Raw genomic sequence first — 115343 nt, 5'->3', positions numbered from 1 at the left:
CGTTCTTGGCCCGGTAGAGCTCGTAGAGCCGCGCGTCGAAGAAGCGGAACGCCACGTCCTCGCCCTCCAGCAGCAGCCGCTTGCCCGTCGCGATCGCCATCCCCCGGGCGAACGTCTGGCGATCGCCGCGCATCGACGCCGACGCGTCGATGAGCAGGTAGTGGATGCGCCGCTGCTCGTCGCGGCTCTGCTCGCGCGCGAAATACAGCACCTCGTTGTCCGCGATGCGGCGCGCCAGCTCCATGTCGTCCCACGCGAGCTCCGTCAGCACCATGCTGTCGATCGAGCCGCGCGTGCCCAGCCCCGAGTAGCCGTGCGCCGCCGTCGTCCCCGCGGCCGGGCGCGTCTTCGTCTCGAGCACGCTCGGCAGGATCTCCAGCGAGAAGTTGACGATGTCGTTCGCCTCGGGCGACGAGAGCGCCGCGAGCAGATCGACCTGGGCGAGCGCCCCCGCCGACGCCTCCGAGCCCAGCATGCCGAACAGGCGCAGCGTCTCGATGTCGAGCGCGTCCGACATCGTGAGCACGTACAGCCGCGAGACGTCGAGCGCCTCCAGCGCCCGCTGCTCGAACTCGCGCCGCGCCGACAGGAACAGCCCGCGGAGCTGCGGCTCGATCCCCTCGAAGAGCGCCGCGTCCGCCGGGAGCATCGCGCGGTAGGCCGGCGGCGCGTGGGTCCGCGCCGCGACCGCGCCGAAGAGGCGCGACAGCACGACCGTCACCAGGTCGTCGCTCATCCGGAGCTGCGCCGCGCATCGCGCCGCCTCGCTCTCGGCGAGCTCCCGGAGCACCGCCCGGTACCCCTCCACGATGCGCTCCGCGTCCCGGAGCCGGCCCGCGAGCTCCTTCGGGTCGCAGCGCGGGCCGAGCTCCAGATGCTCGCGCGGCGTCGAGAAGAGCAGGCCCGCGTCGTGCACCAGCGCGAACGGCAGGACCACCCCGAGCCGCTCCAGGCTCTGGTGCCACCGGATCGCGCGCAGCGCGAGCGACGAGCTCAGCGGGCGCACCTGCGAGAACGCCAGCGTGCCGAGCGGGCCGGCGATGGAGGGGTTCGCGAGCTGCGACGTCGGGACCGGCACGGTTACAGGCGCGCGGCGCAGCGGAAGCCGATGCCCGGCGCGCTCGCCGTCGCGAGCTGGTGGTAGCGGAACGCCGGGTTGAGCCAGAGCGCGAAGCCGCCGTTGTAAGCGCCGCCCCGGATCGCCTTGCGATCGCCGGCCGGCGCCCCCTTCGGGTTCACCTGCTCCTCGTCCTTGTAGGTCTCGAACCAGTCCGCGGTCCACTCCCACACGTTGCCGACAACGTCGTCGGCCCCGAACTTCGTCCTGCCGTTCGGGAACGAGCCGACCGGCGCCGTGCCGGCGAAGCCGTCGTCGGCCTCGTACATGCGCTCGCTCGGCTTGAGCCCGTGCGCCTTCTCCCACGCCGTGCACTCGGTGCCGCACGCGTTCATGAAGGTTTGATCGCCCGGCTTGTCACCCCAGGGGAATTTGCGCCCGTCGGAGCCGCGCGCCGCGTACTCCCACTCCGCCTCGGTCGGCAGGCGCTTGCCGTGGACCTGGCAGTAGGCGTTCGCGAGGCTCCACGGTAAGCAGTTGATCGGGTGCTTCGCGAGCTCGGGCTTGCCGAAGGTGCACTGCTCGGCGAGGACCGTCAGCGTCTTCTGGTGCGCCGCGGCGGGCGAACCGTCCGTGTTCGGGAAGTCGGGCGCGGCCGGGGGCCGCTTGCACTCTCCCTTGTCCGAGCACGCCATGTAGTCGCCCGCGGTCACCTCGTGGACGTCGATGCAGAACGTGTCGATCGTCACCTTGTGCGCGGGCTGCCACAGCTTGAACTCCGGCTCGTCGGAGCCCATGAAGAACTTGCCGCCCGGGACGAGCACCATGCCTGCAGGGCACTCGGCCGGCCGCTCGGAGAGCGCTGCCGCCGCGGTCGCGGCGCTCGCCGTCGGCGTCGCCGCGGTGGCGGACGCGGTCGCGACCGGCGCGCTCCGTGACGCTTCCCCCGCAGGCGGCGCGCCGCGCAGCAGGTTCCAGGTGATCGCGCCGCCGGCCGCGAGCGCGAGCGCGACGCCGCCGAGCAGCAGCGGGCCCTTCGACCTCGGCGCCGCGTCGCTCGCGGCGCCCCCCGCGGCGCTCGACCCGGCCACGGAGACCGGCTGCGACGTTGGCGTGGGCAGCGGCCCCGGGGCCGTGGAGGGCGCCGCCATCGTCGGCGCGGTCTGCGCCTGCAGCGAGATCCGCGGCGAGGACGGGAGCCGCGGCGCGGACGCGCGGGGCGACGGCGCGCCGGACGGGGGCGCGAGCGAGCTGCCGCCCGTGGCGAGCGCCCAGGCCGGGTCCTCGGGGAAGACCGCCCGGTGCAGCGCCGACCAGAAGCGGCCCATGGTGGGGAAGCGGTCCGCCGGCGCGACGGCGAGCGCCTTCGCGAAGACCGCCTCGACCTCGTCGCTGACCGCGAGGCCGAGCGTCCGCGGGGTCGGCCGGCGCGACGGATCGCGGCTCGCGACCGCGAGCTGGAGGTAGTCGTCGCCTTGCAGCGCCGGCGCTCCGCCGAGCATCACCTCGATCATGATGAGCGCCATCGCGAAGACGTCGGTCCAGGGCCCTGTCGCGCCGTGGGTGCGGCTGAACTGCTCGGGCGCGCCGTAGCTCGGCGTGAACGCGGTGATGTCCTTGCCCGTGTGGGCGAGCGCCGTCGCCGCCGCCGCGTGGTCGGCCATCACCTTGGCGATGCCGAAGTCGAGCACCTTCACGAACGTGGAGGCGTCGCGCGGCTGGCCGACGACGAACAGGTTCGCCGGCTTGATGTCGCGGTGCGCGATGCTCCGCGAGTGCACGAGATCGAGTGCGATCGCGGCCGACTCGAGCAGCGCCATCGTCGCGCGCAGGTCGCGCGGCGGCGCGCCGTCGCTCGTCTCGTCGAAGAGGACCTGATCGAGCGGCCTGCCGTCGAGCCACTCGAGGACCATGTAGGGCAGCCACTGCCCGTCCGGCGCGTTGAACGTGCCGATGTCGCGGGCCTGGACGATCGCGGCCGAGCGGCTGGAGAGCTCGGTCATGAGCTTGCCCTCCTGGATGAACGCCTGGAGCAGCTGCTCTCGCTGCTCGGCCGGCGCGCCCGCGAGGAGGGTGAAGCACTTGAGGGCGACGGGCTGCTTCCAGATGACGTGCTCGGCCCTGTAGACGACGCTGAAGCCGCCTTCGCCCACGGCGTGATCGATCCTGTACTTGTCGGCGATCAGGCTGCCGGCGATGTTGAGCGGATCGCTGCGGTCCGGGTTCTGGCTCATGAGATCCCTACGCACCGCGGCGGGGCGCCGATCGGAGCGCCTCGTGCGTGCGTCGGGGCCATCTTAGTTGCCTCGCGGTCGGTTGAAACCCTTTCGCGCGATCCCGGGCCCTCGCCGGCCGAAGGCGCCGCCCGCTCCGGGCGTCCGGTATGATGGATGTTCCAAGGCCCGTGGGATGGTGAGAGAGCCCGCATTTACGGATTTTTGTGATCGCGATCCATGCCTTGACATGGATTTTCGTCCGTTATATTGGATGACGACCTCGGTGGTTCCCTGCTGGCGTCGCTGCTGCCCAGCCGGGTGCTCCTGATCGCGGCCTCTCGTCTGCGCGTCGTCCGTGGGACGCCGAGCGCAGGCCGGGGAGCGATGGTCCGCCGCCTGCGAGGGCGTTGTGTGCCTTCGCGCCGGCGGCCGGTGCCGGCCGTGCGCGCCGCGCGTAGAGCGCCGTGCGCCGTCAGCAGCTGGTTTGATTCGAGGAACAACGCGCTTGAAATCGATCAACGGAAAGAAGTCGCACACGGTCCGCGCGGCAGCGGCGCTCTCGTTCGCCGCCGCCGCTCTCCCCTTCCAGGCGTCCGCTCAGCAGCCCGCGGCGCCGCCCCAGGCCCCGGCGCCGCAGGAGACCGCGGCGGCGGCCGGCGTCGAGCCGCTGAGTCGACGCGTTGAAGAGCTCGAGCAGCAGCAGCGCGCGCTGATCGAGCGCCTCGAGGCCGAGCGCAAGGCGGCCGCCGAGGAGCGGGCCAGCGCGGAGAAGGACAAGGGCAGCGGCGTCAAGGTGACGGCGGCCGCTGGAAAGGGCTTCACCGTCAAGACGGCGGACGACAAGTTCTCGTCCACGATCCGGGCCCGCCTGCAGGTCCGCGAGACCATCACGCACACGGGAGAGGACGATACGCACGAGATCAACGTGAGGACGGTGCGCCTCGCGACGAGCGGGCATGTCCTCACGCCCGATCTCAAGTACAACGTGCAGCTCGCCTTCGGCGGCAACGATTTCGAGAAGGACAGCCCTTCTCCCATCTTGGACGCCTTCATCGAGTACACAGGGATCCGCGATCTCAACGTGCGTGTTGGCCAGTTCCTCACCCCGTTCAACCGGGCGCGGACCCTGCGCGAGCCCTCCCTCCAGCAGACCGATCGCCCGATCGCCGTCCGCGAGTTCAACCTCGATCGCGACGTCGGCCTGATGTTCTCGTCGCCCGATCTCTTCGGCTTCGGAGGCAAGCTGTCGTACAACCTCTTCGTCGGCGGCGGCGAGGGGCGCAATCGCTTCGGCGGCCAGAAGCACGGCCCGCTCGCGGTGGCGCGGCTCGCCGTCCGCCCGTTCGGCGCGTTCGACGACGACCAGGACGCCGACCTCGCGCGCGAGGCGAAGCCCCGGCTCGCGGTGGGCGTCACGGGCGCCTACAACCACCAGACCAACCGCCAGAACAGCACCTTTGGCACGACGCTCACGCTCGGCGCGGCCGACTACCTGCACGGCGCGGCCGATCTCGTCTTCAAATATGCCGGCTTCTCGCTCTCGGCCGAGGCCGTCGTGCGCCACGCCAAGAAGGACTCCTTCGAGGGCGAGGTCGACGGCGCGGTCGTGCGGGAGTGGACCCGGTCGGGTTACGGCTATTTCGCCCAGGCGGGCTACCTGCTGACCGACCGGGTCGAGGTCGCCGCGCGCTGGGACCAGATCTTCGCGGAGCGCGGCACCGATCCGAAGCTCGTCGATCTCGTCGACGCGCAGGGCAAGCAGGTCGGCGGCGGGCTCAATGTGTACCTGAACGGCTATGCGCTGAAGCTCCAGGGCGATTATTTCTACATCTTCGGCAAGGAAGGCGCCGATGCCCGCCACGTCGGTCGCCTCCAGCTGGATGCCTCGTTCTGAAGGGGGACAGCCGCGCCCTGGGAGCGCGCACCGTGCGACGGCTCGCGCTCGCGGCCCGGTGATGCGCGCTGCAAGGCGGTGAGGCCGTCGGGCGCCCCGCGTTGCGAGGCCGCTGCGTCAACGTTCAATAATTGAAATTGCGAACGAGGATGAGCGCCTTCTCATTCCCATCCATGTCGTCTTCCCAGGCCACCACGAAGCGGCCCTGATCATCCATGGCAGTCACAGGGAGCCGCTGCTGGCCGCTCGAGTCGCTGTTGACGGTGAAATCGGCCCGATGCTGCGCGCCGGCGGCCGTGAAATCGCGCCCCAGGATCTGATACACGCCGTTGTCGTCCTGGTCATCCTGCCAGACCACCGCGAAAGCACCGTCGCCGCGCATCCCCACGCTGGGCGCGACCTGTTGACCATCCGCCACGCTGTTCATGGCCGTCACCCCGAAGCGCTCCGTGCCGGTGAACGTGAACCCGCGCGCATAGATCTGGTAGTAGCCGTTGTCGTCCTGGTCGTCCTCCCAGGCCACCACGAAGTTCCCGTTGTTCGCCATGCCGATCGACGGCATGGTGTGCTGCCCCGCGGTGTTCGTATTGACCGCCCTCTGCGCGAAGCGGTTGCCGCCCGTGGCGGTGAAACCTCGGTGGTAGATCTGGAAGTTGGCGTCGTCGTCCTGGTCGTCTTCCCAGGCGACGACGAAGTCACCATCCGAATCCATGGCGATGGCTGGATTGAACTGCTCGCCCGCAGCGACGCTGTTGACGGTGAACGTCGCGATGCGCTGAGCGCCGGCCGCGGTGAAGCCGCGCGCCAGGATCTGGTAGTACCCGTTCCCATCCTGGTCGTCTTCCCAGGCGACGACGAAATTGCCGCTGGCGTCGCAGGCCACCGCGGGCCTCGACTGCTGGCCGTCCGACACGGTGTTCACCGTACGATCATGGAAGCGCTCGCTGCCATTGGCATTGAAGCCGCGCGCCATGATCTCATAGACGCCATTGTCATCCTGATCGTCCTCCCACACCACCACGAATCTCCCCGAGTCGTCGATGGCCACGCTCGGGTGCCTCTGCTGACCTGAATCCACGCTGTTCACGGCGATCTGCGAGAACCGCGCGTTGCCGTCCGGGTCGAAGCCGCGCGCGTAGATCTGACCGACGCCGTTGTCATCGTGGTCATCCTCCCAGACCACGACGAAGTTGCCGTTCGGCGCCGTCGCGATCTCGGGATCGAAGTGCTTGCCCGTCAGCTGCACGTTGGCCATACGATCCTTGAACAAGATATCGTTGGCTGTGTAAGCGTACGCGGGCAACGCAGCCTGCATGTCGTAGCTGATGGCGTAGTTCTGCTGGTTGTGCTTGGTCGCCGTCGGGCTCTGCGCCTGGTTGTAGTTCAGGTACAGCGTCGCCTGGCAGTTCGCGAAGATCGCGCAGTTGCCGTCCTCGACGCTCAGCGTCTCCACCGAGATCTGATTCTGCGTCGGCTCGAACGTGAGGACGCGCAGCCAGCCGTTGCCCAGCGCATGGCCGTTGCCCAGGACCGGCTCATTCTGAAAGTCGTTCAGGATCTCGTGTACGATGTTGCCGTTGTTGCCGGTGCGGCGGCGATACGACACCCCCTGGATGTGTCCGCTCACCGACATGAACACGTTGCTGTGGCGCTGGATCAGCTCTTCCCAGAGGTCCACGCCGTCGCGGCCCTCGAGGTTGTAGCTGTCGGCGCAGCCGCTCGCGTGCTCGGCGTTGTTGTTCATGTGGCAGTGCGTGGCCACGATGACGCGGCGGTCCGGGTGGCTCGCGATGACCTGGTTCGCCCACGTCACGACGTCCTTGCGCGGCGCGAACTCGAGGCTCACCACCATGAACTTGAGCCCGCCGGCCTCGAAGTACGTGTAGTTGTTGATGTTCGACGCGTCGTAAGCGCCGCCGTAGAACGGCTCGCCCTCGTAGCGTGGCCGACCGAAGTAATCGGCGTACAGCGAGCTGCGCTTGTAGGCCTCGTTGCTCGGGTAGATGTCATGGTTGCCGATCGTCATGCTGTACGGCACGCCGGCGTTGTCCAGCAGCGCGTGCGCGGCGCTCGCCACGTCGTACTCGACCGCGGCGTCGTGATTGGTGATGTCGCCGAGGTGCACGGCGAACTTGATGTTGCGCGCGGCGCGGTTGTCGACGAGCCACTGCATCTGGTGCTCGTAGACCTCGTACGAGGAGAACTCGCTGTAGTTCTGGGTGTCGGGGATGAGCACGACCGAAAACGCGGCCTGCGCGCTCGCGGAGCGCGTCGCTACACACCACAACGCGAAGGCGGCTACGGCGAGCATCAAACGATAGGTTTTTGTCATGTGCGGGCGCTCCCCTGGCCAGAACGGACGAGCCTGACTCGATTCGCGGCCGCACTTGTACGCGGCGCAGGTTGCAACTCCGTGCGGCTCCGGTTACCTCTCGTTGCCGCTCGTCATGCGCTTCACGGCGATGTCTCGTCGTCCACCGTCAGGTCGCGGCTCCGTCGCGCCGCTGAAACAGAGACGCCACGGAGCGCGGGTAGCCTGCGCCGGGCTCACCGGTACGTGGGCTGGAACCGCTGACCCTCGAGAGCCATGACGCGAACCGCCGCCCCCAGAGCCGCTGACTCGACCGTGTTCGAGGGCGCACCGGGCCACACGGCCAAAGAGGCCAGGACCTTCGCCGGCTGGCTGCGGCGCATCGCCTCCGAGCCCTTCGTTCACTTCACGGTGCTCGGGGCGCTCGTGTTCGCCGGGCATCTCCTTTTGACCCGCACGCCCGATGTGCCCACGCTCGATGTCTCGGCGTCCAGGCAGCGAGAGCTCGTCAAGCTGTTCGAGCAACGTCAGGGCAGGGCCCCGAACGACAAGGAGCGCGAGCAGCTGATCCGGCGCTACGTCGAAGATGAAGCGCTGTTTCGCGAGGGCTTGCGCCTGTCCCTGGTGCACACCGACCCTATGCTGCGCGCGCAGGTCATCGCCCGCGTGCGCGGCATGCTGCAAGCCGAGCTCGACCAGAAGCCGCCCACGGACATCGAGCTGCAACGCTTCCATGAAGCGCATCTCACGGACTACGCGCTCCCTGAGACCATCAGCTATCGCGAGTACCTGATTCGCAGCGGCCCGGACGCCGACGGCGAGGCGCGGCGCCTCCTGTCGCTATTGGAACGACAAGAGACCGCCGACGGGCCGGGGCTGCCCATTCCGATCGACCATTCGCAGCGCTCCGAAGCACAGCTGGCCTCATTGTACGGCCCCGAGCTCGCGCACGAGCTCTGGATCTTGCCGAGCGGCAGCTGGCGAGAGCTGCGGTCCAGTGACGGGGTTCACATCGTGCGCGTCGCCGAGCGCACCGCTGGGTCGGAGCCCTCGTTCGCGACGATCCGCGAGCGGGTGAGCGCGGACTATCGCAAGGAGTGGACGGCGCGCGCGTTTCAAGCGGAGATCAGCCGCCTCACATCGCAGTGGCGCGTCCAGATCGCGGAGCGTCCATGACGAGCGGAAAGAGGCTGCGAGCGGCAGCGATGCTGTGGGTCATCCTGTGCTCGCTGTGCGCTGCGGCTGCGAGCGCGCACGCCCACACGCCCTCGCTGAGCGTGCTGGCGCTCGACGAGCGCTCGCCGGGCGAGTTCATCGCCAGCTGGGAGCGCACGCAGGGTATCCAGGACGTCCGCGCGGCTTACGACTTGCTGAAGCCCGTGTTCCCCGAGCACTGCCGGTTCGAGGCGCCGCGCCTCGATTGCGGCGCGCGCGGACTGGCAGGTCGCGTCGGGTTTGACGGCCTGGCCGATCTCTCCACCTCCGGGATGATCAAGATCCGGTGGGTGGACGGCAGTGACCAGATCCTGAGCCTGACGGCGGCGCAGCCGCACGTTCGAGTGTCAGAGGCCCGGACCGATACCAGCGCGCTGCGCGGGGTCTCCAATTTTATCTGGATCGGGATCACGCACATCTGGCTGGGGCTGGATCACTTGCTGTTCGTGGTGGGGCTGCTCTGGCTGCTGGACTCGTGGCGCGTGCTGATCAAGACCGTCACGGCGTTCACGGTCGCGCATAGCTTGACGCTGGGAGCGGCGACCTTCGGGCTGAGGGGCCTGCCTGCCGCCCCCGTCGAGGCCGTCATCGCGCTCAGCATCGCGTTCGTTGCCGTGGAGATAGCCGGCGAGGCACGCACGAAGCGGCCGAGCTTGACTCGCCGATGGCCCTGGTTCGTGGCGTTCTCGTTCGGTCTGTTGCACGGCTTCGGCTTCGCCAACGCGCTCGCGGAGCTCGAGCTCTCCAGCGCGGATCGCCCGATCGCGCTGCTCTGCTTCAACGTCGGCGTGGAGATCGGGCAGCTGGTGTTCATCGCGGGCTTGCTGGCGCTCCGCGCGGCCGTGCGTAGGCTCGGGCGCGCGTCGGGCGCCCGCCTCGCGACCGCCGGCTACTACGCGATGGGCACGCTGGCGATGTACTGGTTTTTTGAGCGGATCGCCGCTTTCGTCCCCGGCGTCTGACTGTCTGGCTGCCTTCGGCGAGCTGCGCTTCGTGCGAGCCCCTCGCGGCGGAGGAGCTCCCCGAGCTTTCGCGTGGAGAGCGCGGCCGCCTCCGTCCCCGACGACGGTAATCTGCTCCCTTGTTAGCGGATCAGATCGGGCGCCAACGTCTCCGACACGAGGGGATGATGAGAGGGGTCAAGCCTGGCCATCGAAGGCTCCCTCTTCGAGCAATCGGTCAAGCTCCGACCACAGCGGATCGCATTGTCCGCTGCGGAAGGCCGCGTTCTTGAACGCCTGCTGTTCGCTCTGATAGAGCCGCCACAGGCTCGCCTTGCGGTCAGCGATGCACGCGCGCACGTTGGCGAGGCGGTCGGCCGCTTTCACGACGAGCGCGAGCTCGGCTTCGCCCTTGGCCTGCGCCAGCTTGGCGTAGGTTCTCGCTTTCCGCTCCTTGCGATTCGCGCCAGGTTCGTCGGTGAGCAGGCCCACGCATGTGGCCACCCGCGATCCGAACTCTGCTTCAATGCTCGCGAGGGTAACGTTGGTGTCCTCGGCCACGTCGTGCAGGTAGGCGACCACCACCGCCTCTTCTCCGTACGGCTCTGCCAGCGCCGCGACCGCATCCAGGTGAAAGGAATAAGGACGGTCGCCGTACCGCTGGTCCCCGTGCGCAGCGACCGCATACAACCGTGCCTTTTCTCTCGTGGTACCCATAAGGCCTAACCATCAGCCGATTGGTCAACCGAAGCCGGCGGACCAGGTCTGTCCAGATCGTTGCCTTTTATGAACTTCCCCACGGAGAGTCTCATGGATCGACTCTGCGCCGCAAGCGCCCGGCGCTGTGGTAGATTCGCCGCCCGGAGGTCTTCTCGTGGCACGATCCCGTGGCATTTTCGCCTCCATCGCCGCTGCGGCCGCGATGGTTTCCTGCGGCGGTGAGACCCCGCCGCCCGCGCTGGCACCGGCGGCCTCCGCGTCCGCCGCGCCCGTCGCGATGAACAGCGTCGAGCCTCCGCCTCCGGCTCCGGCTGCCCCTGCGGCGTCGACGGCGGCGCCCGAGCCGCACAAACTCGCCGTGCCGAGCCCGGTCGCAAGGTACACCGGCTTCGCCAAGCCGGAGAGCGTGCTCTACGACGCGGACAACGATCGCTACCTCGTTTCGAACATCAACGGCAATCCGGACGACAGGGACAACAACGGCTTCATCTCCGTCCTCTCACCCGACGGTCAGGTGACGAATCTGAAGTGGATCGAGGGCGGCAAGGACAAGGTCAAGCTCGACGCGCCGACAGGCTCGGCGATCGCGAAGGGCGTGCTCTACGTGGCCGATCTCACGACCGTCCGGATGTTCGACCTCAAGACCGGGGCGCCGAAGGGGGATATCGTTATCCCCGGTACGACGTTGCTGAACGACATCGCGGCGGCTCCGGACGGCAAGGTCTACGTGTCCGACTCCGGCTTCAAGATCGGCGCGACGGGCAACCTCGAGGCGACGTCGAGCGACGCCATGTACGTCATCGAGAAGGGCAAGGCCAGGGCGCTGGTGAAGACCACCGACCTGCACATGCCGAACGGCCTCGCGTGGACCGACAAAGGGCTCGTGGTTTGCGCGAGCGGCGCTCCCGAGGTCTTCCGCCTCGACGAGAAGGGCGCCAAGCAGGACGTCACCACCACGGCGCCCGGCGGCCGCCTCGACGGCCTGATCTTCCTCGGAGACTCGCTCCTCGTGACCAGCCACGATGCTTCGGCGGTGCTTCGCGGGAAGCTCGGCGGGACCTTCGAGGTCGCGATTCCCGAGCAGAAGACGCCCGCGGATATCGGTTACGACACGAAGCGTGGGCGCGTCCTCGTGCCCCATGTGATGGTGGACACGGTCGACGTCTACGAGCTGAGGTGATCCCGAGCGCCGGCGCGCTACGCCTCCGTGCGCGCGTCGCCGAGGTAGTAGTCGCGCTGCGCAGGATAGTAGTCGGCGAAGCTGGGCAGCGGCTCGCCGAGCCTGGAGGCGACGAGCATGTCGAGGTAATATTCCCAGCCCGGCCCGACATCGCCGGCGAGCGCTGGATCGGCGAGGCGCTGGATGAAGGTGAGCTCGGTGATCTCGCCCTTCGCCGCGAGCGACAGCTCGAACCGCCACCCGCCGTGCTCGTCCTTGGCCGAGAGCGCGAGGCGACGCGGCGGCTCGCACGTGTCGATCGAGAGGTCACACCACGGCGCCCCCTGCTCGAACGTCATCTGAAGGCGCACCGTCTTGCCGGGCCCCGCCTCGCCCTCCCACGGGCCGATCCAGCGCGCCGTGCTCTCGGAGGCGGTGACGCTCTGCCAGACATCCTCGATGGGGGCGCGAAAGCTGCGCGTGATGACGAGATCGGCGCCTGTCGCCGTGCTTCGGACGCGGCCTGTGGGTCGGGGGCTCATGCGGTCTCCTTCGTTCGTTTCGCTTCGTCGCGGGACGGGGGGGCGGTCGCCATGCGCCGCTGCCGGCCGACGCGGCGCACCTCGGTCTCGAGCGCGTCGAACCGGCGGTGCCACGGGCTCGCCGCGTGCAGATCTCGCAGGAACGCCTCGATCTCGGCCAGCGCACCGAGCTCGAGGCGGTACTCGCGCTCGCGACCGCACTGGACGTCGCGCACCAGGCCCGCCTCGCGCAGCACGCGCAGGTGCCGGCTGACCGCCGGGCGGCTGACCGGAAACGCGCCGGCGATGGCGCCCGCCGTGGCGGTGCGATCGCGCAGCATCCGCAGGATCTCCCGCCGGATCGGATCCGCCAGCGCCTGGGCAACGGCGTCCATCGGCGTGATGTGTAACCGATGTGTTACGCGTGATCAAGCCCGCGCTGCCGGGCCCGCAGGTAAATTTCGTCCAATACGCGGTCGGCGCGATGCTCCAGGATGAGCGCCAACCATCCGACACGAGCACGAAGGAGCGCGACGATGACGAAGAGCAAGGTCCACCCCGTCCCGGAAGGTCAGACGTGCTTTCCCTACCTGAGCGCGCGGAGCGCCGCGGAAGCCATCGAGTTCTACAAGCGCGCGTTCGGCGCGCGCGAGGACTCGCGCATCCCGATGCCCGACGGGCGGATCGGGCACGCCGAGCTGTCCATCGGCCGCGCCCGGTTCTTCCTGTCGGACGAGTATCCCGAGCTCGGCGCCGTCAGCCCCGAGACGCTGGGAGGCAGCAGCCCGGCCATCGTCGTCTACGTGGAGGACGTCGACGCGCTCGTCGCGCAGGCCGCGGCGGCAGGCGCGACCATCGATCGCCCGCCTCAGGACAAGCCGTTCGGAGACCGGACGGCCTGGCTCCGCGATCCGTACGGCCATCGCTGGTCCTTCGCGAGCCGGATCGAGGACGTCTCTCCCGAAGAGCTGCAGAGGCGCCTCTCGGCGATGTAGCGATCCGCCGCCGGGGCGCGGGAGAAGGGCGATGCCGTCGTGGCCGGCTACCCGGCGGGGGCGATCACCGAGGAGGATCGCGAGGGCATCGGCCTGGAGCGCTGCGCGGTGATCCTGGAGAAAAATCAGGACGGACTCGGAGCGAGCGGGGAGGGCGAGCGCGAGGATTGCGGCGCTTCACGGGCGGGAGCTTGCTAGGGTGTGCGGACCTCCATGCCCCCTGACGAACGCGCTCCTCTCCCGCTGCCGGCTCCCGCTCCGCTCACGCCTCCGGAGGGCTTCGCGGAGCGCCTCGCGGCGATCGGCGTCACCCTCGACGCCGCGGTGATCGGCAAGCTCGGCGACTACCTCGCGCGCTTGCTCGCGATGAACGAGCTGATGAACCTCACCTCGATCACGGATCCGGTCGAGGTCTGGGAGAAACACATCCTCGATTCGCTCACGCTCGTGCCCCTCCTGGAGGAGCTGAGCGCGGGGGCGCGCCTCGCCGACATCGGATCGGGCGGGGGCCTCCCCGGCCTTCCGCTCGCCATCGCTCGGCCCGATCTGAAGGTGACTCTGGTGGAGGCGACGCAGAAGAAGGCTTCGTTCCTCGCCGCGGTGGCCGCGGGCCTCGGGCTCACCAACGTGTCGGTGCGCGCCGAGCGCGCCGAGCAGCTCGGCAAGGGCGATCTCCGCGGCGCGTTCGACGCGGTGACGGCGCGCGCGGTGGGGCGCCTCGTCATGCTGATCCCCCTGACGGTGCCCTTCGTGCGGCCCAACGGGATCGTGCTGCTGGTGAAGGGCCAGCGCGCCGAGGAGGAGCTCGCCGAGGCGAGCTGGGTCCTCGAGCGACAGCGGGCCGCCTTCGTGAAGACCGTGGGGACGCCGACGGGGAAGATCGTGGTGCTGCGGAAGGCGGGAGAGGAGCCGAAGCGCCATTTCGGGCGGTGATCCACGGCGGCGCGTCGCTCGCCGCGCATCCTCGTGCACACAGGCTCAGACCCTCGAAACAGACCGAGATCGAGCGCCGGCGCGCATCTGTCCCTGTTGGTTCTATCCGCGTTGATAAACTTCAGCGGTATCTGGCGTGGTGAACGTGCTCTGTCCAGCGCCGGAGCGCGAATGGCGCGCGAGGGCGGGTCCGCTCGTCTACGGTGCGTGGATGCGAATCTTGACCTGGTTGACTCTGGGGCTCCTGTGCGCGGCGTGTGGTGACGACGTCGATCCGTCCGGCCCGGGAGGGGGCGGAGCCGGGGGGGCCGCCGCGGCGACCGCGGGCAGCGGCGGCGACGGCGGCGCGGGCGGCGAGGCCGCCAGTGCCGGCGGCGGTGGCGGCGCGGGGGCCGGGGGCGACGCGACCGGTGGAGGATCGGGCGTCGGCGTCGATCTCGCTGCGCCAGACGCCCTCTTCCTCCACCCGGCGGGGGAGACGACCAACATGGTGTTTCACATCGCGATCGCCGGAGCCGACGACGGCGGCGCCTACGTGAGCGGCGAGGGGTTCGGCGAGATCACGCTGGGCGACCGGACGATCACCAAGCTGGGAGCGTTCCTCATCCGCCTCGATCCCGAGGGCGATCTCCTCTGGTCGGCGCCGATCGTCACGGCACAGCAATCCTCGGCGACGGCCGTGACCGTCGACCGAGCGGGCAATGTGCTCATCGCGGGCGAGCTCTATGGCGAGGTCACGATCGGGGGCATGAAGCTGTCCGGCGCGACGGAAGATCCCGACGCGATGGTGGCCAAGCTCGACGCCGACGGCAACGTGCTCTGGGCGAAGCGCTTCGCCTCGACGGCCGCGGATCGCTGCTTTGCGATCGCGACCGACGCCACGGGCAATGTGTACGTGGGTGGCTATGTCGACGACGATATCGACTTTGGCGATGGCCTCCTTGCGGTGGATGGCGAGTCCCCGTTCCTCCTGAAGCTCACGCCGGGCGGCGACGTCGCCTGGGCCAAGGTGTTCAACAACGCCGGCGGCGCCGGCAGCGCCGTGGCCGGCATCGCCGTCCACGAGGGCGGCGACGTGTCGATCACGGGCTACGCCGACGGGGCGCTGAGCATCGACGGCACAGCGCTGTCGCTGCCTGCCGGCTCGACGATGATGGGCTTCATCGCCCGCTTCTCGAGCGCGGGGGAGGGCCGGTTCGCGCGGCGCTTCGGCGGGCCGGTGTTCGACATGGGCAACGAGATCGCCGTCGGTGAGGGCACGTTCCTCGCAGGCACGGTGAGCGGCGAGAGCGATGTGCTCGGGACGACGGTGGACGCGGACATCGAGGGCGCGCCGTTCGTCGCGAAGCTCACGGAGAGCGGGACCGCCGAGTGGGTGATCACGCCGGAGCCGAGCGGCACGATGTACGGCCTCGCGCCCGACATGGCGGGCGGCGTCTACGCGGCGGGTCGCTACGATGATCTCGTCACCTTCGACTACACCCCGTTCGCGCTGCGCGCGAGCGCGTCCTCGGAGGTCACGGCGCTCCACCGTTACCCGTCGAGCGCCGGCTCCTCCGAAGGCATGGCGCTCACCTCCGGCGGCACGCTCTGGGTCGCCGGCACCTTCTACGGTTCCATCGACGTCGGCTCGGGTCCCGTCGCGTCGCCGAGCACGAGCGGATTCGTCTTCCGCATCCCGGCGCGTGAGTAGAAGAAGCAGAGGCGCCTCTCGGCGATGCAGCGACACGGCACCAGGGCGCGGGCGAGGGCGCCCCGGCGGTCACCTGTCCGGCAGGGCCACGATCCCGACATAGGTGGGCTCGGGGACCTCGGTGACACGGCCTGTCGGCTCGAGGGCGCCCGTCGCCTCGTCCACGTGAAACGCGACGATGTTCCCCGAATCCTGGTTCGCGACGAGCATCAGCTTGCCTGTCGGCGAGATCTGGAAATGGCGCGGCGTCATGCCCTGCGTCGAGGCATGGCCGGCGGGCGTGAGCGTGCCCCGCTCGGGATCGACCGCGAAGATGGCGATGCTGTCGTGGCCGCGGTTCGATCCGTACACGAACTTGCCCGACGGGGACACCTGGACCTCGGCGGAGGCGTTTCCCTCGCCGCTCGCGCCGTCGGGCAAGGTCGAGACGGTGCCCAGGGCGGTGAACGTCCCGCGCGACGGATCGTAGCTCAGCGTGGTGATCGAGCCGGCAGACTCGTTGATCACGTAGGCGAACCGGCCGTTCGGGTGGAACTCGAGGTGCCGAGGCGTCGTGTCCGCGGGGAGCGAGAGGGCGGGCGGGTCGTTCGGCTCCATCTGGCCCGTGTCCGCGTCGAAGGTGAGCTGCGCTATCTCGTCGCGCCCGAGGTTGGTGACGAACGCAAACCGGTTCGCCGGATCGGTCATGGCGTGGTGCGACCTCGCCCGGCGGCCGAAGGACACGTCGAAGGCCGCCTGGCCGAGCGCGCCGTCCTGGCCCACGGGGAGCACCGCCGCCGTCCCGCCGGCGTAGTTGGCGACGAGGACGAAGCGCCCGGAGCGATCCGTGGACAGGTGGGCGGGGCCCGCGCCCTTCGAGGAGGCCCTGTTGACGAGCTCGAGCGTCCCGCCCTGGGGATCGATCCGGAACGCGCTCACCGCGCCCGACAGCTCCCCGTCCACCTCGTTCAGCTCGTTCGCCGCGAAGAGATGCTGGTGCGCGGGGTCGACGGCGAGGAAGGTCGGGTTCATCTCGGCGTCGAGCGGGCCCTGCACGGCCGAGAGCGCGCCGTCGGCGTCGTCCAGTCGGAAGACGAAGAGCCCCTCGTGACCGCCGACATAGACCACGAACGAGCGTTCGGCCTGCGAGCCGCCGCCCCCCGCGCCGCTGCCGCCCGCGCCACCGCTGCCGCCCGCGCCGCCGCCGCTCGCGCTGCTGCCGCTCGCGCCGTCGCCCTGGCTCGCGCCGCCGCCGGCGCTGACGCCCGTCGCGGCGCCGTCGTTCGCGGCTCCGGCGCCGGAGCTGCTGCATCCGAGCCACAGCCCTGCCGTCAGAAAGAGGAGCGCGCGCTGCATCGACCTGGTCTCTCCTGCCTCCTGCGTTAGACCTGGCCAGCGCCGCGGCGCAAGCGCCACGGCGCGGTCCTCTTCGCGGCGCGCGGCGGCAGGTCCTCGGCGGTCGCGCCGCCCCGCAGCGATGGCCGGAGAGGATGCGCGACGCAGCGCGGCGCCTCAGGCTCGCCCGCGCAGCGCCCCGGCGGCGGCGCCGAGGAGCGCGCCGGCCGCGATGGGCACGCCGTGGGCGAAGGCGACGTGGACGACCTCGTCGAGCGAGCAGTGGGAGTGGATGCCCATCGCCGCCCCGATCCCGCACAGGGCCCCGATCGCGGCGCCCCGCCACGCGGGGGCCGAGAGGAACGAGCGGCGAAGCACGAGCGCCGCCAGCGCGAACGGCACGATCGCCATGCCGAGCGCGACCGCGCTGCACTCGAGGTGCACCATCAGGGGCGCCAGCACGTCGTCCACGCGCGACGTGACGACCGCCGCGGCCAGGAACCCGACCGCCACCGTGGCGACGAGCGCCTGGAGCACCCGCACGCCGGCCGGCAGGCCCCGGGCGCGCGGCAAGAACGCGAGCAGCAGGCCGACGCCGGAGAGCGCCGCCCAGAGGACGAGCGGGAGGGCGACCCGAGGCGAGCCGAGGTCGTCGCGGAAGCCCTCCCACCACGTCAGGAGCAGGATCCACGCGAGCCCCGCCAGGATCGCGCCGACGACGCGGCGCTCGCGCGCCGGGCGCGTCGGCGACCGCTCGGCCGGCGCGTCGACCGGGGCCGGCGGCGGGCGGGCGGCGACGCGGGCCGCGGGATCGGGGATGTCCTTCAGCTCGCTCAGCAAGTCCTGATCAGTCGACATTGGCACCTCCCCGGACGCCCCCTTGCCCCTTGCCCCGGCGGCGCTCTTCCGCGCCTGGTTCCACCTCGGGCCGCCGCTTCAGATCGTCGAGCGCCGCCCGCAGCGCCTCGTAGGCGCGGAACGCGCGGAGCTTCACCGCGCTCGGCGTCGTCCCCAGGACCGCCGCGGCGTCCTGCACGCTGAGCCCCTCGTACCGGATCAGGATGAACGCCTCGCGCTGCGACGCCGGCAGGCCCGCCAGCGCGCGCTCCACCGCCCGCGCCGTCTCGGAGGCGATCGCGACCGCCTCGGCGTCCGCGCCGCGCGCGTCCGGCGGCTCCGCGCCCGGATCGCTCGGGAGGCGCTCGGTGCCGCGGTGCTTCTGGGCGCGCGCGTGATCCAGGTAGACGTTGCGCGCGATGGCGTAGGCCCACGGCGCGACGGCGCCGCCGCGGGCGAAGCTCGATCGGGCGCGGTGCATCCGCAGGAACGTCTCCTGCGTCAGGTCGCCCGCGAGCGTCTCCGAGCCGCTCATGCGGGTGAGGTACGCGAGGAGGCGCGCCGCGAGCGCGCGGTGCAGCTCCGGAAACGCGCGCGCGTCGCCGCACGCGTACCGGTCCATCGCTTCGTTCAGGGCGAGCTCATCCATGGCGGTCCTGACGGCATACACCGTCTGCGCGCCGGCGATCATCGGGACGGCCCGAGGAGCGTCCCGCGCTCGGCGAGGTCGCTCAGCAGGGCCGCGGTGCTCTCCAGCACCGGCCCGTCGACCGGGTGTCCCAGCGCGGCGCAGCCCGCGACCACCGCCTCCCCGAGCGCGGCGCCCGCGAGCAGGCGGTCCAGGATCTCGGCCGCGAGCGGCGTGAGCTCGAGGAAGCGCACGTCGTGCGCGGCGTCGCGGTACACGAGCAGGCGCGTGGGCTCGCGCTCCGGCACGTCGCGCGCCGATTCGTCGCCTTGCAGCCTGTGGACCGCGTGCTCGTAGCGCACGAGCGCCGCGGCCCGCTGGAAGCGCGCCCCCCGGTCGAGTGACAGCGCTTCGCCGAGGGGCCCCGGCGCCTCGTCGCCCGGCGTCCCCGGCGCCTCATCGCCCGGTGTCGCTGGCGCCTCGTCGCCGAGCGGCCCTGACGCCCCGCCCGCGGCGACCTCCTCGTCCTGCTCGGCGCACGCCGCCGCGAAGGCGGCCAGCTCGTGGCGCGCGAGATCCGCGATGTACGCGGGGACCTCCGGATCCCCGGCCCAGCGCGGCGCCGCGAAGCCCACGAACTCGAACGCGACGTCGCGGAGGTAGCGCGACCGGGGCGGCTCCCCCTCGATGAAGCGCGCCACGTCCGCCTCGAACCGCGCGCCGAGCCGCGCCGCGGTCCGCGGGATCCCGGCGCGGATCGCGCCCGTCAGCCCGCGGCGGATGAGGCTCCGGTAGAGCAGCAGCCGCTTCGGCGGGAGCGCGGCCATCGCCTCGAGGTCCGGCCCCTCGAGCCCGGCGCGGGCGAGCCACGCGCGTGGATCGGCCGTGATCGCCTCGCCGTCCGGCGCGGTCACGCTCCGCTGGAGCGCTCGCTCCAGCGCCGCGAGCTCCGGCGGCGGCGCGTTCGACGTCTCGCGCGTCTCGCACGTCCCGCGCGTCTCGCCCGCCTCGCGCGCTGCGCTCACGCCCGCGCCTCCCGCGCGGCGAGCCCGCGCCGGTACGCCGCCTCGACCTCGGCGAGCTCGGCGAGCAGCGCGCCGAGCGGCGGCACGTCGTTGTCCCGCTCGAGCACGACCGGCACCGGCCCGGTCCGCGCGACCGCGCGGGCGAGCAGGTCGAGCACCGGGGCGATGGCGGGCGCGCCGTGCGTGTCGACGAGGACCTCCGCGTCGTCGCGCCACTCGTGCCCCGCGACGTGCATCGCGGCCACGCGCTCGGGAGGGATCTTCTCCAGGAACGCGATCGGGTCGAAGCCGTGGTTCCGGGCGTTGACGTAGACGTTGTTCACGTCGAGGAGGAGCCGGCAGCCGGCGCGCTCGAGCACCTCGACGAGGAAGTCGGCCTCGTCGAGCGAGGCGCGGCCCGGGACCAGGTAGTACGTGATGTTCTCGATCGCCATCGGGCGCTCGAGCCGCTCCTCCGCCTCGCGGATGCGGGCCGCGGCGTGGGCGGCGGCCGCGGACGTGTGCGGGAGCGGCAGGAGGTCGTGGAGGAACGCGCCGTCGACCCCGGAGAAGCAGAGGTGGTCGCTGTGGAAGGGGGGATCGAGCCGCTCGAGGAACCCCCCGAGCGCGCGCAGGTAGCCGGCGTCGAGCGGATCGAGCCCGCCGACGGACAGCGTGAGCCCGTGCGTCAGGATCGGGCGGTGCTCCCGGACGCGCTCGATCGCGGCGGGGAAGTAGCCGCCGCGCCGCATGTAGTTCTCGGGGGAGAGCTCGAAGAAGGGGACGGGCAGCGCCGCGTCGCGCGCGCCGCGATCGGGCGCGTCGAGCGCCGCGAGCACCTCGTCGAGGAACTCCCATCGGAGCCCGAGGCCGACGCCGGTGAGCGCGCTGCCGGTCATGGAGGTACGGGGAGGGCGCGGGGGCCGCGATCAGCCGCAGGTGCCCTGGCCGCAGCCCGCGTGGCCAGGCTTCTTCCCGGCGGCGCCCGTCTTCTTGGCGCCGGGCTTGGCCTGGGCGGCGGTGGGCGGCGTGGGCGGCGCGGCCGTGGCCGCCGGGGTGGCCGTGGGGGCGACCTTCGGCGAGGTCGCGGCGGACTGCGCGTCGCTCGGCGGCGCGGGCTCGGCCGGGGCGGCGGGGACGTTCGCGCCCGCGGCGGCGTCGCCGGAGGCGGCCTCGGTCGGCGCGGGCGCCGACGCGGGCTCGGCCGGGGCGGCGGGGGCGGTCTGCTCTGCGGGGACCTCGCTCGCGTTGACCGGCGCCTGCGCGCCGGCGCAGCCGCTCATCACCATGGCGCCGGCGCTCAACGCGGCGAGGGTCTCGTAAATGCTCTTCTTCGACAGCATCGTGTGGCTCCTCTGGTTCTCGTCTCGACGGGCCTGCGCCCACCGTTGTCGTCTCGACGGGCCTGCGCCCACCGTTGTCGTCTCGACGGGCCTGCGCCCTCCGGCGGGCACAGGCGTGATCCGGCTCCCGGCGGCTTCCGGACCGCCGTGTCATCTCAGAGCCGCTGCGTCGCCGCAACGGCTCACTCGCGGGCGGCGCGCCGCGCTCACCGCGCGCCGCCGTCCGCTGCCGCCGGCGCCGTGGGGGCCGCGCCGGCGGTCGCGGTCAGCTCGAGCGTCACCGACGCCTCCTTGGCGACCTTGGGCGAGAGCACCTCGAGCGTCTTCTGGGCGAGCTTGCCGAACGCCTCGCGCGGGCGGACGTCGTGCTCGGCGAGCCCCACCGGGAAGGGCTTCGCCGTCTTCACGGTGACGCTGGCGGGCTTGTCGCCCTCGTACCTGAACGTGGCGATGAGCTCCACGGTCCTCGGGGACTGCCGCTGGTGCAGCAGCAGGTCGCCCGACGCCGTGACGGTCACCGTCCGCTCCGCGCCGGACAGCTTCGACAGGTCCTTCTCGCCGGAGGTCGAGATCGACCGGATCGCGAACTGGGCCTTCTCGTTCTTCGCCCGGACGTCGTCGGGCGTGTCCTTCGAGATCTCGAGCCAGGTGCGCGCGTGCTGGTTCTGCAGGTCGCTCTTCTTCTCCTCGCCGGGCTTGCCGTCGTCGCCCACGGCGGTCTGGAAGAGCTCGATCGTGGAGAGGTCGACCGTGATGAGGCCCGTCGTCCTCGTGATGTCGGCGGGGTCGACCTGGAGCGTCCCCGCGGCGGCGCCCGCGATCCTCCCGCGGATCTTCTCCTGCGGCGCATCCATCACGAGCTCGACCTTGCTGCCCGCGCGGTCGATCGCGAAGGCCGCCGCGGCGGGCGCCTTCGGCTCCGGCGCCTTGAGCTCTGTCGCGGCGGGCGCGAGGCTCGGCTGCTCCCCCTGGCACGCGGCCGCGCCCAGGCCGGCGGCCGCGAGCGCGAGGAGGAGCAAGGTCCTTGTCCGGATCGTCTTCACGCTCGCCTCCTGCATCTCTCGAGTTGTTGCGCGCCCGCGCGCGAGGGCGCGCGGCGGTCTCCACTTGAACAGGAAGGCCGGCGCCCGGGAAGGGAGATCGGGGGCATCGCCCTGGCTCGCCCGCCCGCTCGGCGCCTCGGTTCCATGGGTTCCATGTCCGAGCTACGTGCGAGCGGCGCCGTGGTTTCGGTCGCGGCCGCCGGTGCGGCGCAGGGCGCAGCCCGCCGGACCTGCGCTGCACAGCCGCGTGTGGCCTGGGGTGTGCACGAGGCGGTCGTCGAAGACGGAACGAGCCAACCGGAGACAACTGCAATGAGCACGCGACGACTCGCGGCGGCTGCCATGACCGCCGCCGGAATGATGGCGCTCGCCGGCGCGGCGGAGGCGCAGGGCGCGGCGGGCCGAGATCAGCACGTCCGGCCGACAGGCAACATCCCTCCGGCGGATCAACCGCTCATCCGGCGCATCCCCGAGCCGACCCTCGCGGTCGAGGGCGGCTTTGGCGTGCTGGGCTACGTGGGCGGCGCCGCGGGCGTCGGGCCGAGCTGGAACGTGCGGGTGACCGGGACCATGTCGCCGCGCGTGGCCGTCGAGGGCAACTACACCGGCTCGGTGAACCAGCGAACGATCGCGGGGAAATCGCTGGTGATGACCGCGCTCGACGCGGGCCTGCGTTACAACATCCTGCGCGCCGACGAGGCGATCGTGCAGCCGTTCGTTGTCGCGGGCGTTGGCTACGTGGGCTGGGCGGGCCGCGGCGGCGACCCGTTCGCGGTGTCGGTGCCGCTCACCGCGGGCGTGGAGCGGCTCGTCACGCGCAACGTCAAGGTGGGCGCCCGGTTCAACTTCCGCCCTGCGTTCTTCGACGACCTGACCATCGGCGGCGTGACGAACCGGACGGGCGGCGACAGCTGGTCGCTGCTCGCGCACGGCGGCGGCGCGTTTTGACGAGGAGCATCGCGTATTGACCAGGGCCGCGCCTGCGGGACGAGGTGGGCGCGCGCGGGGCCCCTGTCGTTCCGTGGAGTGGAGTAGGCTGCCGGCCGCTCGGGCGGCGGCCCGCCTTCGGGGCTCCGCGGCCGGGCTTCATCCACGGAGAACGACGGTATGAACACGCGCAGCCACTCGCCCCGTCGGGGCCTGAGCCTCTTCTTCACGGGGCTCGCGCTCGTCTCGAGCGCGGCTTGCTCCAGCCAGCAGCCGGCGACCCAGGGGACGTCGACGGCGGCCGGCGAGCGGCGGGAGAACGACTGTTCGACTGGGCCGCTCCTCGAGTGCCCCGAGGGCCAGCTCGACGGCTGCGCCAACGGGACCACCACGGAGCACCGATGTGTCGAGGCGGGGCGGGGGAGGTGCCTCGATATCCGGGCGGCGCTCGTGAAGTGCCTGGACGGCGAGATCCTGACGCACGACGGCTGCCCCGAGCCGGCCTACATGCAGCGGTGCGCGCCCAGGTCCGCGCAGCTGCCTTGAGGTGGCGCGGTAGTCGTCCGAGAATATCCGTGGTCGACTCGGCCTCTTCTCGCTGTCTGCAGCGCTCACCGATCGCCCTGGTGTCGCGCCCGCGGCCGGGCGGCTCAGCGATGCTACCCCGAAGCGCGGGACGACCTCGGCGCGGAGATCTTCGTAGTCGAGATGATCGGCCCCCCCGCGTACGAGCCGGCGCCGCCTTCGCTGCCCCAGCTGTCGACCTCATCGGGCGGAGTGTCCTCGAGCTCGCCAGACGGCGTGATCGGCCCGCGGACGCCCGGGACATCCGCCTGCGGCGGAGGCCGCTTCTCCTGGCTGACCTCGTTCCCGGAGCGCGGGGCGCCCGGCGGATCGTGCGTCTTGTCGACTCCCATGTCTCCTCCTTCCCGAGGACTCCTGGGACCGGCGCGCTCGATCGTCCACTCCTCCCCTGCGGGCGCTGCCCTGTCTGCCCGCCGCCCCCGGCTCACCCCTCGTCCATGACGGGGATCGTGAACCTGAAGGTCGTCCCCACCCCCACGCGGCTCTCCACGTGGATCGTCCCCCCGTGCGCCGCCACGAGCTCCCGCGCGATGGCCAGCCCGAGCCCGGTGCCCTTGTAGCCGTTCCGCTGGCCGCGCCAGAACCGCTCGAAGAGGTGGGGCAGCTCGTCCTCCGGGATCCCCGGCCCCGTGTCGGCCACCGAGAAGACGACATGCTCCTCCCCGCGCTCGCACCGCAGCGTGATCGCCCCCTGGGCGCCCGTCACCTGGAGCGCGTTGCTCAGGAGGTTGGTGAGCACCTGGAGCACCCGATCGCGATCACACGTGACGAGCGGGACGTCGTCGGCCGCCACGACCCCCAGCTGGATCCCCTTCTCCTGGGCCTGTGACTCGAACGTCTCGACCGCCTCCCTGCCGATCTCCCGCGGATCCTGCGGCTGCCGGCGCAGCGCCAGCCGGCCGGCGCGCAGGCTGGCGAAATCGAGCAGGTCGTGGAGCAGCCGATCCATCCGGTGCGCCGAGCGCTGGATCGCCTGGATCGCCTTCGTGTCGCCCTTCTCCCCCCGCGCCGCCGCGCGCTTCATCATCACGGCGGCCGCCGTGAGGATCGCGCTCAGGGGGTTCCTGAGGTCGTGGGACACCGTGGCGAGCACGTTGTCCCGGAGCTCGATCGCGCGCTGCGCCGCCTCGTACAGGCGGGCGTTGTCCGCGGCGAGCGCCGCCCGCTGCGCCAGATCGTGCGCCACCGCGAGGTCCGCCTCGTCGTAGACCCGGCCGGACCCTGCCGTCGCCAGCGTGATGCAGCCGAAGGTGCGGCCCCGCGCGACCATCGGGACCACCATGGCCGACGTGATCCCGAGCGCCTGGGCGAACCGGCGGAAGGCGCCGTTCTCGTCGAGCGACGCGAGCAGCGGGTGCGACAGATCCCCGATGAGCTCCGGGCGCTCGCTGCAGAGGGCCCGCTCCAGCAGGGCGGCCAGCGGCGGCGGGGGATCTTGCTCGCGGAAGAGCGCCCGCGCCCTCTGGAGCTCCTCCGGGCCCGCGTGCGTCACCGTGATCCCGCGCGACTGCTCGAGATCCGGCAGCGTCTGGATGACGCACCAGTCTGCCAGCTCGGGGACCGTCAGGTGCCCCACCCGGTCGAGCGTGCCCTGGAAGTCGAGGGTGTCGCTGAGGGCCGCGCTCGCGGCGGCCAGGAAGCGCTCCCCCTGCTCGGCGCGCGTCCGCTCCGTGATGTCGAAGAAGGTCACGACGGCCGCCATCACGCGCCCGACCGGATCCCGGACCGGCGCCGAGCGCACGAGGATCCGCCCCCGCGCGCCGTCCTCGCGGACGATGTCGATCTCCTCGTCGATCACGACCTCGCCTGTCGTGATCGTCCGCGCGAGAGGCCAGTCCCGGGCCTCGTACTGCCTGCTCGAGCGAGGGTCGAAGCCCTGGCAGACGGCGTATCCATCGATATTCTGGATCTGCAGGAGCGGCAGCCCGAAGATCGCCCCGGCCTGGGGGTTCGAGAGGAGGACGCGCCCCGTCGGCGGCTCGGCGATGACGAGCCCCGCCGGCATCTGCTCGACGACGGTCGCGAGCAGGGCGCGGGCGTCGTCCGCCTGGCGCCGCGACGCGCGCTCCTTCGCGACGAGCTGCGCCTGCACGATGATGCCGGTCGCCCGGCTTGTCATCGTGCGCAGCATCAGCGCGTCGTCCTCGGAGAACTCCTCGGCGTTGCGGGAGCCGAGGATCGCGACGCCGATGGGGTGCCCCTCGTGGATCAGCGGCACGCCGTAGACGGCGCGCAGCCCCCTCGCCCGGATCTCCCGCGCGGTCACGGGCATGCCGCCGGCCGCGGCGTCGAGCGACGTGGGGCCGCGCAGCGCGAGGACCGCGCGGGCGAACTCCCGCGCCGCCTCGAGCGGGGGCCCGGGCAGCGGCCCGTCGTCGAGGCCCGCGGTCGCGTGGACCTCGAGGGCGTCCCCGTCCCCGAGCAGGACGATCGCCACGTCCACGGCGGCCGCCGCCTCCCGGGTGGCGCGGAGGAGCGCCTTCAGGAAGGCGTCCAGATCGCTGCTGCCGAGCGCGGCCGTCGAGATGGCGTCGAGCGCCTGGAGCAGGCGCACGCGCGCCGCCTGGTAACGGGACACCGCGTCGGCGATCGCCTCGTCGATCGTCCCGTTCAGCTGGATGAGCTCACGCCCCCCGGCCCCGTCGCCGTCCCGCTCCCAGAGCTCCAGGATGACAGCGCGGAGCGCCGCGTACTCCATCACGACGTCGGCGAGGTCGTATCCGTGGGCCAGTCGGCTCAACGCGTGGAGCCCGGGGACCCCCCGGAGCTTCCGCTCGACAGCGGCCGCCGTACCCGCGCTGCGCGTGCCCTCGGCGATGTAGGCGAGGAGGTCCGGGAGGTGGTCCGTCGGTCTCGGCATCGGCAGCCGCCGCGCCGGGCTGAGCTCCTGGACTCGACGCTTCCAGGCATCCAGGAGCGCGTCGTGGTGGCGCTGGATGAAGTCGGAGAGCCGCTTTGGGTTCGGTCTACCGAGCAGATCCATCGGGGACCTCACGATAGCGCGAATCGTTGAGCACGTGCTCACCTCGCGCCGAATCGAACCGACGAATCGACGAGAGAGCGCCGCGCACGGGCGGAGCTTGCTCGCCGCGCGCGCCGCGCACCACGCGCCACGCGCCGCGAGCGCCATGTCGGCGCGGATCAGCTCCGGATGCCTGGCGCCTCGTGTCCGCTCTGGGCGACATACTCCAGGTATCCCCCGCCATACACGCGCGGGCCGTCGGGCAGGAGCTCCAGGACGCGGTTGGACAGCGCGGCGAGGAAGCGGCGATCGTGCGAGACGAACAGCATGGTGCCCTCGAACGAGGAGAGCGCCCCGACGAGCATCTCCTTGGTCGCCATGTCGAGGTGGTTCGTCGGCTCGTCGAGCACGAGGAAATTCGGCGGATCATAGAGCATGATCGCGAGAACGAGGCGCGCCTTCTCGCCGCCGGACAGGATGCGACAGGGCTTGTCGATGTCGTCGCCGGAGAAGCCGAACGCGCCGGCGAGCGTGCGGAGCGAGCCGATCGAGGCCTGGGGGAAGCTCGCCACGATGGATTCCCAGACGGACCGGGTCGGGTCGAGGAGCTCCATCGCGTGCTGCGCGAAATACCCCAGCTTCACGCTCGCGCCCACGCTCACTCCGCCTGCGTCCGGGGCGGAGGCCCCCGCGACGAGCTTGAGGAGGGTGGATTTGCCGGCGCCGTTCACGCCCATCACACACCAGCGCTCGCGGCGGCGGATCAGGAGATCGAATCCGTCGTAGATGGACCGCCCGCCGAACGACTTCTTCACCCCGCTGAGCCGCGCCACGTCGTCGCCCGAGCGCGGCGCGGGCTTGAACTCGAAGCGGATCGTCCTCCTGCGCTTCGGGGGCTCGACCTTGTCGATCTTCTCCAGCTTCTTCACGCGCGACTGGACCTGCGCCGCCTTGGCGGCCTGGGCCTTGAAGCGCTCGATGAAGCGCATCTCCTTCGCGAGCATTGCCTGCTGGCGCTCGTACTGCGCCTCGGCTTGCTGCTCGTTGACGGCGCGCTGCTGCTCGTAGAACTCGTAGTCGCCGGAGTAGCTGGTGAGCTCGCCGCCGTCGATCTCGATGATCTTGGTGACGATGCGGTTCATGAACTCTCGGTCGTGCGAGGTCATGACGAGCGCCCCGGCATACTGCTTCAGGTACCCTTCGAGCCAGATGATCGACTCGATGTCGAGGTGGTTGGTCGGCTCGTCGAGCAGGAGCGCGTCGGGCCTCATGAGGAGGATGCGGGCGAGCGCGACGCGCATCTTCCACCCGCCCGAGAGGGCGCCCACGTCGCCGTCCATCGTGGCCTGGCTGAAGCCGAGCCCCGCGAGGATCTCGCGCGCCTTGGCGTCGAGCGCGTAGCCGCCGAGCTCTTCGTAGCGGGCCTGGGCCTGCCCGAAGCGCTCGATCAAGCTCTCCATTTCGTCCATGCGCTCGGGGTCGGCGAGCGCGGCCTCGAGCTCGCGGAGTTCCGCGGCGACGTCGGAGACCGGGCCCGCGCCGTCCATGGTCTCGGCGACGGCGCTCCTGCCCTTCATCTCGCCGACGTCCTGGCTGAAGTAGCCGATGGTGACGCCGCGGTCGATGGCGACCTGGCCGCCGTCGGGCGCCTCCTCCTTGGTGATCATCCGGAAGATGGTCGTCTTGCCCGAGCCGTTGGGCCCCACAAGGCCGACCTTCTCGCCGCGGTTCACCGCCGCGGAGGCCTCGAGGAAGAGGATCTGCTTGCCGTGCTGCTTGCTGATGGAATCGAGACGGATCACGAGGCGCACTGCCGCTGGGGGCGGCTCCTTTCCGCGCCCCCTATACCAGACGGCCCGTCGCGCGATGGGGCATTTCGCCCGCCGCCGTCGGCGCCGACGCGCGCGCCATGAACCGCCCGCTGTGAATCGATGCCTTGCTCGTCTTCGGGCGCATTCCGGGCGCATTGCGCAGGAGCCCGTTTTTTTCTCTCCTGCTATGGGCGCGCTTTCTATCTATTTTTCGGGCTCATGCGCGCTTGATGTCGCGCGGCCGAGAGGGCAGAAGGCCCGGCATGAGCAAGGTCCAGATCCTCTCTTATGCCGGCTGCAGCACCTGCAAGCGAGCGCTGAAGTGGCTCGGCGAGCGCGGCATCGACGTCGCCGTGCGCCCCATCGTCGATGAGCCGCCGACGGCCGCCGAGCTCGCCCGGTGGGTCCCTGCGAGCGGGCTCTCGGTGCGCCGATGGCTCAACACGAGCGGGCAGAGCTACCGCGCGCTCGGCAAGGCGCGGGTGGACGCCGCGAGCGACGACGACGTCGTGCGGTGGCTCACCGAGGATGGGAAGCTCGTGAAGCGGCCTGTGCTGGTGAAGGGAAACCGGGTGCTCGTGGGCTTCCGCGAGGACGACTACGCCGCGCTGTTCGGCTGAGGTGCTCTGTTGAGCCCGCTGTCAGGGGGCCGAGGTGAAGCGGCCTCCCCGGACCTGGCTCAGCTCGAACGAGCTCTCCGGATCCAGGTTGTTGTCCGTCGTGCCGTTGCGCGAGCGGCGGATCACGACGTCCACGTCGCAGCTCTCGGGCTCCCGCGAGCTGGTCGCCTCCAGCTCGCCCGCGTCGATGGTGTACGTCCCCGGGTCGCCGCCTACATCGAACGTCTTGGAGAAGATGCAGTCGCCCTTCACGTCGATCACCATGTCGTCCCCGGACGCGCTCGGCGACCAGGCGATCGTGAGGTCCTCGCCGCGCGGGACTGGCTCTCTGGGCAGCGCCTCGAGGTCGAACGGATCGGGGAGCGTCCCCACGTTGTTCGTCGCGTCGTCGTCGTCCTCGTCGTCGCGGTCCAGCAGCACCTTGATCTCGGTGCCTCCTGCGCCGACGTCGACGCCGGCCTCGTAGACACCGGAGCTCTCGGCGGACATCGCGACCGTCTCGCCGTCCACGGTCGCCGAGATCCGATCTCCCGCGCTCAGGATGACGTACGTGTTGCTCTCGTCGCCGCCGGCCTTGAGGGTGGCCCGCACGGTCGTCGACGACGCGCTCTCGGCGATCGCCTCCAGGGTCGCCGAGATCCCTCCGGTCTTGATCTGCTGCGAATCGAGCGTCTCCGTGCAGCCTGCGAGCAGACCGGAGGCTGCGATCCCGAACATGGCCATCGTGGTCTTCGTGATCATGAGTTGCCCTTTCCTCACCGCCTCACCCGCCCGGGCGCGTCGGCCTGTAGTTTTCCATGGGATACTACGTTCGGCCGCGCCCCACGGCGAGGCGCAAGGTTCCGACGGTGAGCGATGAGGCCGTCATGGCTTTCCCCCGGACGTCGCATCACAGCGCGGCTTCGAGGCGGCGTGAGCGCGCGCCGCGCTGCCGTGCGTGCGCGTGGGCCGCGCTACCGTGCGCGCGCGGGCCGCGCTACCGTGCGCGCGCGAAGGCGGCGATGGGCGGGCCGGTTCACCACTGGCTGCGCACCACGACGCCGCCGCCGGTCGGCCCCGCGAGCAGCGACCAGCTCACTGCGCCTGCTTGCGGGCGGGGCGCGGCGCCGGCGTGCGCGCCGGTGGTTGCGCTGGCCTGCGAGCTGGACGAGGACGGCTCCGTCAGGAAGAGCACGAGCGCCGTGCCGGCCAGCGCCGCCCCGGCGCCGAAGCCGATCGTGCTCACCAGCCCCAGGTCCTTCGCGCGTTGTCCAGCGGCCTTCCCTTCGGCGGTCTTGCATACCGCCCTGCCGGAGCCGACGTCGTCGCAGTCCTCATCCGCGCGGCGGCTCTCGTCGAGCGCCAGCCACCCCGTCACCCCTCCGGCGATCAGCCCGCCCAGGGCGAGCCCGCCCGTCGCGTAGGCCAGCACGCGCCGGCCGCTGGTCCCGGACGGCGCCGGCGGCGTCCGCGACGCGCCCTCGTCGTGCTGCGACGGCGGCGAGGCGGACTGCTGAGGCGGCTGATCCGTCGACGTCGCGGGCGGCGGCGTCTCGGGGAGTTTCACCTCGAGCTCGATCGTCTTCTGCTCCGACTTCTCGATCGTGAACCGCACCTCGTGCGTGGGCCCGCCCGGCGCCCTCGTCGTCACGACGTGCTCGCCCGGGTTGACGGGGAGCGCGATCCCGAGCGAAGGCCCCTCCAGCGTGATGCCGTCGCGCTGCACCTGCGTCCCCGCGGGCGCGTCGGCCGGCAGCGACAGCGTGAGCTGCGGCACGAGCGGCACGAGCGCGTCGCGCTGCTCGAGCACGATCTTGTAGCGATCGTACTGCTTGACCTGCTCGGACTCCGACATGCGGGAGTAGAGCGCGAGGAAGTCGTTGTAGCGCGAGACCGCTGTCGCGGTGCGGCCCCACTTGGCCTCGCACTCGGCGAGCGTGAACAGCCGCCCTGGGCGAGGATCGAGCCGATAGCTCTCGGTGAGAGCAGGGCAGCCCGTCTGGAACTTGCCGGCCAGCATGTCCGCGAGGCCCCGGTTGAAGAGCGACTCGGCCACGGCCACGGCGTCGGGCTGCGCGCTCGCCGGCGCGGCGATAGCAATGCTCAGTAATCCGCTCAAGACCGCGCCGGGCCAGAAGGTTCGCATCGGAGGTAAAATGAGATACCTCCTTTGGGACCGCCCCAGGCAAAAAATCAGCGCGTTGTGGGTCGGCGCGGCGCTCAGTCTGCCCCATAGAGCGACTCCCGCTCCCGGGGCTTCGCCGCGGGGGCGGGGGAGGCGGTCGGCGCGATCTTGCGCCAGGCGCCGGGCGGCGGCGCCGGGGTGCGCGGCGCCGGCGATGCCTTCGCGCCCGCCAACACCTCGGGAGCGATCCCCAGGCTGCTGTTCGCGGGCGGCGCGGCGGCGGGGCTCGCAGACGCCGCGAGGTCGGTCGACCTGGGCGTGCCGGCCACTTCGGGGTGAGTGGCGCCCGGCGCGGCCTCGGGCGGCGTGGAGGGCGGCGCGACGGCCGCCGCCTGCGCCGCTTGGGCGTGCTCGGCGTTGCCGGGGGCCGGGGACCCGCCCTTGCTGAACGCGGCGATCGCGATGGCGCTGCCGCCGACCAGGGCGATGGCCGCGACGGCGATCGCGGATCGGCTCCGCGGCGCTGCGGCCGCGCCGGTTCCGGTGCCGGTGCCGACCCTTGTCTCCACGCCCGTGGACGACTGGGCGGCCACCGGCATCGACGACGCGGGCCCCTGGTGCAGCTGGCTCATCCGCGGGATCGGCGTCTCCAGCCCGACCAGGCGCGACGACCTGACCGTCATGGGGGCGATGTCGAAGACCTCGGCGAGCGCCTCCACCGTGGACAAAGCGGTCGGGAAGCGCGCCCCGGGCTCGCGCGCCGTCGCCTTCGCGAACCACGCGTCGAAGCCCGGGGGCAGCTTCACCCCCTCCTTCTCCGCGCGCACGGACGGGGGCTCCTGCGGGCCGTGCATCGCGATCACCGCGAACGCCAGCGAGTTACTGTACTCGCGCATGTCGTTCAGCCAGTAGGCCTTGCCGACGAGGGCCGTGTACGCGATCATGCCGAGCGCGAAGAGGTCCACGGCCCGCGTGATCGTCTCGCCGCTGAACTGCTCGGGCGCCATGTAGAGCGGCGTCCCGAGGGCGGCGGTGTTCGCCCCTTCGACCGCGGTCTCGGCGACCAGCTTCGCGATGCCGAAGTCAAGCACCTTGATCCGGATCTCGTCGTCGTCGTCGCTCGCCGCGAGGAAGAGGTTCGCGGGCTTCAGATCGCGGTGGACCACGCCGGCCGCGTGCGTCTTGTCCAGGGCGTGCGCGGTCTGGCGCAGGTAGGCGATGGCGTTCTCAGGTGGCAGACGCCCGCCGCGGCGGATGCGCTTGCTGAGCTCCTCGCCGCGGAGCAGCTCCATCACGAGGAACGGCATGCCGGTGTCCAGGTCGATCCCGGCGTCGAACACCTCGACGATGTGCTCGGTCGCTATGCGCGCGGCGATGCGCGCCTCCAGCTTGAACCGCGCGTGGAACTCGGGGTTCTCGGCGAGGTGCGGGTGCATGACCTTGAGCGCCCGCCGGCGATCCGTCTCGATGTGGACGACCTCGTAGACCGCCCCCATCGCACCCGTCGCGATGCTGCGCACGACGCGGTACCTACCAGCGAACAGCATCCCCTCGTTGAAGTTCAGCGACATAGTCTCACCCGCGTCGAACGAGGTTACACCACTTGGTCGGACGACCGCACTCGTTAACTTGCAGACCTTACAAACTTGCGGAGCGTGAGACTCCCCACATGGGCATTCCCAATGTAGGGCGCGTTCGTTGGATCTGCGCGCACCAGGCAACAGGTAAGCGCCCTGCGCTGACCGGCACCGCTCGCGCCGCCCGCGCGGAGCCTCCACGGTCGTCGCTCGTCTCGTCGGCGCGAGAAGATCCCGTGATTCCGTGGGTTAGGCGGCTCTGCAGCGGTGATGTGGCGCCCGTCCGTTCCGACCGTTTTTCACGACAGACACATCGACATCGTCAGACATCGTCAGAGGCGCTGTCAGCGGTCAGAGCACGAGGACCGCGAGCAGCCGGGGCCCGTGGAACACGTCGAACCCGCCGATATCGAGCTTGCGACCGATCGTGTAGATCGTCTCGTCTCCGCGCCTGGTCGCGCGGATACTGGATATGATACCCTGGCCGATCGCCTCCACGTTGTAGGACAGCTCGGTGAGCAGGCGGAGCCGGCTGAGGTACGAAGTCAAGCGGAGCCGGAGCCCCACCGACACGTTGCCGGAGAACGCGATCATCGTCGCCTCGTCGACCTCGCTCGCGACGCCGGGGACCGCGGGATCCGCGGAGAAGGCGTAGCGCACCGGGCCGGCGCCGCCGTAGAGGCCGAGATCGCCGAAGGGCGCGAGCCGCGGCCACTCGCCGTTGCCCATCCGCACGCTGAAGCCGCCCTGGTAGAACCGCGACGTCGCGCTCTGGGCGGGGCTTTGCCGCTCGAAGACGTAGACGTCGCCCTCGCCCGGGTCCCGCTCGCGGAGCGCGTAGAAGATGCGGGGGAGCTTGTAGTCCATGTACCTGAAGCCCGCGAGCAGCTCCTCGAGGTAGAGGTCGTCCGCGGCCTCCGGGAAGAGCTTCGTCACGTCGAAGCCGACGTCGATCTGGCGGAGCAGGAGCTGGAAGGGCGCGCTGGCGACGGCGCCGGCGTCGCGGTCGGTCCCCGGATCGACGGCGAGCTCGGTCACGTTCCCGGCGGTGAACCGCGCGATCTTGAGGCTCGTGCTGACGCCGGCGAGGTCGGCGCCGATGTCGAAGACGTCGCTCGCGAGGCCGTTCAGCCCGAGCAGCCTGCCGAGCGAGCCGTCGTACCGGATGTCGCCGCCCGACGAGAACAGCCGGTCGGTCTTGAAGCCGGCGTTGAGGCGCGCGGCGTCGCGCACGTGATCGAAGTCGTACGTGAGCAGCGCCCGGCCGCCCACCATGAACACCGGATCGACGTCGTAGACGAGCCGCCGCGTCCTGCCCCGGTAATCGTTGACGCCGCCGGAGGAGCCCGCGCTCGCGAGCTGGTGGAAGAACAGGAGCTCGACGTCGCCCTTCAGCTTCAGGTGGACGGCGTCGAGGCTGATCGCCCGGCCTTGCTCGAGCAAGCCCTCCTGCGCCTCGAAGCCCGCCGTGTCCTCGAGCGGCGTCTGCGCCGGCGCGGAGAGCGCCTCGGCGCAGGTAGAGAGCGCCGCGCGCTGCTCCTCGAGCACCCTGGAGATCGCCTCCGCGCGCCCCACAGCGGCCCTGGTACCGGGCTCGTCCCGCGCCACCCGCCGGGCCTGCTTCACGACGTACGGCGCCACCGCGAGCGCCTCGATGTGCATGCGCAGGAGGAACGACAGCACATGGAGCGCGTCGCGCGCGATCGTCCGGGCGGGCTCCTGCCCTGCGCTCGCCGCTCGGAGCGCGATCGCGGCGCCGGCGACGTCCCGGTGCGCTCCGGCGAGCGCCCGCCGCCGCGCGGCGGCCCTCGCCTTCGCGGCGGCGATCTCGGGTGTGTCGGGGGCGCCGAGGGGCCTCCCGGCCGAGAGCCGCTCGACGTCCCGCTCCTCGGCGGCGAGCGCCCGCGCGTGCTCCGCGAGCGCCTGCCATGCGGCCGGCAGGCGGCTCGCGGCGCTGGCGGCCCCTGCCTCGCGCGCCGGCGCCGCGAGCTCCGCGAGCGCGTCGAAGAGGCGCGCGAACGCGGGCGGCGCGCCGCGCTCACCGCGCGCCGCCGCGCGGGCGAGCGCCTCGTCGAGCTTCGCGCGGTAGAGCTTGGCGAGGGGGACCTCGTGCTCTCCTTCGTAGGGGGGTGTCTTCTCGAGGCGCGCGCGGAGCCGCTCGCCCTCGTCGTCGTCGAGGCGGAGCGCCGCGATCCACGCGTCTCCCGGGGAGTACGGGGTGCTCGAGAGGACCTCGTCGGCAAGCCAGGCCGCTCGCTCGAGATCTGCGGCGCGATCGTCGATGATGGCGCGGCGGGCGTCCTCGTTCGCGAAGGCGCGGGCGGCGCGGACGTTGTACGCGGCGGGCCCGCAGGCCGAGGCTGCTGCGGAGGCGAGGAGCAGGAGGCCTGCGAGCGCCGGGCCCGGTCGCATCGGCGAGAGCGTACCATGCGTGCGAGCGCACTGGACGCCGCGCCGCCGGCCTGCTCAGAATGCGCGCCCGTGGCTCCCAGCCGACCCAGCGAGATCGACGGCGCGCGGGCCTGCGGCCTGCGATTCGCGGCTCGCGGCTTGCTGACCCGTCGTCCTGGCCGCGCAGCACGGCGGTCGCTGGCGGCGAAAGAGCCACGTGTGAAGGAGAAGAACCGGGATGAATGATGCCACATCCAGCTGCGACATCGGCATGATCGGGCTGGCCGTCATGGGCGAGAACGTCGCGCTCAACATGGCCGACCACGGGTTCAAGGTGGCCGTGTACAACCGCACGGTGCAGGTCGCGAAGGACTTCGTCGCGAGGAACCCGAGCACGCCCGGCGGCCTTGTCTACTGCGAGACGCTGAAGGACTTCGTCCGCGCGCTGAAGAAGCCGCGCAAGGCGGTGATCCTGGTCAAGGCCGGTCCGCCGGTGGACATGGTGGTCAAGCAGCTCATCGAGGCGGGCGTCGAGCCGGACGATATCGTCGTCGATCTGGGCAACTCGCTCTGGACCGACACCATCCGCCGGGAGCAGGAGTACGCGAAGCAGTGCAAGTTCTTCGGCTCGGGCGTCTCCGGCGGCGAGGTGGGGGCGCGCTTCGGCCCCTCGCTGATGCCCGGCGGCGATCCCGCGTCCTGGCAGCACCTGGAGCCGATCTGGCGCGCGATCGCCGCCAAGGTCGATCCGGCGACCGGCAAGCCGATCGAGGGCGCGTCCCCCGGCAAGCCGGTGGAGGGCGGGGTCCCCTGCACGGCGTACATTGGGCCGAACGGCGCGGGCCATTACGTGAAGATGGTCCACAACGGCATCGAGTACATCGACATGCAGCTCATCTGCGAGGCGTACACGCTCCTCGACGGGCTGCTCGGGTTGTCGAAGGACGAGATGTCTCGAGTCTTCTCCGAGTGGAACAGCGGAGATCTCGACTCGTACCTCATCCAGATCACCGCCGACATCCTTCAGCAGAAGGACCCTGTCCAGAAGGACAAGCCGTTCGTCGATTTCGTCCTCGACACGGCGGGGCAGAAGGGCACGGGCAAGTGGACGAGCAGCAACGCGCTCGACATGGGCATCCCTGCGAATGCCATTGCGGAGGCGGTGTTCGCCCGTTGCCTCTCTGCGCTGAAGGACGAGCGCGTCGAGGCCTCGAAGCACCTCGCTGGCCCGACCCCGACCCCGGTCGCGGACCGCCAGGGGACGATCACGGCGATCCGCGACGCGCTGTATTGCTCGAAGATCTGCGCCTACGCGCAGGGCTTCCAGCTCATGGCCGCGGCGCAGGCGGAGTACAAGTGGAAGCTTGATTTCGGCACGATCGCGAGCATCTGGCGCGGCGGCTGCATCATCCGCGCCCGGTTCCTCCAGAAGATCACGGAGGCGTACACGCGCAACCCTGGCCTGACGAACCTGCTGCTCGATCCGTACTTCAACGATCAGATCAAGCAGGGTCAGGCGAACTGGCGCAAGGTGGTGTCGATCGCCGCGCAGAACGGCGTCTGGGCGCCCGCGTTCATGTCGGCCCTGTCGTATTACGACGGGTATCGCGCGGCCCACCTGCCTGCAAATCTCCTGCAGGCTCAGCGAGACTACTTCGGGGCGCACACCTACGAGCGCACGGATCAGCCGCGCGGCAAGTTCTTCCACCTCGACTGGCCGCACCCCTCCCGTCCTCAGCTGGACATCAAGGGCACCGGCGGCGGGCACTGACGCCCCGCGCGATTCCCGTCCTCAGGGTACGAAGCCCGTCTTCCTCCACCCCACCATCGGCCACCAACGTAAACGTAGACGTAAACGTTTACGTGGTCGTGGTCGTGGTCGTGGTCGTGGTCGTTCACGGCCTACCGTTGACGACCACGACCACGACCACGACCACGACCACGACTACGTAAACGTTCGGATGTAGGAGAACGCGGCGCGAAGCTTCGTTAGCGTCTCCTCGGGCCGGGCTTCCGGCGAGGCCCCCTCAGGTAAGGCTGATCCGCGGCCGCAGGTTCTGCTCGCGCAGGAACGGCTCCAGGTCGTCGACGATGTCGAGCTGCACCCCCGCCAGGCTCATCGCCGCCCCGATCGTCTGGATCCCCATGCGTCCGAGCTTGTTCATCTCCGGGGGCGGGCGGACGACGATGTGCTCGATCTTGTCGCGCACGTTGAGACCCCACTGGGTCAGGATCACGCGCGCCTCGCTCTCGTACCGCACCATGAGCGCCATGTCGTAGATGAAGAACGCCCGCTCCCCCGGGCGCATGACGCCCACGAGCTTCTGGTACGCGTCGACCGAGATGAACCGCGCCGCCTCACCGGTCGCCACCGTCTCCCGCAGGAGCTGCACGACCATGCCCGCCGGCTGCGTGATCCACACGCCGATGCTCCCGGTGTCATCGAGCAGGTGCGGCTGCCTGCGGAAGGCGAGTCTGCGGTTCGACGGGAGCATCTCTCTAAAGACAATAGCCATTCCGGCTACCGGGGCCCGCCCGCGACGACCGGAAGCGCCCCACCCGCCCGACCGGTCCGGTCGAGCCGAAGCGCGCTGTTGTTTCACACATCACCGGCCGAACTCCTCCCAGGGGGTCAACGCTGCGTCATGGTGGTCGCAAAAAACGGATTCGGCCAGAAATGTGTGATCCTGCCGCCCCGAACCGCCCACGGGGACGTCGCGCAGCCAGGCGGGCGCGGGCGTTGCCGCGCTGGACCGGCCCCGCGAGGGCCGGATCGGGCGAAGATTTCCGGGCATCCCTGTGCTCCCGCCTGGCCGGGCAGCCTGCGCGCCGAGAGAGCCGGCGCCTCCCGCGCCGCGCAGCGAGCGGCGAGGGGAAGCGGCGCGCGGCCGATCAGGCGAACAGCGCGGCGCAGGCCGACCCGATGAGGTTGACGTGCTCGAGCTGGGCGATCCGGGGCTCGACCCGCGAGCCGACGAGGGCGCGCAGCGTCTCTTGCACCCGCGGCGCATAGCGGGGATCGCCCCAGAAGAGGCTGCCCTCCGCGAGGATGCCGACCCCGGGAGGGCTGTCGAGCACGTCGGTGACGGCCGCGAGCCCCGCCGCCACGAGGTCGGCCGAGCGCTGGAGCAGGTCGCCGGCCACCTGCCGCGTCTCCCCGGCGCCCTCGTCGCGGAGCCGCACGAGATCCGCGGCGCTCGTCAGCGGGGCATGTTCAGGGAACAGCCGCCCGAAGAGCCGGGGCAGGTAGGCCCCGGACACCGCCTTCTCGAACCGCTGCGCTCCGGGGTTCTCCGAGGTCGCGTCGAGCTCCGCGTCGAACGGCTGGAGGTGCGGAGGGTTGAAGTTTCCGTTCTCGAGGTTGACCGCCATCGGCGCGACGAAGTGACCCGTCTTGAGCTTCGGGATCCGGCCGGCCGGGAGGAACGTGGCCATGTTGGTCCCCGTCCCCACGATGAGCCCGATGAACGCCGCGGGCTGCGACCCGCCGTGCGCGAAGGCACCCCCGAGCAGGCTCGCCACCGTGTCGTTCAGCACCCGGACCGGACCGGGCCGGAGCCTCCGCGCGCCGAGCGCCCGGCCGAGCCGCTCGCCCACGCTGGTGCCCTCGACCCCAGCGATCTGGACGCCCTTGGTCCAGCGGAGCAGCCGCGCGTCGAGCGACGGCAGCGTCTCCGACGGATACGAGAAGCAGTACCCCACCGGCAGGCCATGCACGGCGCCCAGGCGCTCGACCAGCTCCGCCTGCACATCGAAGAAGGCGTCGCCCGCGATCTCCGGCCCGCCCGGGAACTTCGCAGGCACGGGCCCGGCGACGATGCGCGACTCGCCGCCCGGCAAGAGCTCCACGATGGCGGCGCGCAGGTTCGTGCCCCCAGCGTCGACCACCACGGCGCGGCCCATCATCCCTCCCGGCGGCGGCGCGAGGTAGGCAGGGAGCGCGGCGATCTCGGTGCCGGGCGTGGAGAGGCCGAAGACGATGCGCGCCGCGAGCGTGCGGCGGATGTCCTGGAGCTCGGTGAGCGAGAGCTTCATCGGCGGAATGCTTACCCCCAGGCCCCTGAGAAGGAAATAACTTTGCAAGTGGTGCAAGTGAGGCTGAGCGTGCTTGGCGTCGGCCTCGCTCGGACGGCAAGGGGCCAGCGACCCGCTGCCGCGATTGCGCTGTGCGTCACTTGGAGGAGGCCGCTGGAGAGCGGTTGTCGTCCACACCGAAGACGACGGGATAGACCACCGTCGCAACGCTCTTGCGGTCTGCGGCGGAGGGGAATCGGAGGCCGCGGAAGACGTCGAGCACGCAGCCGACGACCTTGGCATCACGGAGCGGGGGAGCGGGAGACGACGGCGGCGTCGCGCCGGGCGAGGGCAGCGCGATGAGGAGCGGCGCGTCCTCAGGCGGGCGGTCGGCGTCACCCGCGTAGGTGACCTTCCCTTCGCCATCGACGACGAGGTGCACGGGCAGGCGCCCTTGGAGCTTGGGGTTCTGGCGAAGGCCCTTTTCAAAGCAAGCGCGCATCTCGCCGAAGCGCTCCTGGACGACGCTCCGCACGATGTGAGGCGGGATGTGGGCTTTGCCCTTGCTCGGCTCATAGGGGTTGCTCTTGCAACGGGCGGCGATGCCCCTCACGACCTTGGCATCCTGGTCGAGCTCCCTCTCCAGGCCGGCGCGGGCGACACCCGCCTTCTTGCGGTCGTGTGTGTCGAGCGACGCCTGGAGCTTGCGGGTCGCGGCGCCGGTCCGGGCGTAGCTCTCCCGGATGTCCTTGGCGCCCTGGTCGAGCTCAGGATCGGAGGTGTGGACCGCGGCCGCGCGGGCCCAGAGGTCGAGCCGATCCGCGATCCTCCCGAGCAGGTCGGGCGGCGTGTTCAGGTCGGATTGCCGGAGCACCTCGATCATCCTCGAGGCTTTCTGGACCTCCGGGCCGAGCGCCTTGCAATCGGCCTCGATCGAGCGCGCGGCGCTGCCTTTCCCGGGGAGCGGGATCGGGGCGCGCTCTTTCACGGGCGAGCGGGCGGGCGGAGGGGCGTTCCCGGCGGAGCGGGCAGGCGTGCTCGCCTTGTTGGACAGCGGGATCGGGGCGCGCGGCTTGGGGGCCTCGGGCGCGGCGTCGCGGGCGCGCGTGCTCCTGGACGGGCGCAGGGCGGCGCGCTCCTTCTCCTCGGGCGAGCGCAGGGCGGCGCGCGCTTCACGGGTCGAGCCCTCCGGGACGGCGCGGGGGGCGGTGACCCCGACGTGCGTGGGGTCGGCATCGGCGGCGGGCTCTCTCTGCGGCGCCGCCCCGCAGGCCAGCAGGGCATGAACTCCGACGAGGACGAGCCACGCGCTTCGCATCCGTTCCTCCGAGGTGCGTTCGACGTACGAGCCGCCGTTTTGATACAGTATACCGGTCCGGACATCGCCTGCGGGCGAAACGGCGGGGCCCTCCCGGGAGGTGGGACAGGCAGCGCAGGGAGAGTGCGATGTGAACAAGCGCGAGAAGAACGGCCGCGGGGGTGGGAAGGACGATCACGGCAAGGGCGGGGGCGAGCTCGCAGAAGCGGCGTGCGCGCTCGAGCGTGAGCTCGTCCGCTTCGAGGAGCTCGCGGAGTCGGCGCGGCGGCTTTCCCTCGATACACGCAAGGGGATCGAGCGCGCGGCGAAGTCGACGACCGAGGCCGCCGAGGCGCAGCAGCGCGTGAGCATGGCGCTCGGGTCGCTCATCGCGGCGATCGCAGCGGCGCGGGATCGCCACGAGGCGACCGCCACGGCGCTCGCGGCGCGTGGCGAGGAGATCAAGCGGCGGGCGGAGCAGCTTGGGGAGCTGTTCCAGCGCTTCGCGGCGCTCGGGGAGGAAGGGCGGAGCATCAACCAGCTGGTGCAGGAGACCGCGGCGCGCCAGCGGGAGGCGACGACGCCGGAGCAGATCCACGAGGTGGTGGCAGCGATGGACGAGGTGGAAGGGCGAATGGGGCGCCTCGCCGACGAGGCACGCGCGCTGGCTCAGGTGGCGACGGCCGCGGGGATCGTCGACTTGGCTGAGCAGGCGGACGGGATGCGGCAACAGGTGACCGCGATGAGGAACAAGGTGGGGCTCCTGCGAAAGGGGATGCTGTCGCGGCTGGCTGGGGGGACCCCGCCAAACTAGGGGGGCATAGGAGTTCACGAAGCTTCGCACCGCGTTCTCCTACATCCGAACGTTTACGTCGTCGTTTACGTGGTCGTGGTCGTAGTCGTTTACGTGGTCGTGGTCGTGGTCGTTCACGACCTACCGTTGACGACCACGACCACGACCACGACCACGACCACGTAAACGTTCACGTTCACGTTCACGTTCACGACCATGTAAACGTTGGTGACCGGTGGAGGGGGGCCGGCTTCGAGCCGTGAGCGTGACCGAACGAGCGTGGTTAACGCCCATGAGGGGGCGGGGCCTATCGCCCTGTCGATGGGGGACGGGGGAATACGATCTGACAGGGATCGGCTAGGCGGACGGCGAGCGGCAGAGCGTGAAGTAATGATCGAGCGAACGCTCGCCCTTGAACGCGGCGCCGATGGACACGTCCTTCGAGACCCGACGCATGAAATCACGGGTTCCGTTGTAGACGAAGAACTGGAGTCCTTTGCTGTTGGGGACGACCCGGGGCCAACCGTCAGGTACGGGGCCGTCAGGGACCTGGAAGTAGTCGATCACGATGGCGCCACGCTCCTGCCACGCAGGGTTGCCGGCCGTCGGGACCGCGACGAAGAAGCCCGGGCCAATCCAGGGACGCGTGAGTCCCTCGTTGTAACCGAAGAGCCGAGCGCTGCCGTCCTCGGGCAAGGCAAAACGCTTCTCGAAGGAGCGGAATGTGGACGGGAGAGGAAGGCTGTTCCTGCCTTCATGATGAACCGCCACGCGGCGCGGTGTGCCGTCCGGGACGAAGAAGTCGAGCGTGAGCGGGGGGGCTTGGCTCGCGGCGGCATAGAGCGCCCGCTGCTCCGCGCGCGTCGTGGTCGACAGGGCGCTGCGGCGCTCCTCGTGCGTGAGGCCGTCGAGGTGCTCGGCGATGCGAGCTATCGGGGCGTTCTGGCGAAGAAGTTGGACGAGCTCCGACATGGGCAGCGGAGCATAGCAGCGTTCGGTCGCCGCGCAGAGGGCCGGCCTCGCCCTGGAGCGAGGCCGGCGGGGGGAGATGCGATGTCGCGGCGAGCGAGCGTCAGAGGCAATCGACGGGAGAGCGCAGCAGCTCGGCGGTGGTGTCCGTCAAGTCGGCGCCCTCGAGCCCCGCGGCGAAGCGGCGGAAAGCCTGCTCGTCACCGCCCGTCAACGCGAACGCCGCGCAGACGGCGGCGGGGTGGGCCGAGCGGGCCGCGGGCGAGCGAAGCACCCGAGCGAGGCCGTCCAGCGCGCCCTGGTTGCCGGCCGCCGCGGGCGCGGCGGAGGCCACCACGGCGCGGAGATCCGCGGCGAGGACATCGGAGACGTCGGTCGCGCCGAGCACGCCGGCGAAGAAGGCACGAAAGACCGAGAGGGCAGCCGGGTCGAGCCCGTCCAGGTACGTCGCGAGGTGCCGGATCGCGAGCACGCGCGCGCGCACCGAGCTCGCCATCTGCGCGACCCTGCCCCACGTGCGGAGCGCCGCCTCGGGCGGCAGCTTGAACTTGGACAGGTACTGGAGCCGCGCGTCGGAGACGCCGCCCGAGGCGAGCCCGGTCTCGAGCGCGGACCAGTCCTCGGCGAACAGCTCTTCGGGGGACACGACGGCGCTGCACGACGCGTAGCTTGCGACGTAGTCGAGGCCGTAGCTGTACGGCGCTCCAGCGAAGATGCCGGTGAGCACGCTCGACCACGCGCCGCGGACGTCGGCGTCGAGGCCCGCCGCGCACGCGGCGTCGCACGCCGCGGCGAGCGAGACCGCCCGGGCCGCCTCGCCGTCGAGGCCCTCGACGAACGCCTCGAACTCCTCGGGCGCGAGCCCCTTCGGCAAGCCGTCCTGGAGCGCGGCGAGCTGGTGCGCGCCGCCCACGTCGAGGAAGCACGAGACGCCCTCGGGGTCCGCGGGGACGCGGCGCGGGGCGAGCGTCGCGGCGTAGGCCTCGAGATCGTGCTCGGTGCTCAGGAAGGCCCACTCGGGGTGGCGGTCCTGCGGATCGACGACGAGGAGCTCGCCCGGGCGCGCGGGCGCGACCTCGACGCGCTCGCCGGGCGTGAGCGTCTGCACGCGGGGCGGGCCGTCGCCGGCCACCCACGCGAGCTCCAGGGGGGCGACGAGCGCGCCCTCCGGATCGTGCACCGTCACGAACGCCCCGCCGGAGGGCGCGGGGTCGACCGTGAGCCACGGGAGCGCCTTGGCGACGACCGCGCGCCGCGCGCGCGCAGCCGCCTCCGGGCCGAGCGCCGGCGCGAAGGCGTCGAGGAAATCGTCCGTGCCGATGGTCCCGAACCGGCGCTCCTCGAGCACCCCGCGGAGCGCCGACCAGAACGCCTCCTCGCCGGCGAGGCTGCGGATCTGGGTGAGCAGCCAGGCGGCGCGGCCGTAGGGGCCGCTCGTGTACTTCTCGCCCGGCGCGAGCGACGGATCGCGGACGGCGTCGCCGTCATGCGGGCCGAGCTCGTCGCCGTTCAGCGTCCCCGCGCCGCTCTCGTCCGTGTAGACGCGGACGGCCTCCTGCTCGAGCAGCGTCGCCATGCCCTCCTTGATCCAGAGGTCGTCCCAGGTCTCCACCGTGACGAGGTCGCCGAACCACTGGTGCGCGAGCTCGTGCGTCGTGAGCAGGAGATCCGAGGAGAGCGCGGGCTGCGTGCTCCGTTCCTCGCGCTGGAAGGTGATGCTCGCGTGCTCGACCCCGCCCACGGAGAAGTCCGGCAGGAGCACGAGCGCGTACTTCTCGAAGGGGTACGGCACGAGCAGCTCCTCGTAGCGGCCGATGGCGCGCGCGAGCTCGTCCACCATCCCGCCGTGATCGCCCGGCAACCCGCGGCGGTGCCAGACCGCGATGGGCAGATCGCCCTTCGTCCCGCGCTCGACCTCGAAGTCGCTGATCGCGAACGCCATGAGGTAGGTCGGCAGCGGGTAGGCGGTCTCGTACCGGACGAGGTGGCCCGGCGCCCCGAGGTCTTCGTCGCCGACGAGATCGCCGTTGGCGATCATCGCCTCGCCGCCGTCGACGCGCATGGCGATCGAGAAGATGGCCCGGTCCGAGGGGGCGTTGTGGCACGGCATCCACCGCGACGCGCCGAGCGGCTCCGACACCGTGTAGACGGCGCGCACGGCGACCGGATCGCCCATCCGCGCCGGCACCGCGCGGAGGGCGTCGCCGGAGAGCGCCTCGTAGTCGATCTCGAGCGCGATGGGCGCGCCGCTCATCGCCTCGGGCTCGCTCGAGAGATCGATCGCGAGCTCCTGGCGCTGCGGATCGAGCGCGTGCGGGAGCGCCCCGCCGCCCTTGCGCCGGACCTCCTTCACCTCGGTGACGGCGCTGTCGAGGACGACCGTCCTCGGGCCGTCTCCGGTGAGCGACAGCGTGAGGCCCAGCGTCGCGACGAGGCGGCTCCGCTCCCAGTCGAACTCGCCCCGGAGGTCGTAACGCTCGACGTCGAACGCGCTCCCCTGGAGCGGCGCCGGACCCTCGTCCGAGCACGCGGCGGCGAGCGACCCAAGCAGCAGGCAAGCCACCCGGAACGCTCCGGGGCGGTGTTTCTGGAGTGTGCAATGCATCGCGGTTCCTTCGATCGGAAGAGGGATTCACCTCGCGAGGCCAGGCGCCAGCGCTCGGACCCCCCGAGCCCACGGCGGCGCAGCGACGCGTAACTGACCGCGGGACAGTTACAGAACACGGGCGCGTGGCCAAGCCAGCTGCGCACGGCTGAGGCCGTGGCGAACCGCTCGGTGATGAAAAGAAGGGGTGCTCGGTCGCCCGCGTCACGGTCGCTCGGCGCTCCGGGCCGCCGCGCGTGGAGACCGCGCCTCCGGCGCGCGCGATCGCCCTCCGCCGTGCTCTCCGCGCTTCGCTCGTGTATGCGGGGAGGCGCGATGATCAGCGGCTCAATCGTCAAGGAGGGTGAGCGCGTCGACAGGGTATCGACGGTGAGGGCTTATCCCGTGCGCGTGGGTAGGACGATTGTGTGGATGCATGGTGTTGCAGGCGCGCACCCTTGCGCACTCTGGGCGCGAATCGCCTTTCATTTGTAAGGGTTGCAGCGACCTGTGCGAGGATGCTCCCCGCCATGGCACAACACAGAGATGGGTGCGCGCGGGGGCGCTCGTGGGTCGCGCCGCTGGCTGTAGGCGCGGCGCTCGGCGTCGCGCTCGTTCCGAGGAGCTCGTCCGCTCAGACGTGGACGGGCGGGCGGACGACGCCGGTGCTCGACGAGATCGTCGCGATCGACAGGACCGGGGAGCCCCGGTGGCCCTACGGCAAGGAGGACGTCGCGGGCGACGGCGAGGCGACCTTCGACACGCCGGAGCGATCGATCGACTTTCGCTCCGCGTACGCGGTCGCCGCCGATGGGCGGTTCTGGGTGCGCGGGTATGTGTCGGAGACGGCCTCGATCAGCGGGGAGGCGACGCTCTTCGTGTTCATCGACACCGACAGGAACCGACAGACCGGCGGCACGGCCGCGACGGCGGGGATCGATGAACGGTTCACGAACGACGAGTCGCCGGGCGGCTACGAGATCGTGCTGGGCGTGAAGGGCGACGGCACGCGCGCGGGGGTCTGGTCCTTCTCGGGGGCGTCGGGGCAGTACGAGCCCGTCGACGTGACGGACGCGCAGATCGCGACCGAGGCAGGGACGGACGTCGACCCCCTGCTGATCAACGACGCGACGCGGGGGTACGCGCAGGCATCCATCGCGCTCGATCTCCTCCTGGGCGTCGGCGTGTCGTGCGAGGCGAACCTGTACTTCCGGTCGGTGAACGACGCGGCGGCGCTCGGGCCGGGCGATCTCGACATCGGCATCTCGGCCCCGTGCGTCGCCGGCGACGCGGACGGCGACCGCGTGCCCGACGTGATCGTCCCGCCCTCCGGCTGCACGCGCGACGCGGACTGCGCCGGCGGGGGCATCTGCGTGGACGGCGACTGCATCCTGCCGGTGTCGTGCGTCGACGATGTCGACTGCGACGCGGACGAGGACTGCTCCCCGGACCACCGGTGCGTCCCCACGCCCGGGGACACCTGCACGTCGAACGCCGCGTGCGGCGATCTCGTGTGCGTCGGCGGGCAGTGCGGCCCGTGCTCGCCGGCCTCGTCCGAGTGCGGCGCGGACCTGCGCTGCGCGCCGACCGGGCGCTGCGTCGACGGCGCGGCATCGAGCGGCGCGGGCGGTCCGGGCGAACCGGATCTCCTGCCGGGTGATGCGGTCCAGGGCGGCGCCTGCGCCTGCGCGGCGGGGCCCGCGCCGTACGGAGGGGGAGCCCTGTCGCTGCTCGCCGCCGGCGGGCTCGCGCTCCGGTTGCGGAGGCGCCCGCGCCGCGGGCCCGGAGCCGGTCGATGAAGCCGATGAAGAGGAGATCCATGCGCGCACCGATCCTCGCCGCCACCGCCTGCGCTGCCTGCGCGGTCCTCGCCGCCGCGACGCCCGCGTCGGCGCAGAGCACGGACATCGACGTCGAGCGCTTCAAGCCGGCCGTCACCCACGACGCCTTCGTCGTCACGGAGGGCTCCGGCGTCCGCGAGCCCGGCGATCCATGGGAGTTCGGGCTGTTCCTGAACTACGCGCGCAACCCGCTGATCGTCGCGACGGGCGACGGCGAGGTGCGGAGCCAGATCGTGAGCGGCCGTCTGGGCGCCGATCTCATGGCGTCGGTCACGATCGCCGAGCCGTTCGCGCTCGGCCTCGACGTCCCGTTCTTCCTCGCGCAGTCGGGCGAGGGCTCTCCGTCGTTCGCGGGCCTCGGCGACATCCGGCTCGTGCCGAAGCTGCGCCTGCTCGACGACCGCGACTCCATCGGCCTCGGCCTCGTGGCCGAGCTGCGCGTCCCGACGCACACCGGCGATTTCGCGGGCGGCGCGCGCAACGTCGTGTTCTGGCCGCGCATCGTGCTCGACCACCGGTTCGCGCCCGGCCTCCGGTTCGGCGTCAACGCGGGCGTCGCGATCCGCGAGGGGACGACGTACGCGAACGTCGAGGCGGCGAGCGAGCTGACGTACGCCGCGGCGCTCGGCTACCGCTTCGGCGGCATCGACGGGAAGGTCGAGATCGGCGCCGAGGCGAACGGCGGCATCGGCATCGCCGCGGACGACCTGAACGAGGAGGAGACGCCGCTCGAGGCGCTCGGCTACGTGAAGATCAACCCGAGCGAGGAGTGGGAGATCACCGCGGGCCCGGGGATCGGCGCGCTGGCCGGCTACGGCGTGCCGATCTTCCGCGTGTTCGCGGGCGTGAAGTACACGCCGACCTCGCACGACAGGGACCACGACGGCGTCGACGACGAGCGCGACCAGTGCCCTGACGTCGCGGAGGATCGCGACGGCGATTACGACAGCGACGGCTGCCCCGAGGAGGACGCCGACGACGATCACGACGGCGTGCCGAACGCGGACGACGAGTGCCCGGACGAGAAAGAGACGATCAACGGCGTCGAGGACGACGACGGCTGCCCCGACAAGGGCGAGCCGCGGGTCGCGTACGAGCAGGGTGAGTTCGTGATACGCGACACCATCCGCTTCCGGACCGGCTCGGCCGAGCTCGAGCCGGAGTCGTACAGGACGCTCGATCAGGTGGCGCTCGTCATGAAGGCGAACCCCGAGATCGAGCGGTTGCGGGTGGAGGGGCACACCGACGAGACCGGCACGCCCGAGCTGAACCAGGAGCTGAGCGAGCAGCGGGCCGAGGCGGTCCGGAAGTACCTGATCCGGAAGGGCGTCAGCCCGGGTCGGCTCACGGCCGAGGGCTTCGGGTCGGAGAGGCCGGTGGCCGAGGGCACCGACCCGGCGAGCCTGGCGAAGAACCGCCGCGTGGAGTTCGTGATCGACGAGTGAGGCGCGCTCGCCCGGGAGCGGCGCGTCGCGCTCTCCCGGGCACGGTGGCGGGCACGGCAGCTGGCCTGCAGCGGGGCCGGCCGCCGCCGCGGCGCGCCGTGGCGGCAGCCGCAGCGGCCAGGCGTCAGAAGCGGCCGTAGATCGCCAGCCCGCCGCCGGTCGTACCGACGGCAGGCGCGACCACGATCCGCGCCGCCGCGGGCTCCGTGTCGCCGAGCGACGTCACGAACAGCGCGACGCCGGCCGCGAGCCCGACCCCGCCGACGATGAAGCCGGCGGTGGACAGCTTCGCGGCGCTCTTGGCGTCTTCGACCAGCGCCACGCCGCGGGCGTCGCAGAGCGTCTCGGTCCGGCAGTGCTCGTCCTGGGCCCGGTTCCACCGCGAGCTGGCGAGGAGCCCGAAGATCGAGCCGGTCACGACGCCGGCGACGCCGACGCCGCCTGCCACGAAGGAGAGGGTGCGGCGGGTGCCCACCCCGCCATCTCCGTCGCCGCCCGCGCCCGGCCGGAGCGGCGCAGCGGGCGGCCCGGGCGCTTCGCCGGGCGGCGGCGGGGCCGCTGCGGTCGCCGCGGGGTCGTCCTCGAGGGGCGGGACCTCCACGGTCACGACCTGACCCGGGCCGGCGGTCTGCGCCTCGACCGAGAACGGCTTCTTGCCGGGCGCGGTCGCCTCGACGCGGTGCTTGCCCGGATCGACAGGGAGCGGCGCGCCCCACGCGCCGGCGTCGAGGACCGCGCCGTTGCGCCTCACGACGAGCCCGTCCGCCGGCGTGCTCACCGTGATGGCGAGGCGCTCGAGCTTCTTCTCCAGATCGGCCGCGCGGCGGGTCGCCTTCGCCTCGCGGTCCGCCTGGCCGGCCCGGCTCGCCATGTCCGCCGCCTCGCGGAACGCCGCCCAGGCGCTCGCGGTGCGGCCGACCCGCTCGAGGCAGTCCGCCAGGTTCCACTGGGTGCCGTAGCCCGGGTCCAGCCGCTGGCTCGCCGCGAACTTGGGGCACGCCTCGGCGAGCTTGCCCTGCGCGACGAGATCGCGACCCTCGCGGAAGAGCGCCTCCGCCGCGGCCGCCTGGTCTGCCGACGGCTCCGCGCGCGCGACGCCCGCGGAGAGCGACAGGAGCGCGGCGACACACCACGCGACGCGGCTATTTCCTCGATGTCTCGTCATCGTCATTCCTCGGGGGCCTGGTGGGCGGCGGCCTGGCCGCAGACGGCCTCAGCGTGGGCGGGCGAGCGACGACGCTCGCCGACGCGGCGGCGCGCGAGGTCGCCGCAGCAGAGGGCAGCGCCGCGGGCGTCGACGACGCCGCTGCCGGCGGATCCACGGGCGCGTCGGCGGACGGCGGCTCGGCGCTGGCGGACGGCGTCGGCGTTGGCCTGGCCTCGACGCCGGCGGACGGGGGCGGCGGCTCGGCCTCGGTGCGCGCAGGCGGCGCCGGTTCGGCCGAGGGCGCGGGCGTGGCCGGCGGCGCGCTGCGCACTGCGAGGTAGACACCCGCTCCGCCCGCGAGCGCAGCGGCCAGCACGCCGCCGGCGATCAGGGCGACGGGCGGGCGCGACGCCGGACGCTCGGGGCGGTTCGAGAGCCGCACGCTCGTGGCGGGCGCCGTGGCCGACAGCGCATACGGTCCGGATTGCCCGCCCGACGGGCGCCCCGCGGCGTCGAATGGCGCGGCCGACGCGCGCGGCGGCGTCAAGGCGGCGTCGAATGGCGCGGCCGACGCGCGCGGCGGCGTCAAGGCGGCGCCGAACGGCGGGTTCGATGCGTGCGGCGGGGTCAAGGCGGCGCCGAACGACGGGCTCGACGTGCGCGGCGGGGTCAGCGCAGCGCCGAACGGAGCGCTCGACCCGTGCGGGGGGGCCGAGATGGCGCCGAACGACGCGCGCGAGGCGCGCGTGGCGGCGTCGAGCGGCACGAGCATCGCCTCGACGATCGCCTCGCCGCCCGGCAGGAACGCGCGCAGCGCCGCCGCGAGCTCGCCGGCGCTCGCGGTGCGGCCCGCCGGATCGATGACCAGCGCCCGGTGCACCACGTGGGCGACCTCCGGCGGCACCCAGGGCGCGATCTCCTGGATCCAGCGCACCGGGGTCGTGCAGATGGCCAGGACGAGCTCTCCGAGGCCGGTCAGGTGCTCGTTGGGCCGATGCCCCGAGAGGGCGTGGTACAGGCTGATGCCGAGCGACCAGACGTCCGAGCGCGCGTCGATGGCGCCGCTGCCGCGCGCCTGCTCGGGCGACATGTAGAGGGGAGACCCGAGGAGCGCGCCGCTCTTCGTCATCCCGCCGTTGCCGAGGCTGTTGTCCGTCACCTTGGCGACGCCGAAATCGAGCACCTTGATCACGCGCTGGCCGCCCTGCTTCCTCGCGAGGAACAGGTTCGCCGGCTTGATGTCGCGGTGGACGATGCCGGCCTCGTGCGCGCGCTCGAGGCCGAGGGACGCCTGCAGCCCGATGCGGAGCGCGAGATCGACCGGGAGCGGGCCGAGCCGCTCGATGAGGGCCTGCACGTCCTCGCCCTCGAGGAACTCCATCGCGATGTACGGCGCGCCGGTCTCGCGGTCGCGCCCGGTGTCGAACACCTGCGCGATGTGCTCCGACTCGACCGCGCCGACCGCGCGCGCCTCGCGCTGGAAGCGGCGGACGAGCTCGTCGTCCGCCGCCTGGCCGAGGATGACCTTCACCGCGACGCGGCGGCCGGTGCCCGCGTGCCGGGCCTCGTAGACGGCCCCCATCCCGCCCTGGCCGAGCAGCCGGATCATCGTGTAGCGGTCGTCGAGGGTTCGACCGATCATGGCGCGAGGCCCGGGCCATGGGCGCGCGGCGTCGATCGCGTCGACCGCGCGCGCGAGACGTCCGTCCGGTCGAGGACCGCCCCGCGGTCCAGCTGCCGGGGCACGCCGGCGGCGAGCGCGTCGTCCATGCGGGAGGCGGCTGGAAGGGGAGGCCTCTTCACGGCCGCAGGCTAGAGCACCTCCGGCCCCGCGTCATCCCTCGCCGCAAACCTTGCACCAGGGCAGCCTCACGAGCGTGTGGTGCGATGTCTCGAGCGTCGCGAGGTCCTGGATCAGGAACCTGCCCCCGAGCCTGGACGGCGTGTACGCCGAGAGCACCTTGAGGGCCTCCATCGCCACGAGGTGGCCGAGGAGCTGACCCATCGTGCCGGCGTGCGGCGCGGGCTCGGCCAGGGAGCGCGCCGCGGGCGAGGGGTTGAGCGCCTCGGTCGCCGCGCAGACCCGGCACGCCGTCTTCCCCGGGAAGACGAGGGGCCCGAGGACGGCCGTCGTCCCCGCGAGGTGCGAGAAGAGCGAGGCGATCCTTGCGCGATGGCCGAACCGCGCGACGCGCTCCAGGAGCTCCGCGTCGTCGCTGCGCACCGCCGCGACGAGGAGGTGAGGGAGCCCCTCCGGCGAGAGGAGATCGTCCCCCTCGAGCGCGCCGGAGGCGCTCTCGTCCACCCGGCAGAGCGGCGCGTGCTGGCGGATCAGCGCGGCCACGGCGCCGCGGCGAGGCGCGCCGAGCGCCGCCGCCCCCCGCGCGCGGACCACCGCGACGTCGCGCGGGCCGACGGCGCCGCCGTCGATCAGGCGGAGCGCGGAGACGCCCGCCCCCGCGAGCGCCAGGGCGGCCGAGGCCCCCCAGGGCTCGAGGCCCACCACGAGCACGCGCGCGCTCGCGATCCGCTGCGCAGCCTGCTCCGGGGCCGACGACCACTTGCGGAGGAACTCGCGCTGCCCGCGGAGGCGCTCCCCGTCGCCGGACGGCGCCTCTGCGGCCACCGGCTCGACCAGCCCGCGCGCCTCGAGCAGGTCGAGGAACGCCGTCACGCTCTGCCGCGAGTAGTCCGCGAGCGCCTCGACGAGCGCCTCCCGGTCGCGCGACCCGTCGAGCAGCGGCACCATCCGCTCGACGAACGCGCTCACGTCCAGGCCGGTGAGCTGGAAGGCGCCGAGATCGGAGCGGAGGATGACGCCCACGTCGGTGGGCGTGATGCTGGCCGAGCGGCTGAGTCGAATGCTGGGCATGGTGCTCTCCGACGCTTCTGGTTCAGGCACGCTAAGGCCCCTTCCGGCCCCCGGCCGGCGCGGGCTGACCGATGCAGATGACGTACATGGTGTCTTCCTCGGCCGGGAGCGCCAGGAAGGCCTTGAGCTCCTCGTCGTAAAATCCGCCGATCGCCACCGGGCCGAGGCCCATGGCCGTCGCGACGAGATAGAGGTTCTGGCCCAGGTGCCCGGCGTCCAGCCACAGGAAGCGATATCCGCGCTGGCCGTATTTCCACATCGTGCGGAACGGCACTGCCGTGATGATGACCACGACATTGGTGTTCAGGATCATGTCCTGACCCGCCGTGAGATCCACGAGCGTGGGGTGCGCGAGGCCTTCCCGGCGGAGCTCGAGCTCGTGCGCACGGGGGTCGTAGTGGTGCAGGCCGTCCGGGACCCCCTCGACGGCCTGCGTCGCGACGTAGATCTCGAGCGGATACCGGCCGCCGGCCGAGGGCGCGGGGCGATCGCAGGTCCACGCCCCTTCGACATTCCGCGTGCCACGGACGCCGTAGCTCGCGTGGAGGAGCCGCCCGAGCGCCTCGATGGACATCGGCCTGAGGGCGAACTCGCGCTGCGACCGCCGCTGCTCCAGCACCGCGCCGAGCGGGGCGTCGATCGCGAAATCGCGCCCGGGCAGCGGCGTGCGCGCCGAGCCGACGTAGGTGCGGAAGTTGAGCGGCTGGAGATCCCCGTCGAACGGCGGCTCCAGCGGCCGCGACCTCACGTGGGAGGACTGGAGATGATAGAGCCGCGCAATGTCCGTCTCTTTGCTCCTTGCCATGGTGTCCTCTCTCAGGCCATCGGGTGAGGGTCAGGGTTGATGCCGTGGGGGGTCATCGAACGGAGACGCGGATTACCGAGCTGAGCGAGCTGGTGGCCGAAATGGATCTGCTGGAAAGCGGGCCCGAGCGCCCGGGCGACGCGGAACGGGGTCACCGCGAGGTCGGGCGACGTCACGTCCACGATCGCGATGCGCAGTCCCGCGGCCTGCACACGCCGGGTGAGCTCGGGCAGCGAAACCTCCTCGGGCTCCTCGAGCTCGGCGGCGGTCACCGTGCCTCCTTCGCGGAGGAAGGCGAAGGCCGCGGCGCGGCTCGGGGGGAGGTAGTAGACCGCGTGATCCTCGAGCGTGAGCACGTCCTCCGGCCGCTCGGGGATGGCGACGTGTTCGCCCGTCATCAGGCGGAAGGCGTAATTGCCTATCTGGCCCTGCTCGAGGATGGCTTTCCGGATCGCGGTGAGGGGGCTCAGGTGGGCGGAGATCGAGACCACCGCGCCGGGCCACCGCTTGCCGTCGCCGTAACCGACGCACATCACCACGGGGACCGAGACGCCCGCGTCGAGCAGATACAGCTCGATCCGGGCGCCGTGCTCCTCGATCTGCCGGGCGATCTCGTGCAGCTCGGGGTCGAGCGAGTCATCGGGCAAGATCCGCCGCCCGGGCCGGCGAGCGAGCCACGAGATCATGAAGGCGTCGCGCTCGATGAGCTCGAGCGCGGCCCCCATCGCCGCGCCCTCGAGCGTCGCGCCCGCCGCGAGCCCGTTCGAGGTCACCTGGCAGAAGTGCGCGTCGTGTCCTCCGCAGTAGCCGTAGTAGGTCGGGAGCGCCGGCACGTACACGGGCGCGCCCGTGTCCATCCAGCGCCCGAGGGCCCAGTCGATGGGCGCGGCCGGATCGACCCGCGTGTACGGGAATCCGGGCTTTGCATACTGCTCCTCGCTATAGAGACAGAGCTGCTCCGGTGCGATGAAGTCGCCCTTCATTCCGGCGACCGAGGAGCGAAGGAGCTGCTTTCGGTCGACGAGCTCGGCAGAGTAGCGCTCGACCGCCTCGCCGGTCGCTCCGATCAGGGCCTCGACGGCTGTGACGCCCTTTCCGATGCCGGCCTGCGGCTCGCGCGAGCGGTGGGCGTGCGGCGAGCCGTCGGTGTAGTCGCCGAGGAGTGCCGTGGCCGTGACGCACGCCTCGGGGGCGAGCGCCGGGCTCGCCGCGTCCAGCGTGAGGCGGTGGACGATGCCCGCCCGCGCGTCGACGACGCCGGCGAGCATCCGCCGGAGCGCCGCGGGGTCGGGTGCGTCGCGCAGGTGCGCGCCCCCGCCCCGACGCGCGCTCCCGGTGCGGAGGGCCTCGGCGGCGCCGCCGCAGATCGCGCACCAGGGCATCTGCAGGAAGGAGTGGAGCGACGCCTCCGGGTCGACCAGGCCCTGGACCATGAAGCGGCCCGCGAGCCGCGACGCGGCGCGGTTCATCAGCAGATCGAGGGCCGCGAGCGCGACGGCGTGGCCCAGGAACGCCGGCATCGGCGCGAGGTAGGTGCGCGCGCGGCGCTCCGGGCGCGCGGCGAGGAGCGACGCGTGGAGCGCGTGATCCGCCTCTCGCTGGTTGCTCACCGCGAGCCTCCGCAGGCGACAGCAGTCCCAGCACGCGGTCTCTCCTGGCACGACGGCCGGGCCGATCACCGCGTCGAGCCCCTCGAGGTGCGCGCTGAGCGACGGGACGGACGCCGCGTGAGCGAAGCGGGCGACGCCCTGAAGGACGAGGAGATCATCGCCAGGGACGCAGGCGAGGATCAGGTCCCAGCCGGTGTCCTCCTGGACGATCGGGCGATCCGCGGCGGCGAGCAGCGTCCCGGGCGTGACCGCGCAGCCGGGGGCGAGCCGCGACAGCGCCGTGGAGAGCGAGCGCGCGCGATCCTTCCCGAGATCCGCCTCCGCGAAGGGGCCGAGATCGTCGGCCGTGACCTCCCTGTCGTCGAGGACGTGGAGCGCGCCTACGCCCAGACACGCGAGCTCGGTGGCCGCGATGGCGCCCCACGGTTCGAGCCCGACCACGAGGACGCGCGATCGCGAGAGCTTCTCGCGCACCTCGGCCGGCGCAGGCGGGACGGTCCCGTCGAGCGAGGGAGCGGTGGTCGCTGAGCTGGGCAGTTGAGTAGCCACGCGAGATCTCCAGGAAAGCGCAGCGCGGCGGCGCCTCGACGAGCGGCCGCCCTGCACCTTCGGTAAAGAGGTTCAACTCTGTTGCTCGGGGAGTCGCGCCCCGACAAGCGAAGGAGAGAAGAAACTCGAAAGCTCACCACGACCGCGCGACGTCGTGCGGTCGTGGTGAGCCGGGGAAGACGGGAAGGTGCCTTTCTCGAACTTCGCGCTCCTCGTCCCCCTCCAGAGCTCTATCGCTGGGCCCGGGCGGCCTCAGGGCTAGCTACAGTGGCCGCACCTGCACCCGCCGCACCGGCATCCACCGCAGCCGCACCGGCATCCGCCGCAGCCGCAGCCGCCGCAGTGGCCGCAGCCGCCGCAGCCGCAGTTGTAGCTGGCCGGAGTCGCTATTGCCATGTCGTCCAGCCTGGCCGACAAATCGTTGATGGCGTTGCGCAGCTCCTTCACCGTCACGTCCAGATCTTTCGGAGAATTGGTTTCGTTTTTCGGATCACTCATCGCAGAGCCTCCCACGAGTAGGTGAGGCACGCAAAGGGTCTTCGTCAATACGGTGGCTCGTCGCCGGGCGACGGAAGTTCGGTTGAACTCCCTATCATTCCAGGGGCGCCCCGATCCGTGGACAGCGCGAGAGATGCCGCCGCCAAAGGGGGTTGTCCGCGGGCTCCTCTCTCTCTCTCCCCACACCGGCGGCTCTCCCGGGTGGCCCGGATCGCCGCCGGAGCAGCAGAGAAGGCCGGAACAACATCGAGAGTTCAACCCTGCGCTCCCTCCGTGGGCTCGAGCGGCGGCGCTTCCGGGATAGGCCTATTTGTCAAGCCCGCCTGCGATGCGGAGCGATCCTCCGCTCGGGCCGGAGAGCCGAGAGCGGCGTCGGGGACGGAGCGCCTCGCTCGCGCCGCCCTCCTCGGCGCGAACGATCCTGGATAACGCGGCACGCTGCGGGCGCGCGCACTGCGCTGTGCACTCCACCTCATTCGATTGCTTTTCGTCGCTGCCTCCGGTACCCGGTCCGCCTCTCCTCGGGTGCCAGAGGCGCCCATCAACAACGGAGTGTCATGCGTCGTACTTCGCTCGGATCGGCGATGGGTCGCCTCGCTTTGTCTGTCGTCGCCGCGTCACACTGGCTCGCAGGCTGCGGCGTCGCGGAGCGCCCCTCGACGCCCAGCGCGTCCGACGTGGGGTGTGCGGGCTGCACCGTGCTGAGGGGAGGCATGGTGTTCGACGGCACGCGCGCGGCCAGGGCGACGGTCGTGATCGAGGGCGACAGGGTGAAGCAGGTCGCCTTCGGCGACGCCGAGCCCGGCGTCGAGGCCGCGGGCGGCGAGGTCGTTGACGTCGCCGGCAAGACGGTCCTCCCCGGGCTCATCGATCTCCACGTCCACTCGCTGAGCGTCGCCGGGCCCTATGCGTACTACGACGCCGACCTCCACCTCGAGGACCACACGAAGGCGATGCTCCGCGCGGGCGTGACCTCGTACCTCGACCTCGGCTCATCCCAGCACGTCATCTTCGAGCAGCGAGCGCGCATCGACGCCGGCGACATCCTCGCGCCGCAGCTCTTCGCCGCCGGGCCGCTGCTCACGCCGACCGGAGGGCATCCCTGCTATCAGGGCAGCCCGCCCGGCGACACCTGCGTCTTCATCGACTCGCCCGCCGACGTCGATGGGGCCTTCGAGGCGCTCCTCCCGAGGGCGCCCGATTTCATCAAGATCGTGATCGAGGCGGGCGGATCGATGCAGCTCCCGCGCCTGACGCGCCCGTCCGTGGCGGCGATCCAGGCGGCCGCCGCGGCCGCGCACGTCCGGGTGATCGCCCACGCGACGGCGGCCGCGGACGTCGAGGTTGCGCTCGACGGCGGCGTGACGCTCTTCGCGCACATCCCGGACGAGGACCGAATCTCACCGGAGCTCGCGCGGAGGATGGCCGCTGCCGGGGCCGTCGTCGTCCCCACGCTCGCGGTGGCGGATGGCCTGTACCGCACGGCCCACGGAGCGCTGACCGAGCTCGACGACCCCGCCCTCGTCGACGACGTGCCGATCGGCGTGATCGCGGCCCTGCGCGATCCCTCCTTGCTCGCGGAGCTCAGGACGGCGCATTTCCTGGAGCTCGTGGAGCGGCGGCGCGACCATGCGATCGCGAACCTCGTCACCTGCTACCAGGCCGGGGTCACCATCGCCGCCGGCACCGACGCCGGCAACCCGGGCGTCTTTCACGGGCTGAGCCTGCGCCGCGAGGTCGCGCTCCTCGTCGAGGTCGGGATGCCGCCGCTCGAGGCGCTCGCCGCCGCCACGCGCCGCGCCGCGGACGTGCTCGGGCGGCCCGATCTCGGGCGCATCGAGCGAGGGGCGCTCGCGGACGTGCTCGTGGTCGACGGCGATCCGCTCGCCGACGTCCGCGCGCTCGAGCGCGTGTCGCGCGTCTACAAGTCGGGCGTCCTCCTCGATCGCGAGGCGCTCGCGTTGCCGCGCAAGACGAGCCTCGCGCGGGAGCCCAGGACGGGCGCCGGCCCCGGCGAGGCGTGCCTCGCCGCGTCGGAGTGCGCGCCGGCGCAGTCGTGCAACCCGGCCCAGGTCTGCGCCGCGACCTGCCGCGCCGCCTCGGACTGCGCGCCCGGGAGCGCGTGCTTCCTCGACAGCGGCTCGTTCACGGGGGGGGCCTGCATCGACGGCGACGGCTGCGATCTCTTCGCGCAGGATTGCGCCAACGGCGCTGCCTGCGTGTTCTGGGGCAACGGCTCGACGTCGTGCTGGAACGCGGGCGCGGGCTCGGACGGGCAGCCGTGCGACGCGTCGTTTGCGTGCGCGCCCGGCAGCGTCTGCGACCCCGCGAACACCTGCAGAGCGCTCTGCGATCCGCGCGGCGAGCGCGGCGCGCCGTGCCCGGGCGGCGAGCGGTGCGTCGATCACACAGCGCTCGCAGGGCTCTCCGTGGGAACCTGCGAGCAGGCCGGGCGCCGCTGAGCGCGCGATGACGCCGGTCGCGCGACGACGCCGGACGCGCGCGACGACGCCGGACGCGCGCGACGATGCCGCGCGCGCTCAGCGCGACGCGAGCAGCCAGGCGATCACGCTCCCGATCGCGAAGAACAGGATGCCCGCGCCGGCGATCACGGCCCGCGAGGTCCGCCGCTCGATGAAGCTGGCCGCGGCCCGGAGGCTGGCCGGGGCGGCGATGGCGATGCCGCTGTCCGGCGCGCTCATCTTCTGGACGGCGGCGTCGAGCGCCACGAGCACGGCGCGCGCGTGGGGGAAGCGGTCGTCCGGATCCTTGGCGAGCAGGCGCATCACGACCGCCTCCAGCGCGGGCGGGACGACGATGCCGGGGGAGCGCTCGGCGATCGGCGGCGGCACGGCCGACCGGTGCTGCGCGAACAGCGCCGACGGCTCGACCGCCGTGAAGGGGTGCTTGCCCGCGAGCATCTCGTAGAGGATGACCCCGAGCGCGTAGAGGTCGGCCCGCCGGTCGACGGAGCGCATGCCGAGCGCCGCCTCGGGCGCCATGTACGCCACCGTGCCGAGCAGCACCCCGGCGTTCGTGAGCGAGCGGCGCGAGCCGTCGTCGGTGATGGAGAACTGCTCGATCGGCACCTTGGCGAGGCCAAAGTCGATGAGCAGGACGCGCTCCTCCGGCCCGTCGAGGACCATGACGTTGAGCGGCTTCACGTCCCTGTGCACGATCCCGAAGTCGTGCGCCGCGTTGAGCGCGCTCGCGAGCTGGCGCGCGATGTTCGCCGCGCGCCGCGGCGGGACGGGGCCCTGGTCGATGAGCTTCCGCAGCGTGGTGCCGCGGATGAACTCCATCACCATGAACCACGCGCCGTCTTCGAGCTGGTTGATCTCGTAGACCGCCGCGACGTTCGGGTGGAAGATGTGGCGACCGGCGAGCGCCTCGCGCTCGAAGCGCTCGATGAGCTCCGGCAGCTCCTCGGCGTCCGGGTGGAGCACCTTGACGGCCACGTCCTCGCCGGTCGCGAGCTTCTTTGCCCTGAAGACGGCGGCGATGCCGCCCATCGCGACGAGCTCCTCGAGGCGATAGCGGTGGACGAGCGTGCGCCCGACGAGCGTCATCGCGCGCTCTCGCGCCGCGGAGCTCGCCTGGCCTCCCGCGATGAACACGGACTCGCTCATGCGGCCGCGCCTCCAGGCCGAGCCCCGCGCGCGGCGTCGAAGAGGCCGCAGCGCAGGGCACGCACAGCCGCGCCGCGCGCTCCCCCGTGACCTCGCGCCACGCGGCGGAACAGCGGATCCACCCTGGATGACATCGTATGCTCACACACGCGGCGTCCGGAGGGTAGCGCCCCTCCGCGCCCAGCGCCATCTTCCCGGTTGGGCGCGGGGACGATGCGCGCTCGGGAGCGGGCGGGCGGCGCTGAAGCTGGAGCTCACGGAGCACGCGTGAGCCAGGCCTCCCGAGAGGCCCTCGGGAGATCGCGCCCGCCGCCGCGGCCGCGCGCGCTCTCTCGAGATTCCACCGCTCCGCCGTGATCGTGAGTCGCCTGGCTGTGCCGTCTCCTGCTCTGATGGCGCGGCCTCATCGTGTCTCCGGCCGGGGCGCGCGGAGACGGCTCATCACCTGTGCCTCACGGCCGCGCGGCCGCGCGGTCGCGCGATGGGCGAGCGCCGGCCGCACGAGATGCGGAGTCGCGCGCGCCCCGGACGTGGTGAGAGCCCGTTGCGCGCCGGGCGGCGCTCGCCCGTCGACGGCGGAGCGCGACCACTTGTCGGTAGATCCAGCGACATCGCCGGAGCTCCAGCCGCGCGCGCCCGCGGGGCGGCCGAACGAGCGCCGGGGTCGAGCCTGCTGTCCTGCCACGAGCGCCCTCGCCCGCCGCATCGGCGTCATCCTCCTCCGGATCCGCACGAGGCGTGCCCGGTCGTGCGCGGACGAATTAGGTTTGAAAACACATCAAGTTCACAGATGCGTTTTTTCGACAGGCTCGTGTAGCCTATATGGGTGGAGGTTTCCATGCACAGCACAATGCGTCGCACCGTTCTCCTCGGGCTCGTTTCCGGACTCGCCGTAGCAGCTTGCTCCACGCCTGAGGCGTCGAACCTCTTCGCTTCCGGTGGGTCCGGTCCAGGGAGCACGGCTTCCGCGGGAGGAGGCGAGGGCGGCGCGCCGGGCGATGGGGGCGCGGCGGGCGTGGGCGGCCAGGGCACCGGGGGCGAGCCGGGCGTGGGAGGAGCGACCGCGGGGAGCGGCGGTAGCGGGGGCGTGGGGCCCATCGTCGACGAGCCGCCGGTCTGCGGGGACGTTTACGTCGATTGCGACGCGGATGCCGAGAACAGCTGTGAGGTCAACGTGACCAACGACGCCCTCCATTGCGGCACCTGCCCCGTCGAGTGCGACGGCACCTGCCGGGACGGCACGTGCATCCGCACCTCGATCCACATCTCGGGCCAGCAGGATCCGCTGTACCTCGCTGTCGCCAACGGCGTCGTGTTCTGGACCAACGGGGAGCAGGGCGTGGTCAGGCAGTGGACGCAGGGCGAAGCTGTTGCGATCAACGTCGCTACCGGGCAGGTCCAGCCGGCCGATATCAAGGCCGACGCCACCCACGTCTTCTGGGCCAACCAGGGCGTGGCCGGCGAGAACGACGGCCGGGTGATGCGGGCGCGGGTCGGCGGCCAGGAGGCGCCGGTGGCGATCGCCGCAGGGCAGGCCGCGCCGTTCGGCGTCGCGATCGACGAGGAGTTCGTTTACTGGACGAACCGCGAGGGCGGCGGCTCCGTGGTCCGCGCGCGGAAGGACTCGAACGGCAACGGGCCGTTCACCGTCATCTCGGACGGGGGCGGGACGACCCACGCCCTCGCGGTCGACGAGACGCGCGTCTACTGGACCGTGCGCGACGAGCGCGGCATGGTGATGTCCGCTCCCAAGGACTCCAGGGGCCAAGGCCCGTTCACCACGCTGGCGGCCGATCAAGGCCAGGTGCGCGAGATCGCCGTCGATGCGACGTACGTCTACTGGACGACCAGCAGGACCGGCAACGTGATGCGCGTGGCCAAGACAGGCGGAGAGCCCACGGTGATCGCGCGCGGGCAGGGGAACCCGAGGGGCATCGCCGCCGACGCGACGGGCGTTTACTGGGCGGACCCCACGTCGCCGAACGTCATGAGGATGCTGCCGAACGGCATCATCGGGGCCGTGGCGGCCGGGGAGCCGTCGCCCTATGGCATCGCCCTCGACGCGACCCGCGTCTACTGGACCAACGGGCTCGGCACGGACGGCAGCATCGTGAGCGCCCCGAAGTAGCGGCCGCGGGCGGCCAGCGCGCGCGGGATCGAGCGTCCGAGGCCCCGAGGATGCGAGCTCTCCCCGCGCCCATCAGCGCCGCAGCGCCGCGCGCTCCGGGCGGCGGTCGAACGGGGCTCGCGGCGCCGCCTCGCCGACGATGTCGCGCGTGGAGGTCGGGGCGCAGCGTGCTACAAGCTCGCCCCGTGCTGCTCGAGACGTTCTCCGTAGGTCCGCTGGGGTGCAACTGCTCGATCCTCGTCGACCCTGTGAGCAAGGGCGCCGTGGTCATCGATCCCGGGGGCGATTTCGACAAGATCCGCGCGCGCGTCGAGCAGGCCGGCGCGAAGGTCGCGGCCATCGTGCACACGCACACCCATATCGATCACGTGGGCGCCACGGCGCCACTCCAGCGCTGGTCCGGCGCCGCGGCCCGCATCCACGAGGCCGATCGCTTCCTCTACGACATGCTCCCCGTCCAGGCGGCGATGCTCGGCATTGCGCTGCCGGAGCGGTGCGAGGTCGACGGCGACCTGAACGACGGCGCGGTCGTGAAGGCGGGCGGGCTCGATCTGCACGTGCTCCACACGCCGGGGCACACGCCGGGCAGCGTCTCGTTCCTGGTGCTCGCGGAGACGGGCGCCGTCGCGTTCACGGGGGATACCCTGTTCCGGCGCAGCATCGGCCGGACCGATCTGTGGGGAGGCGACTCGGGGGCGATCGTCTCATCCATCCGGGGCAAGCTGCTCACGCTCGATCCGTCGACCCGGGTCGTCACCGGACACGGCCCCTCCACGACGATCGGCGAGGAGCGCGACAGAAATCCCTTTTTGCGGTCGTGATGCGCCGCCCGCTCGCGCGCCCGCTTATGCGCGTCGCCGCGGTGCTTTCTCGCGAGAAAGTGCTTGCATCCCGCCAGAATTCTTTCGAAAAATGCCGCGCGACGATGACGCGCATCGGCCCACCCGAGCCGGGTCGACCGCTGTCCGCCGCAGAAGTCGAGCACGATGAGCACTGAAAGCGCGCCTGCCACGAAGGTCGATCTCGAGATCCTAGCCACGCCGCATCCCCTCGGCGACGCGGAGCGCGCGCAGCGCATGCAGAACCCTGGCTTCGGGCGCGTGTTCACGGAGCACATGGTCGTGATCCCGTACGCGGCGGACAGGGGCTGGCTCCGCGGGCAGCTCAGGCCGTACGCGCCGATCACGCTCGATCCTGCGGCGATGGTGCTGCATTACGGTCAGGCGATCTTCGAGGGCTTCAAGGCCTATCGGCAGCCGGACGGGCGCATCAAGACGTTCCGGCCGGAGGCGAACGCGCGCCGCTTCAATAGCTCTGCCCGCCGGCTGGCGATGCCGGAGATGCCGGTCGACCTGTTCGTCGGCGCTGTCGACGCCCTGATCCGCCAGGATCGCGCATGGGTCCCCTCGCCGGTTGGCGAGAGCCTGTATGTCCGACCGCTGATGTTCGCCACCGAGGTGGCGCTCGGGGTGAGGGCGTCGCGCGACTACGATTTCCTGGTGATCGCGTCGCCTGCGGGCGCGTATTTCCCTCAGGGCGTGAAGCCGGTGACGGTCTGGATCTCGGAGGATTTCGTCCGGGCGGCGCCGGGCGGCACGGGCGCAGCCAAGTTTGCGGGCAACTACGCCGCGAGCCTGCTCGCGCAGATGAACGCCGCGGCCGAGGGCTGCGCGCAGGTGGTCTGGCTCGATGCCGTCCAGCGCAGCGTCGTCGAGGAGATGGGGGGAATGAACATCTTCTTCGTCTACGAGGAGCGGGGGCGCCCCGTGATCGTGACCCCCGAGCTGACAGGCACGCTCCTGCCGGGCATCACCCGCGACAGCATCATCCAGCTCGCCCGGGATTTCGGTTATGCCGCGGAGGAGCGCAGGGTCACCTTCGACGAGTGGCGCGCGGCGGTGCGCGAGGGCCGCATGACCGAGGCGTTCGCGTGCGGCACCGCCGCGGTCATCACGCCCATCGGCGCCGTGAAGTCCCGCGAGGGGACCTTCTCCATCCACGACAACGAGACGGGCCCCGTGGCGGCGCGCTTCCGCGACGCGCTGCTCGACATCCAGCACGGCCTCGCCCCCGATCGCCACGGCTGGATGCACGACGTGGTCTAGCCGCTTCGGATACGGGCCCACCTCGGCGTTTTCGGTGCTCAGCGCACCGGAGTGCGCTTGCGCGCCGAAAACGCCGATCTGGGCCCGTCTCCTGTGCGGGTGACCGTCGCTCTGGTCTGCGTGGTGCAGAGGGTGACCGTCGCTCTGCTCTGCATGGTGCAGAGGGTGACCGCCGCTCTGCTCTGCGTGGTGGAGAGGTGGGCGGAGACCGCTCTACTCCGCCGCGGGCGGGCGCTTGGACTTCGCCGTCAGGCCGTATTCGTGCAGGCGGTACTGGATGGTGCGAATGCTGATGTCCAGGAGCTCGGCCGCGCGCGTCGTCGAGCCGTTCGTCGCCTCGAGCGTCGACAGGATGGCATAACGCTCTATCTCCGCCATGGTGGCGCCCGGGATCCGCAGGGCCCCCTTGGCGACGGGCGCCGCGTCGATGGGGAGGTGCTCCGCGTCGATGCGCGCGTCGTCGCACAGGACGACCGCCCGCTCGATAGCGTTCTCGAGCTCCCGCACGTTTCCCGGCCACCGGTGCGCGATGAGCTTCGCCCGGGCCTCGTCGGTGAACCCCTCGATCTTGCGGTGGTTCTCCGACGCGAACCGGCGCAGGAAGTGATTCGCCAGGAGCAGCACGTCGGTGTCGCGGATGCGCAGCGGCGGCATGTCGATGTGGACGACGTTGAGCCGGTAGTAGAGGTCCTCCCGGAAGCGGCCCTCCTGCACCGCGGCCGCGAGATCGCGGTTCGTGGCCGCGATGAGCCGCACGTCGACCGTCACGGAGTCGTTCCCGCCGACGCGCTCGAACGTCCTCTCCTGGAGGACGCGGAGCAGCTTCACCTGCGTCGAGGGGGCGATCTCGCCGACCTCGTCGAGGAAGAGCGTCCCGCCGTGCGCCTGCTCGAAGCGCCCGATGCGCCGCTTGTCGGCGCCGGTGAACGCGCCGCGCTCGTGGCCGAACAGCTCGCTCTCGAGCAGGGACTCCGCGAGCGCCGCGCAGTGCAGGGTCACGAAGGGCCCTTTGGCGCGCGGGCCCTTCGCGTGGATCGCGCGCGCGAGCTCGCCCTTGCCCGTGCCGCTCTCGCCGGTGATGAGCACCGTCGCCCGCGCGCCCGCCACCTGCCGGGCCATCCGGTAGACCTTCTGCATCGCCGGGCTCGTCCCGATGAGCCCCTCCACGCCCTCGCCCTGGCGCTCTCGCAGCTGCCGTCGGAGGTTCTCCGCCTCGACCCGGAGCGCGCTCCGCTCGAGGGCGCGCTCCAGCGTGAGGAGGAGCGCGTCGAAGTCGACCGGCTTCGTCAGGTAATCCTCGGCCCCCGCCCGCATCGCCAGCACCGCCGAGGTCACGTCCCCGAACGCCGTGACGACGATCACCGGCAGCGCCGGATCCTGCTCGCGCAGCTTCCCGAGCAGCGCCACCCCATCCATCCTCGGCATCTTCAGATCCGTGATGACGACGTCCGGCGGCCGCTCCGCCGCGACCTCGACCGCCTCGACGCCGTCCGCCGCCGCGTCGACGGTATAACCCTCCTGGCGCAAGAGCTTCTCCAGCCCCGAGCGCGCGCTCGCCTCGTCGTCCACGACGAGCACCCTCGAGCTCTGCTTCTTCTCAGCGTTCATATCGTTCCTTCCGAAGATACCGTGTCCGCGAGGCGCCGCGACCCTCGTTCGGCCGCGGCGCGGCCGCGCGCGTCCCGAGGACGCCGGCGGGAGGGGCCGCGCCGCGGGCGGGGCGACGCGCGCCGCGAGCACTGTACACGGGCGCGGGCCGCAGCCGTTGCACGCGGACGCAAGCCGTTCGCAGCGTCGGGCGCGCCCCCTGTTCAGGCCGGGGAAGGGGAGGGGGAGCTCGGCTGCGCGGAGCCGGTCAGCGCCGCGTCGACGCTGGCGCGGAGCTCGGCGCTCAGGGCCATGTAGTCGACCGGTTTGGTGTGCACCACCGCCGCGGGCTCGAGCCCTCGCCCGAGCCGCGCCACGAGCTCAGGATACCCGGTGAGCAAGAACAGCGGGAGCGCCGGCCGGAGCGACCTCGCGTAGCGCGCGACCGCGATGCCGTCGGCGTGGGGCATCCGGAAATCGGTCACCAGGATGTCCGGGATCGGATGGCGGGCCAGCCGCGCGATGGCGAGCGCGCCGTCGGTGGCCAGCTCCACCCGGAAGCCGTCCTCTTCGAGCAGACGCTCGAGGAGGCGAGCGCTCCGAGCGTCGTCGTCCACGAGCAGGATCAGCGGCTGTTCGGTGTTGCGCGGTTCCACGCCCGGATCTCTACCAAGTTGCGTGCCAGCCCGTGAGGGCGGCGGGCCGCGCGCGCCGAGCAGAGCGGCGGAGGTCAGCCGGAGCGGCGCAGCGGCAGCGTCACGCGGAACAGCGTCTTCCCCGGGCGGCTCTGGAACTCGATGGTCCCCTCGTGATCGGTGACGATGCGGTGGGCGATCGCCAGCCCGAGCCCGGTGCCGTTCGGCTTCGTCGAGAAGAACGGATCGAAGATCGGCGCGTCCGGGCTCGCGATCCCGGGGCCGTCGTCCTCCACCTCGAGGACGGCGTGGCGCGGCTGCCGCCGCGCGCGGAGGGTGACCGTGCCGCCTCCGGCCGCGTCCGCCGCCTCGATCGCGTTGCGGAGCAGGTTCAGCAGGACCTGCTCGATCTTCGCGGGATCGAGGTCGAGCACGACGTCGGTCGAGGGCAGATCCACCTTCACGACGGCCTGCGCGCCGGCGCCGTCCGACGACGCCGCGACGCGCGCCGCCCGCTCGCAGAGCGGGACGACGGGCGTCGGCCGGAGGTACAGCGGCTGCGGCCGGGCGAAGTCCAGGAACTCGCTGACGAGGGCGGACAGGCGGCGGATCTCGTCGCGGACGACGTGGATCGCCTCCTGCGTGTCCGGATCTTTCAGGCCGGCGCGCGCGAGCCCCCGCTCGAGGAAGGTCACGTGGAGCTGCGCGCCGTTCAGCGGGTTCCTGATCTCGTGCGCGAGGCCGGCCGCGAGCGTCCCCACGGCGGCGAGCTTCTCGCTCTGGCGCACGCGCGCGGCGAGCGCGTTCTCGTCGGTCGTGTCCTGCCCGATCGCGAACAGCACCACCTCGTCGTCGGCCGCGGAAGGGGCGTACGCGAGCTGCCAGCGCACCTCGCGGATCTTGCCGGCGCGCGTGCGGACGATGCTCTCCAGCAGATCGACGCTGGCGCGGCGGCCCGCGGCGACGTCCTCCACGAGCGCGCCGTGATCCGCGCGGATCTCCTCGGGGAGGAGCGCCTCGGCGAACGGCATCCCGAGGATGTCCTCGCGCCCGAGCCCCGTGATCCGCTCGGCTTCCCGGTTGAAGAGCCGCACGATCGCGTGCGCGTCGAGGCCCACCACGAGGACGCGGGCCAGCTCGACCGCGCTCTTGTACCGGTGCTCCGTGCGCGCGAGCGTGCGGCCGACCTCCTCGCGGTCCAGGCGCTCGGCGCGCTGCGCGCGCGCGAGGAAGTCGTCGCGGTACGTCTCGAGCATGATGGCGAGCTCGAGATCCAGCACCTTGCTCACCGCCGCCCTGACCGGGATCACCTCCGCGCCGAGCGCGCTTTCGGCGATCTCGTCGAACGCGAGCCGGATGAGCGTCATCGCCGTGAACATGTACCGCTGGGGGAGGCCCACCCGGACGTGGATCCGCCCGATCTTCGCGCTCTCGTCGAAGTACGCGCCGTCGTAGGGCCCCGTGCAGATGCGCGTCATCCAGCGGACGAGCGATCGCTTGAGCCGCTCCACCTGCTCCTCGCCGGTGAAGACGTCGTGCGCGCCCTCGTGCTCGCGGATGCGATCGTAGAACTCGTCGGCGATGCGGGGGAAGTGCGGCTCCGCGTGCGCGCGGAGCGCGGCGAGCCAGCGCTCGTCCTGCTCGCTGAAGCGGACGTACCGCTTGATCTCGTCGAAGAGCGTCTCCTGCGCGGGCACGGCGACCGTGTCTATCACGGCCCCGCTCCCGCCGAGGCGGACCAGGATCGCGCGCGCTCGATCAGCGCCGCGAGCGCCGCCTCGTCCTCGCCGCCGCGCGCGACGAGCTCCGGCGCGAGCGGCGCCTCGTAGTCGACGCCCGCGCCCGGGAGCGCGCCGAGCTCCCCGGCGCCGGCCGCGTGGTAGAGCCCCTTCGGGTCGCGCTCCCTGCAGGTCGCCGCCGCGACGTCCACGTAGACCTCGATGAGCCGCGGCGCGAGCGCGCGGGCGCGCTCCCGGTAGGCGCGGCGGTGCGCCGTCGCCGCCACGATCACGATCGGCCCCTGGCGCGCGAGCAGCGCCGCGAGGCGCGCGAGCGTCTCGTAGAAATCGTCGCGAGCGCGCGGGTCGTAGCCGGGCCGCGGGACGAGGGCGTCGCGCACCTCGTCCCCGTCGAGGACGCAGCTCGCCCGCCCCTCGCCGAGCAGCGCCCGGTGCGCCCGCGCGGCCAGCGTGGATTTGCCCGACGACGGGAGCCCCGTGATCCAGACGACCCCGCCGCTCACGCGAAGAGCCTCTCGGCGTCGTCCGGATCGAAGCGCGGGGCGTCGAGGGCGCGCTCCACGAAGGAGAGCAGCGTATCCCTCGCGCGCGCCGTGACCGCGGGGTACCACCCGGGGTTGGCCAGCACGAGCGCGCGCCACGCGAGGAACGGCGCCGCCACGTCGAGCAGCCCCGCGGCGCCGCTCCAGCCGAGGTAGACCTCCCAGAGCCGCCGCCACAGCGCGCGGAAGCCGCCCTCCCACGCGCCGGGCGCGTCCAGCGCGAAGAAGACGTAGTTGATGGCGAGGCATGTGACGTCGTCCGCGGGATCGCCCTGAGACCCGCGGCTCGTGTCGAGCAGCGTGAGCCGCGACGCCTCGTCGAACACGATGTTGAACGGGTGGAAATCGCCGTGCGTGCGGGCCAGCCGCTGATCTCGGCCGCGGAGCTTCCATCGCCACGCCACGCAGCGCCGCTCGATCGCCTGGAGCCGCTCGGGCGGCGCGCCGGGCACCTCGTCCGGATAGCCGTCGATGATGCCGAAGATGCCTTCACCGTGGCCCACGAGATCGCGCACCGCGCGGCGGTAGCTGCCCGGCTGCGCGCCCTTCGCGCCGTGGAGGGCGATGAGGTACCTGGCGAGCGCCTCGCAGCGCGCGAGATCCTCGGGGCCCGCGCGCCGCTCCTTCGCGATCCGGCGCAGATCCGCGGCGTAGACGTCTCCCTCCGCGTAGGTGGTCAGCAGATAGAACTCGCCGGCGTCGCGCAGCGACACGAGGCGATGGTCGTGGGTCAGCGCGCCGACGTCGACGACGCCGACGTGCGCCGGGATCGATCCTGCGGTGTCGAAGGCGAGCAGCGCCTCCGCTGCCCGATCCGACCGCCGGTCGTGTCCGAACGAATCCGCCGTGGACGTGTGCAGGACCAGCCGCTGCGTCGAGCCATCCGGCCTCTTCACCGTGATCCGGCGCGGTACGCCGTAGCCGGCGGCCTTCTCGGTCAGATCGTGGTTCGAGCCGGCATCCGGCCCCAGGGTGGCGATCTCGACGACCTCCGCGCCCGGCACGACGGCCTCGACGAGCTGGCGTATCGGGCGCGAGAGATCGGGCTCGGACAGGGCTGCCTGGGCGCGCATGGTCTCCTCGAGGGGGGCGGGGTGAGATCCCGACGTGGCCGTCGGATCCGCGAGAGCGGCAAGAAGCAGGCCGCCTCGCTGATGCGCCGGGCCCTACCGCGCGGGGGCCGTGGTCGGCGCCTGGCGTCGACCGGGGCCGGCGGAGGTGGGCGCGGGCAGCGCCGGACCGGCTCGCAGGCTCGCAGGACCTGCGTTACCGCGCGAGGCGTGCGCCGTGCCGTGTCGATCGTCGATGTGGGGAGCGGTGCAGCCGCCCGGCGAGCGACATGTCCCTGGTGGGGTCGCTCGCCAGGCCTCGGATGTCCAGACGGGGGCCTACTTGGCCGGCCACTGGTCCTTGGGGAGGTCCTTGTAGACGTCCTCGACCTTGTGGAAGCCGTCCGCGATCACCGTCGAGGCAAGGTTTTCCTTGTCCACGGCGACCGGCGTGATGAGCACGCTCTGGACGTCCTTCTTGCCGTTGTTGACCGTCTGCGTCTTCTCGCCGACGGGCTCCTTCTTCGCCAGCTTGACGGCGAGCTCGGCGGCCTTCTCGGCGAGCAGCTTGAGCGGCTTGTAGACGGTCATGCTCTGGGTGCCTGCCGCGATCCGCTGGCAGGCGGCGAGCTCGGCGTCCTGGCCCGAGACGCCGACCTTGCCGGCGAGCTTCTGCTCGCCGAGGGCCTGGACCGCCGCGCCCGCGAGCCCGTCGTTCGACGCCACGACCGCCGTGACGTTGTTGTTGTTCTTGGTGAGGGCGTTCTCGGTGATCTTGAGCCCCTCGACCGGCTGCCAGTCCTTGGCCCACTGGTCCGCCACCGTCTTGACGTCGCCCTTGTCGATGAGCGGCTTCAGGATGTTCATCTGCCCTTCGCGGAAGAGCTTCGCGTTGTTGTCGGTCGGGGAGCCGCCGATGAGGATGTAGTTCCCCTTCGGGAACTTCTTCACGAGCGCCTCGGCCTGGAGCTCGCCGACCTTGACGTTGTCGAAGGACACGTAGAGGTCCACGTCGGAGTCGAGGATCAGCCGGTCGTACGCGATGACGGGCACGTTCTGCTTGTGCGCCGACTCGACGATGGTGGCCGTCGTCTTGGCGTTGTGGGGCACGACCACGAGCACGTCGACGCCCTGCGTGAGCAGGTTCTCCGCCTGCGAGTTCTGGAGGGCGTCGTCGCCGTTCGCGGACTGCACGAGGACCTGGGCGCCGAGCGTCTCGGCCTTCGCCTTGAACAGGTCGCGGTCGCGCTGCCACCGCTCCTCCTTGAGGGTATCCATGGAGAAGCCGATGGTGAGCTTCTCCTTCTTCTTCTCCGGACCCTTGGCCTCCGCGCCCTTGGCGGCTGCTGTTGCCTCGGGCTTGTTCGCGCTTGCGCCGCCTTCAGATTCCGGCTTCGAGCAGCCGGCCGAGAACGCGAGGGAGAACAACGCCATGAGAAAGGTGGAGCGACGAATCAAGGTGACCTCCGCGTGAGATGAATGGGATAGGGTCTGTGTTATGGCCGCCGGCGCTACTGCGTCGAGTTGAGCTGGTCGGCGTAGCTCATGATAAGATTCAGGGTTTCCGTGTCGTCATCGTACACCGAGTACCACCCCTGGAGCTCATGGGGCGGATCGCCGATGTAGTCGTTGCCGAGGAGCCAGTAGTCGTTGCCGTCGTCCGACGGCCTCCCGGTCCCGGCCCAGGCCCAGAAGTTGACGCCCGCGAGCTCCGGGTTCTCGACGACGGCGTCGAACATCGAGGCGTAATACTCGTTCCGCTTGGCGACCGTCGACGAGACCGGCTCGGACTTGTCGTCCCGGGCGAGCCCGAACTCCTCCACGACGATCGGCTTGTTCAGCGCCCTCGCGTGCGCGAGCTGCGCGTCGATGTACCCGTTGCTCTCGGTGATGGCGGCCAGGAGCCCCTTGTCGGCGGCGCTGTCCATCGGCAGCGACGGGTCGTACCACTCCCAGTTCTCGGGCCACACGTGGAAGGTGAGGTAATCGATGCCGGGCACGTCGTGGAACGCCTTGTAATCGCTGTTGGCGTAGTCGCCCCAGTTATAGGACAGGTCGCCCTCCGAGCCGATGGAGACGAGGTGGTTCGGGTCGATGTCCTTGATGAACTTCGCGTTCCTCTCGACCCAGAGCTTGAAGAGCGGGCCCCAGCCCTTGAACGATCGCGGCTCGTTCCCGAGCTGCCACGCCATGATCCCCGGATGGTCCTTGAGCTTCTCGATCAGGACCTTGGCCCGGCTGAAGTAGAACTCCTGAGCCTTCTTGTTGCAGAAGAACAGCGACGAGAGATCCATCTGGTCGGGCCAGGGGTTCGTGTTCGGATCGAGCGTGCCCGAGTGAGGGATGGCCCACTCGCCGATGGCCACGGCCTGGCAGTCCTGGCCTGTGCCCTGCTGGAACCGGATCGAGCCGGCGAACGGCACGTGGTGGTCCGCCGCGAGCAGGGCAGCGCCCGTCGTGGGGTGGGTCAGGCCGACCTGGTACGCGCTGAAGTCCTCTCCGCAGGAGAGGGTCGGCTGCTCGTGAGCCCACTTCATGTACTGGGGCATACCGCCGGACCAGTGCCAGAAGTCGTTCAGCGTCATCACCGCCTTCATCCCGCGGCTGTGCATCTCGTCGAGCACCGTCACCAGGTTGTCGGCGAACGCCTCGAGCTGTGCATCGGCGCACGGTTTGTCGGATGATGCCGGAAAGATCCGTTGTGGGCCGTACTGCTGATCGTTCTGCTGCGCCGCAGGGATGTCGCCCTCGCTGAGCGCCATGATCCTGAGGTTCAGGGCGCCGTGGGCCTCGAGGATGTCGAGCTCGGTGCGCAGGCGCTCGCGGCTGATGTAGGGAGCCGACCAGAAGTTCGTGCCCATATACCTGTACGGTTTCCCGTCGAGGCGCAGCTTACTACCTTCGGCGCGGACGTAGCACTTTTCCGGTTGCTGAGCGCAGTCGAGCTCCTGGCCGCCGCCGGTTCCGTCCCCGCCGCCGCCTGTGGCGTCGTTTCCGCCGGTGGCGCCGCTTCCGCCGCCGCCTGTGGCGTCGCTCCCGCCGGTGGCGCCGCTTCCGCCGCCGCCGGTGCTGCCGGACCCGCCCGTGCCGCCGGAGGGCGTGGGGTCCGCCGGGTCGGAGGAGGAGCATGCGGCGAGGGAGAGCAAACCCAAAGCGAGCAAGAAGGTCTTCTTCATGGTCGGTTCCTCATGTGGTTCGAGTGTCGTTCCTCACGGATCGCTGAGCCCTGCAGCCCGGAGCGCGCGTCCGGTTCGCAGGGATCTGCCGAGCTGCTGCGCCACCGTCGCGGGGCGGCATCGCCGGCGGCACCGGTGAGCTCCCGCGGATTCCGCGACGATACAAATCTCCGCTCCGGGTGGTCGCTCGCGCGCCGGCGTGGCTCGTGGCAGACCACTTAAACGGTTCAGCGTCAACAGGGAACAGGTCGGCCGGTATGGCGCCTTTCGCAGGGTGCGTCTCCGGGCGCGCCGGGGGGATTCCAGGCTAGACTGGGCGGGTGAGCCGATCCGCCGGGCGGCGGCTCCGTGGAGGACGGGGGATGTCGCCGAGCTTGATCCTGTTCGCGGTGCCGGCCTTCTTCGCGCTCATCGGCGTCGAGCTCTGGCTCTGCCGCCGCCGCGGGCGCCCCGACTACCGCTTCTCCGACGCGCTCGCCAACCTCTCGTGCGGGGTCGGGCAGCAGGTCATCGTCTCCGTCGTGAGCGGCGGCGTGCTCGTCTATCTGTTCCTGTTCGAGCGCGCCGCGCTCGCGCGGCTGCCGGAGGGCGCGTCGTGGAGCTGGGCGGCCTGCTTCGTCGCGGTCGACCTCTGCTACTACTGGGCGCACCGCGCGAGCCATCGGGTGAACTTCATGTGGGCCGCGCACGCGGTCCATCACCAGAGCGAGGACTACAACCTCTCGGTCGCGCTGCGCCAGAGCTGGCTTCAGCGGGCCCTCTACTGGCCATTCTTCTGGCCGCTCGCCGTGCTCGGCTTCCCGCCGGCGATGGTCGTCACGACGTATACGCTGAACATCCTCTATCAGTTCTGGATTCACACGCAGCTCGTCGGCCGCCTCGGTCCGCTGGAGTGGGTGCTGAACACGCCATCTCATCACCGCGTGCACCACGGCGTCGACTCCGCGTATCTCGACAGGAACCACGGCGGCGTGCTCATCGTCTGGGATCGGCTGTTCGGCACCTTCTGCGCCGAGGGGGCGCCCCCGCGGTACGGCGTGGTCCAGCCGCTCGCCAGCTTCAGCGCGCTGCGCGCCAACGTCGACCCGTGGCGGAGGCTCGCGCGCATGGCGGCGGCGGAGCCGCGCCTCTCCGGCAAGCTGCTCGTCTGGTTCCGGCCGCCGGAGTGGCGGTCCACGGCGACTTCGCCCGACGAGGGCCCGCTGCGCACCGACCCGGATTACGTCCTTCACGACGTGGCGCGCCCCGGCCGGGCGCGCGCGCTCGCCGCGGCGCTCTTCCTCGCGGCGCTGCTCGGCGCGATCGTGTACCTCTACGCATCGCCGCACATGGCCGCGGGCCCGCTGTGGGCAGGGGCGGCCGTCCTCCTCGCGGCGCTCGCGGCGGTCGGCGCGCTGCTCGACGGGCCGACGAGCCTGGCGGCGCAGGGCGGGGCGGCGCTAGAGCCCTCGTCGTCCTGCGGCGCCCCCCTCGTCGACCCACGCGCGCGCTAGCTCGAGCGTGCGTGCGTTCTCCTCGACGCGCTGGAGGAACTGGTCGCGCCGCGCGGCATCGTCGAGCTGGGCGGCGACGTCGAGGAGCCTCGTCCGGGCGTGCGCGATGGCGGTCCGCGCCGCCGGGAGGTCGCCCGCCGCGTACAGCGCCTCGGCGTGGACAAGGCGGGTGAACGCCGCGCCCTCCTCGACCATGCCCAGCCGATCGAGCAACGCGACCGCCGCGCGCGCCTCGGCGAGCGCCTCGGAGGTCTCGCCGCGCGCGAGCAGGACGGCCGCCAGCGTCGCCCGCGCCAGCACGACGAGCGGACCTATCCTCTCCAGCTGAGCCACGGCGCCCCGGGCCTCGGCCTCGGCGCCGGCGAGATCGCCCGCGCGCAGCAGACACCCGGCGAGGTAGGTGCGCGACGCGCCCGCGAGCCGGCGATCCCCCTGCGCCTCCAGGAACGCGATGGCCTTCCTCAGGGCCTCGCGCGCCTCGTCGAGCGCGCCCAGGCGGCAGAGGGGCGCGCCGAGGGTGCTCCACGCGACCGCCATGCAGCCGTCGAGGCCCATGCGCTCGGCGTCCGCGAGCGCGGCGCGGAGGATGGCCTCCGCCTCGGCGTACGCGCCGAGCTGGTGCTCCTGGAAGCCGAGATCGAGCCGGCAGAAGCAGGCCAGGCGCAGGTTCCCCGCGCGCTCGTGGGAGGCGACCGAGCTCGCGAACAGCGCCCGGCCCGAGCCGTATCGGCCCGCGTACAGCTCGCGCCAGCCGCGCTCGCGGAGGACGAGCCCGCTCACGGCCGGATCGTCGCAGAAGCGCTCGGCCGCGGCGTCGATGAGCGCCTGGAGCGGCGTGGCGTGCGCGTAGAGGCCGCTGATCGTCAGGTAGAGCGCCGTCCCCGCGGACGCCGCCAGGAGCGGGCCCGTCGCGCCCTCTCCGGTCCAGGCGTCCGCGAGATCGCCGCTGAGGCTTGCGAGGCGATCGTGCTGCCCCAGCCGGGCCAGCACGATCGCGGCCTCGCGCACGGCGGCGTACCAGGGCGCGCTGCGCCGGGGCAGCTCCTCCACCGCCATGGTCGCCCAGCGCGCGGCCTCGACGAGCTCGCCGCGCCAGTGGTGCGCCTCGGCCCGGTGCAGGAGGACCTCGCCCCGCGCCTCGCCGCTGATCCCGAGCTCGATGGCGCGCCCGGTCCACGAGAGCACCACGACGAGGTCGTTCGCGGCGAGCGCCTGCGCCGCGGCCTGATGGTAGAACGCGGCGGCGCGCAACGGCTCGCCGCCCCGATCGAAGTGCTCGGCGATCACCGCGGCCGAGGGCTCGGCCGCGCGCTGGAGCCACTCGCCGGCGAGCCGGTGGCCGAGCGCGCGATCCTGGTCGGTGAGCATCCCGTAAGCCGCCTCGCGCACGAGCGCGTGGCGGAAGACGAGCTCCCGCTCCCCCTCGAACCTCGCCTCGTCGCGCGCACCGATCCATTCCAGCCGCTCGAGGCGATCGAGGTGCTCCGCGAGCCCGGAGACGCCGCCGGGGCCTCCGAGCAGCGCCTCCACCGCGCCGCGCCAGAACACCCGCCCGAAGATGCTCGCCGCGCGCAGCACCTGCCGCGCCGCGCTGTCGAGGCGCTCCAGCCGGGATTGCACCATCGCCAGCACGGTCTCCGGAAGCGCGCCCTGGCTCCCCTCGGAGGTCGCCCGGATGAGCTCCTCCAGGTAAAACGCGTTGCCGTCGGCCTGCGCCACGAGCTGCGTCACGGTCTCGGCGCTCACCCCATCGCCGAGGACCTGCCGCACGAGCCGCGCGCCCGCCCGGGGGCTCAGCTCCTTGAGCCGCAGCTCCTGGAGATCCCTGTGGGCCCAGAGCCCGGGGAACAGCGTGTACACCTCGGGGCGCGCCAGGGCGAGCACCAGGAGGGGCTGGTCCACGAGCCGGCGCAGCGCGTCGTTGATGAACTGGACCGTCGGCAGGTCGCCCCAGTGCAGGTCCTCCAGCACGAGGAGGAGCGGCTGCGCGGCGCACGCGGCGGAGGCGAAATCGAGCCAGGCCCTGCGCATCTGATCGCCCATCAGCGGGGCGTCCTTGCGGGCGGCGCGGAGCGGCGCGCTGTCCTCGTCGGGGAACGGCGTGCCCAGGAGCTCGCCGAGGAACTCCGCCACGCGCTGCGCGTCGGCCGCGCGGACGCGCTCGGTCACCCGCGCGAGCAGCTTCTCCCGGCGCGCCTCGATCGGCTCTCGGTCGCGGATCCCGCACGCGCCCTGGAGGGCCTGCCGCAGCATCCCGAACGGGGCGCCCTTGCGGAGCGGGTCGCCGCGGCCGATCCAGACCGCGACGGGCTCGTCGCGCTGCCGGACGCGGCGGATGATCTCGTAGGCGAGGCGCGACTTGCCTATCCCCGCCGGCGCGGTGACGAGCACGGCGCGCGCCCGCGACTCCTCGATGCTCCCGGCGAGGAGGGCCTCGAGGGTGGCCATCTCCCAGTCGCGCCCGACGCAGGCCGTGGGCCTGCCGAGCAGCATGCGCGCGCCGCGGGCGAGCGGCTCCTCGCCTCGGAGCCACAGGCCCGCCTCCGTCTCGACGACCTCGAAGCGGGCGTCGAGCAGCGCGGCGGTCACCTCGTCGATGGCGATGGGCGCGATGGGCGCCCCGCGGCCAGCCGCCGGCGCGCCCGGGAGCGCCGCCGCGGGCTGCGCCAGCATCCGGACAGCGCGGTCGATCACGTCGCCGACGGGCCGGCCGCACGTGACCTCCACGCGGCCGGTCGTGAGGACCACCGGACGGTCCCCGCTGGCGGCGCGGAGCAGGAGCGCGCAGCGAGCTGCCTGCGTGGCCTGATCCGTCGCCACGCCTGCTCCCAGGAGGATCACCAGGATCGACCCGTCCGCCAGGAGCTCCAGGCACGCGCCGAGCGCCTCGATCTCCCGGCGCAGCTCCGGCGACACGACAGCGACCAGGGTCTCCGAGTCGGCCCTCGCCGGGCAGGCGGCGACCCGCGGCGCCGGCCCCATCATCACCACCGAGAGCACCCGCCGCTCCTTGCGGGTCAGCGAGGACTGGCGGGTCGGGTTCGAGCGCGGCGTCGACGGCGCGCTCGACAGCGGCGAGACGCCCATGGCCTCGAGCGCCGCCGCGATCTCCGCGCCGTCGCGGGGGCGATCGTCCGGGTCCTTGGCGAGCATCCGGGCGCAGAGCGCGTCGAGGGCGGGGGGGACGTCGGGGCAGAGGGAGCTCACCCGCGGCACCTCGTCGAGGAGGATCTTCGCGAGGACCGCCATCAGGTGAGCGCCGCAGAAGGCCGGCTGGCCCGTGAGGCACTCGAACAGCACGCAGCCGAGCGCGAAGACGTCGGCGCGCGTGTCGACGTCCTGCCCGCTCCGGGCCTGCTCTGGCGCCATGTACGCGGGGGTCCCGACGAAGGCGCCTGTCCGCGTGAGCCGCGTGGCCTCGGGGAGCCCGGCGATGCCGAAGTCGAGCAGCTTCACGCGCGCGGCGTCGCCGTTCACCAGGAACAGGTTGCTCGGCTTGAGATCGCGGTGGACGATGCCGCGCGCGTGGACCGCCGCGAGCGCGGCGGCGGCGCCCACCGCGAGCGCGATCGCCTCGTCCACGGTGAGCACCTGGCGCTGGAGCCGCTGCTCGAGATCCTCGCCATCGAGCCACTCCATGGCGAGCCACGGCGCGCCCGATGCGCCGAGCCCGTGCGCGACGTAGCGCACGATACCTGGGCACGACAGCTCTGCGAGCACCCTGGACTCGCGAGAGAGGCGCGATTCGTCGCCGGCCCTCTGTTCGTCGAGGCACACTTTGATGGCCACGAGCTCGCCCGAGCGCCGATCGATCGCCTGGAAGACCGCCCCCATGCCGCCGACGCACGCCTGGCTCACGATCTCGAAGCGGTCTCCGAGCACTTCCCCTGGTTGCATCACCTCGAGTATCGGCGCCCTCGACCGTGAAAGTCCACGACGAGCGCCAGGGCTCGCCGCCGAGGCCGATCGGCGCGGAAGTGCGGAGCGTCGCCCCCATCTCCACGGACAGCGCCGCCGCCGTCCGTCCAGCAGGGACGATGGGCCATCGGACGATTTCTTGTGAAGGATCCTGAGTCGTCTGTCCCCTCAACGCCTGTCGCTGTTCCCCGAGACCGGTGTTCCGATCCTCCGTGAGCAGCTCAGATCGGGGGACAACCTCTCTGACGTGGCCGGGGCGGTGTGCGCCGGCGCCGCGCCGCAGTTGGCTCTGCAGCATCGCCCCGCCGGGGGCGAAGCCGGGCCGACGTGGACGAGCGCCCGCAGGCCGTGGAGCATGTAGAAGGAGGCCCCTTCGATGGGTGGGTAAGCCGTTGATCGGGTGTCGCTTTCCAGGGAGAGCGGATTGCGTGATTCAAAGAATGTTCTGCGACCCGGGGGCAGGCCGCTGCTGACTGTCGGATGATGGCTGATGCGCCGTGAACGACACGGGCCCGCCCGGGGCAGCGGCTGCCTCGGCGAGCGTGCCCCTCCGCGCCTCGCTGGGCCGCCGGGCGACGGGAAACGGGCAACGCCCCTTGCCAGATGGACAGGACCGACGCCGCGCCGCCCCCGGCTCCGGCTCGCACCGCGAGCGATTTGCGCCATGGCGATGACAACCGGTCACAAGGCTGCTCCGTCGCTGCCGGCGAGGCCCCGTCCCGTCGGAGCGCGGTGCACGGTGCGTGCCAGCAAGCCGCGCTGCGGCGCCTAGAGGGGGCTAGAGGGGGCTAGAGGGGCCAGAGGGGCTAGAGCCGCCAGAGCCGCCAGACGTGGAGCACCAGGGCGGCAGCGACAATCCCAAACAATTCAAAAAATTCGAACATCAACTTGCCACCGAACCCCGACTTGCTATATCTTACATGAAGTATGATGCGCCTAGCTCTCGGATATTCTTCATCTTTGTAGCAGAGCAACCGCATTCGAGGCGCGCTTCTTCTGTCTCTGTGTCACCTGCTTGGCTGGTAAAAAGCCGCGAAGAATTTCCTGCTCAAGGCCGCTGCACATCCTAGCTGAATTGGCTCTCGACGAACCGTCGAGATGGCGCGAATCATTGGGTTCGCTGGACTGGTTGGTATTGTCATTGTCACGAGTTGGCGATTCGTCCTGAGCGACGAGCGCCACCCCATGGCCTTGATCGGGCGGAGCCTGACGATTCCATGCCTCGTCGAGCTCTGGTCCGCTGTGCTCGTGTGATTCGGGCTCGAGGTCCCGAATCGGCGCCCGCCGGCGGAGATTCATTCGGCATAGGGTCGATATCCTGAAGTGAGAGGGAGCAGTCCATCGTGAACAAGAACATTCTGTCTGGCGCTGCCTTGGTAGCAGCCATTTCCGTTGGTATTGCCGCAGGGGCTCCCAGCACCGCCTACGGTGTGACGACCTCCGTTGGCGTTCCCGCTATCGACGTATCTGAGCTCACGATCGCGAAGGTGCAGTGGGCGTACATGATGCGCCGTTACACGGCGGAGGCTCTGACGAACGCCTATCTCTCGAGGATCGCGCAGTACGAGTCCTCCTACAACGCGTTCACCTCGTTCAACCCGAACGCCATCGCCCAGGCGCGCGAGATCGACAGGAAGCGGAGGAACGGCGTGGCCCTCGGCCCCCTGGCTGGGATCCCCGTCGTCATCAAGGAGTCGATGGATCACGTCGGCTTGCCGTCGACGGCAGGCTGGGCTCCGCTCAGCTCGCAGGTCGCCGGCGGTGTCGATCTGCTCCCCATCAAGAACTCCGTCGTCGTCGATCGGTTGATCGCCGCCGGGGCCATCATCCTCGGGAAGACGAACATCCCGGCCTTCAGCGACGACGGCACCCGAGCGAACAGCAGCTGGGCGGGGCCCACCTACAACGCCGTGGATCCGACGCTGGTGCCCGGGGCGAGCAGCAGCGGTACGGCCACGGCGGTGGCCGGCAACTTCGCCGTGCTTGGCCTCGCGGAGGAGACGGGCGGATCGATCCAGAACCCTGCGGCCGCGCAGAGCCTCGTCGGCATCAAGCCGACGTTCGCCCTCGTCCCCACGGCCGGCGTCGTGCCCCTGGCCGCCAGCACGAGGGACGTGGTGGGCCCGATCGCGCGGACTGTCCGCGACGCCGCCGTGGTGATGGATGTCCTCGCGGGCTACTCCCCGGAGGACCCCAAGACGAGCCTCTCCAATGGACACCTGCCCGTGGGCGGCTACACGAGCCGGCTGAGCCAGAGCGCCCTCTGCGGAAAGCGAATCGGCCTGTATGGCCCAGGGTGGCGCCACGGCGGCCTGTCTCCTGAGACGCAGGCGCTGTACGAGCAAGCGGTCGAGGAGCTGGAGGACCAGGGCGCGATCGTCGTCGAAGATCCCTTCGCCGGGAGCGGCTTCGCCGATCTGGCCTTGCCCGATGAGCCCTATGACATGCGAGGGACGGAGTCTGTGGCCTACGACTTCCAGCGCTACCTCAAGGGGGTGAAGGTCGGCGGCACCATCGTCGGATCGATCGACGGACTGGCGGCCTTCACGGGGATATCTCCGTTCGAGCCGGTCGACGGTCCGCTGTCCTGGTATGTCGACAAGCTCCCCGTGCTGGCCTCCTCGCTGCTCTTCCCCGAGGACGCGCCCGATCTGTCGGGCTTCTGGGCCCTGCGCGACCAGTACGTGAACGTCTTCGACTCCGTGATGACGGTGCACGATCTGGACGGCCTCGCGTTTCCGCAGACTTACGACACGCTGCCGGAGCTGTCTGGCTCGGACACCTATCCCGCGACGACGGAGTCCGCGATCAACATCGCGGGCTTGCCCGGGGTGGTCGTGCCCGCTGGTCAATACAGCGACGGGGCTCCCTTCAGCCTGATCTTCGTCGGCCCCCGCTGGAGCGAGGCCGAGCTGCTGGGGTTCGCCTACGATTACGAGCAGGCGACTGAACACAGGATCGAAGCTCAGCTGACGTCGTGGTGAGCTCGCGCCTCGCACCTCCGGCGCTGCCGGGGGTGCGAGGGACGAGCGTGGGCGGCACGGCCCTCACGGGCCGCAGCCGGGGGGGATGGTGCCAGGCGCCAAGGCGCATGCTGGCACATCCGCGGCACACATTGCGTGTCACACCGCCATTTGCCGTGGTTTTTGTTGGCCGTCACGTTGGCGCTGGTCATGCAGTGGTGGACGACATGAAGACAAGGAACGCTTCCATGCTGGTTGTCCTGGCGCCCCTCCTGCTGGCCGCCTGTAACGTGAGCTTCATCGAGGGCGCGACGGACGACGGCGGCGCGAACGACCCCGCCGAGCTGCCGATCGAGAGCGGTTCGAACGACCCCGCCGCTCCGCCCGTCGAGAGCGGCTCGATCGACACGGCGGGCAGCGGCAGCTCCGGGGGTGACGCGGAGCCAGGTGATGCGTTGCCGGCCGTCGCCTTGACGCGCGCTCAGATGGATGTGCTCTGGGACCGGTACTGGGAGAGCCAGGGTGACGTCGGGGGCAGCAGCGGGTCGGGCGGCGGCGACAGCCCGGCGCTCGATCCCGACGACCTCTTCCTTCGTGCCTCGGATCTGGGGGTCTCGTGCGGCTCCCCGACCACGCAACTCCGCTGCGGCGGGCACTGGCAGTTGAGCCTCGTGCTACCCAGCGCCTACCAGCAGGTCGGCGTCTACGATCTCGAGGATCCCGCGCTCATCAGCTATAGCTACATGAGCGAGACGGGTGAGCCCTACTCTCCGCGGCCGGACGACTGCCCGTGGGGAGGCGGGTCGTTCGGGCCGGGCACGCTCGAGATCCTCTCCATCGACAACGCCGAAGTGCGCTTCCGCCTCACCCTGGGCTCGCTCTGGGACGCCGATCCCAGCGGCGAGTACACTGCTCCGCGCTGCCCCTGAGGCGCAGGCGTCCTCGGTCGGTCCAGCGGTGGGTCTCTTCCGGTTTTCCGCCGAACGTGGCGAGGGGACCGTCCATGTGCGGGATGGCCAGTCGGACGGGGACAGGGCCATTCCGGTGAACCATCGAGCCGAGTGCGTCAGGCGCGTCACGTTGTCCTCGAGGCCGTGCGCGCTCGCGGCTGAGCCGGTGGGGGGCGGGCTCGGCGATGGCCGCTTCGCTGAGCTCGCCGTCGGTGCTCGGAGCACATCGGAGCTGGCAGGCTCGAGTACTCGGGTGACCGGGATGAGGCGATGATAGCGTGCGAGCGGGGGGGCGAAGCCGCTTCCGTTCGCGCTCGCGTTGCTCCAAGGAGCCGCGCGCGCTGCCCTGGCGACGATGCCGTGAACACGGCTCCACGGGGTAGCATCCAAGTGTTCATCAACTGGAGGTCCCATGCGCGATTCTCGTACGCTGATCAGCATCGCCGCCGCATCGCTCCTGTCGCTCACGGCCGCGGCTGCGCTGGCCCAGGAGGCGCCGCTTCTTTACCTCTCGAGCCCGCGCCCGCACACCGTCATTTCCGGGAACGTGCCGCTCGACGTGAGGTGTTTCGCGACATCGACCCAGGAGTGCCAGCGCCTTTGCGTGGAGGTCCGAGGCCGGACGCAGACGGCGAGCGCTTGCGTCGACCGCACCCCGAGCACGCCGCCGGGGACGTTGATGCTCCTCACACGCCCCTTCCCGGCGTTCGAATCGGGGGAAGAGCTCACGCTCACGATCTCTGGTGGTGTGAGCGCCGGCACCGCGTCGTCGGCGACCTACGGGCCGCTCTACATCGAGCGCAGCCCGAAGCTCGTCGCGGTGCATCGCGTCCAGGGCGCGATCCTCGATTTCGACGCCGATCGTGTCCTGTTCCTGAATCAGTTCCAGCCGCTCGGCATCCTCGACCGCGCCTCGCAGCAGGTGAGCTGGCTCGCGACGCTACCGCAGGATCCGCCCGGGAGCACCCCCACCTACGGCGCGCTCACGCCGTCGGGCGCCGCGATCCAGTCCGGGTATGGTCGCATCTTCACGTCGGTCAACGGCGTGTGGACAAGGATCACTTCGGGCCGGCTGGACGCGGTGAACGGCGACTCGCTGGTGTGGGTCACGGAGGACGGGGGCAGGGCGTACGCGCACACGCTGTCGACGGGGCGCAGCCGGGGCATCTGGAGCCGGACGGGCAGCGACTCGCCGTTCCAGGCCGACATCGCGGCCTCCGGCGACATCTATTACGCAACGTACGAAGAGCCGTTCATCCGCCACCTGCTCGTGGGCACCCTCGGAGATCACCCGGGCAACCTGGAGCGGCCCATCACCGACGGGACGAACGTCGCCGGCCGGTGGTCGGACGGGAGCACGAGCTCGAGCTTCCTGTACACGGCGGATGGCGAAGAGGTGGCTCTCGGCGACTCGATCGCTGGCGACCCCGCGGGGCTGCTCCTGCACGCGGGGCACGCCGGGTTCCTGAGGAGCGACGGGGATGTGAACCAGGTGTGGCTGCGGACCCCGGACGGCGAGCTGCACCAGCTCAGCTCCTTCGAGACCTCGAGCCAGTTCGATCAGCAGAAGCTCCGGATCGGCCACGACGGCATCAGCGATTCTGGCGAGGTGGTGTTCCTCAACGAGGGCAAGCGTTACATCGGCCGCGCGGGCGCCGCGCCCGAGGAGATCAGCAGCGCGCTCGGCCACGCGCGCTGGTTCGACGGGAGCTGGTATGTGACGCTCGGCAACACGCTGTTCCGGGTCGAGGCGGCCGGCGCCGCAGCGCCGCCGGTCGCTGCGCTGCGAGCCGGCTCGAAGGGCCTGGAGGGCGGCTACAAGGAGGTCGTCGTCCGGCCGATCGCCGACGACGCGCTGGAGGAGGAGCCGGCGCTGCTGAGGCGCCACGAGTCCGACGCTTTGCCGGCTCTGTCGGACCTCGAAGAGGCGACCGGTCTCGCCGGCGACGCGCCCGACGGTGCGCAGGCGGCGGCCGGGTGCAGCGCCGGCGGCTCGGCGGGCCCGGGCGGCGGCGCCGCTGCGTTCGCCGCGCTCGCGGGCCTCGCGCTCGCGCGGCGGCGCCGGCGGGCGTAGCAAGCCACGCGCGCGGAGCGCCGAAGGCGTCGTGGAGGGCCTGGTTCCGGAGCGGGTGACCGCGGCTCTGGCGACACGGTGTCGAGCATCCTGTTGAGGGACTGCCATCCTGGCAGGCCAGGCGCCTGGCCACGGCGCGTGGCGGCGCTGATCTCCGCTGCGCTCTCCGGGCACGGAACGTGAAGGGCGCTCTCGCATGGCCATCGAGACGATACCCATCGATCGCGAGGACCGCCTCGCCGGCGTCCTCCTTGGGACGGCGGTCGGCGACGCGCTCGGCCTGCCCAGAGAGGGCCTGTCGCGTCGCCGCGCCGCCCGCCTTTTCGGCGCGTCGCCGATCGAGCACCGCTTCGTGCTCGGCCGCGGGATGATCAGCGACGACGCCGAGCACGCGTGCATGACGGCCCAGGCCCTCCTGGCCGCGCCGGGGGACGCGGCGCGGTTCGCGCGCGCGCTCGCGTGGCAGCTCCGCGGCTGGCTCGCCTCGCTGCCGGCGGGCGTCGGTTACGCCACGTTGCGGGCAATCCTCAAGCTGTGGCTCGGTTTCTCTCCGGAGCGGAGCGGCGTCTTCTCGGCCGGCAACGGCGCCGCGATGCGCGCGCCGATCCTGGGCGCGGCGCTCGCGCTCACGCCGTCGCGCATCGATTCGATGGTGCGCGCCTCCACCCGCCTCACGCACACCGATCCACGCGCCGAGGAGGGCGCGCGGATCATCGCCCTTGCCGCCGCGTATGCCGCGGTGCGCACTCCTGAGCAGGTGAATCCGGCCGAGCTGCTCCCGATGCTCCGCGAGCGCGTCGCGGACGAGGAGCTCCGCCGCAGGCTCGACCGCGCGGCGGAGCTGCTCGGCCGGCGCGCCTCGCCGGAGGACTTCGTTGCAGCGATAGGCCTCCATCAGGGCGTGAGCGGCTTCATCGTGGACACCGTTCCAGCGGCCCTGTTCTGCTGGCTCGCGCACCCGAGCGATTTCCGCCGCGCGGTGGAGGACGTGATCCTGCTCGGCGGCGACGCCGACAGCACGGGCGCGATCGTCGGCGGCCTCGCGGGCGCGACGCTGGGAGCGCGCGGGATCCCTGGCGCGTGGCTCGACGGGATCGCCGATTTCCCGCGGTCGGTCGCGTGGATGCGGCGGCTCGGCGCGCGGCTCGCGCGGTGTTTCCGGGGCGAACAGGGGGAGGGCGCCGCGGCGGGGGAGGCGCGAACCGCCCGAGCGGAGGGGCCTCTCGGCCTCTTCTGGCCGGCATTGCCGTTGCGCAACCTGGTTTTCCTGGTGCTGGCGCTGGGCCACGGATTCCGGAGGATGCTGCCTCCCTATTGAGCTCGGAGCGCCCCCTCCACCGGAGAGCGCTCCCGAACCCGTTCGCGTGCCGGCTCGATGGAGCAGGGCGTCTGCTCGACCCCAGCGCACCTCGGCCGGAGCGGCCTTTGCGCGCCGCGCGTCCTCAGCCATGGCATGATGCCTCTCCCGGGCCGCCCATGCGCTTCGTCACGTACACCCCGCCTCCGCCACTCGGCCGCTTCGTCCGCCTGCTCTGGTACTACGCCGCCCCCGAGCTCCCCGACCTGCTGGAGCGCGTGCTCCCCAGCGGCGCCATGAGCCTCCTCATCAACCTCGCCGAGGACGAGCTGCGCTGGTACGACGGCGCTGCCGACGGCGGCGCCGCTCGCTGCCACCGCCTCTCCGGCATCGCCGTCTGCGGCGCCCACGCCGAGCACTTCGCCATCGACTCGGCGGAGCAGCGCGCGATCGTCGGCGCCGAGCTCTCCCCGGGCGGCGCGGCCCCGTTCTTCGGCCCGGACGCCGGGGAACTCGGCGGCGCCCACGTCTCGCTCGACGCGCTGTGGGGGCGCGAGGCCGCCCTCGTCCGCGAGCGCGTGCTCGAGGCGAAGACCCCCGAGGAAAGGCTCCGCATGCTCGAGTCCGCCCTCGCAGCGCGCCTTCTCCGGCCGCGCGCGCCGCTCGAGCGCGATCGCTCGGTCGACTTCGCGCTCGCCGCGTTCGCGGACCAGGCCCGGGCGTGGACCGTGGCCGACGTGACAGGGCAGCTCGGGATGAGCTCGAAGCGGTTCATCCGGAGCTTCACCGAGCGCGTCGGCCTCACCCCGAAGCGCTATTGCCGTGTGCAGCGCTTCCAGCAGGCGGTCTCCGCGATCGAGCGCGGCGAGCGCGTCTCCTGGGCGGGCGTCGCGGCCGCGTGCGGCTATTACGACCAGGCGCACTTCATCCACGACTTCCGCGCGTTCGCCGGCCTCACGCCCACCGAGTACGTGACCAGGCGCCGCGAGCGGAACCATGTCCCGCTCGACGGCTGACCGCCGACGCTGGCCGAGCCGGCGCTGCCGGCTCAGCCGGCCGGCATGTTTTTACAATACCCGCTCCGGCCGCGTGGGCATCCTTCGCCCATGACCCAGCGACCACACCCCATCGCCCCGCCCCCGTACCACGCCGTCGTGCCGCACCTCGTCGTCGCCGGCGCGCCCGACGCCATCGCGTTCTACAAGAAGGTGTTCGGCGCGACCGAGAAGCTGCGCCTCGCCGACCCGAAGCTCGGCGGCGCCATCGTCTGCGCCGAGCTCGTGATCGGCGACTCCATCGTCAGCGTCGCCGACGAGGCCCCCCAGTGGAACGCGCGCGGCCCGAAGGCGCTCGGCGGCTCGCCGATCGTCCTCACGCTGAACGTCGAGGACCCCGACGCGGTCGCCGCGCGCGCCGTCGAGGCGGGGGCCAAGATCATCTACCCGATCGCGGACCAGTTCTACGGCCGGCGGGAGGGCAGGATCGAGGACCCGTTCGGGCACCAGTGGATCCTGTCGGCCTTCATCGAGGACGTCTCGGTCGAGGAGATGCAGGTGCGCATGGCGAGGTGGTGGGAGGAGCAGGGCCCGAGCGGCGCCTGACCTGCGCCGCGTCGGCCGCGTCGGCCGCGCGCCACTACGCCGCCGCGCCGCCGCCCGCGCCGGCCGCGGGGCGGCGCGGCCGCAGGCTCACCGGGCCCATCGCTTCCGGGCCCGGAGCGTGGACGCGGCGGCCCTCGCCGGCTCCGGCTCGTGCGGCAGATCGTGCGGCGTGGCGCCGCACGTCACGCAGGCCTCCAGCTTCGTGGATCTCGGCGCGTGCGACGACTCCGGCGCCATGCCGGCGTCGGGCCAGCCGCACGACACGAGCTCGCTCCCGGCGTCCGTCGGCGTGAGCGAGTCCGCCATCGAGTGGACCGAGCGCTTCATCTCGGTGAGGCGCGCCAGCTGAAGGACGAGCGCCGTGAGCCGGGCCGGATTGAACGGCTTGAGCAGGACGTGGTGATACACGGCCTCCTTCGAGCGCGTGTACTCCTCGGCGCCGGTGATGAGGAGACAGCTCGTGTACACGGGCATGTTCGCCACCCTCCGGAGCAGCTCGTCCCCTTTCATCCCAGGCATCACCACGTCGGAGCAGACCAGGTGAAACTCCCTGGCTTCGAGCAATACGAGCGCCTGCTCCGCCGACGTACATTCCACGACGTCGACGTCCCCGGAGAGGACTGCGGAGATGGACCTCAGCGCCCTTTCGTCGTCGTCGACGACGAGGACGCAATACTTTCGTCGGGAAGACGAGATCGTGGCGTCCCTGTGCTGACCCTGCGAAGAGGTGCGATGGACTCTTACGGTCGATGACACGGTGGCTGCCTCCCTGCGACGATGGCGGGCCCGCATCTCCTGCCGCTTTGCCGCGGAGTTGCGCGAGCGCGCTTGCGTGGTGTCGAGGGCCTGCACGGCACCCCCCGGCGCCGACGGCCTCTTCTATTGAGGTGTACACGACGATGTTTGTTCGAGTCAACCGCGCAACATGCTCTCTCGACAGGCCAGCGCGAAGATCTCGAGTTCCGTTCGACCTGCTTGGACGGTGTCGTGGAGGCACTCGGGACGTCGAAGATGCAACGCGAACGGCCCAGTTCAGTGCGGCTGCGGGCGCGCGCCTCGGGTCACGGTCGCGATGCACGGTGGAAACAAATGCAACTTGTTCGAATCTTCACATGGGTGTCGTGTGAGCTACTGCACTCGCGATGCCCTTCTTCTCTTCTTCGCACGCTTTCACACGGTTTCGCACGGCTGGCACTTACGTGCTGATCGGGACTTCCCTGTTTCTGTCGGGGCTTCCCCTGTCTCAGCTGCCATGTTCGTGTGGAGCTGGCGTTTTCGTGCTCTGCAGCTTGCGTCAGCCCGTGCGATCGCCCGCGTCGAGCCATGGGCGAACTGCGGCAGCGACCGGCAGGTGGCTCGAACACTCCTGTTGAGTCCGCCAAGCGATGGCTCGTGAAACGCTCCTGCTCGATGCGGGCGATGTTTGCGGCGATTACCGCTGTGCCGGCGCCCTCTCCGCTCGTTGGCCCAGGCGAGCGCCGACTACGACGCTCTCTTCCACGTCCTCCACGCGCGGCCCCGAACACGGCGGCGCGCCGCTCTCCGCGCTTTGCGCGGCCGTCGACGGCGAGATCGTCCCCGCGAGGACGACGCGCGCCGCGCGGTCGAGCGTGCCCCCGCTGGCGCGCCCTGCCGCCGGCGCCGCTCGCCCGCGTGGCTGGCGGCGCGGCGCTCGGGGGGCCCTGCCCCCACGGGATCTCGCGCCGACGGCCGGCGCTCTCCATCGCGCCGCCGCCGCCGCGCCGCGCTCCCGCCACGCGGCGCGATCCCGTGCGCGCTCCCGCGCACCTCTGGCCCACGTGAGGGTAGACTCGGCGCAATGTTCTGGTTCGATGCCGTCCTGCTCGGGGTCCTCGAGGGCCTGACCGAGTTCCTTCCCGTCTCGTCCACCGGTCATCTCATCCTGCTCGGCGCGTGGCTCGGTCACCAGAGCGAGGCGGCGAAGACGCTCGATATCGTGATCCAGCTCGGCGCGGTCCTCGCGGTCGTCGTCTATTTCCGCGAGCGCCTCTCGACCACCGTGCGCGGCATGGTCCGGCGGGATCCGGACAGCCTCCGCCTCGCGCTCGCCCTCGCGTTCGCGTTTCTCCCCGCCGCCGTGGTCGGCCTGCTCTTCCACAAGGCCATCAAGGCGTACCTGTTCGGCCCGGGGCCCGTCGCGGCCGCGCTCATCGCCGGCGGCCTCCTGATGATCGGCGTCGAGTCGGTCCGCCGCCGCCGGCCGGATCAGGGCGCTCCGCGCGTCGAGGACGTCACGCTCCAGCGCGCGCTCGCGATCGGCTTCGCGCAGTGCTTCTCGCTCTGGCCCGGCGCGTCCCGCTCGATGACCACCATCGTCGGCGGGCAGCTCTCGGGCCTCAGCACCGCCGCGGCCGCCGAGTTCTCGTTCCTCCTCGCCATCCCGACGCTCGGCGCCGCGACCGTCTTCGATCTCGTCAAGAACGGCCGCGCCTTGCTCGACGCCCCCGGCGGGATCGTGGCGCTCGTGGTCGGGCTCGCCGTCTCGTTCGCCGTCGCCCTGCTCGTGATCGCGGTCTTCCTGCGTTACCTCAAGCGTTATGGCCTCTCGCCGTTCGGCTGGTACCGCGTCGCCCTCGGCGCGCTGGTCCTCTGGCTCTGGCTCGCGAGCCGCTCCGCCCCTGCCGAGGCCGGCGCCGCCGCGGCCTCACCCGCGCCGCGGGGGGATGTCGCGACCGCAGCGGACGGCCTCGCCCGTACCGGCGATCACCCGAGCCGCCCGTAGGCGTACAGCCAGCGGGCCGTCGTCTCGCCCCGGTTGCGGACGGTGTGCACCACGCCGGCGCGGATCTCGATCTCCTCGCCGATGCGGGGCACGATCGTCGTGCCCGCGAGCGTGAGCTCGAGCTCGCCTTCGAGGACCATCAAGAGCTCGTCCTCGTCGTGAACGTAGTCCCTCCACACGCGGCCGGGCGGATCGGTCCAGAGCCCGCCGTGGAAGCCGCGCGCGCGCCAGCGCTTCAGCACCTCGTCGCGAGTCGCCGTATCCATCCGCGCCATCTTGCCCGAGGCGCAGGACATCTTCCACCTCAGCGCCGGAGCGGCATGGCCCGAACGCCCGAGCCAAGGCGCGCCCGCCCTCGTCGAGGCCGGCGCCGCGCGTCCGCGCTCGCGCGGGGGCCTGCACGCCTGCACCACGGACGGCCCGCTTGCGAACGACGGCGCATCGGGCTAGGATGCTTCTTCTCACGAACGTCCCTGGCCCTCGATACGACGCTTTCCCGCTTCCCTCGCGTGAGGGAGCCTGCAGCTCGCTCGGACGACTGGACGACGCACCGTGTGACCGCGCGGGAGTTCCGCGCGGCACGTCTCCGTTCGATCCGTTACGGCTTCGTCGGATGGCAGGCCGAGAGCGCCGCAGTGGCGCACCAGAAAGCCGTAAAAAAGCAGGATGGCATGGGAAATCGTCTCTACGTAGGAAACCTTTCGTTCAGCACCACCCGCGAGACCCTCGAGTCCGCGTTCGCCGCAGCCGGCGAGGTCCGTGAGATCGCGATGCCGACCGACCGTGAGACGGGGCAGCCGCGTGGCTTCGCGTTCGTGACCATGGGCTCGGCCCAGGCCGCGAACAGCGCGATCTCGCAGCTGAACGGCGCCGTCCTCGATGGTCGCGCGCTCAAGGTCAACGAGGCGCAGGAGCGCCCGGCCCGCGGCTTCGGCGGCGGCGGTGGTGGCTTCGGCGGCGGCGGCGGCGGTGGTGGCTTCGGCGGCGGCGGTGGTGGCTTCGGCGGCGGCGGCGGCGGCTTCGGCGGCGGTGGTGGTGGCCGCGGCGGTCGCGGCGGCTCCGGCGGCCGCGGCGGTCGCGGCGACCGGTACTGATCTCGCGGGCGCGGCGCGGCGCCGCTCGTGCGCCGCGCCTGCGCCTTCAGGACGCACCGCGAGGTGCTGAAGAACGCGCCCGGAGGCGCTGAAAGGCCTGGCTCCCCATGCAGCAGAAACAGGCAGCAATGAAGCGGCAAAAAGAACGCGCTCGGCAGGAGAAGCAGCGCGAGAAAGACGCGAACCGCCTCGCGCGCCGCAAGGAAAAGGGCCCCGGTGAAGGCGGAACACCAGGGGAGGATCCGGACATCGCAGGGATCGTCCCGGGGCCACAGCCTCCCGTTACCGAGTGAAACGCGCAGCGCGGGCCGAGGCGCGGACAGCGCCCCGGCCGCCGCTCGAGACGTACGCCGTCCCGGGCGATAAGCTCTCGCCCTACGCTTCCGGGCTACGGTACGTGGCCGTGGCGACGTAGCGGAGGACCCGGGAGCAGCACTCGCCGCCACAGCTCCCTCGACAGGCGCATTCACCCTCGAACCGCGCCGTGCGCGAAGCGAGGCTGCTCAGGATCTCCTGCGTCACGTCGTAGCCGCCGTTGTCACAGGAAGAGTACGAGCACGGCATTTCGAACAGCGCATGCGCATGCTCGACGACGACGCGGCGGATGTACTGCGTCTCATTCATGGCCGAATTGGGCCGGGTCTCGCGAATTTCCAGGTTCAGGCTCGTGAGCTGCGGCACCTTCTGAAGGAGCTTGCCGGCCGCATGCTCCCGCTTCTCGCGGAGCAGCATGCGCTCCTCCCGCTCGATATTCCGGCGACGGTTCGCTGAATACATCGATCACCTCTGTCCTGCCGGGCAGGAATATATCAATCCCCCTAGCCCCTGTTCAGTATAGCGCAGGCGACCGGTCGGCGCATGCACAATCTGGGCTCTCCACGCTGTCGGCGCTCTGCATTCGCAGCCTCATCCACGGCGAAGAGCGTGACGGAAGACCGCCTGGATCAGGAACGACATGCGTTACATCGGTCACATCGGTCACATCGGTCACACCGGTCACATCGGTCATGTCGGTCATGACGGTTGCCGTGACGACCAGGGCGCTCGCAGGACGCGTGAACATCGCCCGATGTCGAGCGGACTGTGGCGATCGCGATGAGCGAGCACGGGTTGGTGCGCACGACAGGAGTGCGGTGCTCCAGAGAGACGTCGCTCGGGGGCAGTTGAATGGCCAGAGAGCGCTTCCGCTGCCGGAGGACGGCGTTGTGGTGTACCTGAAGAGTTGCAGAGAGCAGCTCTGCGTGACCCGGCCGCGGCAGCCTCGGCCTTGGGCCGACCATCACGGGCCGCGAGTGGGACCGCTCCTCCTCGTGAGGGCCAGCGACTGGCCTGCACGACCGAGCAGCAGCCATCGTGAGCGTCAACAGGGTGACACCGGGACCGTGTCAGACCGGCGCGGTCAGCTCGCCGGCTCCGCCGGCTCCCGCGCCGGGCGCCGGGGAGGCGGCCGGGGCGCCGCTCGTCGCTTCGCCCTTGGCGCCGCCCTGGGCCCTCCGGGCGCTGGCCTCGCGGTGCGCGTCGAGCGGGCGGAGGGCCTTCCGGACGGCCTCGACGGTCTCCGGCTCGTCCTCGTCGACCATGCCGGCGACCTTGGTCGCGTAGTTGACGATGGCGGACTGGATGGCGCGCACGTACGTCGCGAGGTTCGATGTCGCGGCGGCCTCTTTCTGTAGCTTGTCCCGCACCATCGCGTCGTAGCGCGGCAGGACATTGCCGATCTGCTCGAGGAACTCGGGCCCTGCGACCGCGTCGATCTCCGGCTTCAGGCCCGCTTCCTCGATGTGCGCGGCGATGGAGGCCATCACCGTGTTCTGCACGGGGTACTCGGCGATGAGGAACGAGAGGCCGTCGTCGCCGAAGAGCTCTTTGACCAGCTCTCCGGCGCGCCGCGCCTGCGGGAAGCGCCCCTCGGGCAGCATCGAGGTCGCGATGAGGCGCATGCGCAGCGCCCCGAAGCTCGCATCGGCCTCCCTGTCGAGCACCCGTACGTCGTCCTCGGACAGGGCCCCGTTGACACGACGGCGCGCGGTGAGCGCCTTCTGGCCTGCCTCCGCGGCGGCCTTCAGCTTCGTACACGCCTTGGCGACGTTCTCCGGCGCCGTCTCCGGACAGGCTGCGACCAGCGCGTTGGCGAGGGTCACGCCATTGGCAATGTTGATGATGGGAGCGCGAACGTAGAGCGAAGCATCGAACGTTTGGTCCATCGTGGCACGCTAAGCAGGGCACTGTCCTTCGTCGAGCGCTCCTGTCGCCGTTAACGTGCTATGAACCGTGCTGGTGCGCAGCGCGGCGAATGTCTACAGAGGTGCTGGAGCGCGGGCCTGACACGGGCGGGATAGGGCGGTTGCATCCCGGAGCGGGGTGGGGCGGTAGCCGAGGCGGGCGACGTGCCCGCGGGGTTCGTCCACGGGGCGCCGGCGAGCTCGGAGATCCCGATGGGGTTCGCCTACGGGTCGCCGGCATGCTCGGAGATCCCGATGGGGTTCGCCGACGGGTCGGCGGCATGCTCGGAGATACCGCGGGGCTTCCCGGAACGGGTCGCCGTCGTGCTTGCGCAGACCGATCGGGTTCTTTCCAGAGGTCATCGACCTGTGGAACAGGCCCGGAGGTCTACCCGAACGGGTGAGCGACCCGTTCGGCAGACCTCGAGGCCTCCGGCGCCCGCCCGCGCGGGCGTGGCGGGCCGCAGCGGCCCGGAAAAATCCGTTGCGAGGGGTCGGTCGTGGTCCGTAATTCCACTCGGGGCATGCCGCGGCCGGTCACGGCTTCTCGGCGCTGCCCTGCACCCCTTGCCTGACGATCGAGCGGAGTCCCTTGCGCCATCCACGTCTGAACGCCATCGGGTGGAGTCTTGCCGTGTCCCTGGTACTGGCCGTGCTGCCGGCCTCCGGTCAGGTCCCGCCGGGCGGCGCGCAACTATCCTATACGCGCGGCCCGGGCGCGGAGGGGTGTCCCGAGGAGCAGGCGCTCCGGGACGTCGTCGCCGCGCAGCTCGGCGGGATCGACCCGTTCGTGGACGGCGGCAGCGGCGGCCGGCGGGTCGAGGTGGTCCTCGTGCGCAAGGGGCGGCATTTCCTGGGGGAGATCGCGCTGTACGACAGCGACGGCCGGCGGCTCGGCGGCCAGGAGGTCACGAGCGCGGCCTGCGGGGCGCTGGTGGAGGACGTCGGCACCGCTCTTGCGATCATGCTACGCCCGGCGCGAGCGGCGCGGGAGCCAGCGCCGTCGCCGCCGGGGCCGTCAGCTCCGGCGCCGGGGGAGGCAGCCACCGCGCCTTCGCCACCGGAGACGGCCTCCACGGGAGGAGCGCTGGCGGGGTCCCCGCGCGCGCCGGCCCCGGCGCCGCTGCCGCCGTGCGAGCCCGCCGCGCCGGCGCGACCCCGGGAGCGCCGTGGCCCCCCGCTGGCGTGGCCGCGGCTTCAGGCCGGGGCGGGGGCGCTGATCGCCGGGGGACTCGCGCCGGCGCCCGCGGTCGGATTCTCGGGGTTCGTGGGGGCGCGATGGGAGGCGTTCTCGCTCTCGCTGGAGGGACGTGTGAACATGCCGGTCGCTGCCGAGCCGTATCGGGGTGGGATCTTCGGGGTGTCCTGGCTCGGGGGCTCGATCGTCCCATGCAGTCACATGGCCTGGTTTTTCGGCTGTGGCCTCGTCACGGCAGGGCGCGTGCGGTACTTCGGTATGGTCAACGCTGTCGGGGAGGCGTCGTTGCCCTACGCGGGGCTCGGGGTGCGCGGTGGCGTGGAGGTGCCGCTCTCCTACTCCCTTGCCGCGCGGCTCTCTGGCGAGCTCGTGGCCAACCTCGTACGTCCAACGTTTCATCTCCGTGGCAGCGAGAATTGGTCGGTAGCCGGCTCTTCCAAGGTGGGAGTCTTGCAACTCCTCGCTTCGTTCTGATCTGGGCTCGATGGTTCGCCGCTCGGAGCGCGCGAGCCTGGCGCATCACGCCTGCTGGAAGGATGTGGATGAGGCTCTGCGTAGATGCTGCCGCGAGGGCCCAGGTCCACCTATCTCATGCAGGTACCGGATCAGGGATCGGCTCGGGGCGGCAGCAGAATGTCGCTGCGCCGAGCAACGCGACGCTGCCGTTCGGCTCGCCACCCGTCGGCTCGCAGGCGCCTGGATCGAGGCTGACAACGCTCGCGGATTTGCTCCCAAGCGCCGTTCCAGGGGAGATCGTACCACAGAAGGGAGCCTCGGAGCTCACCACCACGCCGACGGCAAAGTGTGAGCATGCACCATCGCTGAACGCTGAGGCCAGGACGCTGCAGCTGCCGCCCGCAGGATCGGCGCAGCCGCAGGGGGCGCAGCCGCGTGTGTCTTCGGCGCCGGCATAGAAGACGTGCCGGTCCGGGTAGGTCGCCGGGCAGTCCTGCTCTCCCTCATGATAGATGCACGTCAGGAACGCCTCGGGCGGCGCGGCATCGCCGGTTGGCGGCGCCGGGGTGCAGATCATCCCGGGATCGGAGCACGGCGCGAACGCCGTGCCGGTGCACGCCCGTGCGAAGAGCGCGAAGCTCCCGGCGCTTTCGGGCTCCTCCGGCTCCTCGGGGCTCTCCGCGATCCTGGGCGCGCAGCTTCCCGGAAGCACGCGGGGGGCCGGGATCTCGAGCGACTGCGCGCACAGGGCGCCATCGCACATCTCCCCGGCGGCGATCGCGCCGGCCGAGGTGCAGGCTCCGTCCCAACCTCCGGGAGCAGCGAACGGTGTCTCGGTGGCGCCGGGGACGTCGCAGGGAAAGCTCGTGTAGGCGCTCCACACCGCCGGTAGCTCGCACGAGGCGTCCGGCGGGTCGCACAGGCATGCCGGGCATGAGGGCGGCGCCGGCGCCGTGAAGTCCGCATGGCTCTCGTAGCCGACGCTCGGCGCAGCGGCGGGGCACTCGGGCGCGCGATCCGGCGGGCCGATCCAGACCAGCGCCGGCTCGGACCAGCCGAGCGGTTCCCTCGGCACGCACTGCCCGGTGCAGGTCTCCCGCAGGGTGGGATCGAACCCGGGGACCGTTGCGCTGTCGAAATCGGCGCCAGCACCGCCATCCGCGCAGGCGTCGCCTGCGTCAGGGCCGGCGTCGCCGCACGCGTCGGCGCCGTCGCCACCCTCCACGGGCTCCTCCATCACAAGACAAGGACTCTCCTTGAATCCAGGCTCGGGATCCCAGGGGCAATACCAGGCCTCCGGGGTTGCGCAGCCACCAGCCCAGGTGCCCAGCACGATGGTGGTGCACGACGCCATCACCATCGCGCTCTTCACCCGTCGAGCCCATCGCCTCATCGTCTCACCTCTTCACTCCGCGGGTGCAGCTGCCGAGAGCGCAGTGCTGCCGCGCGAACGCGTCCGGAGGGAAGCACGGGAAGAATGGCGCGAGAAGCCCCCTCCTCATGGACGCTCGCGGGTCCGCGTTGCGTCCGCCATCAGGTTCTTCTCGGAATGATCTGCGCAAAAAGTTCGCATCCATCGCGTGCCCGCCGAGCGAACCTCGTCGTATGGCGCTCAGATCGTGCCGAGAGATGCTGACAGGCTCGTCGATGGCCGCTCGCCGATGCGCCTGGTTGATTTCGCAACGGTATGCGGAAACATCATGTAATGCGACAGAACGGCGGCGACCATCGAGGCAGCTACGGGCGCCCCCGCACGTGGGGCCACCGGGGCCCGATCTTTTTTCTGACCCGCGTACGATTTCGCCACAATCCGGCCCATCTCGCCGGAACACGTAGAGATGACGGCGTCTCAACCCCCCCGGCCTCCGCCGGCCCCCGCCCATGACACCGACCCCGGATCGGCATCTGATGCCGACCCCGGGCTGACGGCCGACGCCGCCCCCGGGACGGCGGCCGAGCCGCCCCCGCGGCCCACCTTCGAGGAGGTGTACACGGGCCTGCTCCGGTACGTCCTCCGGGTGCTCTGGCGGATGGGGGTGCCGGCGCGGCACCTGCGCGACGTGGCCCAGGAGGTGTTCCTGGTCGTCCACTGCCGCTTCGGGGACTACGACCCCCGCTTCTCCATGAAGGCGTGGGTGGCGGGCATCGCGTCGAACCTCGCCCTGCGGCACGTGCGGCTCGCCAGGAACCGGCGGGAGCTGCTCGCGCGCTCCGACGGCGAGCGCGTCGACGTCGCGGACCCGGGGTACGACGCGGAGCAGCGGTTCGCGCAGGCCGAGACGCAGAGGATCGTCCGCGGGCTCGTCCAGCGCATCGAGGGCGACCGGCGCGTCGTGTTCCTCCTCTACGAGCTCGAGGGCATCGAGATGCGCGAGATCGCCGCGGCGCTCCAGATCTCGGAGAACACCGCGTGGGACCGGCTGCGGCGGGCCCGCAAGGAGTTCGCGGCCGCGGTCAGGCGGCTGGGCGCGCGGGAGCGCGACGCGCTCGGCGTGTACGGCGCGCGCTCGGCGCTGGCGCCGCTCGCCTTGGTCCACGGGCCGCTCCTGCTCGAGCTCGGGGACGCCCCGCTCGACCTGCCGGAAGACCTCGGCGAGGTGCTCTGGGCGCGGCTTCAGGCGCTGCTCGCCACCGGGGAGGGCGACGGGGGCACGCCAGCCGACCAGGCTGCGCAAGCCCTCCCGCCCGGCGAAGGCGCAGCAGAGGCTGTCCCCGCGTGGAACGCGCGCCGCGCCCAGGCGAACCTCGCGAGGGGTGGCATCGAGGTCACGCGGGCGAAGCTCGTCGCGGCAGGCGCTGCCCTGTTCCTGGGCGGGGCCGGGGCCGGCGCCGGCACGCTCTACGCGGCGCTGCCACGCACCGCCCCGCCGGAGATAGCCCTCGCTCGCGGTGACACGCTCGCGGCGGTTCTGGTTGGCTCCCGCGCTCCAGGCGCGTTCGCCGACGCCCCGGCGGCGCTGTCCTCGGCGGCGCCCGCGCCGGCTCCGCCCGCCGCAGTCGGCGCAGGGGCGGCCGTCCCACCGATGGATGCCGACTTGACCCTGATCCAGCGCGCGATCGCCGCGCTTGGATCGGGAAGAGCGAGCGAGGCGCTCGGCGCGCTCGACCGCCATGCGCGGAGCTACCCGCGCAGCCCGAGAGCCCAGCAACGCGAGACCCTGGCGATACAGGCCCTCGAGCAGACCGGCCGGCGCGTCGAGGCCGCGGCGCGAGCCGCCCGGTTCCGCGAGGCGTTCCCCGGCAGCGCATACCTGCCCGCCATCGAGGACGCGTTGAACGGCTCTCCGTGAATCCGTGAAGCCCAGCCCCGGCCCGCTCCACTCGGCCGGAACAGAGTGCCATCGAGGTGACATGAGCACCAGGAGCTCTGCTCCTCCGGTCGGCGTCCTCCGGTCGGCGTCCATCGCGCCCTGAGCCCATCGAGCGCTCTCCGGCCCCTTCAGCCGGAGAGCGCGCTCGACCCATCACCACGCCGGCGCGAGCGCGGTGTCGGTATCACGGGCGTGCAAACGAGCGTGCTCGCTCGATATTACGGGCGTGCAAACGAGCGTGCTCGCTCGATTTCGCAGCGAAGCGCGGGTGCGCTGGAGAACTCGCGCGCATGGACGCGTCATTCGACGAGCGACGGCTCACCATAGAACGCAACACCAGCGTGCTGCGGTGTGCCGTCGGAACTCCCACCCACCGTCGCGAACACTCTCCCTGCTGCCCGGCGCCGGTCTGCCGAGGCGCGGTGCGCCGGAGATCCCGATGAGCCGTCGCAAGCGCGGTGTGCCGCCTGCTCCGGGACTCTCGATGTCGCTGCGCCCCGAGGTATCGCCGCCCCTCGACGCTCTCGTCGCGGAGCGGCGCCTGATCCTGTCCAGGCTCATCGCGTGCGGCGTGCACGCGCGCGATTGCGAGGACGTGCTCCAGGACGTGCTCATCGCCGCCTGGAAGGCCATTCAGGCTGGCAGGTACCGCCCTGATCCTCGGATCGCGCCGCGCCGCGCGCTCCAGGGCTGGCTCCATGGCATCACGTGGCGGCAGGCAGGCCATCACCTGGGGCGCGCCCACGTCCGCCGCGAGGTCCCGGTCTACGATCCGCGCGCGCTTGTCGACGAAGGCAGCGTCGATCTGGACGGCAGGCTGCTTGCCCGCGCAGCGCTCCGCAGGCTCGTCGAGCTGCCTGCGCACCATCGCGATCTTCTCCTCGCCGCGGCAGGTCCCCACCCCTTGACGTCCTACGCCAGGGAGCACGGGCTGAACCCGGCCACGGCCGCCGGCAGGCTTCAGGTCGCCCGAAAGGCGCTCGCCGAGCGGATCGCGCGGCCGGCCTGGCAATCCGGGGATTCGTCGAGCGGAGCGCGGCGAGCGAGCTGGAGCGTATGCGCATGACGCGAGCTGGAGCGTATGCGCACGACGGGAGAACGGACCTTCGTGAGAGGCAATGAGCGCCTGTCGACGTATCTCCGGGCGAGCGCTTCCATCGCCGCAAAGAGACCTTAGGTTGGTCCCGATATGCACGAAGAAGCCCTGCGCGACCCGCCGCGGTCGCCTTCAGAGGAGACTCCCCACCAGGACCAGGAGGAGCCGCGTCTCGCGCGCGCCGCGGCCCTCGCGGCGTGCGCGCCTGTGCCCGCCCGCATCGGCAACGCCCTCGCCGGGACCGCCGGGTGGACGGACCCGACCCTGGTGAAGAGCCATAGATTCTACCCGAAGGGCGTGTCGAGCCCGGCAGAACGGCTGAAGTTCTACGCGTCCCAGTTCCCCGTGGTCGAGGTCAACTCGAGCTATTACGCCCTCCCGCGTCCGGGGATGGTGGCGCAGTGGATCGAGCGGACTCCGCCTGACTTCGTGTTCAACGTGAAGGCGTTCGCGCCGCTCACCCAGCACCCCGTGGAGCCCGCTCGCTTGCCCCCGGACGTCCAGGGCGCGCTGCCGGCCTCGCTCTTCGACCGGCGGCGCCTCTACCCGGCAGACCTGCCGGCCGAGACCCGAGACGCGCTCTGGGAGCGCTTCCGGATGGCGGTCGATCCGCTGCGCCAGGCGGGCAAGCTCGGGTACGTGCTCTTCCAGTTCCCTCCGTGGTTCACGGCGACGCGCGGCAACGTGCGTGTCATCGAGGAGTGCCGGAGGCGCATGGAAGGGCTCCCGTTCGCCGTCGAGCTCAGGCACGGATCCTGGGGTATGCCCGGCCGCATCGAGCGCGTCGTGGATCTCCTCCGGGACCTCGGCGCATTCTACGTCATCGTCGATGAGCCGCAGGGCAAGCAGAACAGCATGCCTCCCACCGCCCTCGTCGCCGATCCTCACCTCGCCGTTGTGCGCTTCCACGGCCGGCGCGAGGAGACCTGGGATGCGCCCGTCGGCGTGAACGAGAAGTTCAGGTACGTTTACGATCCCGTGGAGCTCGCTCCGTGGGCGGAGACCGTCGCGCGGCTCTCCCAGGAGGCGGAGCAGGTCCACGCGATCTTCAACAACTGCGTGTCCGACCATGCCGTGGTCGGCGCCAGAGGGCTCATGGCTCTCCTCGCCCGCAGGTCGGCCGCGCTGGCGGACGAGGCCGCCCCGGTCCCGGTGAGCTCGGCCGTCCACTGAGCCTCAGGGCGCCGCGGCGGCCTGCGAATCACGGTAGTCTCAGCCGCGATGATGCAGTCCAGAGCGGCGGGCGCTCCCCGCCTCGCAGCGCCACCGCGCCGGTCGCGGCGCGCGGCCGCGCTCCTCGCTGCGCTCGCGCTCGCCCGCTGCGGCGGCGCGCCGCCCCGACCCGCGCCGCAAGAGCGCGGCGCGCCCGCGGCGGCGCTCCCCCCGCCTCCTGCGCCCGTGCCCGCCCGCTGGGTCGACGCGAGCGGCGCGACAGCGATAGGGCCCCGGGTCGCCGGCGGCACGATCGCGCTGGTCGGCGGCCAGCGCGTCCTCGTCGGGGCCGACGGCGTGGCACGGCAGGAGACCGCGGCGTGCCCCGAGCCCCTGATCGAGCTCGTGCTGGTTCCGTCCGGAACCGGCCCGCGGCTCGTCGGGCGCGGCGTCCGCGGTGTCTACCGGTTCGATGACCCGCTCGGCGCGCCGGCGGTCCTCGCCCGCTCCGAGACGGACCTCCAGCGCATCGGCGGCGGTCCCGCCGTCGTCGCCGTCTGGGACGCCATCTCCGACGTTCCGATCTTCCTCGACATCGAGACCGGACAGCCGCGCACACTGCCGGGCTTGCCCGCCCTGCCGCTGCGCGCCCTCGCGTTCCGCGACACGCGGCACGGCGCCGGGCTCTTCGAGGCGGCAGGGCTCGCGGTCACGGCGGACGGCGGCGCGTCGTGGCGCCCCGTGGCGCCGTCGCCGGGCGGCGACGGGGAGGACGCCGACCCCGCCGCCCTGCTCCGCCTCGCCGACGTCCGTCTGCGCGACGGCGAGCTGATCGCCGTGACGCAGGGCAGGGCCTCGTCGTCCGGGCAGCGCGAGGCGCGGATCCTGGTCGCCGAGGCGCGGCTCGGGCCCGCCCCCGCCGACGACGCGCCGGAGCCCGGCCCAGGCGCGCCGCTGCTCCGCTGGATCCGCGCGACGGGGCGCCACCCGCTCGAGGCGGCGATCTCGAGCGGCGCGGCGTGGTCGTCCACCGCGATCACGGCGAGCCACGGCGTCCTCGCCCGCTTGGATCTCGCCACCGGCGCGCTCCAGGAGGTCGCCCCCTTCGGCCGCGGAGACTGGCTGAACGCCTGCGGCGTCGGCCGGGCGGGGCGAGCGGCGTGGGTGGCCTGCGCGCTCGGCGAGGGCGGGCCGGACGGCCGCCACGATCCGTTCGGCGTGCTCCAGGTCAAGCCCGGCCGCCCGCTCGGCAGCGAACCCCCCGTCCTCGTGCGGAGCGGCGAGGCCGAGCTCCGCGTGTCCCCGAGCGGCGGCGCCCTGCTGCTCGCGCCGTGCGACGCGGACGACGAGGGCAGCGTGTGCGTGCGGCAGCCGAGCGGCCGGTGGAGCACGGTCCGCCCGGGCACGGACGTCCGCTGGCGCGGCGCCGGCGCCCTCGCCGACGGGCGGATCGCGATCCTGCGCGGGCTCTGGGACAGCGACGTCGCGCCCCGCGACGAGCCCGCGCCGCGCGGCGGCGACGGCCGCGAGGGCGCCGCGCCCGGCGCCCAGGTCGCGGTGATCGACGCCGGCGGCAGGGAGGCTCCGCTGCTCCCGCTCGGCTGGCTGCGCGGCGGGGGCGACGACGTCAACGTGGTCAGCCCCATCGAGGAGGGGCAGGACGGCGCGCTGTCGTTCGTTGTGGCCGACGAGGCCGGAGACCTCACCGCCGTCGTCCTCTCCCCCGGCGGCCAGGCCTCGCGGGCTCGCCTCGCCGGCGCCGCGCACGCCGTGGTCCACGCCGGCCGCGGGATCGCCGTCGGGGAAGGGAAGGTGCTTGCTTCGGATGACGCCGGCCGCACGTGGTCGCCCATCGAGGTCCCACCCCAGGCCGCCGAGGAGATCGCCCAGAGCGGCGATCTGCTCGCCGAGCCCGGGATGCTGGCCGTGAACGAGGTCGGCCTGAGGATCGCGACCCACCTCCGCGTGGGCTGGGGGCCGCCGCTGCCCGCGCAGGGAGCGCCGTCCGGCGGTGCTGCGCTCGGGGCCGCGCCGCTCCTGCCGGTCCGCCCGCCGCCGGCCCCGGCGCTGCCGGAGCGCGCGCTCGCCTGCACGACACAGCCGGGGCCGCCGCCCTCGCCGGCGGGCGTGCCGCCGCCGCGCAGCGCCCAGGAGGCGCTCGCGCTGCTCGCCCGCGACGCGAAGCCCGGACCGGACGACCAGCGGCGCGTCTCGTCCGTGAGCGCCAGGCGCTGGGGCCAGCTCTCCACCGTCGCCGCGCTCGAGGTGCGCTCGCCCGCTGGCGCTGCTGCCAAGGGCGCCGGTCTCCAGGCGCGCGGCGCCTCCGCTGCGCCGCGGGCGACCTGGACGCTGCGCTGGCTCGACCCGACCGAGCTCCAGGCGAGGGTCCGCTCGTGGACGGGCCCGGCGCCCGAGGGCGTCGGCCGGGACGCGATCCTCGCCCGGTTCGCGGCGTCCGGCGGCCGGATCCTGTTCGGGGTGCGCGCCTCGGGCCGCGACGTGCTGATCCAGGTGAGGCCCGGCCGCGGCGCCGAGGTCGCCGAGGTGCCGCAAGAGCTGATGCCCGAGGCGGAGGTCGCGTTCAGCGAGGCGCCGGATGGGCCCGTCGCGTGGCTCCGCGGCGCGTCGCTCGTCGCGTGGTCGTCCGGCGAGGCCCCGCGGCCGATCGCCTCGCTCGCGAACCTCGGCGAGCCCGCGCTGGGGGAGCCGACCAGCGCCGGCGTGCCGCTCTTGCTCAGCTTCCACGGCCTGACGCTCGGCCGGACGGTGCCGATCCCGCCTGCGGCGACGACGGCGCAAGGAGCGACCGCGAAGGCCCCGCCGCTCCTGCCGCTCGACGGCTGGGCGATCGTCCCGAATGTCCGCACAGAGCTCACCCGCATGCCGGCGTGCGCCGCGCGCCCGCCCGGCGCGCGCTTCCTGCTCGATCGCGCGAGCGCGTTCGCGACGGTCGATGGCCACCGCGCGCCCGCGAGTACGGCTGTCTATGACGTCCGTGTGTCAGGTCGTGACGTTTGCGTGGCGAAGATCGCCGCGCTGATGGATCTGGAGCGGCGGACCGACGGTCAGCCCGGCGCGAGCCCGCTCGCGTTCGTTCGCGCCGATCTCGCGGCCCGCCGCGCCGAAGGCGGCGATCGCGGGATCGGCCAAGGCGCCGGGAAGCCCGGGGCAACGGACGCAACGGAGGGTAAAGCAGCGGGCAAACCAGCGGGCAGACCCGCGCGCCGCCTCGCGTGCTCGCTGGCCGTCCGGCCCTGAGTTTGCCGCTCTTGCGGCGAGCTTCGCGCTCGACGGCCCACCCCCCGCGCGGGTATATGTTCGCGCCCTATGTCCTCTCCGAAGCATCCTCGTCCCTCGCACCGCCAGCTCGGCGACGGCGTCGAAGACCAGCTCGTCCCGCTCGCCGCGCTCGACCCGCTGAAGATTGACTCTTTCGACGATCTGCTCCGCGCGATGAGCAGGACCGCGTTCAGCGGCCGCGCGCTCGGCGAGGCGTGCGACGTGCTCGAGGCGATGGTGCGCGACGAGGACTGCCTCGTCGTGGCGACGTTCTCCGGCGCGATGACGGTCGCCAAGATGGGCGTCGTCATCGTCCGGATGATCGAGGCCGGCATGATCGACTGCATCATCAGCACGGGGGCGCTCATGGCGCACGGGCTGAGCGAGGCGGTCGGCCTGACCCATTACAAGGCGAACCCGGGCATCTCCGACGAGACGTACTTCGAGAAGGGGTACAACCGCGTCTACGACACGCTCGAGATGGAGAAGAACCTCAACGCGATCGAGGTCTTCGTCCGGAAGGAGCTCGACAAGCTGGACCCCGGCTCTCCCTGGTCGAGCGAGATCATCTGCCGCCAGCTCGGCAAGGCGCTGGCGGACATGGGCGACTCGCCGGGCGTGCTCCGGAGCGCGTACCTCCGCGACGTGCCCGTCTACGTGCCGGCCTTCACCGACAGCGAGATGGGCCTCGACGTGGCGACGTGGATGCTGCGCAAGGTGAAGGCGCAGCACGGCGACAAGCCGGGGTTCGACGTGTGGCGCGAGGCCGTGCCGCCGCCGTACAACCCGTTCCTCGATCTGCTGAGCTACGCCCGCCTCGTCCGCAAGAAGAAGCGCCTCGGCATCTTCACCATCGGCGGCGGCGTGCCGCGCAACTGGGCCCAGCAGGTCGCGCCGTTCTACGACATCGTCGGCGATCGCCTGGACATCGAGGTCGATCACCCGCGGTTCCAGTACGGCGTCCGCATCTGCCCCGAGCCCGTCCACTGGGGCGGCCTGTCCGGCTGCACGTACTCCGAGGGCGTGAGCTGGGGGAAGTTTACCCCGCCGCAGGAGGGCGGGCGCTTCGCCGAGGTGTACGCGGACGCCACGGTCGCGTGGCCGCTCCTCGTGCGCGCGCTGCTCGAGCGGCTCGGCAAGATGCCGAAATAAAATAAAGTAGGGGGAGGAGGTCACCGTGCTCGCCCCCAAGCGCCGTCCCCGGTTCACCCACCGGCTGCTCCTCTCCCTGGCCGCCGCCGGCGGCGCGCTCGTGTCCGCTGGCTGCCCCTCGCCCGAGGAGCGCGCCTGCGACCGCATCTGCGACTGCTCCGGCTGCAGCGAGGCGAGGTACCTCGAGTGCGTCGACAAGGCGGAGACCGCGCGGGCGGCCGCGGTGGAGGCGAGCTGCACCGCCTCCTTCGACGAGTACGTGACCTGCGTCGAGGAGGAGCTCGAATGCAAGGACGAGAATTACCTGTTCGACGCCTGCGACGGCCAGCGAGACAGCCTCCGTGGCTGCGGCATCTCGATCTTCCGCACCGTCTGCGAGGACGCCAACGACGTCTTCGTGGCGTGCGGGCTGGGATTCCCGTTCTCGACCAACCCCGACGACTGCATCGGGTCGATCGTGTGCAACGCCCGCTGCATCATCGGCATGTCCTGCAATGGGCTGAACGGGATCGATTTCGAGGAGTCGCAGCGCTTCAACGAGTGCACGAGCGCCTGCTTCAACAAGCCCCAGCCCGCGGGCTCTGAGCCCCAGCCCGGAGGGCCCTGAGGGAAGCCCCCTCGTTCGACCCCGCTATGGGCCCGCGATGAAGCTGTCCTGGTAGCCCGGGTCCTCCACCGCGAGCGCGGCCGCGGTGGCCGAGAGCGGGCGGATCGTGTCGAGCATGACCGCGAGCTCGCTCGTCTCGCGGGCCCCGAGGCTCGCCTCGTACGCGCCGGGGTGCGGCCCGTGCGGGACGCCGGCGGGGTGGTGCGAGATGCTGCCGGGGCCGACGCCGCGGCGTGAGGTGAAGTTGCCGCGGCAGTAGAACAGGAGCTCGTCGCAATCGACCGACGAGTGCGGGTACGGGCACGGGATCGCCTCCGGGTGGAAGTCGACAGGGCGCGGCACGAAGCTGCAGACCAGGGCGCCCCGCGCGGCGAACGTCCCGTGCCAGTCCGGAGGCAGGTGCACGAGCCCGACGCGCGCCTGGAAGCGCAGGATCGGGAACGCGAACGGGTACACCGTCCCGTCCCAGCCGACGACGTCGAGCGGCGAGCGCTCGAGGGTGAAGCCGTGGAAGGCGCCGCCGCGCTTCACGACGAGCGCGCGGATGCCCTCGTCGAGGGGGCCGACGAACGTGGGCCGCCGGAAATCGCGGTGCGCGTACGGCGCGTCCATCCGCAGCTGGCCGACCTCGTTGCGCCACTTGCGCGGGATATGGATGTCCTCGGCCTCGATCGAGAGCCAGCGCTGGGGCGCGGCGTCCGGGAGGAAGCGGTAGAAGAGCCCCTTCGGGATGACGACGTAGTCGTCCTGCTCGAAGCGCAGATCGCCCAGCATCGTGCGCAGGACGCCGCCCCCGTGGAAGATGAAGAACAGCTCGTCGGCGTCGGCGTTCGCGAAGTACACAGGATCGGCCGCGTCCGGCTGGACGAGCCCGATCACCACGTCGTCGTTGAAGAGCAGCGGCACGCGGCAGTCGACAGCGGGCCCGCCCCGCCGCGGCAGATCCTGCGACCGGTAGTGCCGCTTGGCGAGCGGGCGCGCCGCCGCGGCGACCGGCAGCGTGAAGCCGTGCGCGGCCTCCGCGACCCGGTGCTCGTGCGGCCGGCGCTCGTGGTAGGCGATCGTGTAGGGGCCGTCGAAGCCCGCCCGCGTCAGGCACTCCTCGTAGCGGAGATCCCCCGCCTCGCTCCGGAGGGCGATGTGGTGCTTGGGCGGGACGATCCCGGCGACGACGCGATCGAGCATCAGCCGTGCCCCGCCTTCTGCTGCCGCTCGATGCTCTCGAACAGCGCCCGGAAATTGCCGGCGCCGAAGCCGCGGTCCCCCTTGCGCTGGATGAGCTCGAAGAAGAACGGCCCAGCCTCGGGATCGCGGTGCGTGCCCGACGACTCCTTCAGAAAGATCTGGAGGAGGTACGACCGCGCGCCGTCGCCGTCGACGAGCACCTCGAGCTCCCGCAGCTCCGCCACGTCCTCGTCGATCTGCCCGATGCCGAGCCGCTGCAGGCGCTCGGGCAGCATGTCGTAATAGGCGGCCGGGGTCGGCATGAACTCCACACCCCGGCCGCGCATCGCGCGCACGGCGGTGAGGATGTCCTCCACGGCGAGCGCCACGTGCTGCACGCCGTCGCCGCGGTGCTCCTCGTTGAAGACGTTGATCTGCGAGCTCTTGAAGTGCGGCCGGTAGGGCTCGTTGTTCGCGAACTTCACGCCCGAGGCCGGGTCCCACATCACGGCCGAGCGCAGGCCGGAGCCGTGGTCCGCGTCCTTCGCGACGTCGTTCGTGTGGAACGCGATCTGCCAGAACGGCTCGAGCCCGAGCACGTGCTCCATCCAGAGCAGCGCGGGCGCCATCGTCTGGAAGTTCGAGGTGATGTGATCGAACCGGGCGATCCCGAAGCGGTTCGCGCCGCCGCGCGGCGCGTCGTAGGCCGCGCAGCCGGGGAACAGCGCGGGGTAGCCGCGCCGCTCCACGAAGCGGAAGGTGGTGTCGCCGAACGGGGTCGTGATCGAGAACGAGGCGAAGGTGCCGCCGGCCTCGGTCACCCGATGGATCTCGTCGATCGGCGTGCCCCCGCGGCCGTCGAGCAGCCGGAAGGCGCGGCCTACGTCCTCGACCTCGAAGATGACCGTGCCCACGCCGTCCGGGTGCTTGCGCAGGTAGCGCCACGCCCGCCCGCCCTCGCCGGCGGGCTGCGAGCAGACGACGACGCACTCGCCGGCCTGGAAGACGACCGAGCGCTGCGCCGCCGCCGCCGTGAGCTCCGGCGAGCTCGCGGCGATCTCCGCGAAGTCGAGCCGCTCCGTGTAGAACCTGCGGCTCCGCTCGAGGTCGTGCACGTAGTAGTGCAGCGCCTCCACCCGCTTGATGCCGATCGACTCCACCTTGGCCATCCGGGTCCTCCGTCGCGAGGGGGTAACGCAGGGGCGAGCTAGGCGACCGCGTCGACCTGGCGGTCGGCGTGGGCCGCCTGGAACGCAGGCAGCTCCATGCACGCGGCCTCGATCCGCGTGAGGGTCGAGAGCGGCGCGAGGTCGACCTCGTAGCGCCGCGCGTTGTAGAGCTGGGGCACGAGGAACACGTCCGCAACCGTGACGTGGTCGCCGACGCAGAACCGCCCGGAGAGCTCGCCCGCCGCCGCCTGGAACGCGGCGAGGCCCGCGGCGATGAAGCGCCGCCCGAAGGCCTTCTCGTCGCCGCCGAGCTCGTCTCTCACGTACTTCAGCGTGGCGGTGTTCTGCATCGGCTGCGTGCCGGAGTTGATCATCTCCACGAGCTGCCGCGCCCTGGCGCGCAGGTACGGATCCGCGGGCAGGAGCGGCGGCGCGGGGAAGAGGTCCTCGAGCAGCTCGACGATGGCCACCGACTGGGACACACGCCGGACGGCGCCGCCCTGCTCGAACTCGAGCAGGGGCACCTGCGCCATCGGGTTCTTGGCCCGGTAGTCGTCGCGGAGCTGCTCGCCGCCGTCCCGGACGAGGCTCACCGGCCGGTACGCGTGCTCGATGCCCTTGTGGGCCAGGGCGATGCGCACGCGCCAGCTGCACGAGCTGCGCCAGTAACCGTAGAGCGTGAGCCCCTGGACTGCGGCGCTCATCCGGCCACCACCCGCTGCGCGATGCGCCCGAACAGGCTCTCTCCCGCGTGATTCAGCATCTCGATCATGATCGTGTCTCCTGGCTTCATGAACGGCGTCCTGGCCGCCCCGTCCGAGAGGATCTCGAGCATGCGCCGCTCGGCGAGGCAAGACACGCCGCGCGCCGGGTCCTCGTTGGAGACGGTGCCGCTGCCGAGGAGGGTCCCCGCCGTGAGGCTGCGGGTCCTGGTGACGTGCGCGATCAGATCGAAGAACGAGAAGTGCATCTCCGGGCCGGCCTCGGGATCGCCGATGAGCGCGCCGTTGTAAATCGAGCGGAGCCGCAGGTGGACGCGCCCGTCGCGGAGCGCGTCCCCGAGCTCGTCGGGCGTGATCGCGAACGGCGAGAACGCGGTGGCGGGCTTGGAGCAGAAGAACCCGAACCCCTTCGCGAGCTCGGCGGGCACGAGGTTGCGCAGCGTCACGTCGTTGGCCAGCAGGAACAGGCGGACGTGCCGGTGGGCCTCTTCGCGGCGCGTGCCCTGCGGCGTGTCGCCGAGGACGACGCAGACCTCGGCCTCGAAATCCAGGCCCCACGCTTCGTCGCGCAGGACGATGTCGTCGGTCGGGCCGAGGAGGACGCCGGAGCCGCCCTGGTACACGAGCGGATCGGTCCTCAGCGTCTCGGGGGGCTCGGCGCCGCGCGCCTTGCGCACGAGCACGATGTGGTGGATGTACGCCGAGCCGTCGATCCACTCGTAGGCGCGCGGAAGCGGCGCAGCGAGCTCTTCCGTGACCAGCGGCGCCACGGCGGCCTCGCCGAGCTCGACGTCGGCCGCGATGCGGCGGAGCGCGGGCTCGGCGCGCTCCCAGTCGTCCAGCGCGGCCTGGAGCGTGGGGAAGGCCGCGCCGGCGGGCGCGTAGGCGAGGCCGTCGCGGCGGACGACGACGAGCGTGCCGTCACGGCCGGGGCCGCGGAGAGAGGCGAGCTTCATGCGGGTGCGAGCTCCTCGTGGTCCTACGGTGGTCTCATCGTCTCTGCTTGACAAGCACGAGCCCGCTCACGCCTGCTACCAGCATGTGCTCGCGTGCGCCCTTGGCAGCGAGCGAGCGAGCAAGCGGCTGAACGGATCTGCATGACCACCGGACTGGACGTTTTCTCGACCCTCCACGACCTCGTGCGACGAGCCATGGAGGGCCTCCCCGGCGCGCGGCGCGGGAGCCTGCTGATTCGCACAGGCCGACGACTCTCCTACAGGGCGATCGTCGGGCTCGACGGCCTCCTGCCGGGCCAGGGGAACATGCCGTCCGACGGCGGGGTGCTCAGCGAATCGGCTCCGTTCGGCCCCGCCGCGGCGCCCGAGGCGGCGCACGGCCCGTGCCTCGTCCCCGCGGCCGCCTGGTACCGGGCGCACCTTCCCGAGCTCGCGGAAGCGCCTGGCTGGCCGCTCGACGGCGTCCACGTCCACATCGTACCGGTGTCCATGTTCGGCGCGCCTGGCGCCTACCTCGCCCTGGAGCAGCCGGACGCGGCGCCGCTCTCGGGCCCGTGGCGCGCGCTCGTGGAGGCGATCGCGGTGAGCGTGGGCGTCGTGCTCGAGCGGCGCGGCCTCTTCCAGGAGAAGGCGCAGAGCGCCCAGGAACTGCGCCTGCTCGAGGAGGTGCTGAGCTCCGTCGCCGAGTCAGTCGATCTCCTCGAGCTCATCGAGACGCTCGCGGACGGGATCCGGAGCGTGCAGACCGGCCCGCGCTGGAGCGCGATCGACCTCGTCATCCTGGAGGATGCCGGGGGCGAGGGGCGCTTCGCCGATGGATGGCGCGGATCCCACGACGCGAGCGGCGCGCGAGGCCAGCCGATGATCCGCGTCTACAAGGCTCCCCGCCGGCCGATGACGGCGTACTGGAACAACCTGCGGGACGGCGCGCTGGCGGCGGGGCGCGATCTCCGGGTCGGGGTCGAGTTCAGGAGCGTCACGTCCGCCGCCGCCGCGGCTCAGGAGGCGCTCCTCGAGGAAGGGATCCGCCGGCGGGTGGACGGGATCGCGATCGCGCCCATCGACCCCGTGGCGCTCGAGCCGGCCATCGCCCGCGCGATGGCGGCGGGTATCCCGGTCATCACGGTCGACACGCCGGCCGCCCCGGGCAGCCGGTCGTTGCTCTACGTCGGGACCGACAACCGGGCCGCCGGGAGGATCGCGGGCGAGGCGATGCTGCGGCTCATGCCGCAGGGAGGCGAGATCACCGTCCAGGCGGAGTCCTTCGCCGTGCCGAACGCCCAGGGGCGCATCGAGGGGTTCCGCGAGGCGATCGCCGGCTCGTCGGTCCGCGTGGCATCGCTCTCGGAGAACCTGTTCGATGTGGAGAGCGCGATCGCGCTCGCCGTCGACTCGGTGCGGTCGAACCCCGGCCTCGCCGGCGCCCTGGGGGTGTGCAGCGAGAACGGCCCCAGCTTGGGGCTTGCCTCGATGCGGCTCGGGCGAGCCGGCGATCTCAAGGTGGTCGCCTTCGATCTCGTCACCTCGACGGTCGCGATGCTCCAGGACGGCGTGATCCACGCGGCGATCGTGCAGCGCGAGTACGACATGGGGTACCGCGGCGTGCAGGCGCTCTACGAGATGGCCACGCGCGGCGTCCCGGAGGCCCTCGCGGATCTGCCGGCGTCGCGCTGCATCGACACGGGGGTCGACCTCGTGACCCTCGAGCGCACGCCCTTCTCGAGCGCCCTCTCGGATCACCTCGCCTTGAGCTCCGCCCGCAGGATCGCGAACCGCAGGCTGGGCGCGGGGGGGCGCGAGCGCGCGCTCGAGTTCCTGGTGATCGGCATGGCCCAGCGCGAGAGCCTCGTCGACGACGAGCGCGCGCCCGTCACGGACGACTCGCTGGTGGGCCGGGTGATGCGCTCGTGCAGCTCGCTCGTCATCGACACCGCGTCGAGCGAGCACCAGCGCTTCCGCGACGTCGCCGAGGCGCGCCGGAGCGGCGCGCGCACGCTGGTCGGCGTGCCGCTGCTCTCCCGCGAGGCGGTCCTCGGGGTCCTCGTCCTGGCCAGCCCGCAGCCCGACGCGTGCTCGGCGACCGACCTGGCGCTCATCGAGCGCGTGGCCGCGGTGGCCGCCGTCGCCATCGAGAACGCGCGGCTCCTGTCGCGGATCAAGGAGCGGACGAGGGCGCTCGAGTCGCTGAGCAGCCGCCAGGAGGCGCTCCTCGAGACGATCGCCGCGATGTCGAGCCCGGTGGTGCCGATCGCGCGCGGCGTCCTCGTCATGCCGATCGTGGGCGCGCTGGACACGCACCGCTCCGGCCGCTTCATCGAGGCGATGCTGAAGGAGATCTCCGAGCACCAGGCGCGCGTCGTGATCATCGACGTCACCGGCATGGCGGTGGTCGACGCGAGCGCGGCGAACCACCTCGCTCAGGCGGCGCGCGCCGCCGGGCTGCTCGGGGCCGAGGTGGTGCTCGTCGGGATCGCGCCCGAGACGGCGCGGCTCATGGTGGAGCAGGGGCTCGATCTCGGGGCGATCGTCACCCGCTCCACGCTGGAGCTCGGGTTCTCGTACGCGCTCGGCAAGACGGGCGGGCGGGTCGTCCAGGGGCGCCGCTGAGCGGCGGCGGCGCCCGCGGCCCTCGCGCCGGGGCTCCGCGCGATCGTCACCGGTCCCGGTGGAGCGCGACGGCGGCCGCGACCAGCGCGGCGATCGCGGGGACGTCCACGTCCTTGGCGGAGCGGACATGGACGTTCCTGGCCTGCTTGGCCTCGCCGGTGAGCAGGCCGTTCGGATCCGGCAGCTCGGCCCCGCGCTCGAAGCCGAGGGTCACGCCGAAGCGCTGCGGGGCGAGCCAGCAGATCTTGTGTTGGTCGCCGCTGCCCATTCGGAAGCTGATGAGCCGCCAGCTTGGATAAACGTGCTCGTGGACGTCGGGAATGATGCGGAGGAGCAGCTTGCGCACACGCAAGGTCAGCTGTTGCGCTGAAGGAGGATACTCGCTCAGCAGTGCGGCCACGGCCGGATCGTCCGACACAATCAATGACGGTAAGTCGACGTTCACGGAGACGCAACCGGCCGTGCATCGTCCCGTGACGTTCCGGCTTGGGCGCTCTCGCGTTCGCGCCGGGCGGTCAGGGGTGGAGTCGCTCGCGGAAGAAGGCGAGGACGCGCGTGAGCGCCTCGCGCGTCGGGTGGCCCTCGCGGTCGACCAGATCGCGGGTCAGGACCGAATGGGCGGTGCGCCGGATCCCGTGGGGGTTGCCTGCGGACGAGTCGATCTCGATCCCCTCGAAGCCGTCGCCGAGCTCGGCCCGGAGCCGGTCGAACCGCTCCCTCGGGCACATCGGATCGTGGGTGAAGCGGAGCCCGAGCACCGGGGTGCCGGCGGCGACGCGCTCCTTGACGGTGCGGAGGGCGTCGTCGGAGAGGTGGAGCCCGGCCCGGCGCTCGCGCGAGAGCGGGAAGGGCAGCGACGGCTGGCTCAGCACGGGCGCCGCGATGGCAGGGTCGACCATCAGCGCCAGCGCGAAGTTGCCGGTCAGGCACATGCCGATCGCGCCGACGCCCTTGCCCCCGAGCTCCGCGTGGACGTCGCGGCAGAGCGCGCGCAGCCAGTCGGTGATCGGGCTCGCCTGCCTGGACGCGAGCACGTGGAACTCACGGCTGATGCAGGCGCGGGCCAGCTGCTCGACGATGTAGGGGGGCGTGTCCGGCTTGCCGGGCGTCCCGAAGAGGTGCGGCACGAAGACGGTGAAGCCGGCGTCCGCCACGCGCTCGGCGAACGCCGCGACCGACGGGGTGATGCCCGGGATCTCGTGCATGACGACGACACCCGGGCCCGCGCCGCGGCGGTAGACCACCCGCGCCACGCCGCCGTGCGAGAACTGCGTTTCCGCGAAGCCGGGGAGCGACATGGCCACCATCATCGCCCTTCGCAGGACGCCGGGGAAGCGGCGGCCGGACGGCGGCCGAGCGGCTCACCCGGCGATCGCTCGGCCGCTCGATCGCTCGAGCTCGCCGTCCTTCGGCCGCTCCGTTCCTCGGATCACTCGGACGCAGGCAGGCCCCTCGGCCGCTCGTCCTTGGCGATCCAGACGGTCTTGACGTTCACGAACTCGCGCAGGCCGTACGAGGAGAGCTCGCGGCCGTAGCCGGACATCTTGACGCCGCCGAACGGCAGCCGGGGATCGGACACGACCATCCCGTTGACGAACACCTGGCCGGCGTCGAGCTCGTTGATGAGGCGCTCGCGCTCGTCGGCGTCGCGGGTCCAGACGCTCGCCCCGAGGCCGAACCGGGTGGAGTTCGCCATGTGGATGGCCTCGTCGAGGTCGGTGACGCGGAAGACCGCCGCGACCGGGCCGAAGAGCTCGTCGTCGGCGGCGGGGGAGGGGCGCTGGACGTCGGTGAGCACGGTCGGCGGGAAGTAGTTGCCCGGCCCCTTCAGCCGCTTGCCTCCGGTGAGGAGGAGCGCGCCCGCGGCCACCGACGCCCGCACCTGCTCCTCGAGCTCCGCGGCGATCTGCGGGGTGGCGAGCGGCCCGACGTCGACCGACGGATCCATCGGGTCGCCGACCCGCAGGCGCCGCATGGTCGCGACGAAGCGCTGCTCGAACTCGGGCGCGATCGACTCGTGCACGATGAAGCGCTTCGCCGCGATGCAGGACTGGCCGTTGTTGATGATGCGCGCACGGATCGCGGTCCCCACGGCGGCGTTGAGGTCGGCGCTCGGCAGGACGATGAACGGATCGCTGCCGCCGAGCTCGAGCACCACCTTCTTGAGGTGCTTTCCGGCGTGGGCGCCGACGCTGCGCCCCGCGTTCTCGCTGCCGGTGAGCGTCGCGGCCGCGACGCGCGGGTCGGCGAGGAGGCGCGGCACGACGTCGGTCCCCGCGAGCAGCGCCTGGAAGACCCCTTCCGGGAAGCCGGCCCGGCGGAGGATGTCCTCGATGGCGAGCGCGCAGCGGGGGACGTTCGAGGCGTGCTTGAGGAGGCCGACGTTGCCTGCGACGAGCGCCGGCGCGGCGAAGCGGAAGACCTGCCAGAACGGGAAGTTCCACGGCATGATCGCGAGCACCACGCCGAGCGGATGGAAGGCCACGTAGCTCCTGCCCGCGTCGGTGGCGACCTCTTCGGGGGCGAGCAGGCGCTCGGCGTTGTCGGCGTAGTAGCGGCACGCGGTCGCGCACTTCTGGGCCTCGGCGATGGCGGAGCCGATGGTCTTCCCCATCTCGAGCGTCATGAGCTGCCCGAGCTGCTCCTTCTCGCCGTCGAGGATGTCGGCTGCCCGGCGCAGCTTCTGGGCCCGCTCGGCGATCGGGGTCTGCCGGAAGCTGCGGAACGCGGCGTGCGCGCGCGCCACCTTCTGCTCCAGCGCCGCTGACGAGAGGGGTTCGAACGTCTCGATCGTCTCTCCGGTCGCTGGATTGATCGTCGCGATGGCGGTGTTCACGGATGTGCCTCCTCTTCGAGCGTCGGGGGCCGCGGCTCGTCGCCTGCCAGCTCGGGGCGCGCCGAGCGGCCCCGGCAGGCGAGCTTGAGCCAGACCCGCCTCGTCGTGCAATGGTCAGCGAGGACGAGCCCGCTTCTCTTCCCTCGTTCGCGTCGTTCCGGCGTGGACCACGCGTCCACGTGTCCACGTCTCCACGCATGTTCCGGGCGCGTGAGGGGGGAGGGGGGTCGCCATCGCACGTCCTGTTCATTACGCAGAGGGGGATGGTCCGCAGCGGATCCCCTGTCGCAGGCGACGCGGAGCACGCGCTTTCAGCCCGGGCGACGCGCGCAGGCGAGCGCGCGGCGCTCGCTCCTCCGGCCTTCGACGACCCCGCCGGCCAGCTCTCCCGCGCGGGCGAGCTGGAGGTGAGGGTGAGGGCGATGGAAGCCCTCCTCTGCGCCGGCGTGCCGTTCATGGTGGCGGGGGCGTATGCCTTCTTCGCGTACACGGGCATTTTCCGGGACACGAAGGATCTCGACGTGATGCTGGACGAGCGCGAGGTGCCGGCGGCGTTCAGGGCGCTGGAGCGGGCCGGCTTCGCGACGGAGCTCATCGATCCGCTGTGGATCGGGAAGGCCTACGCGGGCGATCGCTTCATCGATCTCATCTTCTCGTCGAGCAACGGCCTGGCCGTGGTGGATGGCGGCTGGTTCGAGCACGCGCGTCCGGCCACGATCCTGGGGCACTCTTGCCTGATCGCGCCGGTGGAGGAGATCATCTTCACGAAGGCGTTCGTGGACGAGCGGGAGCGGTACGACGGCGCCGACGTGAACCACCTCATCTACGCGTGCGGAGACGAGATGGACTGGGAGAGGCTCCTCGCCCGGTTCGGCCCCTACTGGGAGGTCCTGTTCGCGCACCTGACGCTGTACCGCTTCGTCTATCCGGGCGCGCGGAGCCGGGTGCCCGGGTGGCTCATCGACGAGCTCTGCCGGCGCACGCTGGAGCAGATGCGGGCCGGCGACGCGCCGCTCCGGGTCTGCCGGGGGAACCTGATCAGCAGGCGGCAGTACGCGCACGATTACGAGAAGCTCGGGCTCGTGGCGGGGCCCCCTGGGGCCGCGCCCGAGGCGGCGCGGGGGGCGCTGGGCCGGAAGCGCCGGCGGTCTGCGGCGGGGCGGCCTCGCCTCGGCAATCTCGGCAATCTCGGCAATCTTGGCAAGGAGAGGCCGGGCCGCGACGGGGCTCCGGGCGACGCGGAGGAGCCGGGTGTGGAGGTCGAGGCGGCGCGGGTCCGCAAGCCGGGACCATGAGCGCCGCCGTCGCCGGAGGGAACGGGGAGCCGCGCAAGCGCCGCGTCGCGGCGTCCTCGGATCTGCACTGCCGGCCGGAGCACGGCGCCAGGATGCGCGAGATCGTGAAGGCGGTGAACGCCGAGGCGGAGCTGCTCGTGCTGTGCGGCGATCTCACCGATCGCGGCCATCCC

Annotated in this window: 90 protein-coding genes (2 of these 90 cut by a window edge); 39 read left to right on the top strand and 51 right to left on the bottom strand. The window is 71.7% G+C overall.

What is annotated here, in order from left to right; all coding sequences use genetic code 11:
- Together WMF14_RS33365 and WMF14_RS33360 are read right to left on the bottom strand one after the other, a co-directional pair.
- A protein-coding gene (locus WMF14_RS33365) for a hypothetical protein (protein ID WP_272095024.1) crosses the window boundary here: on the bottom strand, positions 1 to 1078 show its 5' portion. It extends 431 nt beyond the left edge of the window; only the first 1078 of its 1509 coding nucleotides appear in the window; the start codon lies at positions 1076 to 1078; the stop codon falls past the left edge of the window.
- A 2-nt stretch (positions 1079 to 1080) separates the two neighbouring features.
- Entirely contained in the window at positions 1081 to 3291 is a 2211-nt protein-coding gene (locus tag WMF14_RS33360) for an SUMF1/EgtB/PvdO family nonheme iron enzyme (protein ID WP_437792827.1), read from the bottom strand.
- A gap of 487 nt (positions 3292 to 3778) precedes the next feature.
- Between WMF14_RS33360 and WMF14_RS33355 the strand changes: the two genes are divergently transcribed.
- Positions 3779 to 5167 (top strand): porin, encoded by a 1389-nt coding sequence (locus WMF14_RS33355; protein ID WP_437792825.1) that lies wholly within the window; start codon positions 3779 to 3781, stop codon positions 5165 to 5167.
- A gap of 124 nt (positions 5168 to 5291) precedes the next feature.
- Here the strand turns inward: WMF14_RS33355 and WMF14_RS33350 are convergent, their stop codons facing one another.
- Positions 5292 to 7499 carry a metallophosphoesterase gene (locus tag WMF14_RS33350; RefSeq protein ID WP_437792823.1) on the bottom strand — a complete coding sequence of 736 codons (2208 nt, stop codon included), beginning with the start codon at positions 7497 to 7499 and terminating at the stop codon, positions 5292 to 5294.
- A 390-nt stretch (positions 7500 to 7889) separates the two neighbouring features.
- Between WMF14_RS33350 and WMF14_RS33345 the strand changes: the two genes are divergently transcribed.
- Both WMF14_RS33345 and WMF14_RS33340 read left to right on the top strand, forming a co-directional pair.
- Entirely contained in the window at positions 7890 to 8654 is a 765-nt protein-coding gene (locus tag WMF14_RS33345) for a peptidyl-prolyl cis-trans isomerase (protein WP_437792821.1), read from the top strand.
- A 101-nt stretch (positions 8655 to 8755) separates the two neighbouring features.
- Positions 8756 to 9655 (top strand): HupE/UreJ family protein, encoded by a 900-nt coding sequence (locus WMF14_RS33340; protein WP_437792819.1) that lies wholly within the window; start codon positions 8756 to 8758, stop codon positions 9653 to 9655.
- Positions 9656 to 9832: 177 nt separating this feature from the next.
- Here the strand turns inward: WMF14_RS33340 and WMF14_RS33335 are convergent, their stop codons facing one another.
- Positions 9833 to 10351 (bottom strand): HD domain-containing protein, encoded by a 519-nt coding sequence (locus WMF14_RS33335; protein WP_437792817.1) that lies wholly within the window; start codon positions 10349 to 10351, stop codon positions 9833 to 9835.
- Between the two features lie 157 nt (positions 10352 to 10508).
- On the opposite strand from WMF14_RS33335, the gene WMF14_RS33330 reads away from it, so the two are divergent.
- Positions 10509 to 11534, top strand: coding sequence for an SMP-30/gluconolactonase/LRE family protein (locus WMF14_RS33330; RefSeq protein ID WP_437792816.1), 1026 nt, complete (start codon positions 10509 to 10511; stop codon positions 11532 to 11534).
- Between the two features lie 17 nt (positions 11535 to 11551).
- Here the strand turns inward: WMF14_RS33330 and WMF14_RS33325 are convergent, their stop codons facing one another.
- Positions 11552 to 12055 (bottom strand): SRPBCC family protein, encoded by a 504-nt coding sequence (locus tag WMF14_RS33325; RefSeq protein WP_272095019.1) that lies wholly within the window; start codon positions 12053 to 12055, stop codon positions 11552 to 11554.
- Positions 12052 to 12429, bottom strand: a complete 378-nt coding sequence (locus tag WMF14_RS33320) for an ArsR/SmtB family transcription factor (protein WP_437792814.1) — start codon at positions 12427 to 12429, stop codon at positions 12052 to 12054. Before WMF14_RS33320 ends, WMF14_RS33325 begins: the two co-directional genes overlap by 4 nt.
- A 141-nt stretch (positions 12430 to 12570) precedes the next feature.
- On the opposite strand from WMF14_RS33320, the gene WMF14_RS33315 reads away from it, so the two are divergent.
- From WMF14_RS33315 to WMF14_RS33300, 4 genes are all read left to right on the top strand, one after another.
- A complete protein-coding gene (locus WMF14_RS33315) occupies positions 12571 to 13029 on the top strand; it encodes a VOC family protein (protein ID WP_437792813.1) in 459 nt (152 codons plus the stop codon).
- A gap of 39 nt (positions 13030 to 13068) precedes the next feature.
- Entirely contained in the window at positions 13069 to 13227 is a 159-nt protein-coding gene (locus WMF14_RS33310; RefSeq protein WP_437792811.1) for a hypothetical protein, read from the top strand.
- 15 nt (positions 13228 to 13242) lie between these two features.
- Positions 13243 to 13962 carry a 16S rRNA (guanine(527)-N(7))-methyltransferase RsmG gene (gene rsmG, locus WMF14_RS33305; protein WP_437792809.1) on the top strand — a complete coding sequence of 240 codons (720 nt, stop codon included), beginning with the start codon at positions 13243 to 13245 and terminating at the stop codon, positions 13960 to 13962.
- Positions 13963 to 14182: 220 nt separating this feature from the next.
- The gene (locus WMF14_RS33300) at positions 14183 to 15655 is read left to right on the top strand and encodes a hypothetical protein (RefSeq protein ID WP_437792807.1); all 1473 of its coding nucleotides are present in this window, start codon (positions 14183 to 14185) and stop codon (positions 15653 to 15655) included.
- 69 nt (positions 15656 to 15724) lie between these two features.
- Here the strand turns inward: WMF14_RS33300 and WMF14_RS33295 are convergent, their stop codons facing one another.
- The 7 genes from WMF14_RS33295 to WMF14_RS33265 form a co-directional block, all read right to left on the bottom strand.
- Positions 15725 to 16990 carry a lactonase family protein gene (locus tag WMF14_RS33295; RefSeq protein WP_437792806.1) on the bottom strand — a complete coding sequence of 422 codons (1266 nt, stop codon included), beginning with the start codon at positions 16988 to 16990 and terminating at the stop codon, positions 15725 to 15727.
- A 156-nt stretch (positions 16991 to 17146) separates the two neighbouring features.
- Positions 17147 to 17827: an NrsF family protein gene (locus tag WMF14_RS33290; protein WP_437792804.1), complete on the bottom strand. Its 681-nt coding sequence runs from the start codon at positions 17825 to 17827 to the stop codon at positions 17147 to 17149.
- Positions 17817 to 18455: an RNA polymerase sigma factor gene (locus tag WMF14_RS33285; RefSeq protein WP_437792802.1), complete on the bottom strand. Its 639-nt coding sequence runs from the start codon at positions 18453 to 18455 to the stop codon at positions 17817 to 17819. The genes WMF14_RS33290 and WMF14_RS33285 overlap by 11 nt, the downstream gene beginning before the upstream one ends.
- A gap of 38 nt (positions 18456 to 18493) precedes the next feature.
- Positions 18494 to 19459, bottom strand: coding sequence for an HvfC/BufC N-terminal domain-containing protein (locus tag WMF14_RS33280; protein WP_437792800.1), 966 nt, complete (start codon positions 19457 to 19459; stop codon positions 18494 to 18496).
- Complete coding sequence (locus tag WMF14_RS33275) at positions 19456 to 20337, bottom strand: DUF692 domain-containing protein (protein WP_437792798.1); 882 nt, start codon at positions 20335 to 20337, stop codon at positions 19456 to 19458. The genes WMF14_RS33280 and WMF14_RS33275 overlap by 4 nt, the downstream gene beginning before the upstream one ends.
- A gap of 30 nt (positions 20338 to 20367) precedes the next feature.
- On the bottom strand, positions 20368 to 20781 hold the full coding sequence (locus WMF14_RS33270; protein ID WP_272095008.1) for a hypothetical protein: 414 nt from the start codon (positions 20779 to 20781) through the stop codon (positions 20368 to 20370).
- 206 nt (positions 20782 to 20987) lie between these two features.
- On the bottom strand, positions 20988 to 21824 hold the full coding sequence (locus tag WMF14_RS33265) for a hypothetical protein (protein WP_437792796.1): 837 nt from the start codon (positions 21822 to 21824) through the stop codon (positions 20988 to 20990).
- A gap of 312 nt (positions 21825 to 22136) precedes the next feature.
- Between WMF14_RS33265 and WMF14_RS33260 the strand changes: the two genes are divergently transcribed.
- Together WMF14_RS33260 and WMF14_RS33255 are read left to right on the top strand one after the other, a co-directional pair.
- On the top strand, positions 22137 to 22772 hold the full coding sequence (locus WMF14_RS33260; RefSeq protein WP_437792794.1) for a hypothetical protein: 636 nt from the start codon (positions 22137 to 22139) through the stop codon (positions 22770 to 22772).
- Positions 22773 to 22931: 159 nt separating this feature from the next.
- A complete protein-coding gene (locus tag WMF14_RS33255; RefSeq protein ID WP_437792792.1) occupies positions 22932 to 23297 on the top strand; it encodes a hypothetical protein in 366 nt (121 codons plus the stop codon).
- 113 nt (positions 23298 to 23410) lie between these two features.
- On the opposite strand, the gene WMF14_RS33250 is transcribed toward WMF14_RS33255, so the two are convergent.
- The 3 genes from WMF14_RS33250 to WMF14_RS33240 all read right to left on the bottom strand — a co-directional run bounded on the left by WMF14_RS33250 (position 23411) and on the right by WMF14_RS33240 (position 28100).
- Complete coding sequence (locus tag WMF14_RS33250; protein ID WP_437792790.1) at positions 23411 to 23668, bottom strand: hypothetical protein; 258 nt, start codon at positions 23666 to 23668, stop codon at positions 23411 to 23413.
- A 92-nt stretch (positions 23669 to 23760) separates the two neighbouring features.
- A complete protein-coding gene (locus tag WMF14_RS33245) occupies positions 23761 to 26331 on the bottom strand; it encodes an ATP-binding protein (protein WP_437792788.1) in 2571 nt (856 codons plus the stop codon).
- Between the two features lie 146 nt (positions 26332 to 26477).
- Complete coding sequence (locus tag WMF14_RS33240; RefSeq protein ID WP_272095001.1) at positions 26478 to 28100, bottom strand: ABC-F family ATP-binding cassette domain-containing protein; 1623 nt, start codon at positions 28098 to 28100, stop codon at positions 26478 to 26480.
- Between the two features lie 272 nt (positions 28101 to 28372).
- Here WMF14_RS33240 and WMF14_RS33235 point away from each other — a divergent pair, with 272 nt between their 5' ends.
- Positions 28373 to 28729 (top strand): Spx/MgsR family RNA polymerase-binding regulatory protein, encoded by a 357-nt coding sequence (locus tag WMF14_RS33235; protein WP_272095000.1) that lies wholly within the window; start codon positions 28373 to 28375, stop codon positions 28727 to 28729.
- 21 nt (positions 28730 to 28750) lie between these two features.
- Here the strand turns inward: WMF14_RS33235 and WMF14_RS33230 are convergent, their stop codons facing one another.
- The 4 genes from WMF14_RS33230 to WMF14_RS33215 all read right to left on the bottom strand — a co-directional run bounded on the left by WMF14_RS33230 (position 28751) and on the right by WMF14_RS33215 (position 34822).
- Positions 28751 to 29470 carry a hypothetical protein gene (locus WMF14_RS33230; protein WP_437792786.1) on the bottom strand — a complete coding sequence of 240 codons (720 nt, stop codon included), beginning with the start codon at positions 29468 to 29470 and terminating at the stop codon, positions 28751 to 28753.
- Between the two features lie 274 nt (positions 29471 to 29744).
- Positions 29745 to 30827 carry a hypothetical protein gene (locus WMF14_RS33225; RefSeq protein ID WP_437792784.1) on the bottom strand — a complete coding sequence of 361 codons (1083 nt, stop codon included), beginning with the start codon at positions 30825 to 30827 and terminating at the stop codon, positions 29745 to 29747.
- 101 nt (positions 30828 to 30928) lie between these two features.
- Entirely contained in the window at positions 30929 to 32404 is a 1476-nt protein-coding gene (locus tag WMF14_RS33220) for a serine/threonine protein kinase (RefSeq protein WP_437792782.1), read from the bottom strand.
- A gap of 357 nt (positions 32405 to 32761) precedes the next feature.
- Positions 32762 to 34822 carry a hypothetical protein gene (locus tag WMF14_RS33215; RefSeq protein ID WP_437792780.1) on the bottom strand — a complete coding sequence of 687 codons (2061 nt, stop codon included), beginning with the start codon at positions 34820 to 34822 and terminating at the stop codon, positions 32762 to 32764.
- A 217-nt stretch (positions 34823 to 35039) separates the two neighbouring features.
- Here WMF14_RS33215 and gndA point away from each other — a divergent pair, with 217 nt between their 5' ends.
- Positions 35040 to 36572, top strand: a complete 1533-nt coding sequence (gene gndA / locus WMF14_RS33210; RefSeq protein WP_272094992.1) for an NADP-dependent phosphogluconate dehydrogenase — start codon at positions 35040 to 35042, stop codon at positions 36570 to 36572.
- A gap of 256 nt (positions 36573 to 36828) precedes the next feature.
- Here gndA and WMF14_RS33205 read toward each other — a convergent pair whose 3' ends face one another.
- The 3 genes from WMF14_RS33205 to WMF14_RS33195 form a co-directional block, all read right to left on the bottom strand.
- Complete coding sequence (locus WMF14_RS33205; protein WP_437792778.1) at positions 36829 to 37296, bottom strand: hypothetical protein; 468 nt, start codon at positions 37294 to 37296, stop codon at positions 36829 to 36831.
- 397 nt (positions 37297 to 37693) lie between these two features.
- Positions 37694 to 38836, bottom strand: a complete 1143-nt coding sequence (locus WMF14_RS33200; RefSeq protein WP_437792776.1) for a hexokinase family protein — start codon at positions 38834 to 38836, stop codon at positions 37694 to 37696.
- Between the two features lie 136 nt (positions 38837 to 38972).
- A complete protein-coding gene (locus WMF14_RS33195) occupies positions 38973 to 40133 on the bottom strand; it encodes a hypothetical protein (protein WP_437792774.1) in 1161 nt (386 codons plus the stop codon).
- Positions 40134 to 40263: 130 nt separating this feature from the next.
- On the opposite strand from WMF14_RS33195, the gene WMF14_RS33190 reads away from it, so the two are divergent.
- Entirely contained in the window at positions 40264 to 40926 is a 663-nt protein-coding gene (locus WMF14_RS33190; protein ID WP_272094979.1) for a hypothetical protein, read from the top strand.
- Positions 40927 to 41262: 336 nt separating this feature from the next.
- On the opposite strand, the gene WMF14_RS33185 is transcribed toward WMF14_RS33190, so the two are convergent.
- Positions 41263 to 41877 carry a hypothetical protein gene (locus WMF14_RS33185; RefSeq protein ID WP_272094975.1) on the bottom strand — a complete coding sequence of 205 codons (615 nt, stop codon included), beginning with the start codon at positions 41875 to 41877 and terminating at the stop codon, positions 41263 to 41265.
- 100 nt (positions 41878 to 41977) lie between these two features.
- Positions 41978 to 44479 carry a M1 family metallopeptidase gene (locus WMF14_RS33180; RefSeq protein ID WP_437792771.1) on the bottom strand — a complete coding sequence of 834 codons (2502 nt, stop codon included), beginning with the start codon at positions 44477 to 44479 and terminating at the stop codon, positions 41978 to 41980.
- Positions 44480 to 44988: 509 nt separating this feature from the next.
- Here WMF14_RS33180 and WMF14_RS33175 point away from each other — a divergent pair.
- Both WMF14_RS33175 and WMF14_RS33170 read left to right on the top strand, forming a co-directional pair.
- Positions 44989 to 46257 (top strand): hypothetical protein, encoded by a 1269-nt coding sequence (locus WMF14_RS33175; protein WP_437792769.1) that lies wholly within the window; start codon positions 44989 to 44991, stop codon positions 46255 to 46257.
- A 20-nt stretch (positions 46258 to 46277) separates the two neighbouring features.
- Positions 46278 to 47744 carry an OmpA family protein gene (locus tag WMF14_RS33170; protein ID WP_437792768.1) on the top strand — a complete coding sequence of 489 codons (1467 nt, stop codon included), beginning with the start codon at positions 46278 to 46280 and terminating at the stop codon, positions 47742 to 47744.
- 124 nt (positions 47745 to 47868) lie between these two features.
- On the opposite strand, the gene WMF14_RS33165 is transcribed toward WMF14_RS33170, so the two are convergent.
- The 5 genes from WMF14_RS33165 to WMF14_RS33145 all read right to left on the bottom strand — a co-directional run bounded on the left by WMF14_RS33165 (position 47869) and on the right by WMF14_RS33145 (position 54727).
- Positions 47869 to 48909: a hypothetical protein gene (locus WMF14_RS33165; protein WP_437792767.1), complete on the bottom strand. Its 1041-nt coding sequence runs from the start codon at positions 48907 to 48909 to the stop codon at positions 47869 to 47871.
- Complete coding sequence (locus WMF14_RS33160; protein WP_437792765.1) at positions 48887 to 50533, bottom strand: protein kinase domain-containing protein; 1647 nt, start codon at positions 50531 to 50533, stop codon at positions 48887 to 48889. Before WMF14_RS33160 ends, WMF14_RS33165 begins: the two co-directional genes overlap by 23 nt.
- A 192-nt stretch (positions 50534 to 50725) precedes the next feature.
- On the bottom strand, positions 50726 to 51763 hold the full coding sequence (locus WMF14_RS33155) for a TOMM precursor leader peptide-binding protein (RefSeq protein ID WP_437792763.1): 1038 nt from the start codon (positions 51761 to 51763) through the stop codon (positions 50726 to 50728).
- Positions 51764 to 51794: 31 nt separating this feature from the next.
- Complete coding sequence (locus tag WMF14_RS33150; protein ID WP_437792762.1) at positions 51795 to 52568, bottom strand: SagB/ThcOx family dehydrogenase; 774 nt, start codon at positions 52566 to 52568, stop codon at positions 51795 to 51797.
- Positions 52569 to 52579: 11 nt separating this feature from the next.
- On the bottom strand, positions 52580 to 54727 hold the full coding sequence (locus WMF14_RS33145) for a TOMM precursor leader peptide-binding protein (RefSeq protein ID WP_437792760.1): 2148 nt from the start codon (positions 54725 to 54727) through the stop codon (positions 52580 to 52582).
- A gap of 1082 nt (positions 54728 to 55809) precedes the next feature.
- Here WMF14_RS33145 and WMF14_RS33140 point away from each other — a divergent pair.
- Positions 55810 to 57687, top strand: coding sequence for an amidohydrolase family protein (locus WMF14_RS33140; RefSeq protein ID WP_437792758.1), 1878 nt, complete (start codon positions 55810 to 55812; stop codon positions 57685 to 57687).
- Between the two features lie 78 nt (positions 57688 to 57765).
- On the opposite strand, the gene WMF14_RS33135 is transcribed toward WMF14_RS33140, so the two are convergent.
- Positions 57766 to 58854 (bottom strand): serine/threonine-protein kinase, encoded by a 1089-nt coding sequence (locus WMF14_RS33135; protein WP_437792756.1) that lies wholly within the window; start codon positions 58852 to 58854, stop codon positions 57766 to 57768.
- An 838-nt stretch (positions 58855 to 59692) separates the two neighbouring features.
- On the opposite strand from WMF14_RS33135, the gene WMF14_RS33130 reads away from it, so the two are divergent.
- The 3 genes from WMF14_RS33130 (at position 59693) to WMF14_RS33120 (ending at position 63087) form a co-directional block, all read left to right on the top strand.
- Positions 59693 to 60982: a hypothetical protein gene (locus WMF14_RS33130; protein ID WP_437792754.1), complete on the top strand. Its 1290-nt coding sequence runs from the start codon at positions 59693 to 59695 to the stop codon at positions 60980 to 60982.
- Between the two features lie 185 nt (positions 60983 to 61167).
- The gene (locus WMF14_RS33125; protein WP_437792753.1) at positions 61168 to 61803 is read left to right on the top strand and encodes an MBL fold metallo-hydrolase; all 636 of its coding nucleotides are present in this window, start codon (positions 61168 to 61170) and stop codon (positions 61801 to 61803) included.
- A gap of 165 nt (positions 61804 to 61968) precedes the next feature.
- Positions 61969 to 63087, top strand: a complete 1119-nt coding sequence (locus WMF14_RS33120) for a branched-chain amino acid aminotransferase (RefSeq protein WP_272094958.1) — start codon at positions 61969 to 61971, stop codon at positions 63085 to 63087.
- Positions 63088 to 63300: 213 nt separating this feature from the next.
- On the opposite strand, the gene WMF14_RS33115 is transcribed toward WMF14_RS33120, so the two are convergent.
- The 7 genes from WMF14_RS33115 to WMF14_RS33085 all read right to left on the bottom strand — a co-directional run bounded on the left by WMF14_RS33115 (position 63301) and on the right by WMF14_RS33085 (position 71500).
- Positions 63301 to 64695: a sigma-54-dependent transcriptional regulator gene (locus tag WMF14_RS33115; protein WP_272094956.1), complete on the bottom strand. Its 1395-nt coding sequence runs from the start codon at positions 64693 to 64695 to the stop codon at positions 63301 to 63303.
- A gap of 203 nt (positions 64696 to 64898) precedes the next feature.
- Entirely contained in the window at positions 64899 to 65330 is a 432-nt protein-coding gene (locus WMF14_RS33110) for a response regulator (protein WP_437792750.1), read from the bottom strand.
- Between the two features lie 74 nt (positions 65331 to 65404).
- Positions 65405 to 67024 carry a protoglobin domain-containing protein gene (locus tag WMF14_RS33105; RefSeq protein ID WP_437792748.1) on the bottom strand — a complete coding sequence of 540 codons (1620 nt, stop codon included), beginning with the start codon at positions 67022 to 67024 and terminating at the stop codon, positions 65405 to 65407.
- Complete coding sequence (locus WMF14_RS33100; RefSeq protein WP_437323999.1) at positions 67021 to 67551, bottom strand: adenylyl-sulfate kinase; 531 nt, start codon at positions 67549 to 67551, stop codon at positions 67021 to 67023. The genes WMF14_RS33105 and WMF14_RS33100 overlap by 4 nt, the downstream gene beginning before the upstream one ends.
- Positions 67548 to 68663 (bottom strand): phosphotransferase, encoded by a 1116-nt coding sequence (locus tag WMF14_RS33095; protein ID WP_437792746.1) that lies wholly within the window; start codon positions 68661 to 68663, stop codon positions 67548 to 67550. Before WMF14_RS33095 ends, WMF14_RS33100 begins: the two co-directional genes overlap by 4 nt.
- A 315-nt stretch (positions 68664 to 68978) precedes the next feature.
- Complete coding sequence (gene xylF, locus WMF14_RS33090; protein ID WP_437792744.1) at positions 68979 to 70073, bottom strand: D-xylose ABC transporter substrate-binding protein; 1095 nt, start codon at positions 70071 to 70073, stop codon at positions 68979 to 68981.
- Positions 70074 to 70150: 77 nt separating this feature from the next.
- Complete coding sequence (locus WMF14_RS33085) at positions 70151 to 71500, bottom strand: glycoside hydrolase 5 family protein (protein ID WP_437323995.1); 1350 nt, start codon at positions 71498 to 71500, stop codon at positions 70151 to 70153.
- 677 nt (positions 71501 to 72177) lie between these two features.
- Here WMF14_RS33085 and WMF14_RS33080 point away from each other — a divergent pair.
- A complete protein-coding gene (locus tag WMF14_RS33080) occupies positions 72178 to 73308 on the top strand; it encodes a sterol desaturase family protein (protein ID WP_437792742.1) in 1131 nt (376 codons plus the stop codon).
- On the opposite strand, the gene WMF14_RS33075 is transcribed toward WMF14_RS33080, so the two are convergent.
- Positions 73255 to 77205, bottom strand: coding sequence for a serine/threonine-protein kinase (locus WMF14_RS33075; RefSeq protein WP_437792740.1), 3951 nt, complete (start codon positions 77203 to 77205; stop codon positions 73255 to 73257). The two genes, WMF14_RS33080 and WMF14_RS33075, sit on opposite strands and share 54 nt — an antisense overlap.
- A gap of 1508 nt (positions 77206 to 78713) precedes the next feature.
- On the opposite strand from WMF14_RS33075, the gene WMF14_RS33070 reads away from it, so the two are divergent.
- From WMF14_RS33070 to WMF14_RS33045, 6 genes are all read left to right on the top strand, one after another.
- Positions 78714 to 80210 carry an amidase gene (locus tag WMF14_RS33070; RefSeq protein ID WP_437792738.1) on the top strand — a complete coding sequence of 499 codons (1497 nt, stop codon included), beginning with the start codon at positions 78714 to 78716 and terminating at the stop codon, positions 80208 to 80210.
- Positions 80211 to 80437: 227 nt separating this feature from the next.
- A complete protein-coding gene (locus WMF14_RS33065; protein WP_437792736.1) occupies positions 80438 to 81118 on the top strand; it encodes a hypothetical protein in 681 nt (226 codons plus the stop codon).
- Positions 81119 to 81551: 433 nt separating this feature from the next.
- On the top strand, positions 81552 to 83213 hold the full coding sequence (locus WMF14_RS33060) for an MYXO-CTERM sorting domain-containing protein (protein ID WP_437792734.1): 1662 nt from the start codon (positions 81552 to 81554) through the stop codon (positions 83211 to 83213).
- Positions 83214 to 83409: 196 nt separating this feature from the next.
- Positions 83410 to 84531 carry an ADP-ribosylglycohydrolase family protein gene (locus WMF14_RS33055; protein WP_437792732.1) on the top strand — a complete coding sequence of 374 codons (1122 nt, stop codon included), beginning with the start codon at positions 83410 to 83412 and terminating at the stop codon, positions 84529 to 84531.
- A gap of 158 nt (positions 84532 to 84689) precedes the next feature.
- Positions 84690 to 85526, top strand: coding sequence for a helix-turn-helix domain-containing protein (locus WMF14_RS33050; protein ID WP_437792730.1), 837 nt, complete (start codon positions 84690 to 84692; stop codon positions 85524 to 85526).
- 90 nt (positions 85527 to 85616) lie between these two features.
- A complete protein-coding gene (locus tag WMF14_RS33045; protein ID WP_437792728.1) occupies positions 85617 to 86111 on the top strand; it encodes a VOC family protein in 495 nt (164 codons plus the stop codon).
- An 87-nt stretch (positions 86112 to 86198) separates the two neighbouring features.
- On the opposite strand, the gene WMF14_RS33040 is transcribed toward WMF14_RS33045, so the two are convergent.
- Entirely contained in the window at positions 86199 to 86807 is a 609-nt protein-coding gene (locus tag WMF14_RS33040; protein ID WP_437804341.1) for a response regulator, read from the bottom strand.
- Between the two features lie 1123 nt (positions 86808 to 87930).
- Between WMF14_RS33040 and WMF14_RS33035 the strand changes: the two genes are divergently transcribed.
- Positions 87931 to 88854 carry an undecaprenyl-diphosphate phosphatase gene (locus tag WMF14_RS33035; protein ID WP_437792726.1) on the top strand — a complete coding sequence of 308 codons (924 nt, stop codon included), beginning with the start codon at positions 87931 to 87933 and terminating at the stop codon, positions 88852 to 88854.
- On the opposite strand, the gene WMF14_RS33030 is transcribed toward WMF14_RS33035, so the two are convergent.
- Positions 88836 to 89120 carry a cupin domain-containing protein gene (locus tag WMF14_RS33030; protein WP_272094932.1) on the bottom strand — a complete coding sequence of 95 codons (285 nt, stop codon included), beginning with the start codon at positions 89118 to 89120 and terminating at the stop codon, positions 88836 to 88838. The two genes, WMF14_RS33035 and WMF14_RS33030, sit on opposite strands and share 19 nt — an antisense overlap.
- A gap of 405 nt (positions 89121 to 89525) precedes the next feature.
- Between WMF14_RS33030 and WMF14_RS33025 the strand changes: the two genes are divergently transcribed.
- Complete coding sequence (locus tag WMF14_RS33025) at positions 89526 to 89948, top strand: RNA recognition motif domain-containing protein (protein WP_272094931.1); 423 nt, start codon at positions 89526 to 89528, stop codon at positions 89946 to 89948.
- A 107-nt stretch (positions 89949 to 90055) separates the two neighbouring features.
- On the top strand, positions 90056 to 90241 hold the full coding sequence (locus WMF14_RS33020; protein ID WP_272094930.1) for a hypothetical protein: 186 nt from the start codon (positions 90056 to 90058) through the stop codon (positions 90239 to 90241).
- Positions 90242 to 90323: 82 nt separating this feature from the next.
- Here the strand turns inward: WMF14_RS33020 and WMF14_RS33015 are convergent, their stop codons facing one another.
- Together WMF14_RS33015 and WMF14_RS33010 are read right to left on the bottom strand one after the other, a co-directional pair.
- Entirely contained in the window at positions 90324 to 90680 is a 357-nt protein-coding gene (locus tag WMF14_RS33015; protein ID WP_437792724.1) for a hypothetical protein, read from the bottom strand.
- Positions 90681 to 91333: 653 nt separating this feature from the next.
- Positions 91334 to 92152, bottom strand: a complete 819-nt coding sequence (locus tag WMF14_RS33010) for a hypothetical protein (protein WP_437792722.1) — start codon at positions 92150 to 92152, stop codon at positions 91334 to 91336.
- A 652-nt stretch (positions 92153 to 92804) separates the two neighbouring features.
- Between WMF14_RS33010 and WMF14_RS33005 the strand changes: the two genes are divergently transcribed.
- On the top strand, positions 92805 to 93842 hold the full coding sequence (locus WMF14_RS33005) for a hypothetical protein (RefSeq protein WP_437792720.1): 1038 nt from the start codon (positions 92805 to 92807) through the stop codon (positions 93840 to 93842).
- A gap of 115 nt (positions 93843 to 93957) precedes the next feature.
- Here WMF14_RS33005 and WMF14_RS33000 read toward each other — a convergent pair whose 3' ends face one another.
- On the bottom strand, positions 93958 to 95217 hold the full coding sequence (locus WMF14_RS33000; protein ID WP_437792718.1) for a hypothetical protein: 1260 nt from the start codon (positions 95215 to 95217) through the stop codon (positions 93958 to 93960).
- Between the two features lie 445 nt (positions 95218 to 95662).
- On the opposite strand from WMF14_RS33000, the gene WMF14_RS32995 reads away from it, so the two are divergent.
- From WMF14_RS32995 to WMF14_RS32970, 6 genes are all read left to right on the top strand, one after another.
- Complete coding sequence (locus WMF14_RS32995; protein ID WP_437792716.1) at positions 95663 to 97114, top strand: RNA polymerase sigma factor; 1452 nt, start codon at positions 95663 to 95665, stop codon at positions 97112 to 97114.
- A 460-nt stretch (positions 97115 to 97574) separates the two neighbouring features.
- Positions 97575 to 98201, top strand: a complete 627-nt coding sequence (locus WMF14_RS32990; RefSeq protein WP_437792714.1) for an RNA polymerase sigma factor — start codon at positions 97575 to 97577, stop codon at positions 98199 to 98201.
- 123 nt (positions 98202 to 98324) lie between these two features.
- Positions 98325 to 99404 (top strand): DUF72 domain-containing protein, encoded by a 1080-nt coding sequence (locus tag WMF14_RS32985; protein ID WP_437792712.1) that lies wholly within the window; start codon positions 98325 to 98327, stop codon positions 99402 to 99404.
- Between the two features lie 48 nt (positions 99405 to 99452).
- Positions 99453 to 102641: a hypothetical protein gene (locus WMF14_RS32980; RefSeq protein ID WP_437792711.1), complete on the top strand. Its 3189-nt coding sequence runs from the start codon at positions 99453 to 99455 to the stop codon at positions 102639 to 102641.
- 69 nt (positions 102642 to 102710) lie between these two features.
- The gene (locus WMF14_RS32975) at positions 102711 to 103814 is read left to right on the top strand and encodes a deoxyhypusine synthase family protein (RefSeq protein ID WP_272094920.1); all 1104 of its coding nucleotides are present in this window, start codon (positions 102711 to 102713) and stop codon (positions 103812 to 103814) included.
- A gap of 25 nt (positions 103815 to 103839) precedes the next feature.
- Positions 103840 to 104421, top strand: coding sequence for a hypothetical protein (locus WMF14_RS32970; protein WP_437792709.1), 582 nt, complete (start codon positions 103840 to 103842; stop codon positions 104419 to 104421).
- 24 nt (positions 104422 to 104445) lie between these two features.
- Here WMF14_RS32970 and WMF14_RS32965 read toward each other — a convergent pair whose 3' ends face one another.
- Genes WMF14_RS32965 through WMF14_RS32950 form a run of 4 tightly spaced genes read right to left on the bottom strand, consistent with a single transcriptional unit; the run spans position 104446 to position 108432 of the window.
- Positions 104446 to 105606 (bottom strand): homogentisate 1,2-dioxygenase, encoded by a 1161-nt coding sequence (locus WMF14_RS32965; RefSeq protein ID WP_437792707.1) that lies wholly within the window; start codon positions 105604 to 105606, stop codon positions 104446 to 104448.
- Positions 105606 to 106754 carry a 4-hydroxyphenylpyruvate dioxygenase family protein gene (locus tag WMF14_RS32960; RefSeq protein WP_437792705.1) on the bottom strand — a complete coding sequence of 383 codons (1149 nt, stop codon included), beginning with the start codon at positions 106752 to 106754 and terminating at the stop codon, positions 105606 to 105608. The genes WMF14_RS32965 and WMF14_RS32960 overlap by 1 nt, the downstream gene beginning before the upstream one ends.
- Positions 106755 to 106792: 38 nt before the next feature.
- The gene (gene maiA, locus WMF14_RS32955; protein WP_437792703.1) at positions 106793 to 107458 is read right to left on the bottom strand and encodes a maleylacetoacetate isomerase; all 666 of its coding nucleotides are present in this window, start codon (positions 107456 to 107458) and stop codon (positions 106793 to 106795) included.
- Positions 107455 to 108432: a fumarylacetoacetate hydrolase family protein gene (locus WMF14_RS32950; protein ID WP_437792701.1), complete on the bottom strand. Its 978-nt coding sequence runs from the start codon at positions 108430 to 108432 to the stop codon at positions 107455 to 107457. Before WMF14_RS32950 ends, maiA begins: the two co-directional genes overlap by 4 nt.
- A gap of 141 nt (positions 108433 to 108573) precedes the next feature.
- On the opposite strand from WMF14_RS32950, the gene WMF14_RS32945 reads away from it, so the two are divergent.
- A complete protein-coding gene (locus tag WMF14_RS32945; RefSeq protein WP_437792699.1) occupies positions 108574 to 111039 on the top strand; it encodes a substrate-binding domain-containing protein in 2466 nt (821 codons plus the stop codon).
- A 46-nt stretch (positions 111040 to 111085) separates the two neighbouring features.
- On the opposite strand, the gene WMF14_RS32940 is transcribed toward WMF14_RS32945, so the two are convergent.
- The 3 genes from WMF14_RS32940 to WMF14_RS32930 all read right to left on the bottom strand — a co-directional run bounded on the left by WMF14_RS32940 (position 111086) and on the right by WMF14_RS32930 (position 113875).
- Complete coding sequence (locus tag WMF14_RS32940) at positions 111086 to 111439, bottom strand: DUF1801 domain-containing protein (RefSeq protein WP_272094913.1); 354 nt, start codon at positions 111437 to 111439, stop codon at positions 111086 to 111088.
- A gap of 115 nt (positions 111440 to 111554) precedes the next feature.
- Positions 111555 to 112337, bottom strand: coding sequence for a dienelactone hydrolase family protein (locus WMF14_RS32935; RefSeq protein WP_437792697.1), 783 nt, complete (start codon positions 112335 to 112337; stop codon positions 111555 to 111557).
- 131 nt (positions 112338 to 112468) lie between these two features.
- Positions 112469 to 113875 carry an NAD-dependent succinate-semialdehyde dehydrogenase gene (locus WMF14_RS32930; protein ID WP_272094911.1) on the bottom strand — a complete coding sequence of 469 codons (1407 nt, stop codon included), beginning with the start codon at positions 113873 to 113875 and terminating at the stop codon, positions 112469 to 112471.
- Between the two features lie 263 nt (positions 113876 to 114138).
- Between WMF14_RS32930 and WMF14_RS32925 the strand changes: the two genes are divergently transcribed.
- Positions 114139 to 115170 carry a hypothetical protein gene (locus tag WMF14_RS32925; RefSeq protein ID WP_437792695.1) on the top strand — a complete coding sequence of 344 codons (1032 nt, stop codon included), beginning with the start codon at positions 114139 to 114141 and terminating at the stop codon, positions 115168 to 115170.
- Positions 115167 to 115343 carry the beginning of a metallophosphoesterase family protein gene (locus tag WMF14_RS32920; RefSeq protein ID WP_272094908.1) on the top strand. It continues 573 nt past the right edge of the window, so the window shows 177 of its 750 coding nt (coding positions 1-177); its start codon is at positions 115167 to 115169; the stop codon falls past the right edge of the window. Before WMF14_RS32925 ends, WMF14_RS32920 begins: the two co-directional genes overlap by 4 nt.

Source organism: Sorangium sp. So ce693, assembly GCF_051521375.1.
Taxonomy (GTDB): domain Bacteria; phylum Myxococcota_A; class Polyangia; order Polyangiales; family Polyangiaceae; genus Sorangium; species Sorangium atrum.
This window is presented reverse-complemented; position numbering and strand designations above follow the sequence as displayed.

Coding starts and splice junctions, on each gene's coding strand:
- WMF14_RS33255 (WP_437792792.1), top strand. CDS start 22,932: ATGAACACGCGCAGCCACTCGCCCCGTCGGGGCCTGAGCCTCTTCTTC.
- WMF14_RS32995 (WP_437792716.1), top strand. CDS start 95,663: ATGACGGCGTCTCAACCCCCCCGGCCTCCGCCGGCCCCCGCCCATGAC.
- WMF14_RS33295 (WP_437792806.1), bottom strand. CDS start 16,990: ATGCAGCGCGCGCTCCTCTTTCTGACGGCAGGGCTGTGGCTCGGATGC.
- WMF14_RS33175 (WP_437792769.1), top strand. CDS start 44,989: ATGGCACAACACAGAGATGGGTGCGCGCGGGGGCGCTCGTGGGTCGCG.
- WMF14_RS33165 (WP_437792767.1), bottom strand. CDS start 48,909: ATGACGAGACATCGAGGAAATAGCCGCGTCGCGTGGTGTGTCGCCGCG.
- gndA (WP_272094992.1), top strand. CDS start 35,040: ATGAATGATGCCACATCCAGCTGCGACATCGGCATGATCGGGCTGGCC.
- WMF14_RS33290 (WP_437792804.1), bottom strand. CDS start 17,827: ATGTCGACTGATCAGGACTTGCTGAGCGAGCTGAAGGACATCCCCGAT.
- WMF14_RS33140 (WP_437792758.1), top strand. CDS start 55,810: ATGGGTCGCCTCGCTTTGTCTGTCGTCGCCGCGTCACACTGGCTCGCA.
- WMF14_RS33275 (WP_437792798.1), bottom strand. CDS start 20,337: ATGACCGGCAGCGCGCTCACCGGCGTCGGCCTCGGGCTCCGATGGGAG.
- WMF14_RS33250 (WP_437792790.1), bottom strand. CDS start 23,668: ATGGGAGTCGACAAGACGCACGATCCGCCGGGCGCCCCGCGCTCCGGG.
- WMF14_RS33160 (WP_437792765.1), bottom strand. CDS start 50,533: ATGATCGGTCGAACCCTCGACGACCGCTACACGATGATCCGGCTGCTC.
- WMF14_RS32965 (WP_437792707.1), bottom strand. CDS start 105,606: ATGCTCGATCGCGTCGTCGCCGGGATCGTCCCGCCCAAGCACCACATC.
- WMF14_RS33150 (WP_437792762.1), bottom strand. CDS start 52,568: ATGGCAAGGAGCAAAGAGACGGACATTGCGCGGCTCTATCATCTCCAG.
- WMF14_RS32980 (WP_437792711.1), top strand. CDS start 99,453: ATGATGCAGTCCAGAGCGGCGGGCGCTCCCCGCCTCGCAGCGCCACCG.
- WMF14_RS33260 (WP_437792794.1), top strand. CDS start 22,137: ATGAGCACGCGACGACTCGCGGCGGCTGCCATGACCGCCGCCGGAATG.
- WMF14_RS33230 (WP_437792786.1), bottom strand. CDS start 29,470: ATGATCACGAAGACCACGATGGCCATGTTCGGGATCGCAGCCTCCGGT.
- WMF14_RS33035 (WP_437792726.1), top strand. CDS start 87,931: ATGTTCTGGTTCGATGCCGTCCTGCTCGGGGTCCTCGAGGGCCTGACC.
- WMF14_RS33270 (WP_272095008.1), bottom strand. CDS start 20,781: ATGCTGTCGAAGAAGAGCATTTACGAGACCCTCGCCGCGTTGAGCGCC.
- WMF14_RS33010 (WP_437792722.1), bottom strand. CDS start 92,152: ATGGACCAAACGTTCGATGCTTCGCTCTACGTTCGCGCTCCCATCATC.
- WMF14_RS33000 (WP_437792718.1), bottom strand. CDS start 95,217: ATGAGGCGATGGGCTCGACGGGTGAAGAGCGCGATGGTGATGGCGTCG.
- WMF14_RS33030 (WP_272094932.1), bottom strand. CDS start 89,120: ATGGATACGGCGACTCGCGACGAGGTGCTGAAGCGCTGGCGCGCGCGC.
- WMF14_RS33215 (WP_437792780.1), bottom strand. CDS start 34,822: ATGCGACCGGGCCCGGCGCTCGCAGGCCTCCTGCTCCTCGCCTCCGCA.
- WMF14_RS33195 (WP_437792774.1), bottom strand. CDS start 40,133: ATGCGAAGCGCGTGGCTCGTCCTCGTCGGAGTTCATGCCCTGCTGGCC.
- WMF14_RS33015 (WP_437792724.1), bottom strand. CDS start 90,680: ATGCTGCTCCGCGAGAAGCGGGAGCATGCGGCCGGCAAGCTCCTTCAG.
- WMF14_RS33060 (WP_437792734.1), top strand. CDS start 81,552: ATGCGCGATTCTCGTACGCTGATCAGCATCGCCGCCGCATCGCTCCTG.
- WMF14_RS33025 (WP_272094931.1), top strand. CDS start 89,526: ATGGGAAATCGTCTCTACGTAGGAAACCTTTCGTTCAGCACCACCCGC.
- WMF14_RS33335 (WP_437792817.1), bottom strand. CDS start 10,351: ATGGGTACCACGAGAGAAAAGGCACGGTTGTATGCGGTCGCTGCGCAC.
- WMF14_RS32945 (WP_437792699.1), top strand. CDS start 108,574: ATGACCACCGGACTGGACGTTTTCTCGACCCTCCACGACCTCGTGCGA.
- xylF (WP_437792744.1), bottom strand. CDS start 70,073: ATGGCGTTGTTCTCCCTCGCGTTCTCGGCCGGCTGCTCGAAGCCGGAA.
- WMF14_RS33115 (WP_272094956.1), bottom strand. CDS start 64,695: ATGAACGCTGAGAAGAAGCAGAGCTCGAGGGTGCTCGTCGTGGACGAC.
- WMF14_RS33095 (WP_437792746.1), bottom strand. CDS start 68,663: ATGCGCGCCCAGGCAGCCCTGTCCGAGCCCGATCTCTCGCGCCCGATA.
- WMF14_RS32960 (WP_437792705.1), bottom strand. CDS start 106,754: ATGGCCAAGGTGGAGTCGATCGGCATCAAGCGGGTGGAGGCGCTGCAC.
- WMF14_RS33180 (WP_437792771.1), bottom strand. CDS start 44,479: ATGCATTGCACACTCCAGAAACACCGCCCCGGAGCGTTCCGGGTGGCT.
- WMF14_RS33080 (WP_437792742.1), top strand. CDS start 72,178: ATGTCGCCGAGCTTGATCCTGTTCGCGGTGCCGGCCTTCTTCGCGCTC.
- WMF14_RS33220 (WP_437792782.1), bottom strand. CDS start 32,404: ATGTCGCTGAACTTCAACGAGGGGATGCTGTTCGCTGGTAGGTACCGC.
- WMF14_RS33020 (WP_272094930.1), top strand. CDS start 90,056: ATGCAGCAGAAACAGGCAGCAATGAAGCGGCAAAAAGAACGCGCTCGG.
- rsmG (WP_437792809.1), top strand. CDS start 13,243: ATGCCCCCTGACGAACGCGCTCCTCTCCCGCTGCCGGCTCCCGCTCCG.
- WMF14_RS33170 (WP_437792768.1), top strand. CDS start 46,278: ATGCGCGCACCGATCCTCGCCGCCACCGCCTGCGCTGCCTGCGCGGTC.
- WMF14_RS32935 (WP_437792697.1), bottom strand. CDS start 112,337: ATGTCGCTCCCCGGCTTCGCGGAAACGCAGTTCTCGCACGGCGGCGTG.
- WMF14_RS33055 (WP_437792732.1), top strand. CDS start 83,410: ATGGCCATCGAGACGATACCCATCGATCGCGAGGACCGCCTCGCCGGC.
- WMF14_RS33050 (WP_437792730.1), top strand. CDS start 84,690: ATGCGCTTCGTCACGTACACCCCGCCTCCGCCACTCGGCCGCTTCGTC.
- maiA (WP_437792703.1), bottom strand. CDS start 107,458: ATGAGCGCCGCAGTCCAGGGGCTCACGCTCTACGGTTACTGGCGCAGC.
- WMF14_RS33360 (WP_437792827.1), bottom strand. CDS start 3,291: ATGAGCCAGAACCCGGACCGCAGCGATCCGCTCAACATCGCCGGCAGC.
- WMF14_RS33120 (WP_272094958.1), top strand. CDS start 61,969: ATGAGCACTGAAAGCGCGCCTGCCACGAAGGTCGATCTCGAGATCCTA.
- WMF14_RS33065 (WP_437792736.1), top strand. CDS start 80,438: ATGCTGGTTGTCCTGGCGCCCCTCCTGCTGGCCGCCTGTAACGTGAGC.
- WMF14_RS33130 (WP_437792754.1), top strand. CDS start 59,693: ATGCACAGCACAATGCGTCGCACCGTTCTCCTCGGGCTCGTTTCCGGA.
- WMF14_RS33085 (WP_437323995.1), bottom strand. CDS start 71,500: ATGGGCACGAACTTCTGGTCGGCTCCCTACATCAGCCGCGAGCGCCTG.
- WMF14_RS33285 (WP_437792802.1), bottom strand. CDS start 18,455: ATGGATGAGCTCGCCCTGAACGAAGCGATGGACCGGTACGCGTGCGGC.
- WMF14_RS32990 (WP_437792714.1), top strand. CDS start 97,575: ATGAGCCGTCGCAAGCGCGGTGTGCCGCCTGCTCCGGGACTCTCGATG.
- WMF14_RS32985 (WP_437792712.1), top strand. CDS start 98,325: ATGCACGAAGAAGCCCTGCGCGACCCGCCGCGGTCGCCTTCAGAGGAG.
- WMF14_RS33185 (WP_272094975.1), bottom strand. CDS start 41,877: ATGTCGGAGCTCGTCCAACTTCTTCGCCAGAACGCCCCGATAGCTCGC.
- WMF14_RS33205 (WP_437792778.1), bottom strand. CDS start 37,296: ATGCTCCCGTCGAACCGCAGACTCGCCTTCCGCAGGCAGCCGCACCTG.
- WMF14_RS33200 (WP_437792776.1), bottom strand. CDS start 38,836: ATGAAGCTCTCGCTCACCGAGCTCCAGGACATCCGCCGCACGCTCGCG.
- WMF14_RS33135 (WP_437792756.1), bottom strand. CDS start 58,854: ATGAGCGAGTCCGTGTTCATCGCGGGAGGCCAGGCGAGCTCCGCGGCG.
- WMF14_RS32950 (WP_437792701.1), bottom strand. CDS start 108,432: ATGAAGCTCGCCTCTCTCCGCGGCCCCGGCCGTGACGGCACGCTCGTC.
- WMF14_RS33235 (WP_272095000.1), top strand. CDS start 28,373: ATGAGCAAGGTCCAGATCCTCTCTTATGCCGGCTGCAGCACCTGCAAG.
- WMF14_RS33320 (WP_437792814.1), bottom strand. CDS start 12,429: ATGGACGCCGTTGCCCAGGCGCTGGCGGATCCGATCCGGCGGGAGATC.
- WMF14_RS33155 (WP_437792763.1), bottom strand. CDS start 51,763: ATGCCCAGCATTCGACTCAGCCGCTCGGCCAGCATCACGCCCACCGAC.
- WMF14_RS33045 (WP_437792728.1), top strand. CDS start 85,617: ATGACCCAGCGACCACACCCCATCGCCCCGCCCCCGTACCACGCCGTC.
- WMF14_RS33350 (WP_437792823.1), bottom strand. CDS start 7,499: ATGACAAAAACCTATCGTTTGATGCTCGCCGTAGCCGCCTTCGCGTTG.
- WMF14_RS33325 (WP_272095019.1), bottom strand. CDS start 12,055: ATGAGCCCCCGACCCACAGGCCGCGTCCGAAGCACGGCGACAGGCGCC.
- WMF14_RS33075 (WP_437792740.1), bottom strand. CDS start 77,205: ATGCAACCAGGGGAAGTGCTCGGAGACCGCTTCGAGATCGTGAGCCAG.
- WMF14_RS32925 (WP_437792695.1), top strand. CDS start 114,139: ATGGTCCGCAGCGGATCCCCTGTCGCAGGCGACGCGGAGCACGCGCTT.
- WMF14_RS32975 (WP_272094920.1), top strand. CDS start 102,711: ATGTCCTCTCCGAAGCATCCTCGTCCCTCGCACCGCCAGCTCGGCGAC.
- WMF14_RS33315 (WP_437792813.1), top strand. CDS start 12,571: ATGACGAAGAGCAAGGTCCACCCCGTCCCGGAAGGTCAGACGTGCTTT.